Origin of the sequence: Sphingomonas gellani, from assembly GCF_900110035.1 — a bacterium.
GTDB lineage: Bacteria > Pseudomonadota > Alphaproteobacteria > Sphingomonadales > Sphingomonadaceae > Sphingomonas > Sphingomonas gellani.
Map to the genome: position 1 here is coordinate 1 of NZ_FOCF01000009.1, position 115,343 is coordinate 115,343.

Consider the following 115,343-nt stretch of genomic DNA (forward strand, 5'->3'; position numbering starts at 1 on the left):
GCTGGCGGTGTGGAGCGACTTCGCCACCAAGAAGCAGCTGGCCCAGACCGCGCAATATTCCACCGCGTCTTACCGCAGCCAGGATTATTCGATCCAGGCGTCCGAAGTGGCGCGTGCGCTGGGCATGCGCAACGCGCTGGTCACCCGCCATCTGGTGGAACGCGCCGACCTGGTCCGCAAGCAGAGCGACATCGCCTCCACCTCCGGCGGGTTTCTGGCGGTCACCAAGTTCCTGCGCATGCTGCTCCAGTCGATGGCGCTGGCCTTGGGCGCATGGCTGGCGATCAACCAGAGCATTTCGGCCGGTTCGATCTTCGCCGCCTCGCTGATCCTCGGCCGCGCGTTGCAGCCGGTGGAACAGATCCTGAGCGCCATGAAGAACGTGATGGGCGCGCAGAACGCGTACAAGGGCCTCGACACCTTCTGCCGCCTGCCCGACGTGACGGTGATGCCGACCGCCCTGCCCGTGCCCACCGGCAAGCTGGAGGTGAGCAATATCGTGGTGCGCGCACCCGGCAGCGACCGGGTGCTGCTCAACGACCTGAGCTTCTCGGTCAATCCGGGCGAGATCGTCGCGCTGGTGGGGCCGAGCGGTGCCGGCAAGTCGACGCTTCTGCGCGTCCTGTCGGGCGCGCTGGAGCCCGACGAGGGCGAGGTGCGGATCGACGGCGCGCGGCTGGCCGACTGGAACCGCGAGGATCTGGGCCGGCACCTGGGCTATATGCCGCAAACGCCGACCCTGTTCCCGACCACGGTGCACGGCAACATCTCCCGCTTCCGCGGCTTTACCGACGGACAGGGTCCCGAGCTTGACCGCGAGGTGGTGACCGCCGCGCAGATGGCGGGCGCGCACGAGCTGATCCTGCGCTTCTCGCAAGGGTACGACACGCAGCTGACCATGCGCGAGGGTGGCGGCCTGTCGTCGGGCCAGCGTCAGGTGGTGGCGCTGGCGCGCGCGCTGTTCGGGCGGCCCAACCTGCTGTTCCTGGACGAGCCCAACGCGCATCTCGACATCAATGGCGAGGCGCGGCTGATGCAGACGCTGAACGAGCTGCGCGAGCGCGGCGCCACGGTGATCGTGTCGACGCACCGTACCGGCCTGCTCCAGGCGGTGGACAAGGTGATGCTGCTGCGCGACGGCCAGATCCAGGTGTATGACGACCGTGCCAAGGTGATCCGTCCGGCCGCCGTGGAGCCGGCGCGCGAGGAACGGCTGCCGAACGAGGGTGCTGCGCGGCCCCAGCACCCCGAACAATCGCAAGGTCCGGCTCAGGCCCAGGGTGAAGGAACGAACGGGTGAGCGGTGAAATCGTCCAGCGGCCGCAGGGGTCGCAAGAGATCATCCCCGCGCCGCGCGCGATCGCCGAACGGCTGCAGATGGATGACTCGCCGCGCCGCGCGATCGGCATCGGCATCGGCATCGCAATCTTCTTCTTCGTGGTGCTGATCGGCTGGGCGTCGATCGCCCGGCTCGATGCGGCGGCGGGCGGCGAGGGTCAGGTGTCGGTATCCGGCAACCGGCAGACGGTGCAACATCGCGATGGCGGCATCGTCCAGTCGCTGGAGGTGCGCGAAGGCCAACATGTCGCGGCAGGACAGGTGCTTATCAAGCTGCAGGGCGCGGAGGTGGTCGCCACCGAGCGCGCCCTAGCCGGCAGCGTGATCGACCTTCAGGCGCAACGCGCCCGGCTGGAAGCCGACATCCGCGGCACCCCGATCGCCTGGCCGGCGAGCTTCGCGAACGCCAAGGGCGACGACGCGATGCTGGTGGAGCGCGCCAAGCAGCTCCAGGTCGCGCAGCGCTCCGCCCGGTCCAGCTCGCTTGCCGCCAACCGCGCGGTGCTGCGCCAGCAGGAGGCGGAGGTCGCCAACCAGACCACCGGCTTTTCCGCCCAGTCGCGCGCCAGCCAGCAGCAGCGCGCTTCGCTTCAGCAGCAGCTCGAAAGCACGCGCAAGCTGGCCGACGAGGGCTATGTGTCGCGCAATTCGGTGCGCGCGATCGAACGCTCGATCCAGCAGCTGGAGGGCGCGGACGCCGATTACGCGTCGCGCGCGGCCGCTAGCCGCGAGCAGGTCGGCCAGGCGCGCGAACAGTCGATCGCGACCAGCCGGAAATATGTCGAGGACAGCGCCACCCTGCTGCGCGACACCCAGTTTCAGCTGAATGAGGTGATGCCCAAATGGTTCGCCGCCAAGGACCAGCTGGAACGCACGGTGATCCGCGCGCCGCTGGCCGGGCGGGTCGTCGGCCTGCGCGTGTTCTCGGTGGGCGGCGTGATCCAGGCGGGGCAGCCCATCCTGGACATCGTGCCGGACGCCGCGCCGTTGATCGTCAAGGCGAACTTCCAGCCCAGCGACATCGATGGCGTGTTCGAAGGGCGCGAGGCGGAGGTGAAGTTCCTGTCGCTGCACGAACGCGACCTGCCGATCCTGCTCGGCACTGTGCGCAACGTGTCGGCGGACGCGCTCGTCGACGAGAAGTCGGGCCGCGGCTATTTCACCGCCGAGATCGTGGTGCCCAAGTCGCAGATCGACAAGCTGAAGGCGATCCGCGGCGCGGACAGCGGCATTCGTCCGGGCGTACCCGTTCAGGTTCTGGTCAAGCTGAGGCGGCGCACGGCGTTGCAGTACATGCTCGACCCCCTGACCGAAGCCTTCTCCCGGTCGCTTCACGAGCGCTGAGTGCGAACAACGATCCGATGTGGATGCAAGATGTACGGAACTGAACGGCTATGGATATGAGAACGGACAACACCATGCCCTCAGGCGCCTCTGGTTCACCGGATACGGATGCCAGGTTGATCGACCTGCGTGGCATCGGTGCCACGCTGCGGCAGCGGCAATGGCCGATCTTGGTGACGATCGCGGTCGTGTTGGTGCTGACCGCCATCGCATATCTCATGTTGCCTCAGCGATTCACCGCCACGGCAACGGTCGCGCTGGACCGGCGGGTGGACGAACTGGTGGGACAGCAGAGCGGCGACGCGGCTCTGCCCACCGACTCCCCATCGGTTGATACAGCCGTACAGGTACTGACCTCTCCCCAACTGGCCGGTGAGGTGGCGGACCGGTTGAAGCTGGCTGATGTGGTCGGCTTCGGTCGGATCGCGGGCCAGCCGGTCTCCCCGCCGGCCGTGGCGCGGCAGCGCGCGACCAACGTCGTGCGGAGCGGCCTGCTGGTGAAGCGGACGGGCGTGTCTTACGCGATCACCGTCAGCTATTCCGGCAACGATGCCGCACGTGCGGCCGCGATCGTCAATCAGGTCGTGGACCAGTATATCGAGGACCAGCGTACCGGCAAGGAAGGTGCCCGCAACGCCCAGACCACCTTGCTGCGCGACCGATTGGTTGGCCTGCGCCGCGACGTCATCAATGCCGAACAGGCGGTGGCGAATTACCGCGCGCGCACCAACCTGATCGACGTCGAAAAGGACAGCACCGCCGTTCAGCAGGAAATCTCCGTGCTGAACACCCAGCTTGCCACCGCGGAGGCGGAACGGGCGGCAGCGCAGGCGCGCCTGTCCGCCGCTCGGGCTACGGGTGCCGGCGGACCACAGGAAACCGCGGCGCTGGGTGCGTTGCGCGGCCAGCGTGCCCAGCTGGGTGTGCAGCGCGCTGACCTGGCTGGCCGCTATGGTCCGCTGCATCCGGACCTGGCGCGGATCGACCGGCAGATCGCGGATATCGATCGCACGATCAGCACCGAAAGCGGTCGGGTCCGGGCGAACCTTGCCGCCGAGGCATCCGTCGCCAATGGCCGCGTCGCCGCGATCCGTTCGTCATTGAACGCGGCGCAGGGCGGCCTGACCGCGGGTAACGCGGCATCTGTCCAGCTCGCCGAGCTGGTCCGCAACGCAGACTCCGCGCGCAGCCTGTATCAGGCGTTTCTGGATCGATACCGCCAGTCGGTTGCGGGCCAGGGCACTGATCAGAGCAATGCGTATGTGATCTCGCACGCCATGGTGCCTGGTGCACCGGATTTCCCCAGTCTGCCGCTGTTCGCAGTCGGTGGGTTGCTGGCCGGACTGCTCGCGGCCGGTGCGCTGGTACTGGTACTGGAACTGCTCGAGCGGGGACTGAAGAGCCGTCGCGAGTTCGAGGCGCAGATGGGCATCCCCGTGATCGGCACCGTTGCCGACCTGCGGAGTGTGCCGGGTACGCGGGTAAAGTCGCGTGACCCGATGGGACCGGCGGACTATCTGGTCGGCAACGAGGGGTCGGTGTTCGGCGAAGCGTTCCGCAGCATCCGAACCGCGCTGCGCCTGGGCTATCCCGACCAGCGTGTCCGTTCGCTTGCAGTGACGTCGGCCCTTCCCAACGAGGGCAAGACGACCACCTCCATCTGCCTGGCCCGCTCGGCCGCAATGGCAGGGCACAAGGTGGTGCTGGTCGATTGCGACGTGCGGCGCCGGGCGTCCAGCCGCTCGCTGACCAGCGGCGTCCAGCACGGCCTGACCGACGTGCTGAAGGGCAGCGTCCCACTCGATCAGGCGCTGGTCCACGATGCCGCGTCGGGTGCCTATGTACTGGCGCAGAGCGCGCAGGTGACGGGTGATTACGACCTGATCGCATCGCCCGCGATGGAAACCCTGATCGCACAACTGTCGGACCAGTTCGACCTGGTGGTCCTCGACACTGCGCCGGTGCTGCCGCTGGCGGAAGCGCGAGCGATCGCGGGCATGGCGGATGGCGTGCTGATGGTCGCGCGCTGGCGCAAAACTCCGGCCCAGGCGATCAGCCTGGCGCTGGATCTGCTCGGCCGGGCCGGCGCGCGGGTACAGGGTGCGGCGATGACCATGGTCGACCTGAAGGCGCAGGCACGCGGCGGGCGTGACGACGAGATGGTCTATTACAAGCAGTTCAAGGCGTACTATACCTGATCCGTCACCACTCGCCGGTCAATGATCGGCGAGTGGCGGCTTTAGCATGTACGGTGGGTCGCCACCTCGCCACGGACTCGAGGCAACCGACCTGTGGCGCGGTCATGGATGCATAGACGCGCCATGGTCAGCGGCTGTTCTTTGCCGTGACCGGCGTCCTGTCCGTTGCAGATGCCCTTAGACACTCGAGCCTATACCGGATTGATGCCGATACAGGTTACGCGTGCCCCATCCGGCAATCGATCCTCGCGCGCGGCGCTCGATCGCTGCTGTACGTGTAAAACCGTGGGGTTTCGATCGAAGGCTTACAGGTGATACGCGACACCGACGCTGGCGCGGGTTTCGCCGAATTCCTGATTGTTCGCCCGGCCCGATCCATCGCGGCGCTGATAACCTGCGTCAAAATCGACCCGGATACGTCGGTTCAACAGCCATCGCGCACCACCATCTACGGTGTAGCGACGGACCGTGCCGTCCGAGTTCAGGTAATCGGCATGTTGGTAACCGACCGACCCCGACAGGATCAGATTGCGTAACAGTTCATGGTCCACGCCTACCCTTCCCTCTGTCACCAGCGCGGCGGGGGCGGTGACGGAAGCGACGTTGCGCAGCTCGCGCCGGGCACTTGCGTGGAGCGTCGTCAGCGGCGTGACAAGATAATCGAGGGCGACATTGATGCCCAGCGCGCCACGCGACCGGATTGTCGGATCCTTGAAGTCGGCATGGATGTAGCCGATGCCGATCTGTCCGCGAAGCAGCGGGGTGATGTCGCTGCGCACGCCGCCCAGCACCTCCACCGAGTTTGCATCGCGGGTGATCGGCGGGGCAGCCACCCGGAAGCGGCGCGCCTCCCCCGTGACCGACACGAACAGTTCCGGTCCGGCTGCGAGCGCATAGCCGGCATCGCCGTGCAACTGGTACACGGTGGAGTCCCGGAACTGCTGGCTGAGCGGCAGGCCGGCGGGCGTTTCGGCGTCATCGTAATCGGCGTAGCTTACCGCGCCGCCCAGGCCGAGCGACAGTCGGCCGAACGTCTTGCGCCCCGCGATGCTGGAGATCGTCACGTCGTAGCGGATCGGTTCGCGGGTATTCAGGATTTCGCTGGCGGCACCACGGTCCATTACGGCGCGGGTATGCCGTACCTCGGTCGTGATACGGTCGTTGCGCCCGAAATCCAGCCGGCCGAGCAGGTGTGCGTCATAGGTCAGCGCATTCTCTGTCGAATAGCTGCCATAGACCCGCTGGTCGACATAGCCATCGAACACCACCGCGTTGCGGGGGAAGTCGGAACGGACCTGAACCGCCCCGCGCACGCGTCCGAACACGTCCGACGCGCCAGAGCGCTGGCGGTAGACGTTGCTGTCATAGCCGACCGTCGACGAGACTTCCGGAAAGATCAGATAGCTCCCCGCCCGGATGCCGACGGGGTCGTAGGCCGGGCGACGCCGAAGCGTGACCGTGTCGAGACGCCGGTCGCCGATCAGCACCCCCCCGGTCCCGTCGGTGAAGGATGGGCGGATGTCGGTGGCGGTCCCGCGCGGCAGCAGCAGGCCGGTACTGCCTCCCGATGCGTCCGTCTGTGATGCGGCCCCCTGTGACGCAGAGCCCTGTGACGCAGAACCCTGTGTCAGGGCGCCGGGGCCGGCGGTCGTCACCGAAGGCGATGCTGCCTGCTGCGTCCCGAGTGGCTGCGCCGTGCCGGTCTGGTCGGTCTGACCCGAAGGTGCAGCCTGATCAGACGTGGCGACCGGCCCCGTGGAAGAGGCCGCCTGGACAGCGATAATGGCGAGGATCATCGACATGAGTGGTCAGCTGTTCCGGACGCGATCAGAAATAGCGCTCGCCCACGCGAACGATGTCGCCGGGCTGGATCGGGAAGTCACGGTCGAGCGTCACCTGATGTTCGGCGGTTTCGCCGGCACGGCGCAGGAACACCTGATGCGTGTTGGCGCGGTAGGTGTAGCCGCCCGCTGCGGCGACCGCGCCCAGCACGGTCAGCCCTTCACTGGTCTGGTAACGGCCGGGGCGCTGCACTTCGCCCAGGATGGAATAAGGGCGGAAGTCGAAAACTTCCACCGCGATGCGCGGCTGCTTCAGATAGCCGGCCGCGTAGCGGGTGGTGAGCGCCGCTTCCAGTTCGCGGGCAGTGAGGCCCACCGCCTTCACATCGCCGATCAGCGGCATGGTCACCGCGCCGTTGCCGGATACCTGATACTCGCCGGACAGGCTGGGTTCGCCGAAGACGTTGACCCTCAGCTTGTCGCCTAGCCCCAGGTGATAGACGTCGGGCGTCGCGGCCAGTTCGGATGCGGCGACCACCGGCCCGGCATGCCGGGCGCAGGCCGTGGGGAGAGCCGCAATCACGGCCAGCGCCGCCAGCCGAGAAATGGTCATGCCGGCACGCGTCTTGGAAATCATGTCATCCCCCTTCGGATTGACCGGCACGATAACCGGGGTGGCGCAACAAGGCCAGCCATCAACCTTGCCTGGCAGCATGACACTGGTATCGCGCCGGTTCGGCTGTTCCGGGACAATGGAGACCATCATGCGCGACCGTGTCGGACGTCGGCCGTTTTCGTTGTGCGCGGGGTTCGCATCGCTGCTGGCTGCGGCTGCCTTGGTGTTGGCGGCAAGCCCTTGGATCGGCGAATGGGCTGCGGTGCTGGACGCAGTGTCGCCTGCATGGCCGGCCGCGCCAATACTGGCCGTCGGTGCACTGGCTCTGGCGTGTCCGCGCGGCATCGGGGCGGCCGTGGCGCTGGTGGCTCTGGCATTGTGCGTGCCGATCCTGCTGGCGGTCCCCCACCCTGACGCTGCCCCGCAAGGTGGTTTCCGGCTGCGTGTGGTGACTCACAATGTCTGGGTGGACAACGTCGATCCGACAAACACCGCGGCTGCGCTCGCGGCGTCGGGCGCCGACCTGATCCTGTTGCAGGAGGTCGACAAGCAGTTCGCGAATACGTTGCCGCTGCTGCGCCGGCTTTACCCTTATGCCAATCCGTGTCGGCAACGCTGCGCGCTGGCGATCCTGTCGCGTTATCCGATCGAGAGGGTGCGCTATCGTTTTCGGGATGCGGACGGGCGCCAGGTTGGACCGGGGCTGATCCATACACGTGTCCACCTGCCGAACGGCGCCGTGGTCCCGGTGGCGACGATCCACCTGTCGCGCGGGCGGGCGCCCGGTGCGGATCGACGCCAGCGCGCGGCGCTCGCCGGGGCGGTGGCTGGCGCGTCGGACAAACGGTCGCTGATTCTGGCGGGGGATTTGAACCTGGTACCGTGGTCGGCGCGGTTGCGGTGGCTGGATGAGGCGCTGGCGCCGATGCGGCGGGTGACGGCGGTGCCCTCCTGGCCGGCGCGCGTCGGGGGGCGGGCGTTTCCGGTGCCGCTGGTGCCGATCGATCATCTTTATGCGGGGCCGGACTGGAACGTCGCGGCGGTGCGCCGGCTGGACCGGACGGGGTCGGACCATTACCCGGTCGCGGTTGATCTGGTTTGGCACGGCCCCAACGCTATGGTAACCATGTCCCGATAACCGGCTGGGAAACGCCGAGGGGGAACAGGACCAGTGGGCACGTGGAAAAAGGCGCAGCTGGCCTGCGCGACGATGCTGATGTCGGCGTGGACGGTGACGCCCGCGGGGGCGGACTCTCTCGGCCAGGCGATCGCGGACGCTTACCGCAACAACCCCCAGCTGGAGGCGCAGCGTGCCCAGCTGCGCGCGGTCGACGAACAGGTGATCCAGGCGGCGTCGCCGTACCGGCTGAACCTGGGCATCAACGGCACCTTCGCCTATGACCAGCAGCGCCAGCGCAACTTCCTCGACAATTTCGAGCGGGTGTCGAACCGCCGAATGGGCGTGTCGGTCAGCGCGTCGCAAATCCTGTTGAACGGCGGACGCACCGCAGCGGCGGTGTCCGCAGCGGAGGCGACGGTGTTCTCCGGCCGCGAGCGGCTGCGCGAGGTGGAGAACTTCATCCTGCTGGAGGTGGTGGACTCCTACGTCTCCGTGCGGCGCGACACGCTGCTGGTCGCGATCCAGCAGCGGTCCGTGGATTCCTATTCGCGTCAGGTCCAGCAGGCGCAGGCGCGCGAGCGGGCCGGCGACCTGACCCGCACCGACATCGCGCAGGCGACCGCGCAGCTGGAGATCATCCGCACCCAGCTGTTGCAGTCGCAGGCCAATCTGGAGGCGAGCCGGTCGCGTTTCGCCGCGGTGGTCGGGCGCAACCCCGGCGTGCTGGATCCCGAACCACAGCTGCCCGGTATCCCCGGCTCGCTCGACCTCGCCTATCGCGTGGCGGAGAACGAAAGCCCGACGCTGTGGCAGACGATCTTCAACGAGCGCGCGGCCAAGGCGCAGATTTCCGCGCAGCGGGCGGAGCGCAACCCGATCCTGTCGGTGACGGGCAGCTATGGCTATGTCAGTCCCGACAGCTACCAGACCCGCGACCTGGGTCGCGCGATAAGCGGTGCGGCGACGGTGACCATGCCGCTGCTGAGCCAGGGCATCATCGGGTCGCGCGTGCGTGCCGCCATCGCCGGTCAGCAACAGGCGCAGTTCCTGGTGGAGGCGACGCGGCGTTCGGTCGACCAGCAGGTGCTGACATCCTGGAACCAGACCATCTCGTCGCGCGACCAGGTCGTGGCGGGCGAGCGGGGCGTGACCGCCGCGGAGGCCGCGCTGGAAGGCGTGCGGCGCGGCTTCGCCGAAGGATTCCGGTCCAACTTCGAGGTGCTCGATTCCGAACAGCGGCTGCTCAATGCCCAGATCATCGTCGCGACCGCCAACTACACCCGCTACGTCAACCAGGCGAACCTGCTCGCCTATATGGGGCGGCTGCAGGCATCGCTGATCGTCCAGGCCGCCCCCGAATATGACGAAACGGCCAACCTGGCCGAGCAGCGCCGTCACCAGTTCGGGCCGTTCCAGACGGTGTTGCAGCCGATCGACAAGGCGCTGCGCGTCCCGAACTGGTCGGAGCGCAGCCGCCCCGCCCCGCTGGTGCCCGCCGCGACCGACGCCAATGTCCGCGCATCGACCACCCCGCCGCCCGAAGGCGCGCTGGGCACCGCGTTGCCCGTGACGGCGGACGCCCGCCCGCCCCTGCCCGATCCGGACAGCGCGCCGGTGCGGTGAGATCGGCTGGTTGGATCGGCCTGAGTACCCATCAGGTCGATCGTCTGCGGTGACGATCTTTCGGTAATGCGTCCGTCTCGCGGTCGTCCGCACGTGCACAGGGAGTGCGGCGGCTGAAGATTGACTTCACCGAGCCGGCGCCGTCATGCTTCCGCTAAGCGAGGAGGCCGGACCCTTACGCGGCATCGTCCGGCACCCCGTCTTCGCAGGGGCGTACCGGTTCGGTGGATCACGCGCCGGAGCCGCGTCCAGCCCGGGTCGAGGCGCCGCCATTGCTCATGCCTCGCACCGGTGCGGCGTGTTCGTTCGGCCGCGATTCTCTGTTCGAAGCAAAGCGTTTGGGTTTCGCCGCTTGTTGGACCTTCACGGCTATTCCGAGGGTCAGTAACGGATCCCGCATTGGGGCGACGGTGTCGCAGCGCTCGACGTGATACCCGATGTTCTCACGCGGCGAGTTTTGTCCAAAGCGCAGCATTGGGCGAAGATCGTGCTTGTGCACGGCCCTTAACGATCCCTATCGCCCAAAACGGGGGAGAATACATCAACATGGGTGTGGACGTTTATCAGCCTGCGCCCGTTTATCCGAACGGAGCCGAGCGCGAACGGGCGGTCGAGGCATCGGGAGCGTTGTCGCTGTCGGATGATCCCGACCTCCAGAAGATCGTCGAGCATGTCCGCGGACGGTACGGCACGGCCATGGCCGCCCTGTCGATCGTGTACGGTGACTGGCAGTATCTTATCGCGACGGCTGGTCTGCCCGGTGGGCCCTATAGCCGCAGAACATCCTTTTGCGGCCATGCGATCATGGAAGCGCCAGACATTTTCTGCGTGTCCGATGCCGCGTAGGACACTCGTTTCGCCAGCAATCCGAGCGTGCAGGAAAGTCAATTGATCCGGTTCTATGCCGGGGCACCGCTGCTCGACAGGCAGGGGCTGCCGCTAGGTGTTTTGTGCGTGTTCGATCCATCGCCCTGGGAATGTTTCGGCCGTGCCGAAGCGGATCAGCTTCGATCCTGTGCGGAGGCGGCGATGAGGCGGATCACGGCCGTGAGATGCGAAGGCTCTGCCCTGAGCCTGGCGAGCAGCGACGAACGTCAGATCGACAGCCGCAGCGTTCAGTCGGTGGCGCGGCGCGGTTAGAACCCGATCAGCCAATCCGACATGCCGCCCCGCTCTCGTTAGGGCAGCAGGTTCGGAGCCTGGCGCCGGGTAACGCTGTCGTGCGCCGCCAACCGGATTCAGAAAACCCTGTCCTACACGATCCATCTTGTGAGAACGGAACCGGAACATCGGCGATCGTCGCCGGTCAACCGAGGAACGTTTGATGGCAGATCCCCTGGACAATTTCGGCGATTCACCGCTGGCACCGTCGCGGTCGGTGCTGACGGTCGTGCCGAGCGACACGACCGCCCTGTCCCGCCTGCCCAAGGCCCTGTATGTCGGCACGGGCGGTCACGTGACGCTGCGCTGTGCCGATGACGGCGCGGACGTGGTATTTCGCAACGTGCCGGCCGGGACGATCATCCGGGCCCGTGCGCGCTATGTCCGCGCGACCGGCACCACAGCGGCCGACATTCTGGCGCATTGCTGATGATGCTGGGATTCGGATGGGATTGCGTCGATCCCCTGACGCCGGGTGTCGTGCCGGTGCAGCCGCGCCGGGCGGCGACGGCGGCCCTGGTGGCGCGCATGACGGTACCGCCCGTATCGGCGCGGGTCGATGCGATCGACCGGCTGGTCGCGGCGCTGGTCGACGGGGGCGTGTGGGCGAAGCTGGACGTGCTGGTGGTTCTGGCTGCGCATCACGCGCAGGCGGCGTTGCTCAACTGGAAGGGCGGAGGCTATGACGCGGGGCTGATCGGCGCGCCGGTGTTCGTGCCCGACCGCGGATATTTTACCGACGGCAGCGACGACGCGATCGACTGGGGCTGGGCACCGGCCAAAGGTGTCGCGTTTCAGCAGAATGCGGGCATGTACGGCGCCTGGTTCCGCAAGGGGGATCGCAACACAACCTCCGCCATCGGCACGCAGATGGGCAGCGGCTGTACGCTGAACCCGCGTGGGAGCGGCGACGTGATGGCGGGGCGGATCAACAGTTCCGCCGTGTCCTCGGCCGGCGCGGTTGCGACCGGGTACGGGCTGACGATCATCGACCGGTCGGGCGTCAATGCGGTGCAGATCTTCCGCGACGGCACGGCGACGGGCGCGGTGTCCACCGCCGCCAGCGCCGCGCGCTCGGCCGCGGCGATGGCGAGCGGCAAGGCGAACGGCGCTTTTGCGGACGGCCAGTTCTGCGCCCACGTCGCGGGCGGATCGCTGAGCGCGGCCGAGCACCGCCTGCTGGCCGATGCGCTGGCCGGGTACATGGCGGCAATCGGCGTCGTGCCGCTGGTGCAGGCGAGTCGCACGCTGACGATGGCCGGTGCCTGGACCCTGCCCGATGGCGACCATCCGGTGGCGAAGGGGCGCGGCATGGCGGCGACCGGGTTGGCGCGCGACCCAATCGACGGATGCTGGTGGGTCGGCAACGGCTTGGCCAGCCCGCAGCCCTTCGCCGGCGTGACGCGGCTGTCGCCCGACATGGCCACGGTGCTGGGCGCCTATGATGTCGCCGGATGGGGGCTGGGCGACAGCTATAACGGGTCGGTGCAGGGCGTCACGTTCGATACGAGCGACGCGACATTGTGGGCGGTGCTGAAGGCGACCAGCGCGGGCGGCGCGTACCTGCTCCACATCGCACGCGACGGAACGCTGATCGGAGCACCGATCGCCCTGCCGCCAAGCACCAACGGCATCGCGCACGATGCGGTGCAGGACCAGCTGGCCATTTTGTTCGACGCGTCACCCGGTATCGTGCGGTGGTTCAGCAAGGCGGGTGCCGATCTGTCGGCGACGCGCCAGGTGCTGACGCTGCCGAGCGGTTATGCCGATCACCTGACCTTTGATCCCGCGACGGGCGACCTGCTGGCGAGTTGGGGCGACAATGGCGCGCCGGGAATGGTTGGGCGGTATGTGCGGGGCGATTATGGCGGCTGGACGCTGGCGGGCGTCGACACGCTGACCGGCACCGATGCGATCGAAGGCTTGGTGGCGTTCGACGGCAACTATTACGTCGCCAACGACGCCGCGACTCACCCCGGCATGCCGGTTGCGAACCGGGTGCTTCGATACGTCATGTGATGTGGGTAGGCGTGCGTGCATCGGTGGATCGCCTATGGATGACCCACGGATGAACCGATCAGCCGATCGTCAAATAAACCGCAGAGTAAACCCACAGGGGAATCCCAGCGGATTCTCATTATACCGAGAAAATCTAACCACTTATCGCCCAACGCGTGAGATATCGAAAAGAAGCGTTAACCAAGACCGGCGTAGTAGAAGCGCAGTTGAAACGCAAAACATCATGGTCGCTGCTCGCGGGGGCGGGCAACGACCTGACGTATCGTTAAAAACAGGACAACCTGGTTCGTGGTGACTCCTGCAAGGGTGAAAAAGGCAAATCAAATCACGCGATATCAGTCCCGTGCCGCCATGGTGGCGCACAAGGGGGGGGCTTGTGATCGACGAAACGGAACGTGCCGCACGGCGATGCCGTGGGCCATTTTGAGGATCGACGCATGACGTTGTTGAATGGCATGGTTGGGGAAGAAACCTACCTCCAGGGCAAGTACCTCGCTGTTGGACTGAGCAGCAGCGGGACGATCGGCACGGCGAAAAACGTACCTTCCAGCGTGACCACAGATACGGGTGCGGGATACCGGCGCCTGGGCCTGATCGGCGACACCGATGGTTTTGGTACGGGCAAGGCCGCCACGCATGACGCGGTGGTGCGCGGCCTGTGCATCGAAGGGTTCAACATCGGTTACAAGACCGGCGGAAACACTTATGTCCGATCGAACCAGGAACTGGCGGGGCTGAGCCAGATCGACGGGAAGGCGAGCAACGGATCGACCAAGACCGTTGCGGAGTCCGACTGGAAAGGTGCCACGACCGAGAAGCTGGGCGTCGACCAGAAGATCACGCTGACCGACGATGCCAAGTTCCTGCGGTTCGAGGTCACGCTGACCAACAATTCGTCCGTGTCCATGGCGGACCTGCGCTACATGCGCACCGTCGATCCCGATCTCGCCGACGGCTTTTCCACCGTCAACACGATCGTCAAGCAGGGTTCGGGCAGCGCGCTGGTCACCGCCGCCGCCAAGGCGGGTGCCGACCCGATGTTCCTGTATTCCAACGACGACCGGGCGGTGGTCACGACCGGCGGGTTCATCAACCAGAACCCTTATGCAAATTCCGTCACCACCGCGCAGGCGGTCGGCACGGTCACCAATGCCGACGTGTCGATGAGCATCAATTTCGACCTGGGCACGCTGGGCGCGGGCAAAGCGACCACGGTCGTCTTCTACATGGGCATCACAGACAACCTGAACGCCACCATCGCGCAGATCGACAAGCTGTCGGGCGGCACCGTGACGACGCCTCCGCCGGTCACCAACACCGCACCGGTCGCGGTCGACGACACACTGGCGATCGTCTCAGGCGACACCGGCAAGGGCAATGTGCTGACCAACGACAAGGACGCGGACGGCGATGCATTGACCGCCGCGCTCAAGAAGGGGCCGTCGCATGGCACCGTGACGCTGTCGGCCGATGGCAGTTATGTCTACAAGGCCGCGGCGGGCTATGTCGGGTCGGACAGCTTCACCTACACGGCCAGCGACGGCAAGGCGTCGTCGTCCGCCACGGTTGCGGTGTCGGTCAAAGCCCCGCCCCCCGTCAATCCCGGCCTGCCCGAATCCCCGTTGCTGCAGCGCGCGGGCACGGTCGATGGATCGGCATCCACCAGCGACACGCTGACCGGCGCGAAGGCGCACAACAGCTTCTACTTCGACTTGGACGCGAAGTCAGGTGCCGACAAGATCAGCAACTTCGGCGAGCACGATATCCTGGTCACGAACGGGAAGCTGTTCGACGGGAATGGCGACGGCATCATTTCCATGCCACGCCAGAAGCTCTGCCTGGACGGTGCGGGCAGTGCCGATACGGTTACGATCGCCGGGGTCACTGCGTTGCGCTTTCTGGGCACAGACGACACCGGTCTGTCGGTCTATGCCGATGCCAGCGTGAAGCCAAAGGGCGCGATCGAGGGCAAGATCTCCGACGACGTGCTGAAGGGCGACGTGTTGGACGCGAAGAAGAACGTGTTCTTCTTCGACACCGGCCTCGACATCCATCTGGGCGACGACCGGATCGACAGCTTCGGCGCCAAGGACCTGCTGGTTACCACCAGTGCACTGTCCAGCACCGAGCTGGGCAAGAGTGGCGTGGCCAAGCTGACGGGTGACGTGGGCACGGTGGAACTGCACGGCCTGGCCGGAGCGGCGGTCCAGTCGCTGGAATTCGACGGCTCGGTCGATCATGGCGGTGTGACCTATTACGTCTACAGCTTGGAGGGGTCAGCGGTAGGCACTGCCAACCTTTCCTTCTGATCCGGTAGCGGTCGAGCCACGCCGATGATGGAAAAGGCCGGCGCTTCTTCTGAAGCGTCGGCCTTTCATCTGTGCGCTCGGTAGGTTGCCTCCCCGTCTGCATGGGCGCTGACGGTGGCTTGAGAGCGCCGCTCAGCCGCGACGTCGTCATTCCGTCGTGCAGGGTATCGTCAGCGTTCAGAGGGTTCGCCAGATTGGCTGATATCAAAAAGCCCGCCCTCCTCTCGGAGAGCGGGCTTTTCCAGATCGTCAGGATGTAACGATCAGGCAGTCAGACCCGGAACCGCGCCGTGATCGGCGGTGCCGTAGTAGTAATAGGTGGTCTCACCGATCGTCTTTTCACCCAGGAAGTACACCGAGGTCTGGTTCGGTGCATTCAGGTCGAACTGACCGCCAGGACCCTTGCTCGGATCGCTCGAGGACGGACCGTTGGCGCCCGACAGGTCGAGAACCAGGTTCTTGCCGAAGGTCACGACGCCGCTGTTGTCGCTGTCGTACAACTTCGAAGTGAAGATCAGCAGATCGTCGCTGCCGAAGCCGTTGATCGTGTCACCACCGAAGTTCAGGCCGAGCGCATTGTCGGTCAGCAGCGCGACCGAGGTCGAACCGAACTCATAAGTGTTGTTGCCGACATCGTTGTCGATATGACGCGACTGTGCCTGGACCGTGATGTCGCCACCGCCGTTGTTGCTTTCAAAACCGCTGGTGAAATGACCCAGCAGCTGATCACGAGTGGTGGCGTCGGCATAGGCAAAGCCGCCGTCCTTGGTGCCGAGATAGCGGATGGTGGTGACCAAGTCGCCACCGGTGCCGCCGACCGTGATCTGGTCATTGCCGGCGTTCTTCGAACTGGTGCGATCGACGTCGAGCACGTTGTTCGGGCCGAAGCTGATGTAGCCGTCGTTATTGCCGTCGTAGATCTTCTTGCCAGTGATGATCGAATCGTCGGAGCCGAAGTTGACCAGCTGGTCGTCGCCTACGTCACCATCGGAGATGACGAACGCATGCGCGCCATTTGCGCCACTGAAGGTGCCGCTCTCGTTATCAGCGAGGAGCTTAACGGTCTGTGCCGTGCGAATAAGCGTGCTGTTATCCCGGAATGCCATGTGCATATTCCCCTGTGCGAAGCGCAGACAGGGACCGCCCCCGACTCACGCCATGGGTGACGGGTGCTATATTCTTAACAAAGCGTCAACCCTTCGGATCGCACGTTGCCGAACAAGCTTCTTGGCTCAACACGGTGATCGGTGTGCCAGGAGGAAAGGAAAACTGTGGTTTTTTAGGCTCTTACAGCTCCACGCGGTATATCGGAAATGGTTCCATGTCGAATGTGTCCCGTTCTGGTAGGAGAAAAATTAATTTTTGGCAAATTGTAACAGGTGGTTCGCCCTCGAGGCACGGTGGATTGAGGACCGCCGATGATCCCGGATGGCTGCGAAGCGGTTTGCTGATATGCGTGGGGCATCCCCCTCAATCTTGATCGGTAGCTTATGGCCGCGCCATTGGATCAGCATTCCTCCAAATCCGACCCTGGCTTTAGTTCTTCCCCACGGGCAGCGGGGCGCCGGGGCGGGTTTGTGCGCGACTTGATTGGTGTTGCGACCAGCCGTGTATCAGTGAAGCTCGCGCAGTTCCTGTCCAGCCTGATCACCGCGCGGTTGCTCGGTCCAGGTGGGCGTGGGTTGGTGTCGGCCCTGACCGTGCCATCCCAGCTCGCGATCAGCGTTTCAGAAATGGGGGTGCGGCAATCGACCGCCTTTCATCTAGGGCGCGGTATCATTCCCCTCCAGCGTTTGCAGCCCACGCTATTTGCCATGGTGCCGATCGCCAGCGCCATCGCCGTTCTCCTGTCGCTTGCATATTTTGAGTTCGCCCATGTCGCGGAGGGCGACTGGACTTTGCGTGCCTTGGCGGTAGTGACGATCCCACTGTCCTTGTCGGCCAGCTATGCCAGCGGTGTATTTCTCGGTCGTCAGCGCATAGCGGAGTTCCGCAAGACGAGTTGGCGTCCTGCCGCGATCAGCCTAGTGCTAGTAGTCCTGCTCGGCTGGGCGGCAGGATGGGGCGTCTACGGTGTGATGCTGGCAACCGCTGGAGGTGCGTTGGCTGCTTCTGCCTATGCGCTTTATCTGCTTGGTAAGGAACAGCCACTGCGCATCGGCTTTGACCGTGCGGTCGCTGCCCAGTTACAACGCAAGGGTATCAGCTACGCCGCCTCGCTTGTGGTACTGATGCTGAATTACCGGATCATGATCCTTCTTTTGACCCGGCTCAGCACGCTGGCGGATGTAGGCTTGTATGCTCAGGCGATAGCGATTGCCGAACTGATCTGGGAAGTGCCAACCATGCTCGGATCTCTGGTTCTGTCGCGTGGGGTGAACGCGAAGGACGAGACGCTGTTTTCGCGCAAGGTGTTGTTGCTGGCGCGGCTCGCCTTCATGGCAGCGCTGGGGCTGAGCGTTTGCTTGGGCTTCGCGGCGAAGTATCTGTTCCCGATCCTCTATGGGCATCGTTTCGAACAAAGCGCCGACATCTGCATCCTGCTGTTGCCGGGCATTGTTGCCTTTATAGTGTTCAAGGTTCTGAACATCGATCTGGCCGGGCGTGGCAAGCCCTGGACGGCGATGGTGGTCATGGTGCCAGTGCTGGTGCTCAACATCGTGCTCGGCTGGATGCTGATCGTCCGTTATGGAGCGATGGGGGCGGCGGCCGCGTCGAGCGCCTGCTATCTCATTGCGACCCTAGGCTACATCGTCCTGTATAATCGCGTAACGGGGCTATCGATGCGGGAGATATTGTTGCCTCAGCCCGGTGATCTCGCCACCATCCGCCGCGCCCTTCCCTTTGGGCGGTGAACATCAGGGGGGAGAGGCGGCCAACGCCTCTCCCCTCTCGGCTTCAGATCAGCCGAGCGCGTCCAGGCCGATTGCCGAGCCGACATGGCTGTAGACATAGTAGCTTACGCCATCGACGTGCTTGACGCCGTCAAATTCCAGGCTGTTCACCGCCGCTCCGCCGATGCCGGAAACCGCGACGCTGCCCATTGCGACACCTTCGTCATACAGGGTGAAGCTGCCGCCGGTCGCGTCGATGTGCGATCCCACCGCGCCCGAGCCGATCTGGCTGGTGGTGACGATCACGTCCTTGTCCCCGAAATTGACCACCTTGTCCGCGCCCAGCGCCCGGTGCAGCGCGGTGTCGAAGAAGAAGGTATCGGTGGCGCTGTCGGTCTTGCCGCCCGACAGGGTGTCGGACACGGTCAGCTTGCCCTCGATCGCGCCCTTGGGTCGCACAGCGGCGTCGGCGTAGACGAAGCCCTCGTCCGTGGAACCCATCACGCGCAGGCCCGATTTACCGAGGTCCAGCCCCTTGACCAGGTTGCCGGTCCCACCGCCCAGGTCGAGGCCCAGCTTGCCCGGCACGATGTACCCGTCGCCATTGCCGTCGACCAGCGCCACCTTGGTGACGATCGCATCCGTTTTGCCGAAGCCCTTGATGGTGTCGGCGCCGGTCTTCCCCGCCTGCACGTCGAAGTAGAAGGTATCGCGAGCGTTGGTCGCGACATAGGTCTCGTTCGCCGCGGTGGAGGCATGATAGGCCTGAGCGACCGCGGTAGGCAGGGTGGAGCCCGCCTTCCAGACGCTGGCGTCGCCGTAAACGTAACCGTCGGCGGTCTGGCCGATCAGCCGCAGCCCCTTGGTCAGTCCCTCGATCTTAAGCGAGTTGCCGGTGCTGATGTTGAGCACGCCGTCCTTGCCGAAGGTGGTGATGCCGTCGCCATTAGCGTCGCCCAGCTTTTGGGTGAACACCACCAAGTCGTTGCCGGCGAAGCCTTTGATGACGTCAACGCCATTTGCCTTGGACTGGTCGAAGAGGAACATTTCCGCCAGCGATGTCGCCTTGAAGGTTTCGTTGGCGGCGGTGCCGGCGACCTTGGTCCAGGCACCGGTGTTGCTCGGACCACCTGCCGCCGGGGCGCTCGCCGATGGTGCCGTAGGAGTCGGCGCGGTTACCAGTACTTCCTCCGGCGCGACCGCCTTGGTGAAGCCGGTTACGACACTGCCGTCGCTATAGGTGGCGCCTTGGGAGGAGGTGCCGGTTGCGACGATCTTTTGGATTGTGGCGGCGGCAAGTCCGACGGGCTTGGTGCCCAAGACGGTTGTCGCGGTGTCGGCCTGTTCAATGGTCGTGCCGATCAGCGTCACACTGCCCTTGCCCTCGATCACTCTCGTCTTGGAACCGCTGTCGGAAAGATCGCTGTTCACCACCGAAACGGTTGCGCGAGCATCGACCCAGATTTGGACTTGGGAGCCTGAGCCGCCGCGCAGGTTCGGGTTAAGGGCGGTGGAGTCGACGATCTTCACATCGTCACCCCAGATCCGGAAGTTGCGGGCGTTGTCCTCGGCCAGAGCGCGGATGAAGGTGACGTGGCTCGCCTTGATATCGTATCCGGCGTCGGTGTTGCCACGCGAAACGGTGTCCTCGAACGTCAGGTTGTAGGTGCCGCGCTCAGCCGCAAAGCCGTCGCCGTTCCAGTAGGTACCGCTGCCGCGGTCGCCGGTCGCATTTTCCATCGTGACCTTGCGGAACACGACGTTGTGAACGGTGTCCTCCAGGTGGACGCCCATGGCGAAGCCGTCGTCATCCTGCCGCTCGCTGTCGCCGCGCACATTCTCGATGACCACATCGTGCGTGTCGTATTGCAGGCGAATGGCGTTTTCGGAGAAGCCCTTCACGTCGACGTCGCTGATCTTCAGGCCGCTGATCGTCGCGGTCTTGTTGGTGCCGGTGGCATAGTTTTCGAAGAAGCGCTGGACGTTGTTCGCGTCGATGTGCTGAACTGTCAGGTTCTTGACGTCGCCGCCCACCTTGAACGCGGTGCCGGTGTTGTCGATCTGCATGTTCTGGAAGACGAGGTTGTCCGCGCCCTTGTTGATGCGGAACAGTTCGTTGCCGTCCGCCGCGCCCTTGGTCCACTCCGCCGCGCGGGTGCCGGTGAAATGCGCCTCGCCCGCGGTGCCGTCGGTGTTGATGCCCTTGATGGTGACGCCCGATCCGTTGACGCTGATCGGCGCCTTTACGACGTAATCACCCTTGTTCGCGGCGAGCAGCACGGTGCCGCCCACCCCCGCCTTGCTCACCATCGCGTCCAGGTTGGTGATCGCTGCGGCATTCGCCCAGCTGGAGCCGCTCTTGTCGCCCGATCCGGTCGGGGTGATGTAGGTGGTCGCCATTTCGGGGTCCTTGCAGAAATCCGCGGCGGGATCGGAAAAGGCCATCCGCCTGATGTCCGCCGGATACCGGCAAGAAATTGCCGCCCTACTTTGCTGGAGGGTTAATCCGTAGGTTACCGCGACTTATCAGATGCAAAATATCCAAATACGCCCGTGGGATAAACGCGGACTGCGAGTTGGCGGGTAACGAAACCGGTGTTTTTACCTGTCTCGACGACCCTTTGATTAAGGCGTACACAAGTATCCGTGGCGGAGGCGCGCAGCGCATTACGTTCTCGCGCGCGTTCGACCGGGTAGCAGGGGACCAGTCATGATCTACTATCTGGACGTGGCACTGACGCAAAGCGGGATCGATTGGGCCAATCAGGTGCCGATCCCGACTTCCATGACCAAGGCCGAATATGATGCGCTTCCCGACAAGACGGTGTTCGTGCGCGACGGCTATACGATCGATCTTAGCGAAGGCACTTCGACAGGTTTCGCTTATGAGGATATCGTCGGCAGAACCGTGAACCAGATCAGGGGCCTGTTTCCCGACGAGAATGGCGACTACGACCACACCTATGCACGCGTGCATGTCGCGGGTGCCGGCGACTTCACGGTGATCGGTTCGTCAGCGGGCGAAGACCTTTATGGCGGAACGGGCAACGACACCCTGTACGACGGCGGAAATGCGGGTTTCGAATATGAGCACGACGGCCTTCACGGGGGAGCGGGCGACGACACCTACTACATTACGGGCGTCGACAGTTCGGTCACCGAAAAGGCGGGCGAGGGATTTGATCGGGTTTATGCCGATGGCTTTTTCCAGCTTTATCCTGACAGCGAGGTAGAGTTCGTCAAGATCAGTGGCGAGTATGCGCAGGCGTTTGGCAACAACCTCGCCAACATCATGGTCGGCAGCGACCAACCGAGCATCATCGCCGGCGAAGGCGGCAATGACACCCTGCGCTCCGACGGTGCGGATACGGTGTTCGAAGGCGGCGTCGGCAACGATGCGATGCGGGGCGGCGCCGGGGTGGATGTGTTTCTGTACTACGGCAAGGAGGATGGCCGCGACACCATCAGCCGGTTCGGCAAGGAGGACGTGCTGGTGACGACCAGCAAGATCGCCGACGCCAATGGCGACAACATCATCACCTTCGGGTCGAACAAGGCATTGGATTTCACCGCCACCAGTTCGGTACGGATCACCGACGACACAGGCGCGACGGTGAAGGCGCTGGAATATGATGGTGCGTTCACCGATGGCGGCACGACCTATTACGTCTACAGCCGCGTCGGCTCATCGGCAGGGGTAGACAGCGCCCTGGGTAGCGGGCTCGTCACCTATTACGCGCAGTATCAATAAAAACGCCGCGCATCGACCCGCCTGGGGCGCTTGTCAGCCCGGCCCCGACAAGCGCCTCAGGGCGAATTCCCCCTCCCCGCGCGACACCCGCCGCGCGACCTTTAGCATCGGCGCGCGCAGGGGGCCGGTGCCGAGACCGACCAGCGCCAGCACCACCCATGCAAAGGTGGACCATTTCTCCCCCAGCGAACGGCGGGCGAGGCGCAGGCCGGTGCGTCGGTCCCCGGCGCTCCAGTACACGATCGCGGCCGACGCGATGGCGCGCGCGATCCGGGCGTCGGGTTCTGCCAGATAAGGCAGCAACAGGCCGAAGCGGTCGAGGTCGTCGCGCAGCACCGCGCACGCTTCCACGCCTGCGGTTCCGGCTCGCGACACCTCGCGCCGGTGCACCGCGGTGCTGATCGCTGCCAGGATCGTACGCTGTGCGACCTTGTCCGCCTTGGCGCTGACGCCGTCTGCCATCAGGTAGCGGCGGTACAGCACTTCGGGAACATAGCCGAAATCGCCCAGCCGGCTCATGCGGCGAAACAGGTCGCTGGCCTGGCCGATAGTAAAGGCATCGCGATATCCGCCCGAACGCAGATAGGCGTCGCGGCGGAACATCACCTCGCCATGCGAGATGCCGAAGGCGCCGCTGATCGGGCCGGGGCGGATGGTGGCATCGGGCATCACCTGCCAGCGCCGGCCGCTCAACTCGTCGACATTCTCGATCCCGCATCCGACCGCGACGACGTGGGGATGGTCGAGCAGGAACGCCCGCTGCGCGGCGAGCCGGTGCCGCAGGCTTTCGTCGCCGGCGCCGTGCACGGCGATGAAGTCGGTTTCCGCTTCGGCGCACAAGGCCATCATGGTGCGGGTGAAGCCGGCATTCGCCTGTTGTCGTACGACGATGCGATCCGACCGGTGCCGCTCCAGCCGGGCATAGGTATCGTCACGTGAAGCGTCATCCACCACGATCGCACGGAAGCCGTCATAATCCTGATCGGCCAGCGAGGCGATCGACGCATCCACCTTTGCCGCGCGATTGTGCCATACGCTCAAAACCGTGATGTCGATGGCCATAGCCGTTCCGTTTCCCTATCAACGCCGCTTGCCGGCTACCGCGCCCTTACCAGAGCCGGGGCGGTGGATCACAGGGCATGCGTGACCGGAGTATCGGTCGGGATTGACGGTGGGCAACAGGCGGATGGACGATAACGGCATGACCTTTTCGGTGGTGATCCCGCTCTATAACAAGGCGCCGCATATCGAGCGCGCGATCGCAAGCGCGCTCGGCCAGACGCTGCCGCCCCATGAGGTGATCGTGGTCGACGACGGCTCCACCGATGGCGGGCTGGAGATCGTGCGCGCGATGGACGATCCGCGCCTCACCATCCTGACCCGCTCGCCCCCAGGACCCGGCGGCTATGCGGCGCGCAACCTGGGGGTGGAGGCGGCCACGGGCGAGTGGGTCGCGTTTCTGGATGCCGACGACCTGTGGCGGCCCGAGCACCTGGCCAACCTGCATCGCGCAATCGCCGCTTGCGGCGAACCGGTCGGCTGCGCCTTCTCGCGCTTCATGGTGTGTGAGAAAGGCAGGGACAGGGAGTATCCGGTCGCGCAAGACATCCTGAAACCCGACGCGGCGAACGATCTGGCGACGGTGGTGCGGGCCTGGCTGGTGACCAGGCGCTGTCCATTATGGACAGGGGCGGTCGCCTTTCGCCGCGATCTCCTTATCGAGGCGGGTCTGTTTCCCGCCGGCCGGGCCCGCCGGGGCGGCGACAAGGATCTGTGGCTGCGCTGCCTTGCCCGATCGCCCGCCGCCTTCGCGCCGCAGATCAGCGCGGAGTTTCATCAGGACACGGTGAACCGGGTCACGACGACGACCGCCCATGCCGACATTCCCATTGTCTGCACCTCGATCGCGGACCTGGTGGACGACGTCGATCCGGAAAGCCGCCGGCTGCTGAAAGCGCTGAGCAACCAGGAAATCGCGCTGTACGTGCGCTATGCAACCAAGTTCAGGACGTCCACCAGCCTCAAGTTCGCCCGTGCACTGTATCTGCCGCAGGGCGGCCGCGTACTGGCGGAAGTGCTGGGCTATATGGCGCTCGGTTTCTCACTGCGCGTCATCGATCCCAAGGGGCGTCTGTCGATCTGATCCGTCATGCCGGGTGACGGTCCCACCCCACAGCCGTCGTGTGGAAGCCGGGCGCCGGAGCCTGGCCGGCGCCACGGCGGGACCGCATGAACCAGTAGACGGTGTAGCCGCACAGGATGCCGTAGAAGATCATCCCCTCGATCATCCACATCGGCATGGTCGCCATGTTGAGCACGAAAAAGCTGAAATGCCCGGCGACGAGTTGCAGGCGGGGTCCGCCCCGCACGAGCAGGGCCAGCCCCAGCATCCAGCCCCAGAGGAACAGCAGCGCCGCGACGCCGGTCAGGCCCAGTTCGTACAGGAACGACACCACCGTATTGTGAGCGTATAGCGGGAACACCTTGGTCCAGGCATCGGGTCCGAAGCCGATCAGCTTGTTGAGTGGCTTCGCATCGTACCAGCCGTAGATATAGTTGCTCCAGATCGCCCCGCGCCCCGACAGGATCCTGCGATCATCGTCGGAGATCATCTCCGGCCGCTTGATGATGCCGGTGCCTTCCTGCGCGACGGTGCCGAGGTCGGCGAAGCGCTCGCTTTCCATATAGCCGCCCGCCAGGAGCGCCGCGCCCAGCGCCAGCCCCATCACCCCCAGCACGATCCCGCGCTGCCGCGGAACGAAGCGGCGCGTGACCTCCGTCACCAGGACCACGCCCACCAGCGGCAGGATTGCGATCATCGCGGTACGGTAATTGGCCAGGATGATCGCCGCGAGACCGTAGAAGATCAGCGCGATCTTCGCGATCGTGCCGACCCGCTGCATCATGCAGATGCACAGCACCGCCGATGCCAGCACCACCGAAAATGCCGCCTCGTGATGGAAGCCGCCGATATAGCTGACCGATCCGTCCGCCTCGCCCGCCTTGACGACGCCGAGGGCGATCGACAGGATCTGCAACAGCAGCGGCAGGGCAAATGCCCAAAGGAGCAGACGGAACAAGCGTTCCGGTCCGATATCGTCCAAGGCATCCTTGATCGCGAGAGCCAGAACGATGAGGTACAGGAACTTGCTTAGCGCCACGTTCATCGGCCCGACCTGGGCGCTATGGATGCCGCTGATGAGATAGCAGGCGATGAGCGGATAGAAGGGCAGCAACACGATGTCCGACAGTCGGCGCCATCGCAGCACGAACAGACCGATGATCGAGATCATCACCGAACCGAGCGCGGTGTAGCTCATGCCGATCGGCGAGGCGGAGAAGGTGAAATCATGGAGTGCCGACAAGGCGCAGCGGGTCCAGATCGCGAAGCACGCGAAGCTCGCCGACACGCTGCGGACGCGGGCCAGCAGAGCCGTGAGGAGCGCGGCACTGAGCAGCAGCGTCGGTAGCAGAACATAAGCCGGAAGGGCTGCGCCGATGGCACCTATCTGGTCCAAGCCGTCTTCCCCATGACAAGCAATCTCCCTCATCGACCCTGCGGCAGAACCGGTGCGACCCATCGGCGAGGCATATCTTGCCGCCACGGGATGGTTCGTGAAAAGTGCCTATCGCGTGCGGATTGCAGGCACCACCCTCGATTGAACGGGACAGCCAGGGTTCGTCACGTTAGCAGAGGACGAACGGTAGGAGTGATTATGAGCGATCCGGGACAAGACGTGATGTCCACCGCCCATCGGCGAGGTTGCGTGAAGCGGTTTCGGTCGTTGCGGGCCGTCCTGGTGGCCGATCTGTATCGTTACGCCGGTCGCACGGACATGCGTAGCTTCCTGAAACATTACGCTTTTACCCCCGGCTATAAATATACCGTCATTATGAGGACGTGCGGGTATCTGCGCACCAAGCCGGCCATGGCGCTGGGCCTCTATCCTCTGTTCAAATTGCTGCTGCTGCGTGCTCGGTACAAATACGGGATCGCGATTCCGGAATATACGGTGATCGGGCCGGGATTTTTTATCAATCGCTTCGGCGGGATCTACGTCAACGGCGACGTGGTGATCGGGCGCAACGTGAACTACACGCATGGTGCGATGCTGGGACAGCTCAACCGGGGTCCGCGTGCGGGGAATCCCGTCTTGGGTGATCGCGTGCTGATCGCATCCGGCGCCAAGATCATCGGACGTATCCGTATTGGCCATGATTGTTCGATCGGCGCCAATGCCGTGGTTACCAAGGACGTGCCGGATACCGGCGTCGTCGGCGGTGTTCCCGCCAAGCTGCTGTCGATGGGCGGTTCCGAAGGCTATATCAATCGACAGGTTCCCGAAGCGCTGATGCGGCGCTGCGACGACGCCTTTGTCGGTCCGGTCGACTGGGGCGTCCCGGCGACACCGGTAGAGGCGATGCCATCCTGATGCGATAGGCCCGGCGCTGTCTTGCGACAGACGACTAACCGGCATTCGTCCCGATCAGGACTGCGGCTCGTCGGTTCTCCGCGCCTTCGAAGCCGCCGGCACGCCAACGGCGCTGTGCTCCGCCGGCACGTTCTTCAGCACGACCGCGTTGGCGCCGATCACGGCACCCTCTCCTATCGCGATCTCCCCGATCAGCTTGGCCCCGGCATAGATCGTCACTCCGTCACCGATCGAGGGATAGGCGTCGGTGCCGTAAGCACCCCGCCGCGCGCCGCCCAGCGTCACCTGCTGATAGATGACGCAGGACGCGCCGATGCGAACCTTGCTGCCGATCACGATGCCATTGGGATGCGGCAGCTTCAGGCCCGGACCGATCGAGGCCGTGGGCTGGACGAAGCAGCCGAACTCACGCCGCAGCTTTGCGCCCGACCAGCGCCCCGCCCGCTTCCATCCGCGCAGATGGAAATACTGGGCCAACCGGATCAGCGTCACTGCCTTCCAATTTCCGGAGCCGATCAGAATCGCCACGATGCGAAGCCATGGATGGGAGCGTGGCCGCTGATACAGGTCGATCATCAGGGCATCGATGGGTGTGGGCATGATGCGAAAGGTTCGGTCGTTACGATTGCAAAATCAATCCCGCTTTGCGTCGCATGGCAAACATCCCTGATGAGCCGTTAACCCTGTCCGATAGGTGGAACGGAAGGCAGGGCCTTTAACAATGCGCGAATTGCAGCAGGGATCTTCACCATGGCCAGCGCCAGCATATCGCGTCTTGTGACCGAAGGACGCATAACCGTTCCTTCGCCCAAGCCCGTCCGTTCCGCCGAACGTCTGAGTATCGCCGAACTGCCGCGGGCTGGGCATTCGCCCGCGATCGATTTGCAGCGTCGGCTCGGCGAAGCGGCGTTGCGCGGATTCTATCCGGCCGAACCGACGCGACAGGGCGTCCATTCCAAGAGTTACATGATCGCTGGCAGTGTCGCGCTCGTGTCCTGGGCGTTGATATTCAGCATGGGCGCCCAGCTGATCGGTTGAACGATAGAGGCCGCCAAGACTTGCGTTCGCCACATCTGCCGTCGAAAGAAGCGGCAGGGTTATGGAAGGCGGCGCATTGACGCGTAGAGGAATGGCGGATCCGCATCACATCGGATGGTGCGCATGAGGCTGGGTGTCGCCGGACTACGCGGCATTCCCGGCGTCATGGGTGGCGTCGAGGCGCATGTTCAGGAGCTCTATCCACGCGTGGCCAAGGCGCGACCGGCGCTGGAGGTCGAGGTCGCGATGCGCCGCCCCTATGTCGAGCGCGTGGCGCGCGAATGGAACGGGCTGCGTCTGTGGCCCATCTGGGCGACCCGCAACAAGTTTCTCGAAACCATCACGCACACGTTGATCGCACTGTTCTTTCTACGCTTCAGGCGCCGTTGCGGCGCGGTTCACCTGCATGCGATCGGACCTGGCCTGCTGGTCCCGCTGGCACGCCTGCTCGGCCTGCGAGTCCTGTTCACCCACCACGGCCGCGATTACGACCGCGCCAAATGGAACCGCCCAGCCAAGGCGGTGCTGCAATTCGGTGAATGGTTGTCGGTGCGGTTCAGCGACCAGGTGATCGTGGTGTCGGAGCGGCTGGCCGACGCGTTGCGGCAGCGTTTTCCGACTCGAGCGGAACGGATCAGCTTCGTTCCCAACGGTGCCAGCCTGACCTTCGTCAACGCGTCGCGCATACCGGACCCCGTGCTTCTCGCGTCTCTTGGCATCGCGGCCGGACAATACATCCTCGGCGTCGGTCGGCTCGTGCCGGAAAAGGGGTTCGACGACCTCATCGCCGCGCATCTTTCCTCCGGCGATCCGCGCAAACTGGTGATCGCGGGCAAGGCCGACCATGCCGATGCTTATGCCAAGGCGCTTCTGGCCAAGGCAGGCGAGCGTGTCGTGTTCGCCGGCTTTCAGCCGCATGAGGCGCTGCGCTCGCTTTATGCGGGGGCATCGCTGTTCGTATTGCCTTCGCATCATGAGGGGTTGCCGATCGCCGCGCTTGAGGCGTTGGCGATGGATACCCCGACATTGCTCAGCGACATCGAACCCAATGCGGAACTGGCCCTGACCGCGGACCATTACTTCCCGACCGGCGACATCGACACGCTGGCTGCATGTTTGAACGCGCCGGAGGAGCGTTTTGCCGTGGACGGCAGCGCGCTGCGTGAGCGCTATGACTGGGACAAGATCGCGGCCCGGACCGCCGCGATCATCGACAGGCTGCAGCCATGACGCGCGGCCCGGTACTTTTCGTCATCAACTCGCTCGCCGGCGGGGGAGCGGAGCGGGTGATGCTGACGCTGCTTGCCGGATCGCAGGGGCAGATGGCGCAGAATCCGTTCGAGCTGGCCTTGCTCGACGACGAACCCGACGCTTATCCTCCACCGGTCTGGCTGCCGCTGGCTCGGTTGTCGACGGGCGGCTCGATGGCGCGGGGCCTGCGATCCTTGCTGGCGCTTGCGCGGCGGCGTCGCCCGCGTTTGATGGTCAGCTTCCTGACGCGGGCCAACGTGCTGTGCGTCATCGTCGGACGCATGCTGGGCTGCCGAACGGTTATCAGCGAACGGGTCAATACTTCCGCCCATCTCGCCGGGCCCCGCCACCGCGTGTCGCGGCTGCTGGTGCGTGCGACTTATCGCTTTGCGGACCGGGTGATTGCCGTATCGGACGGGGTCGCGGATGATCTGGTCGCCAATTTCGGGGTCCGGCGTGATCGGATCGTGGTGATCGGCAACCCTGTGGATCTGGACAATGTGACGAGCCGTGGCGGCGAGGCCGTTCCTCTGCCCTGCGCACCACCCTTTATCGCCGCCATGGGGCGGCTGACCCCGACCAAGAACATGGCGCTGCTGGTGGATGCCTATGCGGCATCCGGGGTGGACGTGCCGCTGGTCATCATGGGGGAAGGGCCTGAACGCGACGTGCTTGCTGCCCAGATCGCGCGCCTCGGCTTGTCCGGTCGCGTTTACCTGGCGGGGTTTCAAAAGAATCCCTATGCGGTGCTCGCGCACGCCGCGCTGTACGTCAGCGCGTCGAATGGTGAGGGATTTCCCAACGCACTGGTGGAAGCCATGGCGCTGGGGCGACCGGTGGTCGTAACCAATTGCGCGTCCGGCCCGTCCGAGATCCTGGCCGATCGGGCGCGTGAAAGCGTCACCGGCACGCTGGAAACGCCCTCGGGTCTGCTGGTGCCGATGAACGATGCCACCGCGTTGGCCGAGGCTATCGCGGACGTGATGGCCGATCCGCAGCGGCGGGAGCGTCAGGGAGCCGCCGGGCACGAGGTTGCCAGCGCATATGGCGTGGAGCGGGCGGTGTCCCGTTACTGGGCGGCGTTCGACCTCGACCATGGGTTTCCGCTCACCGGTTCTTCCTGAACGGTGGGCTCTGAATCGCGTATCCGGCGGGTGGTGGGAGTCGAGAGTGAGGAGGTCGCATCCCGCCCTGACATCGCGGTGATCGGACTGCGCGGTGTGCCGGAGGTGATCGGCGGGATCGAGACGCATTGCGAGCTACTGTACCCGGCACTGGCGCAGGCGGCGCCGGAACTTGCGGTGCTGTTGCTCGTGCGACGTCGGCATGTGCCCTTCAAACGCACAAGACTGGCCGGTATCCCGGTGCGCGCCTTGCCGTCGCTGCCGGGCAGCGGGGCGGAAACCGTGTCGCACACGCTGATTGGGTTGTTCCATGCCCGTTGGCTGCGCAGTCGACTGGTCCATCTGCACGGCATCGGCCCGGCCTTCTTCGCGGGGCTGGCACGGTTGCTCGGCATGCGGGTCGTAGTCACACATCATGCGGCAGACTTCGCACGGCCGAAATGGGGCGGGGCGGGACAGCTGTTCCTGAGGCTAGGGGAGGCGATGGCAGCACGGTTCGCGGATCGGGTGATCTGCGTCAGCGACGCGGTGCGCAGCGACTTCCTGTCTCGTCATCCAGGGGCAAACGCGCGCGCCGTCACTATCCGCAACGCCGCGCGGCTGGATGCGGTGGAGGACGATGGCTGCCGCCGTGTGCTGGACATGCTGGGCCTATCGCGGGGCGGATATGTGCTGGCGGTCGGGCGGCTGGAAGCGACCAAGCGCTTCGAGGACCTCATCGCCGCGCATGCACGGGCCGGACGGAACGCGTTGCCGCTGGTTATCGTAGGCGCCTCGGTCGACGGCACGGAGCATGAGGATGCCTTGCGCGCGATGGCGGACTTGGAAGTTACGTCCGGAGCCGGATCGCGCATCATATTCGCCGGGTTCCGCACGGGCGTCGAACTGGCCGCGCTGTATTGCGGCGCGGCGCTGCTGATCCATCCATCAGAAATGGAAGGGTTCGGCCTGGTAGTGTTGGAGGGAATGATCGCAAAGGTGCCGATCCGTCTGTCCGACATCCCGCCGCATCGCGAATTCGGTTTGCCCGACCGGTGTTACTTTCCGGTCGGGGACCGGGCCGCGATCACGAACATCCTGCTTTCGCTACCCTTCCGAGACGAAATCGCGACCTATCCGTCCATTGTGGAGCGGTATCGGCTGACCAATGCGGCGAGCGAGCACGCTGCACTGTTCCGGCAGGTCCTGGCGGGGGTCTGATGCGTTTCGCCAGCCGCTTGGTATTATCGGCACGCCTATGCGCGAGTGCGTACGGATAAGCCGCTTCCCGCCTGACCGACAGGCATTGGCTGCGCCGCATCGGCGCGTGTTCGATCTTACCTGCGGGCAGTCTGGTCGAACACCTGCCAGTATTGTTCGGCGATGCGCTCAGCCCTGAAATCGCGCATCCGTATCATGCCCGCTCTGCCCAGTCGCGTGCGTAGCGCCGGGTCATCCAGCATCGCAATGCCGCGGGCCAGAGCCGCAATGTCGCCCAACGGTACGACCAATCCGGCGGGAGCCTCCATCACCGTACCGGCTGCGCCCGCATCTGCGCCGAGCAGTTCGGCCGGGCCAGACGGACAGTCGGTCGTCAGCACCGGCCGACCAAGAACCATCGCCTCCGCGATCGCATTGGGAAAACCTTCATTGTAGGAGGCGGAAATCAGCGCTTGCGACCGGCCGACCACGGTCCAGGGATCGTCAAGGAACCCCGGCATCAGGATGCGCGCGGACAGCCCCGCTGCCTGTATTCGGGCGGTCAGCGCGGCGCGCTCCGGCCCTTGTCCCAGGATCAGCAGAGGTAGGGCGGGGTCGGCCAGTGCATAGGCGTCGATCAGGTCTGCAAAGCCCTTGGCGGCGACCAGCCGCCCCACCGCCACCAGGAACGCAGACGGCAAGGTGATCGGGGGCGACTTCGCGGCTTCGGAGACGATCAAATCGAGGTCATAGGGGTTGTTGATGGTGAAAACGCGGTCCACCGGGGCGCCGAATGTCGCGATCAGATCGTCGCTTACCCCCTGCGACACGCCCAGCACCAGTGTCGCACGGGCATACGCCGCGCGCATCAATCGGTTGATCGCCGCCAGCCGCCAGCCACGGTAACGGCCCGCCAGGTGAGAACGCATATGCATCCGCTCGCACAGTATACGTCGCCATGGCCCACCTGACAGCGCAACCGCCAGATTGGCGCGGGGCAGGAAGCCAACCACCACATCCGGTTGCAGGCGATGCAGCAGCCGGCGCAGCCGCACCACGCTGGCGGTCAGCCTGCCGCCCGCATCCAGACAATGTCGCCCATTGAGCGCGGGCATGCCCCGCATCTCCGGCTCGGCATCCAGCAGCACCAGATGCGCCTCGTAATGGGCGAGGTGATCGCTGCCGGTACGCAGGATCGTGTCCAGCGCGCGCTCCGCCCCGCCGCTGCCGATCGAGTTGATGACGAATACGATACGGGGGCGGACATTTCTTGGAATTGGGGAACTGGGGCTTGGGGCAGGAAAGTCAGGGCCGGCGTTCGCAATCATGGTTCCCGTTCGCAGAAAGGGCGCGGCGCGTCACCCATGGTGACGGCCACGCCCCCTCCTCCCTGTTTACCTCGTTCCGCTTTGCCCCAGGCGTCGCGTTGTATCCAATCTACTCTGCTCGCCGCGCTTCGTGAACGGATGATCGCCCTCGGCCAAGTTGCCGTCAATATACGAAGGTCTAATTAAGGGGGATCATTCAGAAGCGGCTGCTAGGAATCATTGATATACTTGATATTGTGCCAGATCAACACGGTTTTGAACGGCCGCTCGGGTCAGCGTCCAATTACCGGCACGCTCAAGATGCGCGGCAGTCGTAGCATCACCAGGTGCAGCAGGACCGGGACGCCCACGCCGTGCCGCCTGCGCCAAAGCGACGCGCAGCGGCGTGGGGACGGCGGACAGCGCATTGATCTGTCCCGATTCGAGCATCGCGGCGAGTTCGTCGACGCGAAAGCCCCGCTCTGGTAGAAAGGCCGCACCTCCTGCTGCGGCAATTGCGCGGATGCAGCCGAAACCAAACGAGAAGGTGACGGGAACGCCGACATATTCGCGGATCGATCTGTCGAGCGCCATGATGTCGATCAGCCGATCGGTGACGTCGCCCGAGGTGCGGTGGGACAGGAGAATGGCCTTGGGCGTGCCCGTAGTGCCGGAGGTGAACGCGATCTGCGCCGGCGCGTCGTCGTGGCGCGGGGCCACGGCACGCGAGAACCAGCCGTCACCCGGTGCGACCTCGACTCGCTCGGTCGCGACAATTCCAGTTGGTACGTCCATGCCCGGATCAAGGGGCAGGACTAGCTGGCCGTGTCGTGCGCCGCCAGAACCGCCTCGACATAGGCAAGCGCGTTGCGCTTTTCGACGATTGTCGCCGCGATCGTCGTCACATGATGCTCCCTGCCGGATCAGCGACGTTCGAACGCGTCCCTCTCCTCATTGTACGAGGACGCGGACACGGGGACAATGCGCGCATTTATCGTTACGATGCGGCGCAGCCACAGGGGAGCGGGGCGGATGGCGGGTATCGACAGGGAAGCGGAGACGCGGGCGCGTCTTCTCGAAACGGGACGAAGGGCGGCGGAGACGCTGGGCCGGTCAGTTGCCGACAAGCCCGACGACGCGCCGATCGAGACCAACATCGCTTCCCTGCGCGGCCTGGCGGAGGTGATGAGCTCGTTGGTCGACGACGCGCACCGTTGCGGCGGGATCGATTGCATGGGCCGCAGCGTCGATGGCGTGAAACTGTGGGTCACCCGCGACCGGTTCGAAGCGTTGGAGCGGCAGGCCGTCCGCTACGGCGCGGCGCTGGCCGCGATCGCGCAGGCAGGGGAAACGGCCGGCGGGGACATGGACATGCTGGTCGACTGGCAGGGCACCGTACGTGCCCTGTCCCAGGTGGCACGCCGCACGCTGGACGCTGCTCCGCGCGACGATACGGGCTGACATCCCATCATAATCGGGCGATACTGTCACCATCGCGACAATGATGACCGGTTAACGATACGATAACATCCCTGTCATTTTCGGCGTCTAACCCATAGCCTTCGGTGGACGACGTCCCCGGCACATGGGTGACCGGAGCGGCATCGTAACGGACGGGGAGCGGATCATGGCAGCTTTGGGTGACGTCGCGCTTGTCGGTTACGGCGCGGACACGGGGGTGAAGTCGTTCGCGTTCGTGCTGCTGGCCGACCTGTCGGGCCAGACCATCAACTTCACCGACAACGGCTGGACCGCCGCCGGCGCGTTCCGTGGCGGCGAGGGCACGGCCAGCTACACGGTGCCGGCCGGTACGCCGATCGGCACGGTGGTGACGATTTCCGGGCTGACGGGGTCATTCAACCCGGCGACGGGCGGCGACCAGATCCACGCCTATGTCGGGGATGCGGTCAGCCCGACCTTCCTGTTCTCGCTCGATTTCGCGGACGGCAACACCGGCTATGCGGGCGACGCGACCAATTCCAACACCAGCGCCGTGCCTACCGGCCTGACCTTCGGCGACAACGCGCTGGCGTTCGGGGAAGACAATGGCGCCTATGCCGGGCCGACCGCCGGCACGCGGGCGGAGATCCTGGCGGCGATCGCGGATGAGGCGAACTGGACGCTGAACGACACCGCCGGCGTCGCCTATCCGACCGCATTCTCGGTCGAGACCGGCAATCCCGGCCGGTTTGGCGTGTCGGATGCCCAGGTGACCGAAGGCAATGACGGCACCGCCGAGCTGGTGTTCACGATCAACCGGCTGGAGGGCAGCACCGGCACCGCCTCCATCGATTTCGCCACCGCCTTCGGCACCGCCGACGCGAGCGACATCGCCGGGGCGCTGCCCACGGGCACGCTGACCTTTGCCGATGGCGAGACCAGCCGCACCGTCACGATCGCGGTGAACGGCGACACGCGGTTCGAGGCGGACGAGACGCTGACCCTGACGCTGTCGAACGCGACCGGGGGCGCGGGGATCGCGGACGCCAGCGCGACCGGCACCATCCTGAACGACGACACCGCGCCTGCCACCGTGCGGCCGTGGATCAACGAATTGCATTACGACAATGCCGGTGCGGACGTGGGCGAGTTCGTGGAGATCGCGGGCGCTGCGGGCACCGACCTGTCGGGCTATTCCCTCGTGCTCTACAACGGCTCGAACGGCGCGGCGTACCAGACGATCGCGCTGAGCGGCATCATCGCGGATCAGCAGAACGGGTTCGGCACGATCAGCGTGCCGGCGGTCGGCATCCAGAACGGCGCGCCGGACGGGCTGGCGCTGGTCGGCCCGGACGGCGTGGTCGAGTTCCTGAGCTATGAGGGCGCCTTCACCGCGGTGGGCGGCCCCGCCGACGGCCTGACCAGCACCGATGTCGGCGTGTCGGAGCCGGGCAACGCCGACGGCACCTCCATCGGCCGGGTGGGGACGGGCGCGGAAGCGTCCGACTTCAGCTTCGCACTCATCACCGACGACACGCCGGGCGGGATCAATGCCGGGCAGAGCTTCACCGCCGCCGTGCCGCAGCTGTCGGTCAGCGACATCAGCTTCTCCGAAGGGAATGACGGCACCAGGCTGGTGCAGTTCACCGTCACGCGCGGCGGGCCGGACGGCGCGCTGTCCGTCGACTATGCCACCGCCGACGGCACCGCCACCGCCGGCAGCGATTACCTGGCGACCAGCGGCACGCTGACCTTCGCGGCGGGCCAGACCAGCGCTACAGTGTCCGTCACGGTGACCGGCGACACGGTCGCCGAGAGCAACGAAACCTTCTTCCTCAACCTGTCCAACCCCACCGGCGACGCGCGGCTGGCCGACGCGCAGGGCCAGGCGACGATCATCAACGACGACGGCCTGCCGCCCTCCGTCTTGATCGGCGATGCCAGCGTGCGCGAGGGCGACAGCGGCCAGACCTTCGCCACCTTCACCGTGACGCGCACGGGCGGCGCCGGCGCGTTTTCCGTCGCGTACCAGACGATGAGCAACACCGCGACCGGGGGCGAGGATTTCGACGCCACATCCGGGCGCATCGACTTCGCGGAGGGGCAGACCAGCGCCACCGTCACCGTGGCGGTCAACGGCGATACCAAGGTGGAAGCGAACGAGAAGTTCTTCGTCGCGCTGTCTGACGCCACCAACGGCGCTACCCTGTCCGATTCGCTGGGCGAGGGCACGATCGTCACCGACGACCTGTTCCGCATCCACGACGTGCAGGGATCGGCGCATTTCAGCCCGATCCTGGCGGCGGACGGGGTCAACAGCTTCAACACCCGTTCCACGGTCACCGTCACCATCCAGGCGGTGGTGACGGCGGTGGACGGCGTGGGCGCGCGCCAAGGCTTCTACCTGACCGAGGAAAAGGGTGACTGGGACGCGAGCGCGCTGACCTCCGAAGGCATCTTCGTGATGACCCGCGACGACAGCAACAACGGCGCCACGCTGGCCGCGACCGCACCGGGGCTGAAGGTCGGCGACCTGGTGACGGTCACCGCGCACGTCATGGAATACCAGTCCTTCACCAACCTGCCGCGCACCGTGCTGACGGGGATGGAGGGCATCTCCATCGACGCGCACGACCAGACGCTGCCGACGCTGGTGCTGGACGGAACGCCCGGACACGCCATCCCCAGCGCGATCCTGACCGACGAAGTGCCGAACTATTTCGACACCGGCACCGGCGCGAATTTCGACCCGCAGACCGACGCGCTCGACTTCTTCGAGACGATCGAGGGGATGCAGGTCACCGTGCCCGACATGGTGGTGGCCGACGGCTTCGTCGGCGTGTCGGGGGGCGACCCGTATCTGAAGGCCTATTCGACCGTCCATGCCGATGCCGACCAGATCAACAGCCGGGGCGGCTACACCATCGCGGGCGACCCGCCCTCCTCCCCACCCGACACCGCCACGCCGCTGGACGACACCCATGCGGGGGGCCGCTACATCCATGACGGCGACGTTAATCCGGATATCCTGGAATTGGACTTCTCCGACTTCGCCACGAGCGCACCGGCCGGGCTGACCACGGGCGCGTCGATGGGCGACAAGCTGGGCGACGTGACCGGCATCGTGGAGTTCGACTTCACCGATCTGAAGCTGTTCGTGACCGACCCGGTGGCGGCGCAGAAGGACACCACGCCGGAACGGGAGGTGACCACGATCCAGGCGGACGCGCGCGCGCTGACCGTGGCGACGTTCAACGTCGAGAATCTAGACCCCAGCGACGGCGCGGCGCGCTTCGCCGCTCTGGCGGATGCGATCGCCACCAACCTGAAGGCGCCCGACATCCTGTCCATCGAGGAGATCCAGGACAATAACGGCGCCGCGGCCGGGGACGGCAGCGCGGCGCGGGGCACCGATGCCTCTCAGACCTGGCAGATGCTGGTCGACGCGGTGAACGCCGCCACGGGCCAGACATACCAGTGGGTCGACGAGCTGCCCGTCTACAATGCCGAAGGGGGCGAGCCGAACGGCAACATCCGCGTCGGCTTCCTGTACAACACCAACCGCGTGCAGCTGGGCGATCTGGCTGCAGATGCCACGATCGAGCAGCGTCGCGCCTTTACCGACCGCATCGGCGACGGCGTGCGCGATGCCGGCGACCGGATCGGCCATGACGACAGCGAGATCGCGGAACAGATCAACGCGACCGACTGGACCAACACGCGCAAGTCGCTGCTGGGCGAGTTCACCTTCAACGGCAACACCGTCTATGTCGCCGCCAACCACCTGCCGTCCAAGGGCGGGTCGGGCCAGTTCTGGCAGGTCGATCAGGACATCGACAACGGCCAGCCCGAAAATGCCGGCTGGGCGAAGCGGAATGCGATCGCGGACGATGTCTGGCATATGCTGGACACGATCCAGTCGGCCTCCGGCGACAACCGCATCGTCGCGGGCGGCGACTGGAACGAGTTCTACTTCAACCGCGCGCTGGAGGCGGCGACCGGCTATGTCGACGCGGACGGCAACACGCGAACCGGGGGTGCCCGCTTCGACAACCTGACCGTCACCGAACTGACGGAGGCGGAGCGCTACACCTACGCCTTCGACGGGCGCAGCCAAGCGATCGACCATGTCATCGTCGACCAGCAGCTGGGGGCGGTGGCGGATTACGACGTGGTCCACATCAACACCGGCTACAACAACCAGGGCGGCACCAACCCGGCGCTCTCCGACCATGACCCGGCACTCGCGCAGTTCGACTTCCGCAACTTCGGCGAGCTGCTGAACGGCACGGCGGGGAACGACGCGATCGACGGGCTGGGCGGTAACGACCGGCTGTTCGGCGGTGCCGGCAACGACATCTTACGGGGCGGTGACGGCGACGATTTGCTGGTGGGTGGTGTCGGCAACGACACGTTGAGTGGCGGCGCGGGAACCGACGTGTTCCTGTACGGCGCCGCGTTCGGGAAGTCGGCCAAGGATATGATCGTCGACTTCTCGGCGGACGACTTCCTGGTCACCACTACCCGACTGCGCGACGGTAACGGAAACGGGATCATCGACGCGGGCAAGAACCGCGTATTCGATCTGTCGGATGGCGGCACGATCGCGCTGCAATCCCCGACCGGCGCCAGCATCCGCAACGTGGAATTCGACGGCATGCTGATGAAGAACGGCATCGCCTACTACGTGTACAGCACCGTCGGTTCCACGGCGGACGCCGGGGCGGCTATCATCCACCTGTGACCGGTGTGGCCTGGGGGGCAGTTGGCCGTTCACTTACGCCGACACCGGTCGCGCGACCTGACGTCGGCTATAAGGGGATTGCCCGCGGTTTCAGATGCTGAGCCATCAGCCCACACATCTTCGCGCGTGTGAACGGCTTTTCGGTGTAAGGCAGCGACTGAAAGCGGGCGTCGATGTTGGCCGTGTCGTATCCGGTGCTGATGATGATTGCGACGCCCTGCGCCTGCAATCGGTCAAGCACCGGCGTGCTGATCCCGCCGTGAAGGTTCAGGTCGACGATCGCCAAGTCGATCCGGTCGACCGTGTCGATCTGCTCCAGCGCGTCCTCGATGCCGGTGGACCAGAACACGCGCGCGCCGAGTTCTTCCAAGGCACAAACCAGCCCCATTCCGACCAGTGCGTCGTCCTCCACGACCATGATCGTGCGCCTGTCCAGAAACGATGGATTATCCTCAGCCACGTTCAACCTCCCCCGCCCCGCGCCTTAGCGGCAGGTCTATGAAGCATGTCATGTGATCCGCCCCGAAACGGATGCGAGTCCTGGCGCCGAGCTGACGCGGAAGCGCGTATTCGATCAGCCTGCGGCCATAGCCCGTGCCGTGCTGGGCCTCAGGTGCAATGGGAGCACCGGTCTCGTTCCATTCCAGGCACAGCCATTGCTGGTCGTTTGCAGCATGCTCGTACCACCGGATATGCAGCCTGCCCCCGCAATGCGACAGGGCGCCATATTTCAGCGCGTTGGTGGACAGTTCGTGTACCCCCAGAGCCAATGTCTGGGCCGTTGCGCTACGGATGATGGTATCTGGACCGGACAGCGTGACCTGTTCCGCGACCCGTGCCTCCGCCAGTGCATTGAGTTCCAGGTCCAGCAGGCTCCTGATCGTGATCGGATTCTGTTGAGAGGTGGACAAAAGGCCCTGTACCCGACTGAGCGCGGCCAGCCTGTTCTCGAACCGGTTGCGGAAGTCATCCACCGAGGCTGCGCTGCTGATGGTCTGCATGAAGATGGAATGGACCACAGCGATCAGGTTGCGCGTGCGGTGCTGAAGCTCGGCGACCAGAACCTTCTGCTCGGCCTGCAATTGCCGCAGGTCATGCACGTCGGTGGATGTGCCCAGCCATTCGACGATCGTATTGTCACCGTCATGAACCGGGTCGGCGCAGACCCTGAACCATTTATACCGGCCATCGGCCGCGCGCACCCGCAATTCCGTCTGATATTCGTCCAGTGTATCGGCCATCCGCCAGGCGGACACGGCAAGGCCCCGATCCTCGGGATGGATAGCATCCAGCCAGGCGTCGCCCAGGCTTTCTTCCGGTGTCAGCCCGGTATAGCGAAACCATTGCGGGCTAGCCCAGGTCCATTGACCGTTGCCCACCGCGCGCCAGACCATTTGCGGCATGCCTTCGACAAGCGTCAGCAACCATCGTTCGGTGCGCGTCGTCGATGCCGGCTTCCCCTCCCTCATCCCCATGCACTGCCTGCTTCATCAAGAATAAGGTGCGATTTTTACAAACGCTTACAGCACCCTTGCAGCATAATACGGCCAAATAGCCGGGCAATGCGTAAAGTGAAGGCGATCAGTTTATTATGCTAATTTGCATTAAGCCAAAAGTGTGAGCGCATTGCTTGGAATGGCAGCCGTGATCGGTTTGGAGTGTTCCGCCACCAATTGCCGCTGGTTGGCTGGCATGACGATGTGATCGATAGCGTAGGATTACCGAGCCGTTTTCCTTGGGTGGTTGTCAGCGACCTCCCATAGCCGCGGGGTTAAACTTCGGCAGGCGAACGCTAAGTTCCATTCAGGGCGATTGGTCGCGTGGGCACGACCGCCTACTGGGCCATGACAGCTGCAATACTCGCAATCGCGATCCAACTGGCTATTATAATACAGGAGCAGCATCTAGAGGATAACATGGATCACATAGAATTGAATTTTTTGGTTGTAATCTGGGGTTTAGGCTACCAATGGTTATAAACCGGCACGGATAGTGCGCCTCCCCTGTGCGCCTCATATCTTGCTGGCTCGATGGCCGGAGCACGAGCCTGGCCGCGTCCATGACCTTCCCGCCCGTTGACCGCCAGCGGGCGGGAGGTTTCACCCTATTCAGCGCCAGCCATGGCCCCGCTCGTTATGGTGGGAACGCCGACCATCCTGTCGTGCATTGGGGGCCTCGCACCGTCGCACGCCGTCCGAGCGCCGATAACAGATTTCGCCGCGGGCGCTGCGCCAATACCGCGGCGCGCCGATGTGCTGACGATAGTTGATGCGGTTGTCGTGACCATCGGCATAGCCATAGGCGTAGTGAGGCGCTTGCGCGTCGACCGACGTGGCAAGGCCTCCCGTCGCGGCGAGCAGGACACCGGCAAATGCAAAGATCTTTGTCATCGGTATTCTCCCTGATGAGTGGTCATCGTCTATCCACTTTCGGGGAGATCAAAGCTGAACCAGCCTTGCAGCTTTAGTTAAGGCTCGGAGATGGACGTGTCCTATCATTGACTACTTGACACAGACCAAATCGTCCGACCGTCTCTGCTTCCGAGTCTCATGCAAGAGCCCATTTGTGGGCAAATTGAAACTTCCTGAACTTTGCCTGCACGATCCACTCACGTCAGGGTCAGGCGGAACATGTTCAGGCAGATTCGTGATGGCCGGAGCACGAGCCTGGCCGCACTCCATGACCTCTCCCGCCCGCTGACCGCCAGCGGGCGGGAGCTATCTCGGGTCAGCCTGTATTGCGACGCGGGGCAGTGTCGTCGAAGCGACCTGTCGTGCATCCTTGGCCGAGCGTCACATCGGCCTTTCCGCCTCGGACCACGATCGGGCGCGAACACCAGCCGATGGTCAATTTCCCGCCGATCCCGTCGGCATAGACGTCGCCCTGCAACGATGGATCGGCAGGTAGATATAGCCGGTCAATTGCCCAGTCCGTTGTTGGCTTGATCTGCACGGCCGCTTTTCTGACCGCAACGACATGCACGTCGGTGGCATGTCCCTGTCCCCACAGGCGCAGGCCCCAATTGCATCCATCGAGCGTGACGTTACGAATGGTCACCGCAGTGGACTTGGTGTCGATGCAGCCATCGCCCATGTTCCGAAAGACGCTGTTCTCGATCACGATGTCGTGGTCCGGCCTTTCGGAGGCGAACCCGTCACCCTGCTTGTATCCCTTGCGGGCAGCGGAACTGGCGCAGCCCTGAACCAGCACCCGGTTGAGGCGGATGTTGTAATTGGGTGGCGACCCGGCCTTGCCGACCTTGACCCCGCCCGGAATCCCCGGCGATGTTCCGGTGCAGGTCAGCGCTGCATCCTCAATCAGAATGTCGTGGCTGCCACCCCGGATATACACCGGTGCCTGCTCTGCAGTGATCGCGACCCTTTTCAGCGTCAGACCCGATACCGTGCCATAGCTACCGTTTGCCCGCCGCATCGTTACTCCGTACCGGGCAAGGTCGATTGACACGTCGCTGACTGTCAGGCCTGCACCGTCCATCACATAAGCATCGAGCGCGCGTGCAAGGTGCAGATTGTTGCGACGCGACGCATTCGCCGTCGCGCCGCCCTGTTCCAGTTGCGATGTGATGGCCGGAGCCGTCAGTCTTGGCATCGCGTCCGATGCGGAACTTCGATCACTCGTAACTGGCGTGACATTAGCGATCGCTCCCATCGTCCCACGCGTTGTCGGCTCGCGCGATACGTTCCGCGGCGTCGCGGGTGCTGGATCACCTGTATCTGCCGGACAGGTAGAGCGCGGCCCGACATAGGTCAGCGAGTCGCCGCAACGAGTCAACGCCGTGCCCCTTGGCACGCCCAGCCGGTTTGCCATGGATCCCACCTTCACCCGGCCATCGCCGTTCTTGTCGGGAAGTGGCGCCGGAACGGTGACGATCTGCGCCGAAGCGGGTGCGATCATCACTCCCATAATAAGCCATGTAAGTGGATGAGCCGTTTTCATGGCGTAGACCTTCTTTTCGGCCGGCCGGATGCAGAAGCCCGACGCGATGCAGGGGGAGAAGAATGTCGGATAATCAGAAGCTGTTCGGTCGCATCGATCGTCTGGAGCGGCAGGTTGCCGAACTGATCGCGGAACGCGATGCGCGGCGCAGGTTGGAAATGGAGGATGAAATGGCGTGGGACCAGGCTTTCCCATCCCAATCCCTGAACCGCCACCGACAGGAATGGTCCGCGGGCAACCAACTTCACCGGGAGTAAGGCTTGCGGCTGGCGCGCCGGCGTCACATCCATCAGCGGTTCGCAATTTCGTTTGGCATGTAGCGCATCACGAAGTGGATCACCTTGTCTGCCGGCCTCTCGCACGGACGCAGTGCCAGCCTGCTGCCCGCGAGATAATAAAGATCGAAGCTGAACCGCTCCTTGCCGCTCAATTCCTCGGCACATAGCGCCTGGCATCGGGCATACGGTCGGCGTCGTACCGTGTCGGCGCCCGTCGAATATACCTTCGCCATAACTCCCGGGCAGCGAGTCCAGTCGTGCGACAAAGGCGGGCAACACGTAACTCATGTCACGAGCTCGACATGTCGCCGTGTCGTACATATCGGGTATTCGGAAGATGGCTGCACGCCGGGGCCGAGCTGGCGAAGCGTGCGTACTGTAAAGGTTCCATGTGAAAGGACCATCGCTCCTCGCCGCTCCACAACGGATCAGGGCAAGGGAAACCCATGCAAGGCGCTTTCTTTCTCAGGCGCCCGTTCGTCGGGCAGCAAGGTCACCGGCGGTGGAGGAACAGGGCGACACGCGTGGCGTACGGGCATGTCCCCGCCCATTGTCCTGCCTCCGCGCATATTCGACATGCGCCGTCCTGCGCAGTCGGTTCGTCAATTGCTCCAGACGCGCGCGAAGCGAGGTCTGCTGCGCCAATGCCGCTGCGATCGCCGCCTGCTCCCCGGCCGCTACGGGTATCGTGCGCATCGACAGGACCCGGTCCAGCGTGACCGCCCCCTTCTCGCGCCCCACTACCAACCGCTCGCCGGCACCGCGCAGCCGGGTGGCCTGATCGGGATCGAGCGCCAGGCTGTCGAGCCTGACCGTGTCGCGCCGAAACGGAACACAGTGCCGGGTAAGCCAGTCCGCTGCGGCGTCGATCGACGGCAGGCGTGCAAGGATTGCCGGATCGACGGGCGTCAGGAGGGTCAGGCGATCGACGTCGAACAGCATCCGCCGATCGAGCGCGGCTGGGTCCGCAGCAGGTTGCGCGGTTCCGGCCTCATCTTCCGCCAGTCGTTCCCGCAACAACCGCGCCAGCAGCATGTCGCGGTCGCGCCGCATCTGCCCCAAGAACTCGGGCGAGCGGTCGATCGACTGGCGCGTCGCTTCGTCCACAAGCAGCCGGCGGGTTACCAGCCCGTCGAGAAGCGCAGGCGTGGCCGTGTCGATATCGACATCGGCGGGTGCGCCGCTCGCGGTCAGTTCGGTCAGAACATCGCGGCGGGTGATGTCCGTGCCGTTGACGCGGGCCAGCACCTGACCGGAGGGCGGCGGGCGCGAACAGGCCGATGTAGCGGCCAGGGCCAGGACCGGCAGCAGCCAGCGGGCGACCCATCTGCCCATGCTCGCCCCGCCTCGGCTCATGTCACGGCACCCGTGCCCAGCAACAGCCGCCGTCCGCCCGGTGCCACCGCATCCAGCAACATGCGGTTGAACGCCATCATCCGTTTCATCGCCACCTCGCGATCGGGCGAGCGCATCGACAGTCGGACCAGCACGCCGTCCGGCGTTTCCCGCGCAAGATTGGCGCGCAGCACCGCCCATTTCTCCTGAAAGCGATCCGACGGAAAACGGCGCCCGATGCGGCTCCAGTAATATAACTGCTCCTCGCGGCCGCTGCGGGTGGCGGTAAGGGCGCTTGCCCGTTCGCCCGGGATGCCGGCCAGCGGCAGTTCACCCGTCCGGCCCAGCCGGTATCCGGCCGAGGGATAGCACGCCTCCGGCCGGTGCAGCGCCAGGTCCGCGTCCTGCGCACCGCCATAGGCGATCAGCATCATCATCGGGGGGGTATCGTCGGCGATATAGATCCGGGCCAGCACCTCGTCATAGATGCGCCTGTTTGTCTCCTCGCGGCCGGTTTCCTCGCGGGAAGGAACGATCAGACCTGTCGTGCTGGCGAACCGGTAGGGACCGATGCGAAGGGGCACGGCACGCTCCAGCGACACGCCCGTGACCCGGTCGATTCCCTGTCCGGGGCGCAGGGCCGCCGCGCCTGCGGTCGCCGCCAGCAGAGCGCCGCCCAGCACGACCTGACGCCGGTCGGGCCGCGCGACCCTCAGCGCACCATCCCTCATCGCCTTCCCAGCCATGTGCGCAGTGGCGTCAGCAAGGCGTCGACGCCGATCAGGCAGCCCAGCGCCACCAGGAACATCATCAGTCCTGCCATGTCGTGCACCACCCCCAGCGCCAACTGGGCGTTGGCGTAATGCGCGGTGAGCAGGATCAGCAGGATCCGTGCGAGGTTGGCGACCATCGCCACTGGAAAGGTGACGACCGCGAGCAGTGTCGCATAGCGCCAGTCGGCGCGATACAGCACGTAGACGTAGAACAGACCGATCGCGAGCAGGCTGAGCAGCGAGTTCAACCCCGCGCACGCATCGGCGATCAGCATCTCATACTGGTCGATGTACAGCGCGGTGCCGTCATGGGCGACGTCGTAGCCCAGCGCCGACAACAGGTCGACCGATGTGGTCGCCAGCCACAGTTTGCGCGACTGAGTGATCGTGCCGACAAAAGGATAACGGGGCGGTACCAGGAACAGCAGATAGGTGAGCGGGAACCACAGTCGCGTCAGCCCGGACACGCCGACATAGCTGCCCAGCACGACCACCAGCGCCAGATAGGTGCACAGCCATCCCAGCCACCCCATGCCCACCGCGACCGCGAACAGATAGCCGATCAGGAGCGGCACCAGCAGCAGAACGGCGATGGCGAATCCCTGGCCGGTGACGACCGGGGGCGCGGCGCGCATCTCGCGCAGCAGCAGCCACAGGCCGCTGACCAGGATGATCGGCCCGGCGGTGCCCTGGTCGGTCGACCATTCTCCGGTTGCCAGCCCGTAAAGGCCTGGAAACGCGAACAGAATGACGGCACCGAGGATGAACCAATGGTTCCTCATCCAGTCGCCGGGTGACCGGCGCGGTTGCGCCGGGGCCGAATCCGTGCTGATGACTGTCGCCATTCGATTGCGTGTAACCGCTTGCCAAACCGTCCGAAAGCGGAACCGGATTGGCAGGATGCCGAAGCGGGCACCGGCCAACGGGAGGCAAAGGGCCATGGCGGCAGGATCGTGGGCGACAGGATTTGGGCGGCGCGGCTGGTCGGGTTGGCGCGACTATGGGATGAAATCCGAACGTACGCCACGCCGCGTGGTCGTCGGCCGGCTGCTGATGGCATGGGTGCTGGTCGTCAGCCTGTATTTCCTGTGGGAAGCGGACCATTATTCCGGGCTGTACGCTTGGTTCGCCGAATGGCAGTTCGACCTGTTCGGCCAGTATCTGCCGGTACTGACATACGCCCTGCTGGTGATCGGCTTCGGCTGGCCAGCGGCATGGCTGCTGCGCGCGCGGCGCCGGGCGGACCGGCGCGAGCTGAGCGGTCGCGAAGCGGTGGTGTATACCAGTTCCAACTTCCGCCGCGTGCTGTTCGCCTTTGCCGGAGGGCTGGCCGGCGCAGCACTGGTGGTGCTGCTCTGGACGCTGACCCTGCCCCGCGTCGCACCGCCCCGGCAGGTGGTGGAGGTGGGCAGCTCGCTGGCCGGCGATCCGGCGGAAGGGCCGGTGATCCTGCGCGGCCGGATCGATTACGCGCGCACCTCCGCGCTGGCGGAGGACCTGCTGGTCACCACCAAGGGCATGCGGTTCGCGCCGATGTTCGGCTCCAGCGGCGATGACGGCCGGCAGATCCGCTATTTCGTGGAACTGCTGCCCAGCGACCTGGGGCGACCCCGCACCGTGCCGACGCGCAGCGTGCGCGCAGGCGTGCTGGTCCGCAACCGGTTGCCGGGATCGATCGTGCGACTGTATCGCTATGCCGGCTACACGGTGGAAAAGCCGTTCTACGTGCTGTTCGCATCCAACGCGTCGATCCGACGTCCTTATATCGTGACTGCGGTGCAACTGGCGCTGGCCGCGTTGATCGCGCTGGTCGCCGCGCTGTTCCAGCATCGCCATGTGAGGCGGATCGGCGACCGATACCAGCCGGTGGAACCCGCGCAATCCGATCCGCAGGAACCCGTCGCCTGATTCAGGCGGGCGGGCCACCCCGTCGCCCCAGTGGGTCGAGTACGATCAGGATAAACGCGGCCAGCGCGGCGCCCGCCGCGAGTGCCGCCACGGCGTGGCCGCCATTGCCCAGCCAATTGACCAGCGCGCAGCCGAGCGAGGCGACCAGATACTGCCACAAACTGTCGCGCGGCCGATCCGCATCGGATCGGGACAGGAACAGCACGATCAGTCCGGCAAACACGGCCACGGTCAGCCAGTCATAGGGCGTGGTCATGCGCGCTCGCCCGCTTGCGGGCAGCGGGCCGGGCCAAAGATATACCGCAGGTTAATCATAGGCGATCACCCCGGTTTAGCGGCGCGGGGCGCAAGGATCGGTCATGATCGCTGCCAGATACATGATGCTGGCGCTGGTGGTCGGCGCAGCCGGCATCGGCGCGCGGGTGCAACGTGACTCCGTGCTGGAGACGCTGACGCCGGTCGCCCGCGCGGCGGTGGTGGAGGAGGGTCTTGTGCAGCCTGCCGTTCCCGCACCGACGGGCATCGGGCCGGCCGCGCACAACGTCGACCGCGGGCCTGACGGGTTGTTCTACGTCCAGGCGCAGGTCAACGGCCGGCCGATCCGTTTCCTGGTGGATACGGGCGCCAGCGTGGTCGTCCTGACCGCCACCGACGCCCGAACGGCCGGCATCGATGTGCACAGCGACCATTACAACGGCGCGGTCGACACCGTCGGCGGCAAAACCCCGATGGCCTGGGCCAACATGGCCAAGGTGGAACTGGCCGGGCACGAGGTGCGCGACGTGCGCGCGGCCGTGGTCCGCGACGGGCTGGGCGTGTCGCTGCTGGGGCAGAACATGCTGGCGAAGCTCGACTCGGTCACCATGACGGCGGACCGGCTCAGCCTTCGCTGAGCGCCTCTCGCCCGATCGGCTCGCGTTTGCGGGCCGGATCACGTCCCAGATCACGTCGGCGCGCACGCCGCATCACCGCGCCGATCACGCCGAAACCCAGGATCATGGTCAGCCAGGTCGCGGGTTCCGGCACCGCGCCGACGGAGCCCGGCGGGGTGAGGCCGCCGCCACCTGGGCCGCCGGGCGTCACCCCACCGCCACCCGGGCCGCCGGGCGTGGTTCCGCCCCCACCTCCGGGAGTGTTGGGACCGGGGCCACCGCCCCCTCCCCCACCGCCGGGGCTGATGCCGCCGGGACCACCGGGGCCGATGCCGCCGCCATTGCCGGGCGACCCGCCGGGATTGCCGGCGCCGACCGGACCGGCGGGCGGCAGGTTCGACAACCCTCCTCCAGGAGGCGCGGCGAAGGGTTGTACGTTGCCCGGAAATCCGGCCCCCGGCACACCCGCGCCGGGTATCCCGCCGGCAGGCAGGCCGGGGACGCGCGCCGCATAGGCGACTGGCGGCCGGTAACCACCGGGCCCGCCAGGAATTCCGCTGCGGGGGATGCCACCGCCCGGAATACCGCCGAACGTCACCGCATAGGCGGTGGGCGACAGCTCGCCCAGGATCGGTATGTCGCCCAGCGGGCTGAACAGCGCGCGCTGGTTGTTGACAGGGATGGTCGACACGAACAGCCCCACGCCCAGCGCCAGAACCGTCAACTGGCGGCGCCGCTCCTCGCGGGCCAGGTCGGACAATGCGGGCCGGCCCGCGCCTTCAGTCACACTCTCCACCCGATGCCCCGCGTGTTTGGTCGTCCCCGACAGACGATCATCATGGTTTGGCGTTCCGCCGTTTGTTGTCCATAGGCTAGCACGTCCTTCCAATGAAGGGCGAGTGCCAATGCGAACGAAATCATTGCGTTAAGGAAGGCGAGCATCAGAATGGCACACAGGTTTGACGTGCCGGCCTCGAAGAGCCGCCGGTCGGCCAGGGCCGATCGACACCCGTTGCTGCGCGCCGCGATCCCGTTGGCCGTGCTGGCGGGAACAACGGGATGCGGTGGGGGCGGCCCGCGCCCGCTGGATGACGAGGAAAAGATGGTGCGGTCCGTGCTGACCCTGCTCGCCTCCACGAAAAATCCGGTCTGCACCGACGACCATACGCGTGAGAATGCGCTGGCGGTGTACCGGGAGATGACGCTGGCGCCGCGCCCGTCCCGCGCGGAACTGCACTGGTATCCGCCCACGCCCCTTCGCCCGGACGATACCCGCAACGAGGTCACCGGCCGCACCCTGCGCCGCGCCGAGCTGGACGGCGAGCGCATCGCCATTCGGGAGCCGGAGCCCCGGCGCGATGCCCTTCCGGGGCTGGCCCAGCTGGAACTCGACGGCGCCGCCAAGCGGCTGATCAGGCCGATCGGCGGGGTGGAGGATGGCGTGGCGATCCGCCGCGGCTGGACACCGGCGCGGGTCACGGCGCGCTGGTGGCCGCTGAACCGCGCACGTCACGATTGCTGGCCTCTGTTCGTGCTCAGCGATCCGGTTCGCGACAGGCGGATCGGTTTCATCACCGTACGCGCCGAACATTGGGGCACGCTGTACGCGCTGAAGCCACAGGGCAACGACTGGCGGGTCGTGGCCGAATGGAGCCGCTGGCTCTACTGAGCGTAGAACACCACCGGCTTCGGCCGCGGAAAAGGGGAACAGGACATGGAACGACCCGCGGACATCGGTTGGAAGCAGTTTTCGATCGGGCTGATGGACATCCTGCGCTGGCCGATCGCTGCGATCGTCATCGTGCTGCTGCTGCGCGCGCCGCTCGACCGCGTGCTGGACGCCTTTGCCACCATGCTGAAATCCTGACGATCGGCAGAAAAGAACATCGTGGCCTCGACATCATGTAAGCCACGACAATTGTTGAAGTTACTCGTCAAGTCATGTGCGTCACCATGTTTTCTCGACGTTTGGTGACGTCATGACGGCGTAAATTGCCTTGCCTCGCCTGCTGCAATTGCGAACACTCCATGCGGAGAAGTTCGAAGCGGGAGACAGTCATGGGCAAGGTGCAGATCGTCGGGAAGCGCGGCGCGAACGGCAGCGGCAAGGGCGCCGACGGCAAGGTCGGGGCCAGCGCCGTCGCCACGATCGCGGACGATGACGAGACCGGCACGGCCATCGCCACCGGGGGCCAGGGCGGGCGGGGCGCGGCGGGCGGAGATGGCGGCAAGGGCGGCAGTGCCCGCGCCGGCGCGGTGGTGGACGGCATCTTCCCGGCTGCCATCGCCTATGCCAGCGCGACGGCCACCGGTGGACTTGGCGGGAATGGGGGCGCGGGCGGAAACGGGGGCGATGGCGGTGCGGTGACCGGCGCGCGGGCCGTGTCCACCAACCGCGCGGCGGACGGTCTGGCCCAGGCGGGCGCTTATGGCATCGGTGGTGACGGCGGTGCCGGCAACGGCAAGGGTGCACATGGCGGCAACGGCGGGTTCGCGTCGGGCGTGTTCGCCAGCGCCACGATCCTGTCACCGGGCGAGGTGCTGGCCACCGCGTATCAGATCGGCGGAAACGGCGGGGCCGGCCGGGGCGGCGCGAATGGCGGCAACGGTGCCGAAAGCCGGCTGGTGAACGGTGTCGGGGGCAGCGCGGGCGGGCGCGGCGGGGTCGGCACCTACGAGCAATATGCGATCGGCGGGAACGGCGGGGCGAGCGAAGGCGGGACGGCCGGCGCGGCGGGCAATGCCTCCGTCCGGCTGGCGATGTACGACATGGCCCAGGCGCACCCCGGCGAAAAGGTGCAAAGCGCCTCCGTCGCCCAGGGCGGCGATGGCGGCGACGCGCTTGCCGACACGGCGGGTGCGGGCGGCGTCGGCGCGACGGGCGGATCGGCCGACGCGTCGGTGCAGGTCAGCGCCAGCACCATGGTGATCTTTTCGGTCGCGAATGGCGGCAAGGGGGGCAACGGCGTCGCAGGGGGCGGCCGTGGCGGCGACGGGGCCGCCCGCGTGGTCGGCAACCAGGGTACGGAGCCGGTGACCGTCAATGCGGTGGTGGAAGCCGGCGCGGGCGGCGACGCGCTGAACAAGGGCAATGGCGGCGATGGCGGCCGCGCGCTCTATTCGCAGGCGGAGGCGCAGGGGGCGGGCTTCGTCGCTTCCGCGGTGGTCGACACACGGGGCGGTGACGGGGGCGTCGGGGTCGGTACCGGCTCCCATGGGGGCAACGGCACCGATGCGGGCCCCGCTTATGCCTATGCGGTCAACACCCGCTATGCCAGCGGATCGGCCAATGCCTATGTTGACCTGCGCGCGGGCAATGGCGGCGCGGGCCTGAACGGCGCGGATGGCGGCAATGGCGGCCGGGCGATCGTCACCGACATGCCCAGGGCGGTGTCGCGCGGCTCGATCGGGCTGGACCAGTTCGGCTACGGCGGCAACGGCGGCAGCGCCGTCGAGGGCGGCAACGGGGGCGATGGTGGCGAGATGCGCTCCACCCTCAGCTTCGACGTCGACCGCGTTTCTCCTTACGCACAGTCGACCAGCCTCAGGGTGGGCGGGTTCGGCGGCAATGGCGGCGCCGGATCCGGTTCGAACAAGGCGGCCGGCAAGGCCGGCAACGCGACCGGCGTGGCGAGCGTCACCGGCACGACCTCCGTCGACACATTGGTCAACACCTTCGCCGGCGCGGGCGGTGAGGCCGCCGATGGCGCAAAGGTCGCGGCAGGCGGCAACGCCTCCTCCACCGGCAGCGCGACCAGCCGGAGCGGCATCGCCGTGGCGGAGGGCGCGGCTTATGGGGGCGTGGGCGGCGCGCTGGTGGGTACAGGGGTCGGCACGGGCGTGGCCGGCAAGGGCGGCAGCGCCAGCGGATCGTCGACCGCGACCGGCGGGACCAACGCCATCGCCAGCATCCAGGCCTATGCCGGCGCGGGCGGCGATGCCTACGGCGCGGGTGCCAGGGGCGGCGCCGGCGGCACGGTCGGGCGTCTGACGGCCGTGGCGGAGGGCAACGGCATCGTCGCATCCCGCGTCAGCGCGGTGGGCGGTGACGGCGGCGACGGTTATCAGGGGGCCCATGGCGGCGCCGGCGCGGGCGTGACACTGCGCAATGTCGGCGTCGGCGTCGCGCATGGCGGCGCACTGGAGTTGTCGCAGATCGCCGGCGCTGGTGCGGGTGGCAGCAGCGAGGGCGGCCAGGCCGCACGCGGGGCCAATGCCTCGTCCCAGCTGACCTATGATGAAAGCACGCTGGCGACGCCCAGCAAGACGCTGACCCTGTCGGTCGGAGCCGCCGGCGGTGCGGGCGGCGACCAGCTGGGCGACAGCGGCAGTGGCGCAAACGGCGGCACCGGCGCGGCGTCGGGCGCGTTCGGGGGCCATGGCGGCGGAACGCTGACGGGGACCGTCACCGCCTATGGCGGAAACGGTGGCAACGGCCCGGTCGTGGGCCTGGGCGGCGCGGCCACCGCCACGGGCAAGGCGACGGGCGACGTCGTGTTCCTGGACAGCATCGCCACCGCCGGCAGCGGGCGCCTCTCCGGCCAGGCGACCGCCGTGGCGGAGGCGACAGCGACCAGCGGGCAGGTCGACGCGCATGCGATCGCGCGCGGCAACGGCGCGCTGGCGTCGGTGTCGGGCGAGGTGGAGGCGGCGCTGTCCGGCCACGCGCTGGTCGCCGCGTCGGCGGGGATCGGCGGAACCGTGCCGTCACCCACGAAGACGGGCGCGGGGATCACCGTACAGGGGGATCCGAACGCGGCGGGGCTGGCGGCGATCTATGCCCGCAACGATGCGATCGAAGGCGCCTTCGCCAAGGATTCGGAGGCAGTCGCGACGGCGATCATCGAAAGCCGCAATCCGGGCGGCGCGGAACTGGGTACCGTGACCAGCACCTTCCAGATCCGCGTCAATGTCGGGGCGCTGGACGCGATGGGCGAGACGACGCTGGGCATGTTCAACGGCCACGCGCTGGGCAAAGGGTTCGATACGCTCGCCTTCACCGTGGTCGCGGGCGACGAGGACGATTACTTCAACCCGGTGGACGAAGTGACCTTGCTGTCGCAGCGTTTCGGTGACGCAAAAGCGGCCGACGCCTATTTTGCGGATCATGTGATCGACCTGGGCAATCTGCTCGCCCAGACCAATCGGGTCGGCACGCTGGTGCTGACGGTGACGATGACCACCACGGGCAGCGGATCGGGCAATGGCTATGCCGCATCGCTGCTGCTCGGTGATATCGGGGACTCCGGGGTCGATCCCGTGTTCGGTGGAGACACCGGCCCGTTTGCCGTTTCGGGCGGCACGGCGGACGACCATCTTGTGCCATCATGGGTGACCAGCCCGGTACAGGCCCACGCGGCCGATTACTGGCTGGCCTGAGCGCCCGGGGGATGGGGAGGAACGGCACCCTCCCCCCTTCCCATCGGAACGATGCCGTGCGGAGGGATGGCATGCAGATGTCGTGGGTCCTGCTCGCCTGCGGAGCATTGCTCGCCGCGCCGGCATCGGCCGCATGGAAGACGGACAACCCGCAGGTGGCCGTGGCGGTCAAGGACCGCCGGATCGCCGATGCGTTGGCGACCGTGGGCAGGATCGACCGGGCGGCCCTCGCGGACGACCACGCCGCCTTCGCCGCGCTGCTCGCCGACGACCTGGCCGTCAGCAATCCCCACAACGGCGTGTCCGTCCGAGGCGCAACCGCGCAGCGCGATGCTGCCGATCGGATCAGCTATGCGCGCTATGAGCCGACCATCGACTATGCCGGCCTGCGCGGGGACATGGTGATCCTGATAAGCGAAGAGATCGTGCAGCCCAAGGAAGGCGATGCGGCGGGCGACCACGACGTCCCGCTTCTCGTCCATCGCCGCTTCACCGACCTGTGGATGTCGGTCGGGAATGGAAACTGACCGCCGGACAGGCGACGATCATCGCGCATCCCTGAGGGCGGCGTATTGCGACCCTCCGACGACGCGCTGAAAGAAACAAACGGCCGGTCGCGAAACAGGCACACTCCCCCACCTGCCTGATCCTCGCTCAGGCTGTAGTTGAGAACCTGTTCCCCAGGGTGCTGGCAAGTGGCATGGTGACTATCCCCAGTTACCCAAATATCGCCCGATGCGGAGACTGCGCGTGCTCGCTGGCAAGCGGAAAGGGTGCGGTGTGGTTCCCCTATCAGCACGCTGGTCTTCACGTTCGGCCAGCCGTGGCATGGCTGCGCCGGACGGCTCGCCCCGCCTATCACGGATCATAAGAAGAACCCTTAGGATCCCGATTGAATCAGCGGCAAGGGTCTGATTCGATGCAGGAAAATGAGTTTTCAGATGTCCAATTACTACATCTCCCCGGCCGGCGCGGGGGATCGCAGTGGTTCGAGCCGGGCAAATGCGGGGACGATCAACACACTTGGAGCATTGGTCGACAAAGCCAGCGCCGGCGACCAGATCCTGATCCGGTCGGATCAGGGCAGCTATCATGTCACGTCGCCGATCGCGCTCGATGCAGGTGGAGCCGCAGGCAGGCCGATCGTGATCCGTGGCGTCGACGGATCGGGGAATGCCGCGCAAGCCACCATCATTGGCAGCCGTCCGGCTAAATTCGCGGGTGACATCGATGCCGGTAACGAGCTGTTCAAGCTGCTGGACGGCGCGGACAACCTCAAGTTCAAAGACCTGCTCGTCAGGAACACCGGCACCGCCTTCCGGATCGGGGCGGATGTGAGCCGTGTCACCATCGACAATGTCGATGCCAGAAACGTGCAATACTTCCTCAACGATCTGGCGTCGGGGTCTTCAAGGACCGCCACCGTCGATCGCATGACGATCCGTAACGTGGATGTCGTCGGCTTTTCCGACAAAGCGATCAAGTTGGGCTATGATACGCATGCCGTGACCATCCAGCACGTCAATGCCGACATGGCGGGACAGGTGGGTGCACCTTTTCCCGAGGGCGTTCACCTGACCGACACGGTACACGACGTGCTGATTGCGGACACGACGATGGCGAACGTGCGGTCCTCGGGTCTGGCGACAGCGTATTGGAACGGCGATGGGTTCGCGACCGAAGCCGACGTTCACGACATCCGTTTTGAGAGCACGGTGGCGACCGGCAACACCGATGCCGGCTACGATCTGAAATCCGACAACACCGTACTTGTCGGCGCACTGGCGGTGGGCAACACCCGCAACTACCGTCTCTGGGGTTCTGCCGAACTGATCGACAGCGAAGGCCACAATCCGCAAAAGCACGGTGGATCGAGCGGTCAGAACCAAGTCTGGATCGGTCAATCGGCCCAAGTCGCCATCAAAGGCAGCGTGTTCAGCGATGCGAGTTCGAAGACGATTGTCTTCGCAGGCACCGGGGGCAGTATCAGCTTCGACGACGTGACCGCCTATCACGCCGGCGACGCAACGCTGAACGGACTGTATCACACGACTGTGGCCGGGTGGAACGAAGTCGCCGATCACTTCGTGTATCCGGCCAGCATGGCGCACGATATCGGCTGATGTACTCTCTTCCGCTCATGACGCATAAAGCAGTGGATGGCGCCTGCGTATGCGCGCATAGTTGCCGTCAAAGGGGGCCCCCATGGGCATCAGCATCTTTGTTCCGGCGCCCGTCTGGCCCGGCGAGGAAAGCCGCAATCGTGCGGTTGAACAGTCGGGGCTGCTGAAGAAACACCGTGATCCCGGCTTGATCGATATATGCTCTCGGCTGAAGCAGACGTTGCGCGTCGATTGGGCCGGTGTTTCGATTATCTACCGGGACTCTCAATATGTCATGGCGTCATCCGGGGGAATGCTGGGCGAGTATCGTCGTTCCACATCGTTGAGCGCGCATGTGGTCGCTTATCCCGAAACGGTCTTCTACCTGTTGAACGCGTCCGCCGACGAGCGGTTCGCGGGCAGTTCGTTCGTGGACAATGGCTGGATCAGCTTCTTTGCGGGTGCTGCCATCTTCGCCGGTACCCAGTTCGCGCTTGGCGCCTTGTGCCTCACCTGCAGGACGCCACGTACGGCATTTGACGAGCGAAGCCAGCAGGCCTTGATCGATGCGGCCGCGTCCATCCATTGACCGTGCGGGAAGACGGGATTGCCGATCAGCCGACGCGATGTCCGGTCCATCCCCACGCTGCTCCCTACAGATCCTTTAAGACGTCAACGCCAACGCGGTGCATCGCGCAGCTGTGTTACCGCCCCCGTGAATGCATGCAGCGATATGGGCTTGCTGACGAAACGATCCGCGCCGGCAAGCGTGCAATCGTCCTGCAGGCCGTTGTCTGCCATGGCCGAGATCGCCAGGACCGGAATGTGCCGGGTGGCCGGATCGGCGCGCAACCGCGCGATCACCTCGCGGCCGTCGACATCGGGCAGCTTGATGTCGACCACGATCACCGCCGGTTCCATCTCCTGCGCCAGGATCAGCCCCGTGCTGCCCGTCGCGGCGACCATGGACGTATGGCCATGGACACGCAGCATGTCGCCGAACAGCTTCGCATGCACCGGATGGTCTTCAATAATGAGGATGGAGCCGAGCACACTGTCCCCTTTTGGGACAGGCCTATTCACAAGAACGGAGTGGGGCAAGCAAAGGGTTTATACAAAAATTGAACTGCCGCTCGGCGTCAGGTCCGCCGGCATCATGGACGGTGAGGATCGTTCCCATGCGACCGGCAGGCAACCCGCGTGATCGCTCTGGGCCTTTGAACGGAAACCGGCTCGGGAACGGTGGCAAATATACCGCGATGCGCGGCAGGATGGATATGCGGTTACCTATGTTTCGCCACCGCCGATGGCTGTTCGGACTTCATGGATTGGGGGGAACCAACGCGCCCGGTCGCCGGTCCATGCTAGCATGGATGATGACATTACCCGCCAGGCCGATCGCGGCCGCGCCGTGCCTTCGGGCCGGGTCGCGCGGCTTGGCGCGTTCGGACGACTGGCCGGGGGCGTGGCGGGCGGCATGCTGGCGGAGGGCGTGCGGCGGCTGGCCGCGGGCGAGCGGCCGCGGGTGGGCGACCTGATCCTGACCCCGGCCAATGCCACCCGCATCGCCGACCGTTTGTCGCACCTGCGCGGCGCGGCGATGAAGCTGGGGCAGATGATCTCCATGGACGCGGGCGACCTGTTGCCGGCGGAGCTGTCGGCCATCCTCGCGCGGCTGCGCAACCAGGCGTATCGCATGCCGCCCCGCCAGCTTGACGCGGTGCTGCGCGCCGAATGGGGTGCCGAATGGCGGCGTCGCTTCGCCCTGTTCGAGGCGAGTCCGATCGCCGCCGCCTCCATCGGCCAGGTGCACCGCGCCACCCTGCACGATGGGCGCGTGCTGGCGGTGAAGGTGCAGTATCCGGGGGTGGCGGACAGCATCGACGCCGACGTCGACAATGTCGCCACGCTGCTGCGCGTGTCCAACCTGCTGCCCCCTACACTCGACCTTTCCCCGTTATTGAGAGAGGCCAAGCGCCAGTTGCGCGAGGAGGCCGATTACCGGCGTGAGGGTGAACAGATGCGGCTGTATGCCGAGCGGCTGGCCGGTGACGCGCGCTATGTCGTGCCGGAATTGTACGAGGCGCTGACCACCCCGCGCGTGCTGGTCATGAGCTTTGTGGAAGGGCAGTCGGTGGAGGCGCTCGCCGAAACGGACGCGGACACCCGCGACGGCGCGATGACCGCGCTGGTGTCGCTGGTGCTGCGCGAGCTGTTCGCGTTCGGGGTGATGCAGACCGACCCCAATTTCGCCAATTACCGCTGGCAGTCCGATGAAGGAACTGGCGGGCGACTGGTGCTGCTCGACTTCGGCGCGACGCGCGCGGTGCCGGCCGGGACCGCCGAGGCGTATCGCCGGCTGATCGCGGCGGGGCTGGCGCGCGATCTGGACCGGGTCCGCGACATCGCGGTGGAAACCGGCTTTCTGGGGCGGGAGGCGGCAGCGGCGCACCGCCCGGCGGTGGACCGGATGGTGGCCGCCATTGACGCGGCGATGAACAGGCCCGGACCGTTCGACTTCGGCGACCGCAGCTTCGTGCCCGTAGTGCGCGAAGAGGCGCGAGCGATGATCGGCGACCGCGCGACCTGGCACGTGCCCGACGTCGAAACGCTGTTCGTGCAGCGCAAGGTCAGCGGCACCGCACTGCTCGCCGCGCGGCTGAAGGCGAAGGTCGACGTGCGCGGACTGGCCGCGCGGGCGATCTGGCCGGACTGATTTTTCGCGCCGCGTAACCGAGGTTTCCGTTGCAGCCCGGCGACCGGAACCAACCGGTGTTCCGGCACGCTTGGCCGCGATGACGGGAGAATTGCACGATGGATGACGACCGGCTGTGGGGCTTCGAGCAGAGCCTGTGGATCGAGGGACCGGAGAATTACCGGGAAAAGGTCGATCCGGAGGTCGTCATGGTGCTGCCCCGCCCGCCCTTCGTGCTGGCCGGCGACGCGGCGGTGGGCGCGGTCGCGGACACGCCGACCTGGGATCGGGCCGAGCTGACCGATCGCACCGTGTCGCGCCCGCAGGAAGGGCTGATCGTCGTCGGCTACCGCGTGCGGGCCGAAAAGGACGGGCATGCCGGGTACGAGGCATGGTGCACCTCCACCATCCGCCGCATCGAGCATGAGGTGTGGCGCGTGGTGCAGCACCAGCAGCTGCCCGCGCTCGACCAGGAGGGATAGGCGGGCACTTTCCGGCCGTTACCGAACAGGCGATCCGTTCAGCGTGCTTCGGCGATCGTGGCCTGGCGCGCGATGAGCTGCCAGCCTGTCCGGCGCCTTGCCCATATATCCGTGAAGGGCCGCATGACCCGTTTGCCGGTACCCGGCCCCTTGTTCGGAATCATCGTGTCATACCCCATGACGATCGTCACCTCGGGCTTTTCGTCGATAAAGCTGATGTGCTTGTGAAAATCCTTGTAGTCGAGGAAGTCACGTTCCATCACGGCGATCACGTCCTCTCGCCGCAACACCGTGTTGTCGGGAGAATTCACCACGAAGTCGTCGGCCCACACTGTTCTGACGCCGTCGGCATCATGGGCCATCATCGCCTTGCCCAGCCGCCCGTAAGCCGCGCCGATCTCTGGCGGCATGCGGATGCCGGGGGCGAGCTGAGCCGATGCGGGTACGGCGGCCGCCAGTGCTGCCAACAGGCCGACGGTCTTGAGCATGATGTCACCTACGAAGCCTGTCAGCATGGTGCGCCAGCCGATCTCCGCTTGCAATGCCGCGTTCTCGGTGGGCGGGTCTCCGGGCAGCGGGGGAGCCTGATCGGCACAGGGTCAACCGCGATCGTGTCAGGCGATGACGCGGTTCACCGGCCGCCCTTCTCCACCGGTACCCCGTGGCTCGGATTATCGCGCCGGATGCGCTCGGCCAGAAGTGTCGCGGAGCAGAGCCAGGCGACGAACGGGACCGCCGTCGCGGCTGCCGTCCGGTCCGCCTTGGCGGCGATCGCGACATAGGCCGCTCCGGTCGCGACCATCGCGCCCGATGCGGCCGCGCTCGCTCCCAGAGCCTTCTTGCGAAAGAACAGCTCAGTCCAGCCGCCCACCATCGGGGCGCGAGCTTCGGCACCCCTTGCGCATCCTCCACCATCGGCCGCATCGCCGGTCAGCGCGACGCGCCCGTTGGACCAGCGCTTCATCCGCACCTGGCGCAGCACGTCGAAATAGAAGTCGTCGGTGGTGTCCATCTCCGCCAGCACGCGCGCGGATTGCCAGCCGGCATCGGCGAACGTGTCGCGCAGCCATGCCTTTTGCCGGTCGATGCTCCATTCCTGCTCGCCGCCCGGCCGCTTCTGCACCGACAGCATCGCGCGCGTGGTGCCGTGCCGGTCGGGGCGCAGCGACACGCTGCGGCCACCAACCGCATGGTACCAGCGCCACAGCCGGTCGTCATCGGCGACGCGCGGGATGGTGAAGTAGGCCAGCGACAGGTCCATCCAGCACGGATCGCGTTCGCCCGGAAACACCAGCTCCCGCGTTCTCGACCCGACCCGCTCGGCGACGATCACCGCATCATAGCGTTCCGTTCGGCCGCTGGCGAACGTCACGTCCGCTCCCTCCCCGTCCTGGTCGACGCCTGCGATGCTGTCGTCGTAGCGATAGGTCGCATGGCACGCGGCGGGTTCGTGGAGCAGGCGGGACAGGTCGCCGCGCAGGATCTCCATCTCGGCGGTCGGGCCGTCGCTGCCATGGTCCTGGGTCAGGAACCGTGCGACGATGCGGCCGTCCTCCTCGACCCAGGCGGTGCCCTGCTCGCCGGTGCCCCGGTCCAGCGCGGCCCGTTCCAGCCCCATGCGGCGCAGCACCTCCCGCCCCGGGCCACGCACGTCGATATTCTGGCCGCCGTCGCGGAATGCGGGCGCGCGCTCCACCACCGTCACAGCGAACCCGGCACGGCCCAGCCACCATGCGGCGGTGTTGCCGGCCACGCTGGCCCCGGTAAGCAGCACGGAACGGGACATCGGGCATTCTCCTGCGCCCCGCCCAACGGTGACGCCGGGAAAACGCACCGTGCCCCGTCATCGCCCGCCTTCACCCGGCCGGGACGTAGCCGACTCCGATCCGCCGCCACGCCGTGCCGCGCACGCGCAGCAGCGCGGCGACGTAACGCGCCGCACTCGCCTCGTCCGGAAAGCTCCGCACCAGGCTGCGCCCCGCGGTTCCGATCCGGCCCCAACCTGTTTCCACCACCACCCGCCCGAACAGGTCGCGCATCGCCACCACGCTCCAGCGTCGGCGGATGTTGCGCGCCGCGTCCACCGCGACCAGTTCGATGGGGTGGAAGGGCAGCGTGTCCATGCCCGCGAATCTACCGGGCGGCTCCGGGCATGTCCGACGGATTGTCTTCATCAGAATGCCGGCTGTGATTCAGTGAATGAATCTCCAAACGCGGATCGTCGACGTGTCTACATCCTTGCTTGTCGACATTGATGTTTGGCTTGCCCGCGCCAGATCGACGGTCACCCCAAGGGCCGCTCATCAGCCATGTGACGGGCGCATGACGGTTCGCCGCCCGATCCGCGCCACTTGCCGCTTGGCGCCGGCTCCTATGGTGGCCTCCTGGGTTCAGTACGGCTAACGGAGCACGGCACCAGGGGGCTGGAGCGACAATACGATGTTGAATGGATTATGGCGGAAACCCGCGCGGCTATGGCGCGGGCAGAAGGAGGCCGCGCACGTAGGAACATCGTCCGAACTGGTCAGCGAAGGCTCCCTCGAGGATATGATTCGTGTCGCGGCACAAGCGAGCCCCGCAGAGAAGCCGTTCCTGCTGATCGCATGCGACGCACTGGAGCAGCCGCTCTCATGGCCGCAGTTCGAGACGCTGCGAAAGGCACCGGAGTTCCCGATCGACATCTGATGTGACACATGCCGGCGCTGCGCATGGGCTGTATCGGCTACATGTCCATGTCATATTCTAGATCGATATCCGGCTCTTTGGGCGTCAGCTCCTGTGCCGTCCCCTGCGTCTGCGGTGACGCCTCCCGAACCGGCGGGGTGGTTTCGCGGCCGACCTTGCGCAAGGCTTCGCTCATCGTGGCGAGCAGACCTCTGTCACTCGCCAGCGGATCGTCGCTTAGCGGCAACTCGCCAGTTGCTGGGTCGAAACGCTCCCCTGCCGACACCGTCAGTTCGGGCGCGAGATCGATCGCATGCGGCACGTCGCCCCGGTGCGCCTCGATCGCCTCGGCTAGCGCGACACGGTTGTTCGTATGCAGAGACATGTCCTCACGCGCGCGGGTCTGGAGCACGTAATGCAAGCTCCGGCTGTTGAGCAGCCGGTCGCGGCTGTCCATTACCGTGATCGCGCGATCGACCGTTACCCCTTGAGCGCGGTGCATGTTGAGCACTGCCCCATGTCCCAGCCGCTCTCGCATCAAATCGTCCAGCCCGATGACATGGTCGCGCTCACGGCCGGACAGGTGCAGCGTGCCCCCTTCGATCGCAACCAGCGTCACGGCAGTGCCGTTGGTCATGCCACGTTTGGTATCGCTGGCGGTGAAGATCAGGCGGTCGCCCTCGCGGATCTCGATTTCTCCGGGACGGAGAGCGCAGCCCCCTCGCCCGTTGCGGGTGGCGGGGGGAACCGGCATGCCGCACCTTATCCATGACCGGCCGGCAAGGAAGCGCTTGCCCTCCCCTGCCAGACCCGAACCGAGTGACACGGCGCCGGCCTGGTCCAGTCGGGACAAGCCGATCGCCGGGTCCGCGTTCGACAGCTGATCGCCGCGCGGCGTCAGGCGGTAGCGCACTGATGGCCGGGCTGAACGAGCGCGGCACCGGCGGATGACCCGATCGGATGAGTCCGCATCACGTACCCTGCCCTGCGACGTCCCACCGGTGCCGTTCCGCTAACAGCCCCCTCAGAACGTCGCGCGGACGCCCAGGGCGTAGCGGGGCCCGTAGCTTTCGTAGGTGATCGTGCGTTCCTTGTAGACCGAATACAGGTTGGTCTTTTCGTTGAACAGGTTCAGCCCCTGCGCGAACAGCGTGACGTTGGGGGTCAGCGCATAGTTGATGCTGGCGTCCCAGATGCCATAGGCGGCGACGTCGACCGGCTGGCCGCGATTGCCCTGTTCCGTCTGGCGATAGCTCTGGCGGTAGTTGTAGGCGATGCGCGCCTGGAGCGGCCCCTTTTCGTAGAAGCCGACGACGTTGTAGGTCGTGGCATCGGGTGCGACCAGGCTGAAATTGGCCTGGACGCCCAGCCCATCGAGCGGCGCGGGCAGGCCGTTGAAGGTGTACTGGCCCGACAATTCGATGCCCTTGTACGTGTCGGTGCCGACATTCTCCGGCCGCGTCCGGCGGAAGTCGAGGCCGAGCACCTCGATGGTGCTGGTCACCGATTCCGAGACGTTCTTGATGCTCTTGTAGAAGCCGGCGATGCTGACATAGCTCGACCGGTCGATATACCAGGTCAGCGCCGTGTCGTAATTCCAGGCGGTGATCGGCTGGAGATCGGGGTTGCCGTCGGTGATCGCGCGTTCGCGCGGACGCGGGTTGATGTTGCGGATGAGCAGCAGGTCGCTCAGCGTCGCGCGGGTCAGCGTCTTGGCCACCGCCGCCTGGAACACGACGTTCCGGAACGCGTCGATCTTGACGTTCGCGGTGGGCAGCGCCTGGGCATAGGAGCCCTTCGCGACGATCGGTTGCGGTGCCGACAGGTTGACGATCGGGTCAAGGCCAGGCCCCGGCGTGGTGATGCTCAGGATCTCCTGCCCGAACCCGCGCGATGTCACGTCCGTCTTGGTGAAGCGGATGCCGATATTGGCCGACCAGTTGCGCGAGCCCAGCTCGCCGCCCAAGCTCGCCTGGGCAAATGTGCTGATCGTCTTTTCCTGCGCCGAGCCGCTGTTGCTGGGGATCAGCACGACGCCCAGCCCGCCGCCATTGGCCGCCAGCGCCGCGCGGGTCGCATCCGGGTTCGCGGTTGCGGCGATGGTGGCGTCGGACAGCAGGTAGGCCTGGAGGTCCGCGACCGAATAGGTCGGAAAGCCGCCGGGGAACATGCCGACGCCGAAGAAGTCGTCGGCGTCCGCCGGCTTGCCGAACACGCTCTGGGGATAGGGCACGCCCGAGAACACGCTCTGCAGGGCGTCAGGCGTCTTGTAGGAGAAGCGCTCCTTTTTGCGGTCCACGTAATTCGCACCGGCGGTCAGCGAGCGGAGGATGCCGCCATCGGCCTGGTACTTCACCTGCGTGTTGAGCTGGTAGATCCGGTCGGCGACGCTGACCCCTTCGAAGGTCAGATAGCCGGCGCGCGCGTTGGACGTGTCGAGGATGTCGCCCAGACCGGAATAAACCGGCAGCCCGCGGTCGCTGAGGCTGAAATTCACGCGTGCGGGCGAGTAGCCGGGCTGCGCCAGGTTCGATTCAAACCACGCCTGGTTGCCGCCCGTGTTGTCGGTCGCCTTGGAATAGGACAGGTCGAGCAGCGCCGAGATCTGCGATGTCGGGTGCCAGTCGAGGTTCAGGCCGCCCTCCTTCGTCTTGGCGAGGCGGGGGCGCACCTGGTTGGTGATCGTCGGGCCCGAGGCGATACCGGTATAGCTGGTGATCGTCTTGTTGGCGTCCACGGTCGCGGCCGTGATGTCGCCTGGGCCGCCATAGACGAAGAACACCTTGTTATCGTCGTTCACGTCCAGCTTGGAATACAGGCCGTCCAGCGTCAGCACGATCGTGTCGGTCGGCTTCCATTGCACCGTGGCCAGCCCGGACAGGCGTTTGCGGGTGGTGCTGTTGACGCCATATTCGACATAGGTGGGCAGCGACACGCCGGTGAATTCGGGTGTCCCGTCCTTGTTGAGGTCGAGGTTCTGGTTCGCTTCCCACCCGTCGGTGAAGATGCGCCTCCCCTCGATCTGGCGGTCGATATAGGACACCGCGCCGAGGATGCCGATCGTGCCGTCGGCCAGCTTGGTGCTGAAAAGGCCGGATGCCTGGGGCGACGCCTTGCCGCGCAGCTTGTCGTAATTGGCCTGGCCGGAGGCGACGAACTTGGTGCCGGCAAAGTCGAATGGTCTAGCCGTGTACATGTCGACAGTCGATGCGATGCCGCCATCGATCTGGCTGGCGATCGGGGTCTTCGACACGTCGACGCGGTTGATGAGTTCGGCCGGCAGGATGTCGAAGCTGAATTCGCGGCCCTGGTTCTCGGTCGCGAGGATGCGGCCGTTGTACAGCGCGGTGCTGAACGCCGGACCCAGGCCGCGAACGGTGATGAACTGGCCCTCGCCATTGTCGCGCGAAATGGTGACGCCGGGAACGCGCTGGATCGCTTCGGCGATGTTCTGGTCGGGCAGCTTGCCGATATCGTCGGCGACGATCGAATCGACGATGTTGTCCGCCGACCGTTTGATGTCGACCGCGCGCTTCAGGCTTTCGCGCAGACCGGTGACGACGATGTCGTCCCCACCCCCCTCTTCCGCGATCGGCGTGCCGTTGTCGGTCTGGCCGGCCTTCACTTCGGCCGGCTGGGCGGTGCTGTCCTTGATCTGGCTGTCCTGCGGCTCCGCCTTGCGTTCCTGCGCCGGCGCGGGCGTCGCCGCGGCCAGGATCGTTGCCATCGCCGTCATGCCGACCAGGCGGCCGCCCAAGGGATTCCACGCGATGCGCTTCATGCCTTTTCCTCTCCCTGTTCCTGACCCGTCCGTCTGAGGCGGACTGTGGTCGAGGAGACACGTTTATCGATCAACAAGGATGCGCGCAAGCGGTCGGCACATGACCCATGCCGGTGATCGGGTCGTTACTGCCGGAGGGTCGGGATCGCCTGTCCGGTCGCGTCGAACAGCAGGATGCGCGCGGGATCGGCATGGAGCGTCAGGGTCCCCGGCACGGGGATCGTATGATGGCCGTCCAGCTTTGCCCGGAACTCGCCCGCGCCATTCAACTGCGCGTAGACAAAGGTGGAATGGCCCAGCGCCTCTACCGCCTCCACGTCGAGGGTCAGCGCCATGTCGCCACCATCCGGGCCGGTCTGGCCACGATCGATCCGTACATGTTCTGGCCGGAGTCCGGCGGTCACCCGGTCGCCCACGCCCAGTTCCTCTGCGCACGTCCGGGCGAAGCGGGCACCGCCCGCGACCTCGAACAATGCCTCCCCGCCGCGGCGCTCCACCACCACCGCATCGAGCAGGTTGATGCGCGGGCTGCCGATGAAGCCGGCGGTGAAGATGTTCGCCGGCCGTTCGTACAATTCCAGCGGGGTGCCGACCTGCGAGATGGTGCCGGCGTCCATAACGACCAGCCGGTCGGCCAGCGTCATCGCCTCCACCTGGTCGTGGGTGACGTAGATCATGGTGCTGCCCAGCCGCTTGTGCAGGCGGGCCAGTTCATGACGCATGCGGACGCGCAGGTCGGCGTCGAGGTTGGACAAGGGTTCGTCGAACAGGAAGATCGTCGGATCGCGCACGATGGCACGACCGATCGCGACCCGCTGTCGCTGCCCGCCCGACAGCTGGTTGGGCAGCCGGTCGAGCAGCGTGTCGAGTTCCAGGATCGCGGCCGCCTCGGCGACCTGCTCGGCGATGCGCGCGCGCGGAACACGCATGTTCCTGAGGCCGAAGCTCAGATTCTCCCGCACCGTCATATGGGGATAAAGTGCGTAGGACTGGAACACCATGGCGACGCCTCGCGCCGCGGCGGGGACGTGGGTGACCTCGCGGTCGCCGATTCGGATCGTGCCGGCGGACACCTCCTCCAGCCCCGCGATCATCCGGAGCACGGTGGACTTTCCGCAACCCGACGACCCGACCAAGACGACGAACTCGCCGTCCTCGATCTCCAGGTCGATGCCGCGGATCGTGTCGGTGCCGTCATAGGATTTGCTGAGGCCAGCCAGGACCAACGCCGTCATGCGCCCTGCCCCCCTTCGGCCGGTCCGTCCCAGACCGCCGCACTGGTGTCGCCAATCATCAGCGCGGCCTCGATGGCGACCTTTTGCACCCCTGCGCCTCCCATGGCGCCGTCGCCGCGCAGCAGGATCTCGGCCGCCCGTCGCCCTTTCTCGAACGCGTTCTGTCGCACGGTGGTGAGGCGCAGCGTATCCCCCTGTCGCCCGAACGCGGGCAGCCCGTCGAAGCCGGTGACGGAGATACGGCCGGGCACCGCCAGTCCCGCCGTTCGGCAATGGGCGATCGCGCCATGCGCCAGCCGGTCGGAGAAGCAGACCAGCGCGGTCAACTCCGGCTGCAGCTGCAACAGCCGCTCCGCCGCGCTCTGCCCCCCTTCCTCGCTGTTCATCGTCTCGCAGACGCGGACCCCGGATCGCGCCACCCCGGCCACGTCGAACGCGTCGCGGCACCCGTCGATACGTTCGCGCACCACATAGCTTTCGTCCTCGAAATCGTCGGCCAGCGTCAGGGTGGCCCCCTGCCCCTCCGAATGGGGAAAGGTGACGATCGCGATGTTCCGGTGGCCCAGGTCCAGCAGGTGCGACACCAGCGCGTGCATCATCGCCCGGTCGTTGGTCAGCACGCTGGACAGGTCGGGCGCGTCGAAATCGACCACCACGGTCGGCAGGCCGCGTGCCAGCGCCTGACGGATCGTGGGGTGGCTCTTGTACGGCGCGTTGAGGATGTAGCCGTCGACGATCGCGGTCAGCGTGTCGCGCCGTTCGGGATCGCGGTTCTGGAGCGGGATCAGCACGATGTTCGCGCCCTCCTCCTCGCAGACCGACGAGATGCCGCGCAGAAAGGTGATGTCGTGCGCGTCGGTGAAGGCGTAGCTCAGCTGGTCGTTGAACAGCACCCCGATCGCGCCACAGCGGCCGGTGCGCAGCGACCGTGCCGCGGGATTGGGACCGTCGTAATTGACCGTGCGCGCATAGGCGATGATGCGTTCCCGCAGCTCGCGGGACACCTTGGCCGGGTTGTTGTACGCGTTGGACACGGAGGTGTGCGTCACCCCCAGGTCGGACGCGATCGACTTGAGTGTGGCCCTTTTCGCCCGCACCATCCTCTCCCAATCGGCTGTTTTCCGTGGCCGTCGGTAACGACCTAGCCCGCCAGCTTGACAGGCACAACCAGCCATCTTTAACGTTAAACATAGACCCGGATCACGGGAAAAGGGAGAGGACCATGCGCAGCTGATGGTCGGCGCATCCGAAGCGCATGGCGGCCCCGGCACGCCACGGGAAAGGACGCGCGGGCGATGCGTACGGACCGCCCGTGCGGCGTTGCTTTCCGGCCCTTTGCTGTTCGCCCCCCTGTTGTTCGCCTGCGCCGATCCCACGGTCGGTGCGCGCGCGCGCCTCGCGCCGGTTGCGGACGCAAGCGTAGCGCCCGTCACGCTGCGCCATGTCGATCACCTGTTCGCGGAAGCCGTGGTCGGGGGCGAGCAGGTTGGCGTGCTCAACATCTACAGCGTCGCGCCCGACTATCGTTTCGCGATCGAGCCGAGGGAGGGCTATGCCTGTGTCGACGATGCGGCACGGGCGATGGTGCTGTTGTCCGCGATCCCGCAATCCGAACCTGCGCGGCTGCGCCAGCTCGACCTGCTGACCCGCTTCGTGCTGCGGATGCAGGCGGACAACGGCTATTTCCACAACTTCATCTGGGCGCCCGGCCCCGACTCCCGGGAGTCACGGATCAACCGCGAGTACCGGACGTCGCTCGCCGAACTCAACTGGTGGTCGTTGCGTGCGCTGTGGGGACTGGAGGCGGCGCTAGGACGGTTGCCCGCCGGCCCCACGGCGACCCGCGCCAAGGAGGCGGCCGATCGGCTGGTCGCCAATCTGGTGCGCGACCTGCCGACGGGTGATGGCGCGGTGACCGGCGTGGAGGGCGTGGCGGTGCCGACCTGGCTCCCCTTCGGCTCCGGCGCTGACGCGGGGTCCACCGCGATGCTCGGCCTGCTCGCCCATTACCGGCGCACGGAGGACCCGGCGACCCGTGCCCTTGTCGAGCGGCTGGGCGATGGGCTGGTCCGGATGCAGGCGGGCGATGCGCGGCATTTTCCATACGGCGCGCATCTCAGCTGGCGCAATGGCTGGCACGGCTGGGGCAACGCCCAGGCCTATGCGCTGCTGCGCGCCGGCGCGACGTTCGGGCGGCGCGATTTCACGCAAAGCGCGCTGGCGGAGATCGACGGCTTTTATCCCTATCTGCTCGACCACGGCATGCTGTCGAGCTTCTCGATCCGGGTGGCGGACGGGCGGATCGAGCCGTTCGGGGTGCAGCGCTTTCCCCAGATCGCCTATGGCCTCAGCCCGATGATCCTCGCCGCGACGGAGGCGTACCGGGTCACCGGCCAGACGCGTTACCGCGACACCGCCAGGCGGCTGGCGGGCTGGTTCGGCCGCGACAACGACGCGCGCCGGGCGATCTACGATCCGGTCAGCGGGCGCGTACTCGACGGGATCAACGCCCCATCGTCGGTGAGCGGCGATTCCGGCGCGGAGTCGACGGTCGAGGGACTGCTCGCGCTCACCGCCCTTCATGGAACGCCGCTGCCGTGATGGAGCGTCGCGACCTGTTGCGGCTCGGCGTGGGCGGTGCGGCGCTGCTCGCCGGTTGCGCGCCGCAGAGCCGCGAACGGCGCAGCGACGTCATCCGCCTCTGGGTCGCGCCCAACGATGCGGAGGAAGGGTTCTGGAAGGTCGCGGTGGCGCGCTGGAACGCGCTGCGCCGTGGCCTGCCGGTGACGTTCACCACCATCCCCACCGCCGGCAGTTCGGAGGACACGGTGTTGTCGGCGCTGGTCGCGGGCACGGAGCCGGACCTGTGCACCAATATCTTTTCCGGTTTCGCGGTGCAGCTGGCCGCGTTGAAACAGGTGGTCGACCTGGCCGCCCTGCCCGGCTTCGCGGAGCTGGTCGCGCGGCGTCGCATGGAGGCGATCGTGCCGGGCTGGACGCAGGGCGGTCGCGTCTGTGCGCTGCCCATCTATTCCAGCCCTACCCTGATCTGGTGGCGTGCGGACCTGCTGGAGGCGAACGGCCTGTCGCACCCGCCGCGCACCTATGACGAGGTGTACCAGTTCAGCGCGCGCTACGGCCGCCCCGGCCGGCGTTACGGGATGCAGGTGGTGGCCGGGCGCGACTGGCGCGACCGCTGGTTCGACTTCATCTCCTTCTACTACGCGGTGTCGGGCGGGCTGCCCTATCTGGATGGCGCGCACGCACTGTACGACAACCGGGCGGGTCTGGAGGCAGCGACCTTCATGGATCGCATGTTCCGCCGGGGCTGGACCGCACCCGACTTCGACGCGGAGGAGCCGCTGGTGTCGGGCCTGGCCGCCGGCGCGGTGCGGGGGCCCTGGGATGTGGAGCGGTTCGCGCGCATCTATCCGCAGACGCTGGCGCGGATCGCGGTGGGGCCGATGATCGCGCGCGAAGCGGCGACGGCGAATTCGGGTGGCGGGCCGACATCGACCTTTTCCGACAGCAAGGGCGTGGTGATCTTCCGCAGCAGCCGGGTGACGCGACAGGCGTTCGACTTCCTCGCCTGGGTGCTGGGGGACGAGGCGCTCAATTTGCTCTGGCTGCGCCGTACCGGGTTGTCCCCTGCGCGCAGCGACCTGCTGACCAACCCGCGCTTCGCCGAATATTACCGTACGAACCCGCTGGTCCGCACCTATGCCGAACATGTCGCCAGCGCCCGCCCACCCGCCTTGTCGGAGTACACGATCGACATCCAGAAGATCATGTCGTCCCGACTGGTCGAGCCGCTGATGACCGGGCAGGCGACACCCGCAGACGCGCTGGCCCGCGCGGTCGGCGACACCGACCGCATGCTGGCGGCGCAGGCATGAGGCCCCTGCCCCATCACCGGCGCCGCCTGTCGCGGGAGGCGATCGTCGGGCTGTCGCTCGCCTCCGCCTATCTGGTGTTCGCCGCGATCTTCTGGGCGTATCCATTCTTCTGGCTGGCGCGGCTGTCGGTGACGCAGTGGCGCTTCTTCGACGAACCCGTGTTCACCGGTGCGCGCAATTTCGTCCGCACGATACAGGACCCGCAGTTCCTGGTGTCGCTGTGGAACGTGGTCCGCTTCCTCGCCTTCTACCTGCCCCTCGCCTTTGGCGGTGCGCTGCTGGTCGCATTCGGGCTGCGGCATGTACGCCGGGGCAAGGCGTTCGTGGCGCTGTGTTTCCTGCTGTCCAACGTGTCGTCGGGCGTCGCGCTGTCGCTGGTATTCACCAAGATCTTCAGCTCGACCGGGCCGCTCAACACCCTGATCCACGACTGGACGGGCGCGCGCATCCCGTGGACCAGCCACCCGACGCTGGCGATGCTCGCGATCGCGCTGGTCGTGGCGTGGAAGTTCGTCGGCTATTACGGGCTGATCCTGTATTCGGGCCTGCTGACGATCCCGGCGGAGATCTACGATGCGGCGCGGCTGGACCATGCCGGGCCGCTGACCCGGCTCGCGCGCATCACCCTGCCGATGCTGAACGCGCAGCTGATGATGGTGCTGGTGTTCGCGATCCTGGTGTCGTTCGGGCTGTTCACCGAACCGTTCCTGATCACCGGCGGGGGCCCGTCCGACAGCACGGTGACGCCGCAGATGATGATCTACGAAACCGCGTTCCGCCGGCTCCAGCCCAGCCATGCGGCGACGATGAGCATCATCGTGTCGCTGGTCAGCTACCTGCTGATCGTCCTGGCCCGGCGCCTGTTCGAGAAGAAGGTGACGCTTGCATGAGGAACTGGTGCATGAGGATCGCCGAATGAGGATCGGATCGCGCAGCGTCGGTGGCTGGGCCGCGACGATCGGCATCTACGCGCTGGCGCTGACCTGGCTGTACCCGTTCGCGTGGATGGTCGCGGCGTCGCTGAAACCGACCGCGCAGATCTACAACACCGCCTTGTTCTCTGGCGACTGGACGCTGGACAATTTCCGTTTCCTGTTCGGCGCCGCGGACAAGCTGGACCGGCCGTTCCTCCAGGCGACGGCGATCTCGGCGCTGGTCACGCTGACCGTGACCGCGTCGGTGCTGCTGACATCGGCGTTCATCGCATTCGCGCTGGCACGGTTGCGCTTTCCGGGCGCGAAGCTGTTCGGCGATTTCCTGCTGCTCCAGATGGTCGTCCCGACCGCCATGTTCATCCTGCCGCTGTTCGTGCTGATGAAGCAGCTGGGCCTGCTCAACTCGCTCGGCGCGCTGATCGTGCCGTCGGCCATGTCGGGTTGGGGCATCTACATGATGTCGCAATCGTTCAAGGCGATGCCGGAGGAGTATTTCGACGCCGCCCGGCTCGACCGCGCCAGCCTGTGGCAGACGGTGACGCGGATCGTGGTGCCGCTCAACAAGTCGATCATCGCGATCGTCGCCTTGTTCACCTTCACCGGCACCTGGGACAATTTCCTATGGCCGCTGATCGTGATCTCCGACACCGACCGCATGCCGCTGTCGGTGCTGCTGGCGACGTTCAGCAAGCAATATGGCGGCTATGCCGGCCCGGTGATGGCGGGCGCGGTGCTCCAGACGCTGCCGCTGGTGCTGCTGTTCATCCTGTTCCGCCGCCATTTCCTGCAGGGCATGTCCCTGACCCTGAAGTGAGGAACTCGCCATGCTGAAGCGCTGGCCCGGCAACCCGCTGGTCACACCCGAGGACGTGCGGCCGAGCCGTCCGGACTGGAAGGTCGATGGCACGTTCAACGCGGGCGTGGCGCGGATCGGCGACACGGTGGTGATGCTGCTGCGCGTCGCGGAAAGCGTCGCGGACGCCGCGGCGGGAGAGGTGCGCGTGCCGCTGCTGGAGCCGCACGGCGAGGGCTGGCGCACCACGACGCGGACCTTTCGCACCGATGATCCGGCGCACGACTTTTCCGACCCACGCATGGTGCGGTCGCGGGCGGACCCACGCGAGGTACACCTGACCTCCATGTCGCACCTGCGCGTGGCGCGGAGCGGCAACGGAACCGACTTTGCTGTCGACGACGCGCCGTTGCTGTTTCCCGCCGATCGGTACGAACGCTTTGGCTGCGAGGATGCGCGCCTGACGGTGATCGAGGGGCGTTGCTACATCAACTACACCGCCGTGTCCGACCTGGGGATCGCGACCGCGCTGGCCGTCACCGACGACTTCACGCAGGTCGAGCGGCTGGGGATCATCCATGCGCCCGACAATCGCGACGTCTGCCTGTTCCCGCGCCGCATCGCCGGCAGCTATTGGTGCCTGCATCGCCCCGCGCCGCTGCATCTCGGCGCGCCGGAGATCTGGATCGCGCGGTCGCCGGACCTGATCCACTGGGGCGAGCATCGACACTTGGCCGGCTGCATGGATCGGGCGTGGGAAAGCGCCAAGATCGGCGGGGGCGCGCAGTTGATCGAAACCGAGAAGGGCTGGCTACAGATCTATCACGGCGTCGATGCCGACCAGCGTTACAGCCTGGGCGCGCTGCTGCTCGACCTGGACGATCCGCGCATCGTCCGCGCACGGCTGTCCCGACCGCTGGCAAGCCCTGTGGAGGATTACGAACGGCACGGCTTCTTCCCCGACGTGCTGTTCAGCTGCGGCGCGCTGGTCGAGGGCGGGGAGCTGCGCGTCTATTACGGTGCCGCGGACCGGGTGATGGCGCTGGGCACATGCGCTCTGGCCGACCTCTGGGCGGCGATGGGGGTTTGATCGCTGGCACCGCTGCCACGCCATCAAACACAGCTTCAGGAAAAACGGGAGATCATCATGGATCGCGAGAACATCCCGCGCGTCAAAACGCTGTACGAGGCCTTCGTCGCCGGTGCACCGGCCGCGCCTCCGCCCACCGCCAGGCTGCGGTTCGAGGGCGTGGACGGGCAGGACGTCTACAACATCACCGCGCCGTTCCGTTCGGCGGGTCGCACGGTGATCGCCGGGCGTGTCGAGCCGCGCGACAGCGAGCATTCGACCGCCGTCTTCTTCGAGGAGCGGAACGGCGTCTGGTACCCGATCGAGGGCGCGCCCCGCTTCGCGTTGCAGGACCCGTTCGTGACGCGCATCGGGGGCGAGCTGGTGTTCGGCGGGGTTCGGGTCAGCGAAAACCCGGATGGAGGCGAGGACAGGCTGATCTGGCACACCGTGTTCTTCCGGGGGCGCGACATCTTCGATCTTGCCGAGTTTTTCGCGGGGCCGCTCGGCATGAAGGATATCCGCCTTTGCGAGCTGGCGGACTGTCGCGTCGCGGTCTTCACCCGGCCGCGCGGGGCGAAGGGCGGGCGCGGCACGATCGGCTACACGGAGGTGGCGGACCTGGGCGCGCTGACGGTCGAAGCGATCGAGGACGCGCCGATGCTGGAGGGCATGTTCCACCCGCTCGACTGGGGCGGGGTCAATGAGGCGCATCTGCTCGAAAGCGGAGAGATCGGGCTGATCGCCCATGCCGCCTGGTTCCGCGGCGACATCCTGTACGGCTATCGCCATTATGTCGCGACCGCCTTCGTGTTCGACCCCGCGACGCATGGGTGGCGCGACCACCGCATCATCGCCGCGCGCGGACAATGCGCGCCCGGCGCGGCAAAGCGGCCCGATCTGGCCGACGTCGTCTTCTCGTCCGGGATCGAATGCGTCGGCCCGGTCACGCGGCTCTACGCCGGCACCTCCGACGCGGAAGCGCAGTGGGTGGAGATCCCCTTTCCCTTCGACGTGCCGCTGGCGAAGAGCTTGTCCGCCACCTCGATCGAACCGCTTCACGCCATCCCGCAATCACACAGCCATACGGCCCGTGTCGAAGCGGAGGAAACAAGGGTCGCATAAGGGGAACCGCGTTTGACGTGCCCCGCGTTGGTGGAAGCCCGGCATGGTACGCGGCACCGGACACGCCACCGATCAGTCCGCCGCGGGTATGCGCGCGGCCGCTGCGCGGATCGCCTGGCGCATGGCAGCGAGCTGGCGGCTGTTGTCGGCATCGCCAATGACGTCGAGCAGCGGGTTGTGATCGCGCGCCCGCCCACCTTGCCCGGTCAGAACGGCGAACCAGCTCGCATCGCGGAACATCTCGTCCGTCGTCAGCATCAGGCGGCCGGAGGTGCGGAACTGGTCGATCCTCCACGCCAGCGTGTCGGGGATCGGCATGGCCTGGCAGTATCGCCACAGCGGCTCGGTCCGGCCCTGCGTCCGGTGGTAATGGAGGATGATGAAGTCGCGGACGTCCTCGAACTCGCGCGCTCAGCCGGTTGTACGGCTCCGCCAGCAGGGATGAGGCATCCCCACGCGGGAACAGCGACAACAGGCGCGCGATGCCGCTCTGGATCAGGTGGATGCTGGTCGATCCCAACGGCTTCAGGAATCCGGCCGACAGCCCGATCGCCACGACGTTGCCGACCCAGGCGCGGCGCCGGCGGCCCGGCACGAAGCGGATCAGGCGCGGCTCGGCCAGCGGTTCCTCGCCCAGCGCCGCCAGCAGCCGCTCGCGCGCTGCATCCGGCTGCTCGAAACGGGTCGAGAACACGTAGCCGTTGCCGGTGCGGTGGCGCAGCGGAATGCGCCAGCGCCAGCCGGCCGCGTCGGCGGTCGCCTGTGTGTAGACCGGGCGCCGCTCCATCGCGCGCGTCGGCACCGCCCATGCGGCGTCTGAGGGCGACCAGTGCGACCAGTCGTCGAACCCCGCACCCAGCGTCTGTTCGATGAGCAACCCGCGCAGGCCGGAGCAGTCGATGAACAGGTCGCCGGCAATCGTATCGTCCCGCGCGGTTCGCAGCGCCGTGACATGACCGGTGGCCGCGTTGCGATCGACATGCTCCACTCTGCCCTCGTGCCGGACGACCCCGCGCCTCTCCGCCAGCTCACGCAGGTGTCGGGCATAGCGGGCGGCGTCGAAGTGGAACTAATGGCCCAGCGTCGACAACAGCGATCACGGGTCCGATGCGGGTTTAGCGAACCCGCCCGCGCGCGTGACCTGCGTGGTCAGCGAATACTCCTCGATCGGAGCGGCCTCGCCCGCGTTCCAAGCACGGATCAGCCGGTGCGGGAACATCGTCGTGTCGCCAGGACCGCCATAAGTGCCGACGGGGTGGAAATAGCCGCTCCCCTCCCCCTGCCAGCCGCGAAATTGGATCCCCAGCTTCCAGGTCGCGCCGGTGTCGGCCATGAAGCGCGCCTCGTCCAGGCCGACCAGATTGTTGAACCAGTGAATAGTCAGAATCGTCGCCTCACCGACGCCGACGGTGCCGATCTCCTCGCTTTCGACCAGCGTGATGGTCGTGTCCGCCTTGCCCAGCGCCTCTCCCCGGGACAGCTATGCTCAGGTGGCGGCCGCAAACATGTACCAGGCACTCGGCGACACGGATGGGGCGGCCCGCGCCTATGACCCGGCGCTGGCGATCAAGCCGGAGCCGTGGATCTATCCCAACCGGTTGAACGGTCGCGCAGCGACGGACCATGCCGGCCGCATGACGGACATCGACGCGGCGCTGAAGCTCGACCCGAACTACGTTCCCATGCTGGCTGCCAAGAGTGACGAGTTGGCCAGAGCCGGCGACCTGAAGGGCGCCCGTGCAGCGCTTGACGCGGCGATCGCCACGACGCCCGGCGACCCGATCCTGCTGACGTCGCGTGGAATGGTGCTGACCCGGTCCGGCGACCTGGCGCGCGCCGACAGAGACTTCGCGATCGCCCGCGCCAAGACGAGCGATCCCGGCGCGCTGAACGAAATCTGCTGGACCAAGGCGATGGCCGGCTTGGCGTTGGAAGTCGCGCTGGCCGATTGCAACGCCGCGATCGCGGATTACGACCCTGCACTGGGCAGGGACCCTGACATTGCCAGCTCGCTCTATGGCCGCGGCATCGCCCGTGCGCGCAAGGGCGGACGCCGATGTCGCTGCGGCGCTGAAGCCTTCGCCCGACATCGGCAAGGCGTTCGATGGTTATGGCGTAAAGCGCCAGGCGGAGGCGGCAGAGGAGCGTGACACCACGATGTCGCGACATGTCGACACGCCGACAGGTCGCGTCGCATCATCGGCGGAACCGGGACTTAACTCGCCCTCTGGAAAGCCTCGCCCGTGCCCTCTTTCCAGTAGACTCTTGGAACCGGCGGCAACGGTGCCGATGTTTTGGCTGAGCCGATGCGTGAAGCGGTGCGTTGCGGCCCCTGCCGGCCACGATCCGCATATCGGGGTGTATGCCAATATTCAGGCATGTATGTATGTCGACATGTAGGGGGAGTAAAAGAGAGGCGGATGTGAACACCCGCCCCCCTGCCCTTACTTGGTCTTCACCGTGGTGCTGTGGCTGCCATCGGAGCTGACGGAGCTTTCGCGCACGGTCTTGTGGGTCACCGTCTTGTGGCCGACCTTTACGCCCAGCACCTTCTTCGGGCGGTTGGTTTTGCGCTTGGAGGTGTTGGTGACCTTGGTCGTCGTGGTGGCGACGCCGTCCTTGACCTTGGTGTCGTGGTCGACCTTGGTCTGTTGCGTGGTCTGCGCCATTGCGGGGGCGGAGATCGCAAGGCCAAGCGTGGCGACGGCTGCGGTGATGTGGCGAATCTTCATGATGTGCCTCCTGCAAAGAAACTCCCGGTCCCGTCGTCGAGCGATGGGCTGGCAGGTTCAACCCGCATCAAGCCCTGCGGTTTCATGGCGTGGGCCGCAGAGTGGGGAGGAGGCAGGACTTATCGACATGTCGCTGATCCGCGGCATCCGCCATTTCGACCTGTCGTCGTCATGTCGTTCCGTAGCAGTGTCGACATGACGACGTGTCCGCCCGCCCGCCTCGACGATCCCGCCATTGTCCCGTGCCGACGACACGATCATGCCAGTGCCATGGCGACGTTCCTTTGTCATCGCAGCACGGCCTGTCGTCGAGGTCGCGCTGGCGCCGGTCGAGCCGTCCTTCCGCCGGTAGTCCCCGCACGCTGTCGCCCTGTACTTGCGGTGATGGCACCACGTCCTTTTTCACTGTGTCGACATGACGACACGTCAGCGATCAGATGCGATGGCGTACCGTGCAACGGAAACCTACAGGTCGCAAGGTCATCACTTCGACGTGTCGACATTAGACATGATGGCAGGGCAGCAACGCCGAGGCACCGCATTCGAGGCTAGCCGTTCACCGTACGACGAGGCAGGCAGTTAGCGGATCGCTTTTCGGTTCGCCGGGCCTGATGGTCCCACCCTCGATCAGCCGCAACCGATCACTGCCGTGCCTGCCAACCCACGAGCCGCCTCGCCGTCGAGATCCCGCGTCATTTCCAACGCCACCTGACGCTTGCTCCGCGTTACTGCCGCCGCAAGGCGCGGATGGCGTCGAGACTGTCCCTTCGCGCACGGGGAGCGGAAACGACGGTGTCTTCGGGCAGGCGCGGTGCGTCGACACGCGGCGGGGGATCGTTGGCTGCCACCTCCACATCGCGCGCAGGCGTCGAGGTTGGAGGATTATCCGTGCGAACGGGCGTGAGGCGAGGGGGCTGGTTCGCCGGAATCGCTCCATAGGCAGAAGCGATATCCGAGGTGAAAGGCGAGGGGTTCGACGCAAGTGCCGAGGGAGAAGCGAGCGGCATTGTCGGTATCGCCCGCCTGCCCGGCCGTGCCGATGCGGGGCCGGGCGACGATGGTCGTGCGCGCATGGGCGGGCTGGTGACGGCATTGCCGGCCGTCGCGACCTGTGTCGCGGTGCCGGTGTCCGCCCAGTTTCCCGTTGCCGGACGATCTACCACGACGCTGCCGTCCGGTGCCGTTGGCTGACGAACCGGCGTGACGTCGCTTTGAGGCGGGGAGGGCGCGCGTATCACGGCCGGGGAGGCTTGTCGGCCCTGCGGCTCTCCGTGTTGCTCCACCGGTGCGCGGTGAAGAAGCGTCACCGTCGTCCCCGCCACCAGCACGAGGCCCAGGGAGGCGGCGATGGCCGTTGCCGCTCCGCGTGACACACGCGGCGAGGCGGGTGGATGCGGCGTGGCAGCATCGGCCTGCATCTCGGATGCAGGAGGTGCCGGGTCCGTCGGAGAGGCTGGTGCCTGATAAGGCGCAGGGGAGGCGGCTGCCTGCCGCCACGGGCGCTCGGGCGGAACATATCGCGGAAGGGCGCGCGTCTGGCGTGACGCGCGATCGGTTACGGCCTGTTGCGGTGGGGAAGGGGGTTCCAACCAAGGGTTCGGTGACGCGGTCGGCTGAAGAGGGAGCGCTTCGCGCAGATCCGCGCGATCGGTGTCCGCGTGCGGTTCAGTGAGAGGAGGCGCTTCGGGCCGTGGCAGAATGGCCGGCGGCTCCTGCCAAGGCAGCGGCGATGCGGCCTGTGGTGGTAAAGGCGGATCGACCTGTCGCGGCGGGGCAGGTGGTTCCTGTCGGCGTGGCGGTGACGTGACTTCGTGTGGTGAGGAGGAGGGAACGGCTTGAGATAACGGCTCGACCGGCTCCTGGTGGGGGATCCGATCGGGTTCGGCGGGCCGTGCGGGGGCAGGGGAGGGCTGCAGGGGAGAAGGCGTTGCGGTCCGTTGTGGCTGCGCCGGTTCGGCTTGCGACGGAGGTGGTGCAACCTGCGGTGGAGACGGTTCGGCCTGCGGGAGATGAGTGTCCTGGTGCCTGGGGGGAGCATGTTGCCGAGGCGGAGACGGGGGCGTCGGCCGTGCCTTGGACGCGGAAGCCGTTCGCGCCGGCGCCGCGTCGCCTTCCAGGCCCAGGATGCTGCGCAGGTCGGTATCCAGCCCCGCATCTTCGAAGAACATGCCGGCCGTCATCAGGCTTTCCCCGCAGAAGCCGAAACACGCCGACCCCGTCCGGCCGCGCGGGCCAGTCCCTGCTGGTAATAGGCCTCGAACGCGGCAACGTCGCCCGCCGGTACCGGCTGGGGCGCCGGCGTCGTGTTCAGCGTCCAGGTTTCGCCATTCTCGACACCCAACGCGGTCAGCCGCCCGGTGCGATAGGCGCCGGTGTCGATGCCGATCCGGTTCGGGCGGATCACCGGTCCCGCCTCGTGGATCGAATGGCCGTGCACCACAGTCATCCCATGCGGCTGGTCCGACTTCAGGAAGTCGTCGGTGATCCACAACAGGTCCTCCGCGCTCTGTTTGCGCAGCGGAACGCCGGGACGGATGCCGGCGTGGACGAACAGATGGTTCTCATGCTGGTGGTGGAGGGGCAGGGCGGCCAGCCAGGCCAGCGCCTCGGCCCCGACCGTTTCCGCCGCAATGCGCAGGTTTTCCGGCGTGGCGGGACCATGTGCCACCGACCAGTCCACGCCCCAGCTCAGCAGCGTTTCCCGGCCGCCGAAGCCGAGCCAATGGCCATACACCGTCAGGTTGCCGGTCAGCGCTTCGACCATCATCGCCTCGTGATTGCCCTTCAGCACCACGAAACGATCGGTCGACGCGGTCAGCTGCATGCAGCCGCGCACCATCGCCGCGCTGTCGGGGCCGCGATCGACGATGTCGCCGAGCAGGACGATCCGCGTGGCGACCGGCAGGCGCGCGGCATGGTCGCGCTTCACGATAGTCATCAGCCGGCCGAACAGGTCGAGCCGGCCGTGCACGTCGCCGACCGCATAGACCCGCCCGATCGGCGCGGCGGAGGCGCGGCGGAAGCGGATCATGCGGGCGCCATCCGCGACAGGCCCATCCGCGACAGACGATACCCGCTGGCCTTCATCGCGGACTTCCGAACCCATAGGACAAAGCGACACCACCCGCCGCGTCGGCCGCGCCGCTCGACAATCCCGCTGTGACGAAACCGGTCACCCGGATCGGCGTGCGCGCCAGCCGGGTCGAGGCACCCGCGAACAGCTCATGCGCGTCGCCCACGAACCGCGTCGCCGCGCGGGAATAATGATAGGAGGCGAGCAGGAAACTGTCCGATCCCAGCGAATAGGAGGCACCGGCCGACGCCGCGGGCCCGTCGCGCAACCGATAGGTCGCCGTGTCGCCCAGAAAGCGGTAAGTGAACGACGCAAACGGAATCACGCGTCCCATCGGCACTGACACGTCCGCACCCAGCGCGTAATCATTCTCGCCGCTCGACAGGCCGCTGCTCTTGGTCGCCGTATTCAGCTTGGCGCGGCCGGACAGCTCCACCTCGACCGGGGCGCCTTCGGGCGCGATCGTATAAGCCGCGCCCAAGGTCAGGTCGCCGAAGCCGTCCGCCGTGCGCTTGATCGGGGAAGTGTTGGGCGCGACCAGCACCGGGGTCGCGTCGATGCCGGTGAAGATGGTCGATCGGCTGCGTATCCGCATCCAGGGCAGCGAGGCGGACAGCTTCCAGTCGCCCAGCCGCAGCCGGGCGCCCACCGCGGAACTCCAGATGCTGGTGTGCGATCCGGTGCCGAAATCCCCGCCGGCATAAAGCGTGCCCAGCGACACATCGGCTACCGCGCCCTCGTCCATCCGCTCCATCGCCTGGGGTACGCTGCTCGGCGACACGGTGGTCGTCGCGTTGGAGGGAGACAGCGGGGAAGGGGAAAGCGACGGAGTGACGTCGTATCCGACGGTTTCGCGAAGCGGCGCGCCGTCCGGCGCCTGCTGCGCCCAGGCTAAGCCTGAAGGACATGCCACGAGAATTGCGGCCCCGATCAACTTTGCCACGGTTCTCATCCGCCTCTCCTTGCGGGGAAGTTTATCACAAGAACTGGCATTAACACCAAGTATTCAGATAATTCTCACCTGCAGCATATTCAAACTCGGCAATGCATTCTGACCAACTCTGTCGCCATTCATACCTGTCGACAGATAGACAATGTGCGAGCCTGCAAGGGAAAGGGCCACCGAATCCTGTGTACGCGCCCGGCGCGGAAGGACGCAGATCGCACCTCATGGCCATATGCGGAGCCTGCTGCCCCAAGGCTGACGACCGGCCGGATCGTGGCTCGATGAGCAGTTCGGGGCAAACTCGCATTTCCTACTCGAAAGCACGAACTGGGGGCTGCCTGACACAGGTTTTTCCACTGCCTGCGCCCGGTGGGATGCCAAATCTTCGTGCTTTCGAGTAGGAAATGCACATGACCCGTCCGACCACCACCGCACAGCCCAAAGAGGGCAGGAAAACGCCGGCAAAGGCACCCAAGATATCCCAGCGCGACCTGTTCCAGCTCGACAGCCCGCTGACCAGCGAGATCCGAGGCGAGCGGTCGCTGATGGCCTTTCCCTTTTTCGCGCTGTCCAAGAACGCGTGGATGAAGCCGCTGACCTACGAGCATGCCAATGTCTCGATCGAGGTGCGCCCCTCGGCCAGCGGGGTGGCGACGATCTACGACAAGGAGATCGTGCTCTACATCGCCAGCCTGATGGCGGCCAAGGTGGAGGCCGGCGAGGAAGTGGCGCAGGACTTCGTGTTCACCGCGCACGACCTGTTCACGGTAACCGGCGCCAATCACTCGGCACGCTCGTACAACCGCTTGTCGGAGGCGCTGGAGCGGCTGCAGGGCACGCAGATCAAGACCAATATCGAGGCCGGCGGGGAGGGGGAGGAGGGCTTCTTCTCCTGGCTGTCGGAGGCGCGGCTGCATTACTCCAAGACGCGCACAGGCGAGCGCCGGCTGAAGGCGGTCAAGGTGCGCCTGTGCGACTGGTTGTTTCGCGCGATCCTGCGCGACCGGCAGGTGCTGGACTATGCCGCGGCCTATTTCCAGCTCGGCCCGATCGAGCGGCGCATCTACGAGGTCGCGCGCGCCACCTCGGAAGACGACCGACTGGAGGTCGACCTGGCGACGTTTCGCCTCCAGATCGGGTACCAGAACCCCCTGTCCAACTTCCGCGCCGCGCTGAAACAGATCGCCGGCACCGACACCATTCCCGACTATGACGTCGAACTGGTCGAAACTCCCGGCGAGCCGGAGGGAGAGACGGCAAAGCGCGGACGCAGGTCCAGTCCCGTGCAGGTCGTCATCACCCGCCGCGCCGCGAGCGAATCATCATCCGACTCGGACAACGAATCGGCGGAAGGCGGCTCGTCCAGCGACGAGTAATTGTTATCCGAAAGCACGAACTTTCACCGTAATTTCTACTCGATAGCACGAATAGAAATGGGTGAAGGCCGCAGATTTGGTCAAATTTCTGCTATTTTCTACTCGAAAGCACGAACCGACAACGCTTCCGATGTTGGAGTTTTGCTGCGACAAGTGTCGGCCCGGTCGATCGGCCGGAGGCAAACACTGATGGAGCGGCTGTGACCACATAAAGGAAAGCCCGGCACGAAGGCCGGGCATCCCAAAGGGTGTTGATTTGGAGCGACGTCGCCAAACGTCGATCCGGGGTAGAGCCAGTCAGACCGACCCCCTCCAGATACACCCCGGCGAACATCAGTTCAAGGATGCGCGTTTCGCGCCACGCCCTCTTTTTGTCTCTTGGTCCCAGCCCGAAAGGGAGGGAAGATGACGGCGTTCACCCTGGGTGAAGCGACGGCGCTGGCGCTCGGCCGCGTCGGCGGACGGATCGCACGTGGCGACGGTTCGCGGCGATCCGGTACCCGGCACCATACCGGCGCGCCCGTGCTGCGCGGCAGCATGGAAGCGGGAAGTTTCGAGGACGCGTTCTTCGCGGTGCCGGCAAAGGGCGAATGCGACCGGCTGCTGCGTACCGCGCGGGCCGCGCTGGATGCCGGACGTCGCCTGAAACGATCGGCGCGTGCCGAAAGGCGCGCCCTATCGTCCGCCGAGCGTGCGCTGACCGCGCTGACTGCGGGGGCGGTGCGGGTATTCGAGGAAATCTGCATGCTGGCCCGCGTCAACGCCGGGCGCGTGTTTCCGACCTATGACCGGTTGGCGCAGGCGACCGCGCTCGGCCGCGCCACCGTCGCGCGAGCGCTGGTCGCGCTGGAGGCGGCGGGCTTCCTGGTTCGCCAGCGCCGGTTCAAGCGGGTCGAAGGGACCGGGCCAGGACCGCGTTGGGAGCAGACCTCCAACGTCTATCGCCCGCTCCACCCCGCACGCATCATGGGCCTGCTGCCACGATGGTTGCGCCCGGCGCCACTGCCGGTGGACGTAATGCAGCGTGAGGCGGATCGGGTCGAGGCTGTCGCCGGAATGATGGCCGGTCTGAGCTGTCGCGAACTGGCGAACGTCACGGTTGGCGGTGCGCTCGGTCGGATGTTGGCGCGTCTGGGATCTGCGATCGACGGTCAATCATGTGAGTCTCACAATGATCCGCAACCACTTAACAGTTTAATGATTCAGGTGGCGAACGCCTCGGCCTAGTCGGTCAACACGAGGCAAAAAAGCTCACCATCGAAAAGATCGCCCAGACATCAAGGCCGGGAGTGCCGGCTACGCCGTCACATGCTCCCTAGAAGAAGCGATCGAATGCCGACGCGATCAGATCGACGCTGATCCTTAGATGCGGAGGGTGTTGGAAATCGGGCTGAATGCCGGATCAAGCGCGTCATATGCCGGTGGACAAGCAGATCCTGTTTTCACTTCTTCGTAGACATCCACTCATGTCGACACGTAGAAGAGCGGACATGCCGACCATCGCGATCATCAGCCAGAAGGGAGGCGCGGGGAAGACCACCCTGGCGCTTCACCTCGCCGCCGCGGCTCAGGACACGGGCGCCGTGTCGCTCATCATCGATACCGATCCCCAGGCAACCGCCGGCCAATGGGCCGCATGGCGGCAGGATGCTCCGCCCGAGGTCATCGACAGCCCACCGCCGCGCCTCGCCGCGAAGGTCGCGCAGGCGAAGGGGCAGGGCGCGCAGGTGATCGTGATCGACACCCCGCCCCATGCCGACAGCGCAGCCCGGGCGGCCGTCGAGGTGGCAGACCTGGTGCTGATCCCGTGTCGGCCCAGCGCCTTCGACCTGTCGGCGATTCAGACCACCGCCAAGTTGGTCCAGCTGCTGCGCAAGCCCGCTTTCGTGGTGTTCACCGCCGGTCCGCCCAATGCCCCGCGCATGTATCAGGAAGCAGGCGAGCTGGTGAACGGCTACGGCACACCGCCATGTCCGGTGATCCTGCCCGACCGCGCCGCCTATCGCCATGCCAGCGCGGAGGGACGCACCGTCACCGAACTGGATCCTGCCGGCAAGGCGGCGGAAGAGGTTCGGGAACTCTACAAGTGGACGTGTCGACAAATCGACATGCCGACCCCACGCAAGAGAAAGGCCGCACGATGAGCCGCAAACCCTCCTTCGCCAACCTGCGCGGCACCGCCCCCGCACCGATCCCGCCGCCAGCGCCACGTGCCCTCGCAACCCCGCAATCCGCGGAACCGTCAGAGGGCAGGACCTCCTCCGCTCGCCCGGTCAGCCGAGAAGGCCGCAAGCAGATCGCCGGCTTCTTCAGCCCCGAAATGTCCTTCGCCATGCACACGCTGGCCCGCCGCCAGGGCCGCAGCCTCCAGGCGCTGATGGCCGAAGCGTTCAACGACGTGTTGCGGAAGCACGGCGAAAGCCCGATCGGGGATTGAGCGGTATAGGCTGCGGTCCGATCGGGCTGGATGAGATCAGGCGCCGTCCACCGCCTTCAGGATCGCGCGGCCATACGCCGTCTTCTTGAACATCTCGCCGCGTGCGCGCGCCTGGTCCGCGGTAATGAAGCCCTGTTCGAACGCGACTTCTTCCAGGCAGGCGATCTGGATTCCCTGGCGATGCTGGAGGGTGCGAACGAACTCGGATGCTTCCAGCAGGCTGTCGTGGGTGCCCGTGTCCAGCCAGGCATAGCCGCGCCCCATCTGTTCCACGAACAGGTCGCCCGCCTCCATGTACAGCCGGTTGAGGTCGGTGATCTCCAACTCGCCACGTGGGGAAGGCTGGAGGTTGCGGGCATAGTCCACGACGCGGTTGTCGTAGAAGTACAGCCCGGTCACCGCACAGTCCGACTTGGGCGCGGCGGGCTTTTCCTCCAGGCTGAGTGCCCGTCCGTCGGGACCCAATTCGACCACGCCGTAGCGCTCCGGATCCTCGACCCGATAGCTGAACACCGTCGCGCCTTCCTTGCGCGCAACCGCGCTGGCGAGCAGGTCGGGCAGGCCGGCACCGAAAAAGATGTTGTCGCCCAGCACCAGTGCGACATTGTCGTCGCCGATGAATTCCGCGCCGATTGTGAACGCCTGCGCCAGCCCCTCGGGCTTGGGCTGTTCAGCATAGCGGATCGACAGGCCGAAGGCGGAGCCGTCGTCGAACAGGCGCTGGTAATTGCTGAGATATTCGGGGGAGGAGATGATGAGGATGTCTCGAATCCCGGCCAGCATCAGCACCGACAGCGGGTAATAGATCATCGGCTTGTCGTAGACGGGCAGCAGCTGCTTGTTGACCGCCAGCGTCGCGGGGTGGAGCCGCGTGCCCGATCCGCCCGCCAGGATGATGCCCTTCACTGTCTTACTCCGATCAGTTCGTCGAGGATGTCGCCCAGCGCCGCCTGCCAGGGTCGCGGGGCAATGCCATAGGCGGCCGTGATCGCGCCCGTGTCCAGCAGCGAATTGGCGGGCCGGCGGGCCGGGGTGGGATAGTCGGCCGTAGCGATTGACTCCACGCTCGCGGTGGGGCCGCCCCGTTCGCCCGACTGGTGGAAGATTTCTGTCGCGAACTCCGCCCAGCTTATCCCGTTCGCGCCACCGGCGTTGGAGAAGTGATACGTGCCGCTGGGCATGTCTTCATCCCCGGCCAGCCGAACCGCGATCGTCATCAGCGCCCGGGCCAGGTCGGCCGCGCCGGTCGGGCTGCCGCGCTGGTCGTTGACCACGCGCAGGTGCCCGCGGTCAGCCCCGATCCGCAACATGGTCTTCACGAAGTTGGCGCCGTGCGCGCTGACCACCCAGGCGGTGCGGACGATCGCGTGCCGCGCACCCGACGTGCGGACGGCGAGTTCCCCGCCCAGCTTCGAGGCGCCATAGACACCGAGCGGCGACGGAGCGTCGTCCACCTCCCACGCGCCGTGCCTGTCGCCGGGAAAGATATAGTCGGTCGACACCTGGACCAGCGGGATGCCAGCCCGCGCGCAGGCCTGACCGAATGCGGCGGGGGCAAGGGCGTTGACGCTCCAGGCGATGACCTGATCGTCCTCGGCCTTATCGACTGCGGTATAGGCCGCGCCGTTGATGACCGCGGCGAAGGGCTGTCCCTCATGCCCAGCCGACACGATGCCGCTGATCGCGGCAGGGTCGGACAGGTCGAGCGCGTCGCGACCGAGTGCCACGACCTGCCATCCTTCGGGCCAGGAGGCGCGCGCGAGTTCGATGCCGAGCTGACCGTTCGCGCCGGTGACAAGTACCGACCGCATCATCGGCGATCCGACATGTCGACAGGTCGATCGGGCGACATGTTAGGCCGCTACGCCGCGCCGCTCGGCCGCCTTGGCCTCGACCAGCGGGCGCCACCATGCCTCGTTGTCGAGATACCAACGTACCGTTTTCTCGATGCCGGTCTCGAACGTCTCCTGCGGCCGCCAGCCGAGTTCGTCGTTGATGCGGCCCGCGTCGATCGCATAGCGCTTGTCATGGCCTGGCCGGTCGGCGACGGAGGTGATCTGCGCCGCATAGGACTGGCCATCGCCGCGAGGGCGCAGCCGGTCCAGGATCGCGCAGACGGTGTGGACCACCTCGATATTCTGCTTCTCGTTGTGACCGCCGACATTGTAGGTCCGGCCGATCTCGCCTCGCTCGAACACCGCCTGCAGCGCGCGGACATGGTCCTCCACGAACAGCCAGTCGCGGACCTGATCGCCCTTGCCGTAGACGGGCAGGGGATCGCCGGCGAGCGCCTTCACGATCATCAGCGGGATCAGCTTTTCGGGGAAGTGATACGGCCCGTAATTGTTGGAACAGTTGGTGATGAGCACGGGCAGGCCGAAGGTGTGGCCCCAGGCGCTGACCAGATGGTCCGAGCCCGCTTTCGACGCCGAATAGGGCGAGCGCGGGTCGTAGGGCGTATCCTCGGTAAACAGCCCCGTCTCGCCCAGCGATCCGTACACCTCGTCGGTGGAGATGTGGTGGAAGCGGAACGCGGCCTTGGCCTTATCGTCCAGCGACAGCCAATAGGCCCGCGCCTCCGCCAGCATGGTGTAGGTGCCGACCAAGTTAGTCTGGATGAACGCGCCCGGACCGTCGATCGAGCGGTCGACATGGCTTTCCGCCGCCAGGTGGGTGATTACGTCGGGCCTGAACTCCGCGATCGCGGCGCGCACCGCCTCCGGGTCGCAGATGTCGCCCTGGACGAAGCGGTAGCGGTTCGACTGCGCCACCCGCTCGACGGTGGTCAGCGTGCCGGCATAGGTCAGCTTGTCGAAATTCAGGACCTCATGTCCGCTGTTTTCGATCAGGTGGCGGACCAGCGCCGAGCCGATGAACCCGGCCCCGCCGGTGACGAAGATGCGCATGAAACGTGTCCTTCAGGCAAGCGGCGCCAGCGGCCGGCCGTCATAGGGAAAGGGGCTGTCGAACGCGGCGAGGCCGGGCTGAACCTTGTCCTTGGCGCTCAGTTCCGGCGTCGCGCCGGGGGGAAGGGGCCAGTCGATGGCGATGGCCGGGTCGTTCCAGGCGATCCCCCCCTCATGCTCGGGCGCATAGGTGTCCGTGCATTTGTACAGGACCTCGCACCCTTCCTCCAGCGTCAGGAAGCCGTGCGCGAAGCCGACCGGGATGAAGAGCTGGTGGCCGTTGTCGGCCGACAATTCGGTGCCCACCCACTGGCCATAGGTGGGTGAACCCTTCCGCACATCCACCGCCACGTCGAAGATCCGTCCCCGCACACAGCGGACCAGCTTGTCCTGGCCACGCGACGGCGTCTGAAAATGAAGTCCGCGCAGGGTATGGCGCGGCCCGGACAGCGAATGATTGTCCTGCACAAACGTGGCAGCGATACCAAGCTGTGTGAAGGTGTCGCGGTTGTATGTTTCGCTGAACCAGCCGCGCGTATCGCCGTAGCGCTTGGGCTGGATCAGTCGAATGGCTGGGGCAGGCATGAGGGAAGCTGGTATCGGCCCACCTGCGGGCACGCAACCGATCGATGACGTAAAACAGGCGCCCCGCATGCGGGTGCTTCGACTTGCCCCGACGGGGGGTGACCCGCTACCGGATCTCTTGTCGGCGTACTCATCCAGGGCGTTCGGCGCTGGCGTAAGGAAGTTCTGTTGCTGATCACCGGTGACCATGGCCGCCCGGCACGGGCGAGCCGCACCAACATCGGGCTGCTGAAGCCGCTGGTCGCGATCATGATGGCGGCGTATTTCGTGCCCTTCCTTGCCCCGCTGATCGTGGCCGGAAGGCTGACGAGCGAGCTTCCCGGTACCGGCAATACCCAGATCACGTCGTTGGCAGCTGCCGCGCTGGCGCTGCTTATCTTTCGCCGCGTCACCATCTATCCGGGCGCGCGGGCGTTCGGTTTCATCCTGCCGGCCTTTTCGACGACGTTCGGCATCGCCGCGGCGATTCTGCTCGCGCTGCGAATACCCTATAGCGGCGCGATGCTGCTGACGGGCTACCTCGCCTCGGTGAGCGTCGCGTTTCTGCTGGGTTATTTCGACCACCGCGCGGCGCCACGCCGCTTGTATTACGTTCCGACCGGCAAGACGGGCATCGTGGGCGATACCCCGCAGGTCGAGTGGATCAAGCTGGCCAGCCCAACCGTTCCGGACGATCCCCAGGCATCCATCGTCGCCGACCTGCGCTCCACCCACTCCCCCGAATGGGAACGCATGATCGCACAGGCCGCCATATCCGGCATTCCCGTCTACCATACCAAGCAGTTGCGGGAATCGCTGACCGGGCGCGTCCAGATCGAGCATCTGTCCGAAAACAGCTTCGGATCGCTGTTGCCGGCACTTGCCTATCGCGGGGCCAAGCGGACGATCGATGTCGTCGCCAGCCTTGTTCTGCTGCCGGTCCTGTTCCTGCCGCTGCTCGTCGTCGCGCTTCTCGTGCGGTTGAGTTCACCGGGCCCGATCCTGTTCCGGCAGCGTCGGATGGGATATCGGGGCGTGCCCTTCGACATGCTCAAGTTCCGCACCATGGTGGACCGGGCGGTCGACGACGGGAACGAGGCGGCGCGTCATGCGGCGATCACCCGCGACGAGGACGATCGCATCACCCGGATCGGCCGCTTCCTGCGCCGGTCGCGGATCGACGAACTGCCGCAGATCATCAACATCCTGCGCGGGGAAATGAGCTGGATCGGACCGCGGCCGGAAGCGGTGCCGCTTTCGACCTGGTACGAGAACGAGATCCCCTTCTACCGCTATCGCCATATCGTCCGGCCGGGGATAACCGGCTGGGCCCAGGTCAATCAGGGGCATGTCGCGGAGCTCGACGACGTGCATGTCAAGCTCCACTACGATTTCTATTACATCAAGTTCTTCTCGTTCTGGCTCGACGTCCTGATCGCGATCAGGACCGTCAGCATCATGCTCACCGGGTTCGGGGCGAAGTAGCTACCCGTACAGTGTCAGCGACAGCCGGATGGCCAGCACGATTCCGGCCGCCGCCACGGCTAATTTTGGCCAGCGCCAGCGACGCGTGCGAGGAAGTGGCCGCGGATGACGGTGATCATAGCGTCCCAGCCTGCGTTGGATCGATCGCTGGCGGGCTAGGTGGGCACGTTCGTCCTGCGCGAGCGCCCGGTCGTGGGTCTCGCGCGTTTCAGAATTCGACAGGCAGCGATACGCCTGCTGTACGTCGCGCAGCCGACTGGGCAGGTAGCCGACGACGTCGGGATGGTGACGCTTGACCAGCCGGATGTAGGCGGCCCGGATATCGTCGGGCGACGCGCTGCGTCCAACCCCCAGCACCTGGTAGAAATTACGTTCGGTCATGGCATCCAGGCCGTCGGACGTGAGCCGGTCTCGCGCGTCAGAGCCCGTGATACTCCCGATACCATTGCACGAATTTCGGCACGCCCTCGGCAATGGTGGTGGTGGGCGCGTAGCCGAGATCACGCTGGATGGCGCTGATGTCGGCAAAGGTGTCGCGCACGTCGCCCGGCTGCATCGGCAGCAGCCGGCGCTGGGCTGGCCGGCCGCATGCTTCCTCGATCAGCGAGATCATGTGGCCGAGCTCTTCCGAGCGGTTGTTACCGATATTGTACAGGCGATGCGGACTGACGCTGCCGCCCGCCTTGACCGCACCGTCATCGGGCGGCGGGTTGTCGAGGCATGCGACGATGCCGGACACGATATCGTCGATATAGGTGAAATCGCGCCGCATCTGCCCTTCGCCGAATACGTTGATCGGACGGCCTTCGAAGATCGCCTTGGCGAACAGCCACATGGCCATGTCGGGCCGTCCCCAAGGGCCATATACGGTGAAGAAGCGCAGCCCCGTCTGCGGCAGGCGATAGAGATGGGCGTAGGTTTCGCTCATCAACTCGTCCGCCTTCTTGGTGGCGGCGTAGAGCGACAGCGGCTGATCGACGCGGTCCTCGACCCGGAAGGGCAGGGTGTCATTGCCGCCGTAAACGGAGGACGACGAAGCATAGACCAGATTGTCGACCCGGCGATGCCGTCCAACCTCCAGCAGATTGAGATGGCCGGCAAGGTTGGAGCGGAGGTAGGCGCGGGGATTCTCGATCGAATACCGCACGCCCGCCTGCGCGCCGAGATGGATGATGCGCTCGAACTCCTCCCCGTCCAGCGCGGCATCAAGCGCGACCTCGTCAGCGAAATCGACCTGCACGAAGGTGAAGCGGTCACCTCCCGCTTCCTGCAACCGTGCCAGCCGGTCCCGCTTCAGCTGGGGATCGTAGTAATCGTTCAGGCTATCGATCCCGATCACGGCGTCGCCCCGCGCCAGCAGGCGCAGCGACACGGTGGAACCGATGAACCCGGCCGCGCCGGTAACGAGAACGCGCATGACAAATCGCTCCTGAATGGGACTTCGCTCCCGGGACAGGCACGCACCACAGGATTATCGCTCTCCTAGAAAATGATCGTTACCTGCCGCAAGCGGCTTTGACGGATCGCCGCATCGCGGCTCCATACGTTGCGAAAGCGGCGTCCAGCCTCTAAGCAGCGGCTCCCTCATCTAGGAATTCCTTCTGCTTCCCTATTGGCTTCTCTTCATCATGTGGATGGCGGCCGCGTTCGGGTACAATCGCAGTGTCGTCGTTGCAGGTGCAAGGCCACGAGCGGACTCTCGTACCGCATTCGGTCTTTACATCCTAGTCATCGCAACGGCGCTGTTGGTAGGATTGCGATTTGAGATCGGGGCAGACTGGTTCAACTACCTAGACAATTACAATCTTGTCCAGTTTCTGACATATGGACAGGCGTTGCAGACGTTTGATGTCGGTTATGTAACGCTTGTATTCGTTGCTTCACACCTGGATGCGGGAATGTGGCCGGTAAATCTCGCTTGCGGCATCATCATGATGCTCGGCATTGGGAGATTCTGTTCACGACAGCAAAATCCCGCACTGACATTCCTGGTGGCGATTCCCTACCTGATCATCGTCGTCGGCATGGGATACACCAGGCAAGGCGTCGCGATCGGCATCGTCCTTGCCGGATTGGCGGATGCGGACGGACGATCTCCCGTCAAACTCATCCTTTTCATCTTGGCGGCAGCGCTGTTCCATCGCACGGCGTTGCTCGTGCTTCCCCTTGCGCTTGCTCCGCTCGCGCGCAGGAACATGCTCCAAGCGATCCTTGGTGCGCTTGTTTCACTCGGCCTGTTCGCCGTGCTGCTCAGTCGATCCACGGATCAGCTGGTCGCCACCTACATTACCCAGGATTATGAATCCGGGGGTGCCGTGGTCAGGGTCGCGATGAACATCGTACCCGCCATGTTGGCTCTGCTGTTGCGTAACAGGCTGGGGTTCAATGACTATCAGCGCGACATGTGGAGCATCTTCGCGCTTGTGGCGCTGGCTACCCTGCCGCTGGTCCTGGCCACCAGTTTCACGACGGCGATCGATCGAGTAGCCTTGTTCCTGATCCCACTGCAACTCGCCATCCTGCCGCGCCTTCCCTACGCGCTGGGAAGTAGCAGGCAAAATAACGCACAGCTACTTCTGGGCGTGTGCGGCTACTCGGCCGCAGTGCAACTGGTCTGGCTGGTATTTGCCACGCATGCGGCATACTGGGTTCCTTACAAGAACGTCGTCTTCGGCGCTTGACGCCTCCTCAATCGGCTTGGGGACATGACGATGATACAGGAATGCCGCAGGCAATGACTGGACGTATGACAAGACCAGCAGTCATCTACATGTGCTATGACGGCATCCTCGAGCCGCTCGGGGAGAGCCAGGTCGTCGCTTATCTGCAAATCCTGGCGGACGCGTACGACATCCACCTGATCAGTTTCGAGAAGCCGGCCGATACGGCCCGTCGGGAGCATGCGTCGCGCATGGCGACCCGCCTGCGGGCGTCGGGGATAACGTGGCACCCGCGGCGTTATCACAAGCATCCCAAGATCCTGTCCACGTTGTGGGACATGGGAGCGGCCATGGTGCTGGCGGTGTGGCTGTCGTTCCGTCACCGCGCCCGCCTGCTTCATGCCCGCAGCGTGCTGTGCGCGGCCATGCTGTACCCGGCGCGGGTGCTGGGCCGGGGCCGGTTCCTGGTCGACATTCGCGGCTTCTGGGCCGACGAACGGGTCGACGGCGGCATGATCCGCGCCGATGGTTTGGTGTACCGGGTGCTGAAGGTCATGGAGAAGATGCTGCTGCGCCGGGCGGATCACGTCGTGACGCTCACCCGCGCGTCCGTTCCCGTCCTACGCAACGATCCGCGGCTCGGACGCACCGTCGCCCCGATCACGGTTATCCCGACCTGCGCGGACCTGAAGCTGTTCTCGCCAGGGGAGAGGCACCCGTCGGCGCCGCTGACGATTGGCTATGCCGGGCAGATCGGCACCTGGTACATGCTGGACGAGATGCTCGCCTTTTTCGCGGCCGTGAAGCGGCACCGGCCTGATGCGCGATTGCTGATCGTCAACAAGAACCAGCAGGCGGCGATACACGATGCAATCGTGCGCCTGGGGATCGACCCGACATCGGTCGAGATCGCGGGCACCGACCGCGAGGGAATGCCCGCCTATATGCGGCGGATGGATGCGGGACTGGCCCTGATCCACCCGTTCTTTTCCAAGATCGCGAGCGCGCCGACCAAGCTTGCCGAATATCTCGGCTGCGGAGTGCCTGTTGTGGGCAATGCAGGCTGCGGGGACATGGTGCGGATCATCGAGGAGGACCGCGTAGGAGTGGCGATGGCGGATACCGATCCGGTGACCATCGAGGCCGCGGCGCTTGCCCTGCTCGACCGTTTGCGTGACCCCGACCTACCCGATCGGTGCGTTGCAGCTGCACAGCGACATTTCTCCCTTGGTGATGGCGCCGATCGCTACCGCGCGATCTATCGTTCGCTGGTCGACGAGGCTGCATGATGCCCAAAGTCCTCGTCCTTTGCCCTTATCCCCAAGGCGTGGCGGCAGGCCAGCGCCTAAAGTACGAGCAGTATCTGGATGACTGGCGGGCCGCCGGGTTTGACGTCACGGTGTCCTCGTTCATGGACATGGCCTTGTGGGATCGTGCCTATGTGGGCGGTCATCGCCTGGCCAAGGCGATCGGCACGGTTCGCGGCCACCTGCGCCGCCTGCGCGACCTCACCCGGCTGCGTCGCTACGACCTGGTCTATATCTCCATGTGGGTGACGCCGTTCGGCACCACCTGGATGGAGCGGCTGACCCGGCGCTGGGCGCGTGCGATCGTCTACGATATCGAGGACAATCTGCTGACCGAGGACGGCGCGCCCAGCGGGCTTCGCCAGCGGCTCAAGGGACGCGGCAAGCCCCGTTTCCTGCTGGAGCGGGCGGACCATGTCATCACCGCCTCGCCGTTCATGGTCGACCGCTACCGAGAGCGCAATGCCAAGGGGGCGGTGACGCTGATCTACCCGTCCGTCGATACCGACACTTTCCGGCCGCGCGCCGGTCCCTCCGCCGAGGGGAAGCCGGTGATCGGCTGGACCGGTACCTTCAGTTCCGAACCCTATCTGGACCTGCTCCGGCTGGTATTCCAGGAACTGGCCCGCCGGGTCGATTACAAGCTCATCGTCATCGGTAACTTCCCGTACCAGCTTGCCGGCGTGGACCTGGAAGTGCTGACTTGGTCGGGAGCGGAGGAGGTGGCGCAGATGCAGCGGCTCGACATCGGCGTCTATCCGCTGCCGAACGACGACTGGGTGCTGGGCAAGGCGGGGCTCAAGGTCATCCAGTACATGGCGTTTGGCCTGCCCAGCGTATCCAGCAACATTGGCACAGCGATCCGACAGGTGACGGAGGGCGTCGACGGGTTCCTGGTCGATACCGAGGAACAATGGCTGGACGTGCTGGAACGGCTGTGCCGGGATCCCGACCTGCGTCGCCGGGTTGGCGAGGCGGGACGACGAGAGGCGGTCGCACGCTACTCACGTCAGGCGACGAGCGCACAGTATCTGACCGTGCTCGATGCGGCGATCAATGATTAGCGCGGGCGGAGAACGGTATCCTGCCGCGCGCGATCAGCGCCTCGCCATTTTCCTGCCCGATCTTGGAGGAGGTGGGGCGGAGCGTGTCGCGCTGGCGCTGCTGCAAGGCTTTCTGGACAGCGGTCACCCAGTCGATCTGGTGCTCGCGCTTCGCCAGGGCGTGTTGCTGCCCATGGTGCCTTCGGGTGTGGAGATCATCGATCTCGGAGCGGCCAGGCTGCGTCAAGCCGTTCTGCCGCTGGTCCGCTATCTGCGAGAGCGGCGTCCCCATGCGCTGCACGCCATGATGTGGCCGCTGCCGCTGTTGGCGATCGTCGCGCGCAGGCTTGCGCAGGTCGATACGCGGATCATCGGCAGCGAGCACACCACCTTGTCGGCAAGACCGCATGGACTGCGGCATCGTGCCGTCCGCGCGCTTACGCGGCAGGCCTATATGCGGGCGGACGGGCTGGTGGGCGTGTCGGCCGGGGTGGCGGACGACCTGTCTACATTTGTCGGGGTGCCGCGTGATCGTATCACGGTGATCCACAACCCGCTGCTGCTGCCAGCGACCCTGCCTGATCCCGCCACCATGGCTGGGCGCTGGCCCGCGGGGACGAAGCGTATCCTGGCGGTGGGCTCGCTCAAGGCGGAGAAGAACTACCCGCTGCTGCTGCGGGCGCTCGCGCGGGTGCGGGAAAGCGTGCCGGCATCGCTGCTGATCCTGGGCGATGGTCCGTTGCGAGTGGAGCTGGAGCGGCAGATTACCGACAAGGGGCTGGGCGATGCGGTGGTGATCGCCGGTTTCGATACTGATCCTTGGCCCTACTATACCGCGGCGGATCTATTCGTGCTGTCGTCGGATTGCGAGGGCTTCGGCAACGTATTGGTGGAGGCGTTGCATGCCGGACTGCCGATCGTCAGCACGGATTGCCCCAATGGCCCACGTGAAATTCTGGATGACGGGGAATATGGCACCCTTGTTCCATGTAATGACGAGCGGCTGCTGGCTGCGGCGATCCAGGGCGCATTGAGGGGACATCACAACAGTGGCGTTCTTCGAAACCGGGGGCGAATGCTCGCGAGCCAGATCGATAAACACATCGACGTCATGCTACGTTGATGACCGTGACTAGCCCCGTTTCGATAGTGATCCCGTGCTACAATCGGGCTGCCTTGGTGGGTGAGGCGATCGAAAGCGCGCTGGCGAACGGCGATGGCGCGGAAATCATCGTGGTGGACGATGGTTCGACGGACGCCTCGTGGGACCGCATCAGCGCATTCAGCGGCCGGATCCGCAGCTTCCGCATACCCAATAGCGGGGTGAGCGCCGCGCGGAACTTCGGCGTAGAGCAGGCAAAGGGCGCGTTCATCAAGTTTCTGGACTCCGACGATCGTCTGCCGGCAGGTGCAGTACAGGCGCTGCTTCAAGCCCAGTCTGACCTCGCGCCACAACAGATCGTATTTGGAGACGCATCCTCGATCGGGCCGATGGGGGAGGCGATTGTGCCGTTTGGCTATGGCTATGCAGGCTTGGCTCCGAACGGCGCGATGTCACGAGCAGCGCTGCTTTCAGGAACGATGTCGCCTTATCTCCCGCTTTATCCAATCAAAGCTTTACACCTCGTAGGCGGATTTAATCCGACCCTGAGCCTAGGGGAAGATCAAGAGCTTGCTGTCAGGATAAGTCTAGCTGGATTTCAGTTCTTCAGAATACCCTTTGTCGTTGCTGAAGTGCGTGAGCATCTGGAAGATAGACTGTCTCGTACTGGAGATGCGGATATATACCGCCGGCAGGTTTGCGTAGCTAACGAGATATTGCGGCATCTATGTTCAGAAACCTCATCCATAACCCAAGACGAAATTCTTTCATTCGCAAGAACCATATGGATTTTAGGCAGGGATGCCGCGCGTCGTCGTTTCGAAGTCGAATCAAGGCAGTTGTTTAGAATCTCGACGGATATAGCAGGGCCTGTCCAAGCCGCTCCAGTAATACTGCGACCTTTCTATAAGATAGTGGATCCCTATAAGATGGAAAAAGTGCTTGATCTTATTAAACGCGTGATACGACGTACCAAGTCGTAGCAGTATTATTGTGTCTAATACACAGACAAACCATGCTCCACTGGTTAGCATCGCTCTTTTTGCGTATAACCAGGAGCGCTACGTAGAAGCAGCTGTCAATGCTGCCTTAGAACAAGATTATCCAAATCTTGAGATTGTTCTGTCCGACGATCGGTCAACAGACAGGACATTTGATATAATAAAGCAGATGGTTGCCCAATACTCTGGGCCGCATCGGGTCCGGGCCCGACAAAGCAAGAAGAACGCCGGGACTCTCCGGCATGTTCTTGAAGTCGCACGCGAGACTCAGGGAGAGTTCTTAGTCCTGGCTACCGGCGATGACATACAACTTCCTGATCGCACACGTGTTCTCATGGATGCTTGGCAAAAGCGGGGATCTTGTGCTTTTAGTACTGCTTGGAATGTTGTGGATGACAATGGCAATTTGCTAGAAAAGCATGTCAGACCGGAAGCCTCCGGAAACATTGTCTGGAAGTATTTCGAAGACAAAAGAGATCGTCGCTTTATGTCCGGTCCGACGGCTGCTTATGATCCAAAGTTCCTCAAATCTTTACCTCTTCCTAAAAACAAAGTATTTCACGAAGATACGGTATTTACATTTATACTTCATGCCGCCGGGCTAGATATATGCTACACTGACATTCCTACAGTGGAGTATAGAATACATGACAAGTCTTACAGCAACAGGAAGTTTGAGAAAAACACAGTTCAAGACATTAAAGATAGAGAAAAAGCATTTTCTGCATATGCCCGAGATGCTGCGGCGTATCTCGATTACATTATCTGTGACGTGTTGCCAGAACTTTCGAAAAATCAGGGGGTATCAGAAACTATAGATCTCAAGTTCATGAAAGATCGCTTAAGACATCTAACCATAGAGGGATCGTGGATAGAGCTATCCTTTACCGGCCGCCTGAAGACCTTAGCAAAAGCGCGTAGTTTGTCCGAGGTAAAGACGATGTTGCCGCGGCTGGTAGGCCTGGATACATTGGCCAGCTTAAAATCATTAATCCGGATAAGATGATGCGGAACGCTTCCCAAGTAGTTTGTTGACAGTGAGATTTGCAGCTTTGTCCATGAAGGAAAGACGCCCTTGTAATGCGCCTAATCCGCTCAGCCTGGAGAGAGAATAAGCGCCTGAAACGGTTCCCAATATGATACCGGCACCGAGTCCGAGTGCATCGTGCATCCAGCCTGCCAAAGCAGTCAGCGCTACAGCGGCAAAGACCATCACAATCGCGAATGTATTACGTGGCCGCCAACGAAAGCCGGTCCTGCGACGAGCCAGCAGGTAGACGACAGGCAAGTAAGCACCGTACATCAGCATGAATCCCATCCCTGTCGCCGGAAGGCCTAGCCAATCCACCGCCAACCAGACGAATGCTGCGTATACACCCACTCCCAGAGCCTCTGTCATCACAAACAGTCTGCCGTTTCCCGATGCCAAGATGACGAAACCTAACGGCCATCCCACTATTTTCAGGACGTCGCCCAGTATCTGCCAGCGTAAGACTTCAATTGCTGGGCCGAACGCGTCTGAATAGAGTAAGCGGATAGCCCAAGGGGCGGCGCCCTCCATGCCGATCAGGATAGGCGCGGCAAGCAGCAGCGCGATCTCGCCTTGTTCGTTTACCATTCGATTGACGAGATCATGGTCACGGATCGCGGCTGTAAGGCGCGGGTAGTAATCCGTCCCCATCGCCTGTAGCACGAACCCGATATAGGTCATGGAGATCATCCACGCCGCGGAGAAATGGCCTAGTGCGATTGTTCCGAGCCGCTGGGCAACGATAGCGCGTACGGCCAGCAAGGCTGCCGTTACAGATATTGCGCCGAGCATGAAGCTGATGCCCAGGCGCATCATCGGCCCTATTTGCCGTCTCACTGCCGCAAGGGAAGGGTCCATGGTGCCCGGAGACGGGTTCCGCCGCAATATCCACAAGCCGGCGATGGTCCCGGCAAGCGGCGCCGCCACGACGTAGGGAACGATCCCATGCCCACGCCAGAGAGCCAGCGCCCCGATCCCCAATCCCGTTCCTAGAACTGCCCCGAACACGTTGATCCGGGCCATGTCCCCGATCCGACGCACCCCGTTGAGCAGCGCCAGTTGAGAGTTGGAAACCACGGTCAGAGCGACCGCGACGCCCAGCCAGCCAACCGCTGGCGCCTGGTTCGCATCGCCCAGCACGTGCGCGGCAAGCGGGGTGCGAAGCAGCCAGAAAACGGCTCCACCCAATAGAGCCAATATAGCTGTGGCAAAGAACAGCGCCCGCCGCGTCGCTGCCAGCCCCGGTTCGTTCTGGGTGCCAACGTCTTCGGCAAGCTGGCGTACGCTGGAACTCGCAATGCCGAAGCCGGCAACCGCCGATCCCGTCTGCACCATGTTCTGAAGCAGGCCGATCAACCCCACACCCGCCGGGCCGAGCAAGAGCGCGGCGACCTTCGTGCGCGCGAGCCCGATGACGATGTTGGCGACCGAGGCGCCACCGATGATCGACGACGAACGCAGGATCTGCCGAACCGAATGATTCTCGGACGCGGCCGGCGCAGCACCCTGCGGGTTGTCTCCCCCTAAGGCTGCCATTGCTAACCTATTCCTGTGTTCGTAAGACACTCGCTCTCTTACTGAAAGCCGTGACAAGTCAAGCAATGAGGCAGAACAGCGCCGGTGCTCCGGCTCCCGTGGTGGCACCTCCAGACCCTGACACGACCGTCAAGGCATTTGTATCGGTCAGCCCCTTCTCCTATGCGGCGCTCGATGCGACAATGCAGGGACCGCCCGCGGAGGAAGTGCAGGGCCTGCTTGCAGCGCATTTCAGCCGGCCTCACGTCCTCGTCAACAGCGGCCGCCATGCACTCGACCTGATCCTCACGGAACTTGCACCGCGACCGGACGATGTCGTCACCATCGTCACGACGTCAGGCTCATCCTATGTGTCGAGCTGCGTCACCTCGACCGTCGAGCGCTACTGCCGTTGGTCGATGCAGCGTGAATCCGGGACAGTGGCCGTGATTGCGATCCATGAATGGGGCCGCGCGTGTGAACGGATTTCCGATCATCTCGGAACTGGTGTTCCGGTGATCGAGGACTGTGCCTACGCCTTTGCCACGCGCTACGCCGATGGCGAGCCCGTCGGCCGGCGCGGCGATTATGCCCTGTTCAGCCTTACCAAGATGTTCAGCGTCAATTTCGGTGGTGCCGTGGTATTTCCTGCTGGTCGACGGCCCGCTTTTGTGATGCCGGAGGACGATCGCGCCTTTCTTCTATCTGCTATCGGGTCCGAGATGGTGCGGCTGAACGCCCTGCTCGAGATGCGCCGCGATGTCTGGAATGACTTGGCGACGCGTTTCGCGGCTATCGGCGTCAAACCGTTTTTTGCGCCCGTCTCCGGCGAGCAGCCATCTGTGTTCATGTTCGCTCATGATCCGTCTACAGTGCCGCTGCCCGAGTTGCGGCATCGATTTGATGCGCATGGGATCGAAGGTAGCGTGTTTTATGGCTCCGATGCCTTTTTCATACCGGCTCACCACCGCGTTGGTCCTCGCACCCGTGAGTTGATGGTTAAAATATATGCCAAGCTGATGGCGGAGCAGGGAGCGCATGCGTGATCGTGTCCTTCCTGAAGAGTTTCGACAGCTTCCTGTTTGACTGGCTGCAGGCGCATCCAGACCAATTACCCGTGCGCATGCAAAAGCTGGTTGCCTGGCACTATCCCGATGCTCGCGTTCGTAAACTCTACTGGTCGCGGCTGAATGTCACCATGGGTGAAGGTACTTTCCCGAATCCCGGCCTGCTCGTCGTCAACACCCTTGACTCAGAGGCGCGAATTACGATCGGAGAACGCGTTTCTATAGCTCCAGGCGTGATACTGATCGCTGACTCGTCACCCGGTAATTCTGCCCTCCTTATGAACCATTCCGAGGTGGCGGGGCGGCTTGTGCGATGCGCACCGATCACGATCGAAGACGATGTGTGGATTGGTGCAGGTGTGATCATCCTGCCCGGTGTGACCGTCGGCAAAGGCGCGGTGCTGGGTGCTGGTGCGGTAGTGATCGCGGACGTTCCGCCTTTTGCGGTCGTTGCCGGAGTGCCCGGTCGCCCTATCCGATCGCTTGCGCCCTTTGCTTAAAGTCTTAGGGGTCGGCGAATGTCTGACCAGAAGCTGACCATCAACGCCTTCGTTGAGCCCAACCTTGGCAGCCTGTTTCATGAAGCGGGTTTCTTTCGCCTTCACGCTGGAGAAGGCGGGCGGTATTTTCAGTGGACGGACGGCAAAAAGTCCCTCGGCACGATCCATTTTACCGAGGTAGATCACGGCATATGGCGATCGCCTGCCAGAGGCACGTTCGCGGGCTATGCCTGGGAGCGCGATCTTTCCGTCGAGCAGATGTTCGCATTCCACGACGCGGTGGAGGCTGAACTGGTCGATGCAGGCGCGAAACGGATCGAGATCCTGCCGGCGCCGATGGCGCATGATCCGGTCGCGTTTGCCAATACGCTTTACCTGTTGCGTGCACGGGGTTTTGCGACGGAAGTTTGCGACCTCAACCACACGCTCGAGGTGACCGCGACGCCCCTCGGTGAGCGCATGACGTATGGAAATCGCAAGCGGCTGCGGAAGGCGGAACGCGAGGGCTTCAAGGCTGAGCGGGTCGGGCTGGACCAACTTCATGCGGTATACGACACGATCGCTGCCAATCGCGCCATGAAGGGCAATGCCGTATCGATGCGGGTCGCTCAGCTCGAAGAGATGATCGCGTTGTTTCCCGATCGATTGGTGTTGTTTGGCATGAAGGATGGAGACAGTCTTGCCGCTTCGGCTATATGCCTGCGCCTATCCCCATCTGTGCTTTATGTATTTTATTGGGGTGATCGGCCGGGATACAGCGCTCTTAGCCCGGTGGTTGCGTTGGCAGACACTATTTATGCCTACTGCCAGGAAAGCGGTATCGTGTTGCTCGATGTGGGAACTTCCACGGTAAACCTCGAGCCCAATTTCGGTCTGATCCAATTCAAGCGTGGTTTAGGCTTCACCGAATCCCTGAAGGTCAGGCTGTCGAAGCAGCTCTGACGGCACCGACCACGCGTTCCGCCTGGTCCATGGTCATGTGCGGTCCTATCGGCAGACTGAGTGTCTCCGCTGCAAGACGCTCGGCAATCGGAAAGCTGCCTTCGCCGAAACCCAGTTCGGCATAGGCGGCCTGCCGATGCGCGGGGATCGGATAGTGTATCTGCGTCGCTATGCCATCTGCTGCCAGAGTTGCGCGTAGTGCGTCACGCCGCGGCGTATGTACCACGAAGAGGTGCCAAACCGGTTCTGCCCAGTTCGGCACGTGCGGCAGGACGAGGTCGCAGTCGCGCAAGGTATCCAAGTACAGGCTTGCGATGCTGGCCCGCCGAGCGTTCCAGGCATCGAGATGCGGCAGCTTCACGCCCATGATGGCAGCGTGAAGGGGATCGAGGCGCGAGTTTACGCCCTTTTCAATGTTCACATAGCGTTCGGCAGAGCCGTAATTGCCCAAGGTACGGATGCGCGCCGCCAGCGCAGGATCGTTGGTCGTGACGCCGCCTCCGTCACCCGCCGCGCCCAGGTTCTTGGAAGGATAGAAGCTCCAGCAGACCGCGTCGCCATGCGCCCCGACGCGAACGCCGCGATAACGCGCGCCATGCGCCTGAGCCGCGTCCTCGACAAGCTTCAGCCCGTGTCGACGTGCGATCGCCAGCAAAGCGTCGAGATCGGCCGGTTGGCCGTAGAGATGGGTCGGCAGCACCACCTTGGTGCGGGGCGTGATCGCTTCCTCAACACGTGCGGGATCGAGATTGTAGGTTGCCGAATCCGGTTCCACCATCACAGGTGTGGCGCCAGTCATTGAAACCGCCAGCATTGTTGCAATAAAAGAATTGCTGGCAACAATCACCTCGTCGCCCGGACCGATTTCCATGGCCCGCAAGGTGAGGTGCAGGGCGTCAAGTCCGTTGCCGACGCCAACTGCGTGCGCGGCTCCGGTATAGGCGGCAAACGCGGCTTCAAAGCGCTCGGCTTCCGGACCGCCGATAAACCACCCGGAATGCAGAACGCGCAAGGCCACCGCGTCGATCTCCTCGCGCAGTTCCTCATAGATCGGCGCGAGCGCCAGGAACGGGACGTCGGTGCTCATGATGCACGCGCCATGGCAAGGAAGGTCTCGTAGTCGCGGATGTAATCCGCTTCGTCGTAATGTTGATCCGCGAGCACCATCAGGACGGCATCGTCAGAAAAGTCATACATCTCTCGCCAGATCATCGGGCCGATGGTTACCGCCAGATCAGGACGATCGAGCACAACGCTACGCCGACTGTGCCCGTCATCCAGCATCATCGTGCAGCTGCCGCTTACGCAGACCGCCAGTTGCCGCAACGCGCGATGCGCGTGAAAGCCGCGCGCGACATCGGCCTGGGTGCCGAAGATGTAGTAGACGCGGGCAATGGGGAAGCCCGTGTCGCGCTCCCCTTCTATGACGCAGAGGCTGCCTCGATCATCGCCCCGCAAGGAGAGAGTGATGAGCTTCTGGTCGTCAACGGAGCCGTGCATATTTCCATCCCGCTGCCGAGCGGGGTCGGCGCTGTGTCGATCATCAAGGTCTCTCGCCTTGAGGGCCGCGACCTAACAGCCGCGACGCCTACACGCAAATACGAGGCTTCTACCGCTTGGCGAGATGGCTTGGGCGTTTCAAGGGCGGACCGGATTCTAGCTGTTCCGGCCCAGAAGCCGCCCATTGAGCGTCATGCTGCCCTTGATCTTGGAACCATAGAAATCCACGTCGCCTGCGGTTCTGAACATGCACGTGCCGGTGAACACGCCCCGGGTATAAGCGAGCTTCTTTCCCGCCTGTCGAAAGCGGCAGTTGTTGTAGTGCGTGTCGCTAGGGGTCCAGGGCAGCGCCTTGTCCGCTCCGACAGCGATGAAGTCGCAATCGTCGAACAGCACGTTGGTGCTGCCACCGCCGAGATCAGCCAGGAACTGATGATAGGCCTTGCCGGTCGGCGACAGTTTGGGATCGTCGGTAAAGCGGCAGCGATGGAACTGCGTGGCCTGGGTGGGGTCGGGGCTAGGAAAGGCGTTGACGACCGAGCCCACGAACAGGCAGTCGTCGAAGCGGATCCTGGGCTTGTAGCTCCAGGATGACCAACTCGTCGTGCCGATCATGCGGCAGCGTTCGACATGGATGTCGGCAACGTCGCCGGTCGAAGCCAGAAAGCCCACACCCACATTGTCGGAAAAGGTGCAGTCGACGAAGCGGCCGTTGCGGCACACGGATTCCTCCGCTTCGATATCGACACCTGAGCCGGGAGCCGACTGGAAGCGACCGCGACCGGTGCGAGTGAAGCGGCACCCGATCGCAGTCAGCTGAGTGCCGCCGACCCATGACAGCCCCTGGCGACCATTGCGGTCGCAGACCACGTTGCGCAGGGTGACGGGATAGCGCGGGCTTTTGGCGGTCAAGCCGGCATGGGCGACCATGATGCCGTCAAGGCCATGGTCGTGGGAACGGACGTTCTCGACGACCACTCCACCGGTATTGCGGTCGAGCATGATGCCGATCGCCTCGACCTGGCGGCCGGTATCACCCCACGGCCCACCCAGAACGTAATGATCGGCGTTGCCGTCCAGTTCGATGCCGCTGATCGTGACCGCGGCGCGGCAGTTCCTGACGTCGATCATGCGATAGGCGTCGGCGCGGAAATCGAGGTCGTAAAAGGGCAATTTGGGGTTGTGAACGGCGCCGGTCACGGGATCAAAGGCGCCGAACCGCAATCCGTCGGCTGCGACCAGCGTCGCACCCGTGCCGTGGATGCTGACCGGCAGGGCGCAGTTCTCGATATGGATGATTGGCTGTCCTTGCGCGGCATAGCCTTGACCGCGTCCTGCGGCGATCCGTTGCGTGCCCACACGGTAGCGGCCGGGCGGTACGAGAAGCGTTCCACCGCTGGCTTGCGTCAGTGCGGCACTGGCCCGTTGAAAGGCGCGCGTGTTGGCAGGGGCGCTTGCGGTCGGTGAGGCGCCATAGTCACGGACGTTGAAGGTGCGTGGCGGTGCGTCGGCAACGGCCGCTCTCGGCCATAGCAGCATCGAAACCATGCCGGCACCGAAGCTGCGACGAGAGGAAGTCCACGGCATGGCCATGGCGATAGCTGTTCCAGCGGTTCGCGGCAAATCGTGCCAATTCGGGCTCGGGTAAAAGGGTTCACGCGCGAAACCGCTTTCGGCTAGAGCGGCGCGGCTGTTGCAGGAGAGCATTGCGCGTGTGTGGAATTGCCGGATTCGTGAGCCGCGGGACGATCGACCCTAAAACCGTCAAGCAGATGACGGACGTGGTGGCACATCGCGGGCCGGACGATCAAGGTGCATGGTTCGATGCCGAGGCGGGGATCGCGCTGGGGCACCGGCGCCTGTCGATCCTGGAACTGTCGCCGCTCGGCCACCAGCCGATGAACGCGATGTCGGGCCGCTACGTCCTTGTTTATAACGGCGAGATCTACGACCACCTTGCCATCCGGGCGGAACTTGAGGCGGCCGGTGTGGCGCCGGCCTGGCGCGGCCACTCCGATACCGAAACGCTGCTCGCCGCGATCGATGCCTGGGGCGTGCGCCGGACGCTGGAGCGGGCGACGGGCATGTTCTCCATCGCATTGTGGGACCGGCGCGATCGGACGTTGACGCTGGCGCGCGACCGGTTCGGCGAAAAGCCGCTCTATTATGGCTGGGCGGGGGGCGTGTTCGCCTTTGCCTCCGAACTCGGCGCGATCCGCGCGCTGCCCGGCTTCGACAACCCGGTCGACCGGGGGGCGTTGTCGTCGCTGCTGTCGCGCACCTACATCCCGTGCCCGCAATCGATCTATCGCGGCATCTTCAAACTGCCGCCCGGCACGATGATGACGGTGACCGCAGAGGCCGTCGCGACACCGCGTACCGAGCCGTTCGAGGAAGGTGCCAATGGCGGCGTACGGCTGGAGCGATACTGGTCGTATCGCGCCGTCGTCCGCGAGGGGCTGGCCAACCCTTATGCCAGCGAGGGCGAAGCGGTCGAAGCGGTGGAGGCCGCACTCGCCGCCGCGGTCACCGGCCAGTCGATCGCCGACGTGCCCGTGGGCGCGTTCCTGTCGGGTGGCTTTGACTCGTCTGCCGTGGTGGCGCTCTACCAGGCTGCATCGCGGGGTAAAATCCGCACCTTTTCCATCGGCTTCAAGGAAGTGGGCTTTGACGAGGCGGTTTACGCGCGTGAGGTGGCCCGCCATTTCGGCACCGAGCATCACGAGCTTTACGTCGGGGTCGCCGACGCACTCGCGGTGATCCCGAAGTTGCCGGCGATGTACGGGGAACCGTTCGCCGACTCTTCGGCCATCCCGACGCATCTCGTCAGCGCGTTCGCGCGGCAGCACGTCACCGTCGCCTTGTCCGGCGATGGCGGGGACGAACTGTTCGGCGGGTACAATCGCTACCTGTATGCGCCGCGGCTGTGGCGATCGCTCGCTCCGTTGCCGCAGCCGCTGCGCCGGTTACTGGCCGGAACGGGTGCGAAAATGCCTGACGGCATGTGGACCACGCTCGGCTCGATCGCCGCCCGCAAGCGCCGGCCGCCGTTCTTCGGGGCCAAGGTGCGCAAGACGCTGCGCACTGCTGCTGACGCGCGCGGGCTGGACGACGTTTTCGCCTCGCTGCTGGACGAATGGCATCTTGCGCAGACGCCGGTGCTCGGCATCGATGGCCGGGCGCGTGCGTCGGTCGACATGGACCTAGGCAACGCGCCCGATCTGGCGCGCATGATGTATGCCGATGCGGTCAGCTACATGCCCGACGACATTCTGGCGAAGGTCGACCGCGCGTCGATGGCGGTCAGCCTGGAAACGCGCGTTCCGTTTCTCGACCATCATGTGGCGGCTGCGGCGGCGCGCGTGCCGATGGACCAGAAGATCGCAGGCGGCACAACCAAGCGCATCCTGCGGACGATCCTGTACCGGCACGCACCGCGTGCCATGTTTGAACGACCCAAGGCGGGTTTTGCCGTACCCGTCGGCGAATGGCTGCGCGGGCCGCTACGCGACTGGGCGGAGGACCTGCTCGATCCCAACCGGATGCGGCAGGACGGATATCTCGATCCCTTTCCCATCCAGCAGCGCTGGCAAAACCACCTTGTTGGCAGGATGGAAAACACGCAGGCATTGTGGCCGGTGCTGATGTTCCAGGCTTGGCTGCGACAGGGGGGAGCGCTGGGTGAGGGCAGGGGCTGACATAGCGACGCTGGCGACCTGTACGCCGATGTAGGCGACGGGGATCGTCTTGACAGAGGCTGGTGGCAATGAGCTTAGCGCGGCGATGACCAAGCCGACGATCGTTATCTCCGTCAACGCCGCATGGAACCTCGTCAACTTCCGCCAGTCGCTGCTGCGCAGCCTGGTGGCCGGCGGATACCATGTGGTGGCAGTGGCCCCGCCGGATGGTCGTGAGGGCGAACTGGCAGCGTTGGGAGTCGATTTCGTACCCATCCGGATCGACCGGCGGGGCATGTCCCCGATCGCTGATGCGGGATTGCTGCTGGCCTATCTGCGCATTCTCGGCCGGTTGAAACCCTGCGCCTATCTCGGCTTCACGGTGAAACCGAACGTCTATGGCGGAATGGCGTGCCGCATGCTTGGCATACCCCGCATCGCCAATATCGCTGGCCTCGGCACGGCGTTTCTGAAGCGGGGCGCGCTGAACTGGGTTGTGCGCCAATTGTATGCGACCGGGCTGAAAGGCGCCCGGCGCGTGTTTTTCCAGAACCCCGATGACCGCGCTCATTTCCTGGCGGAGGGCCTGACGAGCGAAGATCGTACGGGGCTCCTGCCGGGTTCGGGTGTCGACCTCGCCCGCTTCGTTCCCCGATATCGTGCGCACGACGGCAGAATCGTTTTTCTGCTGGTGACCCGGCTGCTGCGCGCCAAGGGGGTGGCGGAATATGTCGAGGCGGCAGAGTTGATGCGACGGCGTCACGGTGATGCCGTGGCATTCCGAATGCTCGGCATCCCGGATCATTCCCCAGGCGGTGTCGATGCGGAAACGCTGGATCGATGGCGTCGTAATGGGGCTGTCGAACTGATCGATCCGGTCAGCGACGTCCGCCCGATTGTCGCCGATGCCGACTGTGTCGTGCTGCCGAGCTACTATCCGGAAGGCACACCGCGTTCGCTGTTAGAAGCGGCGGGGATGGGAAAGGCCATCATCACCACCGACACGCCGGGCTGCCGCGACGTCGTCGAGCAGGGCGTGAACGGGTTTCTGTGCAAGGCGCGCAGCATTCCCTCACTGGTCGACGCCATGGAGGCCTACCGGACCTTGGATGCCATGGCGCGGTCGAACATGGGCGTCGCCAGCCGGGTCAGGGCGGAGCGCGATTATGACGAGCGCATCATCCTGGAGCGTTACGCGCGCGAACTGCGCGCGTTACAAGCAGGCTGAGCCGTTACCGATCGCGCCCATGCTGCGGTTCTACAGGCTGAGATGCCTCGCGGTCTGCTCGGACCGGCGAGGCCGCACATAGGGCCTGATCCCCGACATCAACCCGATGCACATCGCGAACACGGCGGAAAGCGCCGCAGTGCGGAGCGGATAGTCGACGGTGCTGTGCAGCATGATCGCAGCCGTCGCGATCACCGCCGCTTGCGCGAACCGGTCCGGCTCCTCGGCGCGCCAGATCGCCCGTACCCGCGACACCCACCATGTCAGGAACGCCGCTGCCAGGACTATGCCCACGATCCCCGTTTCCAGCAGCAGCTCGAGCCAGTCGTTATGGGCATGGTTCATGTAGGTCCGGCCGATGGTCGAAAGCGGTTCCTGCGTGCGATAGATGGGCACGAAGCTGCCGGTGCCCGACCCGATCGGCAGGTAATTCTTGGCCACGCGCCATGTGAGGGCAAAGGAGGTCTGCCGGGTCAGCTCGACGTCCTTCTTCTGCTCGCCGAACAGGTTGTTGCCGAACGGGCCGATCGCGATGGTCAGCAGCGCGGCGATGGTAGCGACCGCCGCCACGATGGCCAGGCCGCGCCGCAACTGTGGCCGCTGACGGCCGAAGACCAGCCAGGTGCCCAGCGTCACCGGCACGCTGAGTCCGATGCCGGCAAGCGACGCGTTGGTTAGCAGTCCGACCAGAATCACGGCATAGGCCGCCACCACCAGCAACCGGATCGCGGACGCGTTGCGTGCCGACCGGCTGCGCTTGAGCAAGGCGGTCTGCCACGCGGCCAGGAACGGGATGCAGACCAGCATCAGGGTCGCATAATGGTTGCCGTTGGCGAAAAAGCCGACCGCTATGCCGAAGCTGGTTTTTTCGTAGATATAGGCGCTTGTTCCGCCGACGACCTGGACCGCGCCGATCGCCACCGACACCAGGGTGACGGCTACGATCACCGCTGCGATGGCCCGGCCGCGAAACGCTCCCAGGACGATCACGGCCAGCAAGGTGGCAAAGGCGGGCAGCAGCCAAAGAATGCTGGCCAAGGTCTCGTAGGGGGCCAGGGTCAACGGCAGCCAAGGCAGGGGTACGCCCAGCAATCGATAGCCCTCCACCACGGACCCGCGGCCCGGCAGCGCGGTCCAGATGGCTGGGGGCAGGGGAACCAGCTGCAACAGGGCGATCACGATCAGCAGACCCATCAGCGCCAGCGGTATGCGGATTTGCGCCGACGTGCCGTCCTGCGCCAATCGCCAAAGAGCCCATCCGATCAGCGGGATGGCCATGATCTGGAGCAGCAGGTTGGCGGCGATCCCCGCCTGGCTCGCCCCGCCCAGCAGCAGGCACGCAAGGAGATAGATGGGGACGACCATGTGGCGGGTCATGGCCGCGCTCCGTTTATTGGGCTAAGAGCGAGATTGCGCAGCGTGGTGTCGAGAGGTGCCGGAAATTCGCCTGCCTCTCCACGGAGGGTCAGGCTTTGGGCAGAACAGTCCTGCGGCACGGTGAAATCAACGGCCGTTCGGCGCGTCCCGGACGAGCCAACAACGGGCGCGCTCATCAATGCGGACTTGTCCCCCGTGGTGCAGACGAGATGCCAGCCGAGGCTCGATGCCGCATCCGACTTGCCCCCTTCGGAAGCAAAGGAAAATCGGTAACGGCCCGGACGCAGAATGAGCAGTTGCCGTGCCAGGTCGCCGCTGTCGCGACCATAATAATCGACCGCGAGGCTGCCGTTGCGCAGATCGGCCGCGCCCAGCGTCCCGGCTGCCAACGTCCAGTTGAACGGTGGTGAGGCCGGCAACGTTTGAAAGCCGGCGTTGAAGATCGGTGCGCCGATCTGGGTATCCGACAAGCTGTAGATGCGCTGCCACACCGCATGCGCCTCGTCGTAACGGCCGCTCTCCGCCAGGCGCATGACCAGCACCGGGCCCCAGCTATCCTTGTCGCCAGCATTGGCGAGGGCGGCGGGACTGGCGAGGTCGAAAATGCTGGCCGGCGACGCATCACCTTGGGCGAGCAGGGCGAGAACCGTTCGCTCGAGATTGGGATTCTTGCGCAAGGTGCGCTGCACCGCGACCCGCGTATCCGGGGCCATGGCCATCAACGCCACGCCCTTGGCGATCGGCTGCTGCGCTTGGCTGACCAGCCGGGCAAGGACGGAGAACTGTGCGGCCGCCTGGTCGTATTTCTCCGTGCGGAGATATTGTTCGAGCAACAGCACATGGATAATCCGCTGGCGCGGATTGAGCCGCTGACCGGCCTCCAGCGTCGCCACGCCCCGGCGCGGGTCGCTGGCAAGCTGTTGCTGCCCCACAATCAGGTATGGACGCGCGTCCAGCGGCGCGGCAGCCGCGGCACGCCGGACGCTGTCCAGCGTGACGGATTCCCCCTTACTCCCGGGCTGAACAAGCGCGCGCGTCGCCTTGCTGAGCACGACATCCGCATTGTGCGGCGCCAGCTGCGCGACAAGGGGCGTGGTCGGCGGGAGAACCTTGACCATCGCCGTTCGAAAGCACAGCCAGGCCAGCGCTGTCCCCGCAAGCGCCAGGAGCAGGGCGGACACCAGTCCGCGCATGCTCCGCAAGCCGTCACTCTTCATCTTGAACGGCCAGCATGATCCGGCGCTTCTTGTTGTTGTCGTCGGCGACGTAGCGGTACTGGTCCTGCTTCTGGCCATAGCCATAGCCGTATCCATAGGCCGCCTGTGCCTGATACCGGGTCAGGATCGCGCCGATCATGTGCGCGCCTGCGGTACGCATCCTGTTCTGCGCCTCGGTCGCGGCACGGGTGCGGGTCCGGCCGGATTCGACGACCATCAGCGTCGCCTGCACCACGGTGGAAAGCAGGGGAGAGTCGGCCAGCCCAAGGATGGGGGGGCCGTCCACCACGACGATGTCGAACGTCGCGGCCGCGTCGGCGAGCAGGGACGCGAACCGTGCCGAGGCGAGCAGCTCGGGAGGGCTGGGGGGGATCGTGCCCGAAGGCATGATCCACAGATTCTCGACATCGGTGCGCAGCACGTGCTCGCTCAGCGAGCCCGTGTTGGTCAGGATATGCGACAGGCCGATATTCTCACGTCCCGTGACAAAGGCGGGCCGGCGCATGTCGGCATCGATCATCAGCACCGTCTTGCCCAGTCGCGTGAAGCTGTGCGCAAGGGCCCAGGCGGAGGTCGACTTGCCCTCCGCGGGACGGGTGCTGGTGACCAGCAGCGTCTTGGGCGCGCCGCCCTCCGTCACAAACTGCATCGCGGTTGCGGTCGACAGATAGGCCTCGGCCACCGGCGACAGCGGGTCCTTCAGCTCGTCGACCGGCTTGGCGGCCTTGGCATCCGGGATGCCGCCAAGGAATGCGAGGTTCAGCTTGTTGCGGACATCCTCGGGCGACTTGATGGTGTCGTTGATGAATTCGAGCGCAAGGGCCGCGAGCATGCCCACGATCAGGCCCAAAAGGGCACCGATCAGCAGGTTGAGGTAAAGGTTGGGCGAGAATGCGCCACCGGGGACCTGCCCCCGATCGACAACGGATGCGATCGCGGTGCCGATACCGCCGGCGACGCCGATCTCCTTGTAGCGCTGCAGCAGCGCATCGTAGAGCGTGCGGTTGGTGTCCACGTCGCGTTGCAGAATGTTGTAGCGGATACGCTTGCCGCGCTGGTCCAGCACCGAGTTGCTGAGGCTGGCGACCTGGGCTCGCAGACGGTTTTCCTCGGCCTGCGCCGCCAGATAATCCTGTCGCAGCGACCCGGCCCGGTCTGCCTTCGCGCTCCGCGTTTCGCTCTGGACGGATGCGCGCAGGGCGTCGATCCTGGCCCGCAGCGCGACCATGTCCGGATAATCGGGACGGAATGTCCGCAGCTTCTGCTGATATTCCGCATCAAGCGCGGCGATCTGCGCGCGCAGCGGGGCCGCGTTGGCGCTGATTTCGGTTGTGGAACCGCCGATCATCGCCTCGCGGTAGCGTTGCTCGGCCGCGATACGGCGGGCTTGCGTAGTCGCTAGCGCGTTGTTGAGTGCCACCAGCGAATTTCCGGTCAGCGAATTTGTGTCGCTGGCCGTATCGGCGGTGCCTGCGCCGGTGCTGATCAGCCGCTGCTGCTGTGCATAGGCGGTCAGCTGGCGTTCCGACTTCTCCAGATCGCGGCGGGTATTGGCGATCTGGCGCTGGAGAAAGTCGCGCGCGTAGGATGAGGATTGGTAACGGCGTTCGATGCTGGTGGCGATATAGGCGTCCGCGATCCCGTTCACGACACGGGCTGCCAGGCCCGGATCGCGCGCCACGAACGAGACGTTCACGATCAGGCTCTGCGGTTGCAGGCGCACCTTCGTCCCGGATTGCACGAACCCCGCGGCAGTCTCCGTATTCGCGTTGCGGTCGGTGCCTTCGCCCACGATCGCCGGATCACTGGCGAGGTTCAGGTCCTGTGCAACCCGCAGCGCCAGGGCCCGGCTGTTGAGGAGGTTAAGCTGCGTGCCGGTGAAATTGGCGTCGCTTGCGGCGTTCTGCCGCTCACCCTTGCTGCTTTCGTCGTTCAATATCGCAACCTGGGGCGGATTGAGTTCGAGCGAGGCGGTGGAGCGGTATTTCAGCGGTGTCAGCAGCGTGATCAGCACGGCGCCGGCAAGGGCAACCCCGATCGTGGCGAGGATCAGCCACCGCCATTCATAGGCCACCCGCCATAGCAGCGACAAGGACAGGTCCCGGTTGCCGGTGCGGCCGGTTTCATAGCTCCCATACCCTCCCTCGAGCGGTATGGGCGCGACATCGCGGCGCTGATCGGGATTCACGGTCAGGTTTGTGGAGCCCGCAGCTCCGGAGCTTGCCATGTAGATAGGGTCCTAGGACAGAAGCATCAAAGCGCGAGGAAGATGGCGGCGAGCGGTACGGACTGCAGCAGGCCGCGCTGTGCCGACTTCAGGCCCGACCCGTCGACGATGATCGTGTCGCCGGGATAAACGGTCGGATCCTGCTCCTCGCCCCGGCGGATCTTCGTGAGATCGAAGGCCGCGGCGGAGCGCTTGCCGTTGATCATGCGGAAGATGGCCACCCGGTGCGGATTGGCCAGTTCGTCCGGACCGTGGGCGATCGCGATGGCTTGAACGAGTGTAAGCGAATTGTTGGTGATGGCGAACACGCCCGGCTGCTTGACCGATCCGTCGATTGTGACAACCTGGCTGGCGGATTCCTTCAGGGCCACGGTGACGTTGGGGTCGCGCAGGTATTTCTCGTTCAACCGGCGTGCGATCACGGCGGCCAGGTCGGACGTGGTCAGGCCGACGGCATCGACCCGCCCGACCAGCGGCATGGTCAGTCCGCCGCTTTGATCGACCGAATAGTCTTGGCTGAGGTCGGGCGCCCCGAACACCATCACGGTGACCTTGTCGAGGGGCGTCAGCTTGTAACCCTGATCGGCCTTTACCACCTTCGGGCCGTCGGGAGCGCCGAAGTTGCTGACTCCATAAGGAATGCTGCCGCCGCGTCCCGACGCGCAGGCCGAGAGCAGCATGATTGAGCCAACCAACGTCGCCCGGCCAATCAATCCGCTTCTCGTCATCATATTGTCCTGAAACCGTTTCGCGGCTGGAGCCAGCGCTGACATCGAAGTCTACAATTTTCAGCGCCTAGCTGCAACCCGGAGCGTTTCCGGCCGTTGCAAGGAAGCGAACATCCGTCTCCTCGACCACGGCTGCGGTCAGGATGCCGGTGCGGTATGCGCCGGTGTCGATGCCGATGCGATTGGGCCGGTGATCGACCCCGTCGCTGACGGTATGGCCATGAATGACGACACAGCCATGATCATGCCCGTCCGACAGAAAGGGCTGACGGATCCAGCGTAGATCGTGGGGCTGTTGTTCCTCAATAGGGATGCCTGGACGGATGCCGGCATGAACAAGCAGATAGTCGCCAAAGCGGACAGTGTCCCCAAAGCTCTTCAGGAACTCGATATGCGCGGGCGGAATGGCTGCGGCCAGCACCTCGGCGATCCGGTGTTCGTCCATGGCCTTCAGCGGCGCGCTTGAAACGCCATAGCTTTCCGCACAGGCGTCGCCCCCGAAACCGAGCCAGTCATACACCAGCCCGTCCTCGCCATTCAGGACGCGCAAAAAAAACTCTTCGTGATTGCCGAGCAGGAACAGTGCTTTGGCCGGAAAGTCCCGCAGTCCGGATAACCGTTCGATGACGCCGGCCGAATCCGGGCCGCGATCGATCAGGTCGCCGAGGAAGACAAGCACGGCAGTCTCCACCGGTCGCTGACGTATGTCCTCCCGGATGAGGTCCAGCAGCTGATCGAGCAGATCGAGACGGCCGTGAATATCGCCAACGGCATAAAGCCGCTTGCCCACGGGACCGGACGCTTTGCGTTTGGTTGCAATACTTGCCGAAACGCGGCGAAACAGATTCAGGACCACACCAACCTCGAACTCGCGCGGGTCATGACCGCACAGGGACCATGTAGGGCGGCCTGCTACATCGTCCAGATACGCACGCCTGCGGGAGCCGCCACGGCCAAGGCGTTCTTTAGGTCCGCTACCGCGCCATGCTCACTCAGCAACCGGGCGAAGCGATCGAACCCGTCGATCAGCTCGCGATGCGGCACGGCCAGCACGATCAGGTCGTAACGCTCCCCGGCAGGGTCCGGCAGCAGGTCCAGCCCATATTCGTGCCGTGCTTCCTCCGCCGACACGAGCGGGTCGTACACGTCGACCTCGTGGCCAAGGTTGCGCAGGGCGGCGATCAGGTCGACCACCTTGGAATTGCGCAGGTCCGGCACGTCCTGCTTGAACGCGAGGCCGAGCACCAGGACGCGTCCGGCGGGCCGGCCGTGCCAGTCATGGATCGATCGGGCCATCCAGCCGGCCATGCCGTCGTTCATGCCACGCCCGGCCAGGATGATGCGCGGATCGCAGCCGAGCTCGCTGGCCCGGTGCGCCAGGTAGAAGGGGTCGACGCCGATGCAGTGTCCGCCGACCAGGCCGGGTTCGAACCGCAGGAAGTTCCACTTCGTTCCCGCCGCGGCCAGCACGTCCCAGACGGACAGGTCCATCCTGGCGAAGATCTGCGTGATCTCGTTGACAAAGGCGATGTTGATGTCGCGCTGCGCGTTCTCGATTACCTTGGCCGCCTCGGCCGCCTTGATCGATGCGGCGCGGAACACGCCGCCCGTGGTCACCTGACCGTAAAGGTCGGCGATGGCGTCGAGCACCTGCGGCGTCTGGCCGGACACGACCTTGGTGATCCGGTCCACCGTGTGTTCGCGGTCACCCGGATTGATCCGCTCCGGCGAATAGCCGAGAAAGAAGTCCTTGCCGCAGGTCAGTCCGCTGACCCGCTCCAGCTCGGGACCGCACATGTCCTCGGTCACGCCGG

At 65.2% G+C, this 115,343-nt stretch carries 100 protein-coding genes and 2 pseudogenes (1 of these 102 running past the window's edge); 56 read left to right on the forward strand and 46 right to left on the reverse strand.

The genetic code is table 11. From position 1 onward, the window contains the following. The 3 genes from BMX37_RS15210 to BMX37_RS15220 all read left to right on the forward strand — a co-directional run. A partial coding sequence (locus BMX37_RS15210) for a type I secretion system permease/ATPase (protein WP_093666636.1) occupies positions 1-1,300 on the forward strand: 1,300 nt, incomplete at its 5' end. Continuing rightward, a complete protein-coding gene (locus BMX37_RS15215) occupies positions 1,297-2,682 on the forward strand; it encodes an HlyD family type I secretion periplasmic adaptor subunit (RefSeq protein WP_093666637.1) in 1,386 nt (461 codons plus the stop codon). The genes BMX37_RS15210 and BMX37_RS15215, both read left to right, overlap by 4 nt. A gap of 116 nt (positions 2,683-2,798) precedes the next feature. Beyond that, on the forward strand, positions 2,799-4,880 hold the full coding sequence (locus BMX37_RS15220; protein ID WP_170842000.1) for a GumC family protein: 2,082 nt from the start codon (positions 2,799-2,801) through the stop codon (positions 4,878-4,880). A gap of 305 nt (positions 4,881-5,185) precedes the next feature. Here the strand turns inward: BMX37_RS15220 and BMX37_RS15225 are convergent, their stop codons facing one another. Both BMX37_RS15225 and BMX37_RS15230 read right to left on the reverse strand, forming a co-directional pair. Further along, positions 5,186-6,682 carry an outer membrane beta-barrel protein gene (locus BMX37_RS15225; protein ID WP_093666639.1) on the reverse strand — a complete coding sequence of 499 codons (1,497 nt, stop codon included), beginning with the start codon at positions 6,680-6,682 and terminating at the stop codon, positions 5,186-5,188. Positions 6,683-6,707: 25 nt separating this feature from the next. After that, entirely contained in the window at positions 6,708-7,298 is a 591-nt protein-coding gene (locus BMX37_RS15230) for a polysaccharide biosynthesis/export family protein (RefSeq protein WP_093666773.1), read from the reverse strand. Positions 7,299-7,425: 127 nt separating this feature from the next. Between BMX37_RS15230 and BMX37_RS15235 the strand changes: the two genes are divergently transcribed. The 7 genes and pseudogenes from BMX37_RS15235 to BMX37_RS15265 all read left to right on the forward strand — a co-directional run bounded on the left by BMX37_RS15235 (position 7,426) and on the right by BMX37_RS15265 (position 15,509). Beyond that, positions 7,426-8,415 carry an endonuclease/exonuclease/phosphatase family protein gene (locus tag BMX37_RS15235; protein WP_170842001.1) on the forward strand — a complete coding sequence of 330 codons (990 nt, stop codon included), beginning with the start codon at positions 7,426-7,428 and terminating at the stop codon, positions 8,413-8,415. A 33-nt stretch (positions 8,416-8,448) separates the two neighbouring features. Continuing rightward, positions 8,449-10,020: a TolC family outer membrane protein gene (locus BMX37_RS15240; RefSeq protein WP_093666641.1), complete on the forward strand. Its 1,572-nt coding sequence runs from the start codon at positions 8,449-8,451 to the stop codon at positions 10,018-10,020. Between the two features lie 546 nt (positions 10,021-10,566). After that, positions 10,567-10,866, forward strand: coding sequence for a hypothetical protein (locus BMX37_RS15245; protein ID WP_093666642.1), 300 nt, complete (start codon positions 10,567-10,569; stop codon positions 10,864-10,866). A gap of 12 nt (positions 10,867-10,878) precedes the next feature. After that, positions 10,879-11,160 (forward strand): annotated as a pseudogene (locus BMX37_RS19465) (GAF domain-containing protein); the annotation flags it as partial. 184 nt (positions 11,161-11,344) lie between these two features. Continuing rightward, positions 11,345-11,611 carry a spike base protein, RCAP_Rcc01079 family gene (locus BMX37_RS15255; protein WP_093666644.1) on the forward strand — a complete coding sequence of 89 codons (267 nt, stop codon included), beginning with the start codon at positions 11,345-11,347 and terminating at the stop codon, positions 11,609-11,611. Continuing rightward, the gene (locus BMX37_RS15260; RefSeq protein ID WP_093666645.1) at positions 11,611-13,200 is read left to right on the forward strand and encodes a hypothetical protein; all 1,590 of its coding nucleotides are present in this window, start codon (positions 11,611-11,613) and stop codon (positions 13,198-13,200) included. Before BMX37_RS15255 ends, BMX37_RS15260 begins: the two co-directional genes overlap by 1 nt. A gap of 437 nt (positions 13,201-13,637) precedes the next feature. After that, entirely contained in the window at positions 13,638-15,509 is a 1,872-nt protein-coding gene (locus tag BMX37_RS15265; RefSeq protein WP_139198102.1) for an Ig-like domain-containing protein, read from the forward strand. Positions 15,510-15,772: 263 nt separating this feature from the next. On the opposite strand, the gene BMX37_RS15270 is transcribed toward BMX37_RS15265, so the two are convergent. Then, positions 15,773-16,615, reverse strand: coding sequence for a hypothetical protein (locus BMX37_RS15270; protein ID WP_093666647.1), 843 nt, complete (start codon positions 16,613-16,615; stop codon positions 15,773-15,775). 471 nt (positions 16,616-17,086) lie between these two features. Between BMX37_RS15270 and BMX37_RS15275 the strand changes: the two genes are divergently transcribed. Next, positions 17,087-18,364, forward strand: a complete 1,278-nt coding sequence (locus BMX37_RS15275) for a lipopolysaccharide biosynthesis protein (protein ID WP_170842002.1) — start codon at positions 17,087-17,089, stop codon at positions 18,362-18,364. 48 nt (positions 18,365-18,412) lie between these two features. On the opposite strand, the gene BMX37_RS15280 is transcribed toward BMX37_RS15275, so the two are convergent. Beyond that, a complete protein-coding gene (locus tag BMX37_RS15280; protein WP_139198103.1) occupies positions 18,413-20,743 on the reverse strand; it encodes a hypothetical protein in 2,331 nt (776 codons plus the stop codon). A 310-nt stretch (positions 20,744-21,053) separates the two neighbouring features. Here BMX37_RS15280 and BMX37_RS15285 point away from each other — a divergent pair, with 310 nt between their 5' ends. Further along, a complete protein-coding gene (locus BMX37_RS15285; RefSeq protein ID WP_093666650.1) occupies positions 21,054-22,094 on the forward strand; it encodes a calcium-binding protein in 1,041 nt (346 codons plus the stop codon). Between the two features lie 33 nt (positions 22,095-22,127). On the opposite strand, the gene BMX37_RS15290 is transcribed toward BMX37_RS15285, so the two are convergent. Beyond that, on the reverse strand, positions 22,128-23,156 hold the full coding sequence (locus BMX37_RS15290) for a glycosyltransferase family 2 protein (protein WP_093666651.1): 1,029 nt from the start codon (positions 23,154-23,156) through the stop codon (positions 22,128-22,130). 139 nt (positions 23,157-23,295) lie between these two features. Between BMX37_RS15290 and BMX37_RS15295 the strand changes: the two genes are divergently transcribed. Then, entirely contained in the window at positions 23,296-24,237 is a 942-nt protein-coding gene (locus tag BMX37_RS15295) for a glycosyltransferase family 2 protein (protein WP_170842003.1), read from the forward strand. A 4-nt stretch (positions 24,238-24,241) separates the two neighbouring features. On the opposite strand, the gene BMX37_RS15300 is transcribed toward BMX37_RS15295, so the two are convergent. Next, positions 24,242-25,612: an O-antigen ligase family protein gene (locus tag BMX37_RS15300; RefSeq protein WP_170842004.1), complete on the reverse strand. Its 1,371-nt coding sequence runs from the start codon at positions 25,610-25,612 to the stop codon at positions 24,242-24,244. Positions 25,613-25,810: 198 nt separating this feature from the next. On the opposite strand from BMX37_RS15300, the gene BMX37_RS15305 reads away from it, so the two are divergent. After that, positions 25,811-26,527 (forward strand): serine acetyltransferase, encoded by a 717-nt coding sequence (locus BMX37_RS15305; RefSeq protein ID WP_093666654.1) that lies wholly within the window; start codon positions 25,811-25,813, stop codon positions 26,525-26,527. 54 nt (positions 26,528-26,581) lie between these two features. Here the strand turns inward: BMX37_RS15305 and BMX37_RS15310 are convergent, their stop codons facing one another. Next, the gene (locus tag BMX37_RS15310; RefSeq protein ID WP_093666655.1) at positions 26,582-27,127 is read right to left on the reverse strand and encodes a serine O-acetyltransferase; all 546 of its coding nucleotides are present in this window, start codon (positions 27,125-27,127) and stop codon (positions 26,582-26,584) included. A 150-nt stretch (positions 27,128-27,277) separates the two neighbouring features. Between BMX37_RS15310 and BMX37_RS15315 the strand changes: the two genes are divergently transcribed. From BMX37_RS15315 to BMX37_RS15330, 4 genes are all read left to right on the forward strand, one after another. Next, the gene (locus BMX37_RS15315; protein WP_093666656.1) at positions 27,278-27,565 is read left to right on the forward strand and encodes a hypothetical protein; all 288 of its coding nucleotides are present in this window, start codon (positions 27,278-27,280) and stop codon (positions 27,563-27,565) included. Between the two features lie 123 nt (positions 27,566-27,688). Then, positions 27,689-28,795, forward strand: a complete 1,107-nt coding sequence (locus tag BMX37_RS15320) for a glycosyltransferase family 4 protein (RefSeq protein WP_170842005.1) — start codon at positions 27,689-27,691, stop codon at positions 28,793-28,795. Continuing rightward, positions 28,792-29,940 carry a glycosyltransferase gene (locus tag BMX37_RS15325; protein ID WP_093666658.1) on the forward strand — a complete coding sequence of 383 codons (1,149 nt, stop codon included), beginning with the start codon at positions 28,792-28,794 and terminating at the stop codon, positions 29,938-29,940. Before BMX37_RS15320 ends, BMX37_RS15325 begins: the two co-directional genes overlap by 4 nt. A gap of 33 nt (positions 29,941-29,973) precedes the next feature. After that, positions 29,974-31,140, forward strand: a complete 1,167-nt coding sequence (locus tag BMX37_RS15330) for a glycosyltransferase (RefSeq protein ID WP_170842006.1) — start codon at positions 29,974-29,976, stop codon at positions 31,138-31,140. Positions 31,141-31,256: 116 nt separating this feature from the next. Here the strand turns inward: BMX37_RS15330 and BMX37_RS15335 are convergent, their stop codons facing one another. Together BMX37_RS15335 and BMX37_RS15340 are read right to left on the reverse strand one after the other, a co-directional pair. Further along, positions 31,257-32,447, reverse strand: coding sequence for a glycosyltransferase (locus BMX37_RS15335; RefSeq protein ID WP_093666660.1), 1,191 nt, complete (start codon positions 32,445-32,447; stop codon positions 31,257-31,259). A gap of 216 nt (positions 32,448-32,663) precedes the next feature. Next, positions 32,664-33,221 carry an AMP-binding protein gene (locus tag BMX37_RS15340; protein WP_093666661.1) on the reverse strand — a complete coding sequence of 186 codons (558 nt, stop codon included), beginning with the start codon at positions 33,219-33,221 and terminating at the stop codon, positions 32,664-32,666. 237 nt (positions 33,222-33,458) lie between these two features. Here BMX37_RS15340 and BMX37_RS15345 point away from each other — a divergent pair, with 237 nt between their 5' ends. Together BMX37_RS15345 and BMX37_RS15350 are read left to right on the forward strand one after the other, a co-directional pair. Continuing rightward, positions 33,459-33,887: a hypothetical protein gene (locus BMX37_RS15345; protein WP_093666662.1), complete on the forward strand. Its 429-nt coding sequence runs from the start codon at positions 33,459-33,461 to the stop codon at positions 33,885-33,887. 166 nt (positions 33,888-34,053) lie between these two features. Further along, positions 34,054-38,610 carry a Calx-beta domain-containing protein gene (locus BMX37_RS15350; protein WP_170842007.1) on the forward strand — a complete coding sequence of 1,519 codons (4,557 nt, stop codon included), beginning with the start codon at positions 34,054-34,056 and terminating at the stop codon, positions 38,608-38,610. Positions 38,611-38,677: 67 nt separating this feature from the next. On the opposite strand, the gene BMX37_RS15355 is transcribed toward BMX37_RS15350, so the two are convergent. The 4 genes from BMX37_RS15355 to BMX37_RS15370 form a co-directional block, all read right to left on the reverse strand. Then, positions 38,678-39,070, reverse strand: a complete 393-nt coding sequence (locus tag BMX37_RS15355; RefSeq protein ID WP_093666664.1) for a response regulator — start codon at positions 39,068-39,070, stop codon at positions 38,678-38,680. Beyond that, positions 39,063-40,085 carry a sensor histidine kinase gene (locus tag BMX37_RS15360; RefSeq protein WP_093666665.1) on the reverse strand — a complete coding sequence of 341 codons (1,023 nt, stop codon included), beginning with the start codon at positions 40,083-40,085 and terminating at the stop codon, positions 39,063-39,065. Before BMX37_RS15360 ends, BMX37_RS15355 begins: the two co-directional genes overlap by 8 nt. 633 nt (positions 40,086-40,718) lie before the next feature. Then, positions 40,719-41,000, reverse strand: a complete 282-nt coding sequence (locus BMX37_RS15365; RefSeq protein ID WP_093666666.1) for a hypothetical protein — start codon at positions 40,998-41,000, stop codon at positions 40,719-40,721. 337 nt (positions 41,001-41,337) lie between these two features. Then, a complete protein-coding gene (locus BMX37_RS15370) occupies positions 41,338-42,567 on the reverse strand; it encodes a hypothetical protein (RefSeq protein ID WP_139198104.1) in 1,230 nt (409 codons plus the stop codon). A 62-nt stretch (positions 42,568-42,629) separates the two neighbouring features. On the opposite strand from BMX37_RS15370, the gene BMX37_RS15375 reads away from it, so the two are divergent. After that, positions 42,630-42,824: a hypothetical protein gene (locus tag BMX37_RS15375; RefSeq protein ID WP_093666668.1), complete on the forward strand. Its 195-nt coding sequence runs from the start codon at positions 42,630-42,632 to the stop codon at positions 42,822-42,824. A 486-nt stretch (positions 42,825-43,310) separates the two neighbouring features. Here BMX37_RS15375 and BMX37_RS15385 read toward each other — a convergent pair whose 3' ends face one another. The 3 genes from BMX37_RS15385 to xrt are packed head-to-tail and all read right to left on the reverse strand — an operon-like array spanning position 43,311 to position 45,735. Further along, complete coding sequence (locus tag BMX37_RS15385) at positions 43,311-44,180, reverse strand: hypothetical protein (RefSeq protein WP_093666670.1); 870 nt, start codon at positions 44,178-44,180, stop codon at positions 43,311-43,313. Positions 44,181-44,197: 17 nt separating this feature from the next. Next, positions 44,198-44,911: an exosortase C-terminal domain/associated protein EpsI gene (locus BMX37_RS15390; protein ID WP_170842008.1), complete on the reverse strand. Its 714-nt coding sequence runs from the start codon at positions 44,909-44,911 to the stop codon at positions 44,198-44,200. After that, positions 44,908-45,735 carry an exosortase gene (xrt, locus tag BMX37_RS15395; protein ID WP_170842009.1) on the reverse strand — a complete coding sequence of 276 codons (828 nt, stop codon included), beginning with the start codon at positions 45,733-45,735 and terminating at the stop codon, positions 44,908-44,910. Before xrt ends, BMX37_RS15390 begins: the two co-directional genes overlap by 4 nt. A 157-nt stretch (positions 45,736-45,892) precedes the next feature. Between xrt and BMX37_RS15400 the strand changes: the two genes are divergently transcribed. Then, positions 45,893-46,861 (forward strand): hypothetical protein, encoded by a 969-nt coding sequence (locus tag BMX37_RS15400; protein WP_139198105.1) that lies wholly within the window; start codon positions 45,893-45,895, stop codon positions 46,859-46,861. Between the two features lies 1 nt (position 46,862). Here BMX37_RS15400 and BMX37_RS15405 read toward each other — a convergent pair whose 3' ends face one another. Then, positions 46,863-47,117 carry an XrtV sorting system accessory protein gene (locus BMX37_RS15405; protein ID WP_093666674.1) on the reverse strand — a complete coding sequence of 85 codons (255 nt, stop codon included), beginning with the start codon at positions 47,115-47,117 and terminating at the stop codon, positions 46,863-46,865. A 103-nt stretch (positions 47,118-47,220) separates the two neighbouring features. On the opposite strand from BMX37_RS15405, the gene BMX37_RS15410 reads away from it, so the two are divergent. After that, positions 47,221-47,754, forward strand: coding sequence for a retropepsin-like aspartic protease family protein (locus BMX37_RS15410; protein WP_093666675.1), 534 nt, complete (start codon positions 47,221-47,223; stop codon positions 47,752-47,754). Here BMX37_RS15410 and BMX37_RS15415 read toward each other — a convergent pair. Continuing rightward, complete coding sequence (locus BMX37_RS15415; protein WP_093666676.1) at positions 47,741-48,520, reverse strand: PEPxxWA-CTERM sorting domain-containing protein; 780 nt, start codon at positions 48,518-48,520, stop codon at positions 47,741-47,743. The two genes, BMX37_RS15410 and BMX37_RS15415, sit on opposite strands and share 14 nt — an antisense overlap. Before the next feature lie 159 nt (positions 48,521-48,679). Between BMX37_RS15415 and BMX37_RS15420 the strand changes: the two genes are divergently transcribed. The 6 genes from BMX37_RS15420 to BMX37_RS15440 all read left to right on the forward strand — a co-directional run bounded on the left by BMX37_RS15420 (position 48,680) and on the right by BMX37_RS15440 (position 55,803). Continuing rightward, entirely contained in the window at positions 48,680-49,402 is a 723-nt protein-coding gene (locus tag BMX37_RS15420) for a hypothetical protein (protein ID WP_139198107.1), read from the forward strand. A 45-nt stretch (positions 49,403-49,447) separates the two neighbouring features. Then, positions 49,448-49,600, forward strand: coding sequence for a hypothetical protein (locus tag BMX37_RS18895; RefSeq protein ID WP_170842010.1), 153 nt, complete (start codon positions 49,448-49,450; stop codon positions 49,598-49,600). Between the two features lie 191 nt (positions 49,601-49,791). After that, complete coding sequence (locus BMX37_RS19335) at positions 49,792-53,112, forward strand: hypothetical protein (RefSeq protein WP_170842011.1); 3,321 nt, start codon at positions 49,792-49,794, stop codon at positions 53,110-53,112. Positions 53,113-53,189: 77 nt separating this feature from the next. Further along, complete coding sequence (locus BMX37_RS15430; protein WP_212611459.1) at positions 53,190-53,639, forward strand: DUF4440 domain-containing protein; 450 nt, start codon at positions 53,190-53,192, stop codon at positions 53,637-53,639. A 414-nt stretch (positions 53,640-54,053) separates the two neighbouring features. Beyond that, positions 54,054-55,235: a right-handed parallel beta-helix repeat-containing protein gene (locus BMX37_RS15435; RefSeq protein ID WP_139198108.1), complete on the forward strand. Its 1,182-nt coding sequence runs from the start codon at positions 54,054-54,056 to the stop codon at positions 55,233-55,235. A gap of 82 nt (positions 55,236-55,317) precedes the next feature. Further along, a complete protein-coding gene (locus tag BMX37_RS15440; RefSeq protein ID WP_093666680.1) occupies positions 55,318-55,803 on the forward strand; it encodes a hypothetical protein in 486 nt (161 codons plus the stop codon). 83 nt (positions 55,804-55,886) lie between these two features. Here BMX37_RS15440 and BMX37_RS15445 read toward each other — a convergent pair whose 3' ends face one another. Further along, a complete protein-coding gene (locus BMX37_RS15445; protein WP_170842012.1) occupies positions 55,887-56,267 on the reverse strand; it encodes a response regulator in 381 nt (126 codons plus the stop codon). 316 nt (positions 56,268-56,583) lie between these two features. On the opposite strand from BMX37_RS15445, the gene BMX37_RS15450 reads away from it, so the two are divergent. Together BMX37_RS15450 and BMX37_RS15455 are read left to right on the forward strand one after the other, a co-directional pair. Next, entirely contained in the window at positions 56,584-57,930 is a 1,347-nt protein-coding gene (locus tag BMX37_RS15450) for an ABC1 kinase family protein (protein WP_093666682.1), read from the forward strand. A 98-nt stretch (positions 57,931-58,028) separates the two neighbouring features. After that, positions 58,029-58,391 (forward strand): DUF4440 domain-containing protein, encoded by a 363-nt coding sequence (locus tag BMX37_RS15455; protein WP_093666683.1) that lies wholly within the window; start codon positions 58,029-58,031, stop codon positions 58,389-58,391. 38 nt (positions 58,392-58,429) lie between these two features. Here the strand turns inward: BMX37_RS15455 and BMX37_RS15460 are convergent, their stop codons facing one another. The 3 genes from BMX37_RS15460 to BMX37_RS15470 form a co-directional block, all read right to left on the reverse strand. Beyond that, positions 58,430-58,906 carry a nuclear transport factor 2 family protein gene (locus BMX37_RS15460; protein WP_093666684.1) on the reverse strand — a complete coding sequence of 159 codons (477 nt, stop codon included), beginning with the start codon at positions 58,904-58,906 and terminating at the stop codon, positions 58,430-58,432. 116 nt (positions 58,907-59,022) lie between these two features. After that, the gene (locus BMX37_RS15465) at positions 59,023-60,177 is read right to left on the reverse strand and encodes an FAD-dependent monooxygenase (protein ID WP_093666685.1); all 1,155 of its coding nucleotides are present in this window, start codon (positions 60,175-60,177) and stop codon (positions 59,023-59,025) included. A 70-nt stretch (positions 60,178-60,247) separates the two neighbouring features. Then, positions 60,248-60,514, reverse strand: coding sequence for a WGR domain-containing protein (locus tag BMX37_RS15470; protein WP_093666686.1), 267 nt, complete (start codon positions 60,512-60,514; stop codon positions 60,248-60,250). Between the two features lie 424 nt (positions 60,515-60,938). Between BMX37_RS15470 and BMX37_RS18905 the strand changes: the two genes are divergently transcribed. Next, positions 60,939-61,076, forward strand: a complete 138-nt coding sequence (locus BMX37_RS18905) for a hypothetical protein (RefSeq protein ID WP_170842013.1) — start codon at positions 60,939-60,941, stop codon at positions 61,074-61,076. 37 nt (positions 61,077-61,113) lie between these two features. Here the strand turns inward: BMX37_RS18905 and BMX37_RS15475 are convergent, their stop codons facing one another. The 4 genes from BMX37_RS15475 to BMX37_RS15490 all read right to left on the reverse strand — a co-directional run bounded on the left by BMX37_RS15475 (position 61,114) and on the right by BMX37_RS15490 (position 67,168). After that, complete coding sequence (locus BMX37_RS15475; RefSeq protein WP_093666687.1) at positions 61,114-61,968, reverse strand: hypothetical protein; 855 nt, start codon at positions 61,966-61,968, stop codon at positions 61,114-61,116. Between the two features lie 111 nt (positions 61,969-62,079). Then, a complete protein-coding gene (locus tag BMX37_RS15480; RefSeq protein WP_093666688.1) occupies positions 62,080-64,836 on the reverse strand; it encodes a TonB-dependent receptor in 2,757 nt (918 codons plus the stop codon). 125 nt (positions 64,837-64,961) lie between these two features. Further along, positions 64,962-66,071, reverse strand: coding sequence for an ABC transporter ATP-binding protein (locus tag BMX37_RS15485; protein ID WP_093666689.1), 1,110 nt, complete (start codon positions 66,069-66,071; stop codon positions 64,962-64,964). Next, on the reverse strand, positions 66,068-67,168 hold the full coding sequence (locus BMX37_RS15490) for a LacI family DNA-binding transcriptional regulator (protein WP_170842014.1): 1,101 nt from the start codon (positions 67,166-67,168) through the stop codon (positions 66,068-66,070). Before BMX37_RS15490 ends, BMX37_RS15485 begins: the two co-directional genes overlap by 4 nt. Positions 67,169-67,304: 136 nt before the next feature. Between BMX37_RS15490 and BMX37_RS15495 the strand changes: the two genes are divergently transcribed. Genes BMX37_RS15495 through BMX37_RS15520 form a run of 6 tightly spaced genes read left to right on the forward strand, consistent with a single transcriptional unit; the run spans position 67,305 to position 73,889 of the window. Beyond that, positions 67,305-68,672 carry a glycoside hydrolase family protein gene (locus BMX37_RS15495; RefSeq protein ID WP_093666691.1) on the forward strand — a complete coding sequence of 456 codons (1,368 nt, stop codon included), beginning with the start codon at positions 67,305-67,307 and terminating at the stop codon, positions 68,670-68,672. Beyond that, positions 68,672-69,967, forward strand: coding sequence for an ABC transporter substrate-binding protein (locus tag BMX37_RS15500; protein WP_093666692.1), 1,296 nt, complete (start codon positions 68,672-68,674; stop codon positions 69,965-69,967). Before BMX37_RS15495 ends, BMX37_RS15500 begins: the two co-directional genes overlap by 1 nt. Beyond that, on the forward strand, positions 69,964-70,857 hold the full coding sequence (locus tag BMX37_RS15505) for a carbohydrate ABC transporter permease (RefSeq protein ID WP_093666693.1): 894 nt from the start codon (positions 69,964-69,966) through the stop codon (positions 70,855-70,857). Before BMX37_RS15500 ends, BMX37_RS15505 begins: the two co-directional genes overlap by 4 nt. A 25-nt stretch (positions 70,858-70,882) precedes the next feature. Beyond that, on the forward strand, positions 70,883-71,716 hold the full coding sequence (locus BMX37_RS15510; protein ID WP_093666694.1) for a carbohydrate ABC transporter permease: 834 nt from the start codon (positions 70,883-70,885) through the stop codon (positions 71,714-71,716). 10 nt (positions 71,717-71,726) lie between these two features. Then, on the forward strand, positions 71,727-72,785 hold the full coding sequence (locus BMX37_RS15515) for a glycoside hydrolase family 130 protein (RefSeq protein WP_212611460.1): 1,059 nt from the start codon (positions 71,727-71,729) through the stop codon (positions 72,783-72,785). A 57-nt stretch (positions 72,786-72,842) separates the two neighbouring features. Continuing rightward, positions 72,843-73,889, forward strand: coding sequence for a DUF1861 family protein (locus BMX37_RS15520; protein WP_093666695.1), 1,047 nt, complete (start codon positions 72,843-72,845; stop codon positions 73,887-73,889). A gap of 72 nt (positions 73,890-73,961) precedes the next feature. Here BMX37_RS15520 and BMX37_RS15525 read toward each other — a convergent pair. Further along, a pseudogene (locus tag BMX37_RS15525) lies at positions 73,962-75,369 on the reverse strand (tryptophan halogenase family protein). Between BMX37_RS15525 and BMX37_RS15530 the strand changes: the two are divergent. Further along, positions 75,299-76,039 carry a tetratricopeptide repeat protein gene (locus BMX37_RS15530; RefSeq protein ID WP_139198110.1) on the forward strand — a complete coding sequence of 247 codons (741 nt, stop codon included), beginning with the start codon at positions 75,299-75,301 and terminating at the stop codon, positions 76,037-76,039. The pseudogene BMX37_RS15525 and the gene BMX37_RS15530 sit on opposite strands and share 71 nt — an antisense overlap. 294 nt (positions 76,040-76,333) lie before the next feature. Here the strand turns inward: BMX37_RS15530 and BMX37_RS15535 are convergent, their stop codons facing one another. Further along, positions 76,334-76,621, reverse strand: coding sequence for a hypothetical protein (locus BMX37_RS15535; protein WP_093666697.1), 288 nt, complete (start codon positions 76,619-76,621; stop codon positions 76,334-76,336). A 957-nt stretch (positions 76,622-77,578) separates the two neighbouring features. Between BMX37_RS15535 and BMX37_RS15540 the strand changes: the two genes are divergently transcribed. Continuing rightward, positions 77,579-77,812 carry a hypothetical protein gene (locus BMX37_RS15540; RefSeq protein ID WP_093666698.1) on the forward strand — a complete coding sequence of 78 codons (234 nt, stop codon included), beginning with the start codon at positions 77,579-77,581 and terminating at the stop codon, positions 77,810-77,812. Positions 77,813-78,800: 988 nt separating this feature from the next. Here the strand turns inward: BMX37_RS15540 and BMX37_RS15545 are convergent. Both BMX37_RS15545 and BMX37_RS15550 read right to left on the reverse strand, forming a co-directional pair. After that, positions 78,801-79,652, reverse strand: a complete 852-nt coding sequence (locus tag BMX37_RS15545; protein WP_093666776.1) for a metallophosphoesterase — start codon at positions 79,650-79,652, stop codon at positions 78,801-78,803. A gap of 52 nt (positions 79,653-79,704) precedes the next feature. Then, positions 79,705-80,646, reverse strand: coding sequence for a hypothetical protein (locus BMX37_RS15550; protein WP_139198111.1), 942 nt, complete (start codon positions 80,644-80,646; stop codon positions 79,705-79,707). Positions 80,647-81,050: 404 nt separating this feature from the next. Here BMX37_RS15550 and BMX37_RS15555 point away from each other — a divergent pair, with 404 nt between their 5' ends. The 4 genes from BMX37_RS15555 to BMX37_RS15570 all read left to right on the forward strand — a co-directional run bounded on the left by BMX37_RS15555 (position 81,051) and on the right by BMX37_RS15570 (position 84,453). After that, entirely contained in the window at positions 81,051-82,016 is a 966-nt protein-coding gene (locus tag BMX37_RS15555) for a replication initiator protein A (protein ID WP_093666777.1), read from the forward strand. A 405-nt stretch (positions 82,017-82,421) separates the two neighbouring features. Further along, positions 82,422-83,243, forward strand: a complete 822-nt coding sequence (locus BMX37_RS15560) for a helix-turn-helix domain-containing protein (protein ID WP_093666700.1) — start codon at positions 82,422-82,424, stop codon at positions 83,241-83,243. Between the two features lie 263 nt (positions 83,244-83,506). Then, entirely contained in the window at positions 83,507-84,160 is a 654-nt protein-coding gene (gene parA / locus BMX37_RS15565) for a ParA family partition ATPase (RefSeq protein WP_093666701.1), read from the forward strand. Further along, positions 84,157-84,453, forward strand: a complete 297-nt coding sequence (locus BMX37_RS15570) for a ribbon-helix-helix domain-containing protein (RefSeq protein ID WP_170842015.1) — start codon at positions 84,157-84,159, stop codon at positions 84,451-84,453. Before parA ends, BMX37_RS15570 begins: the two co-directional genes overlap by 4 nt. A gap of 36 nt (positions 84,454-84,489) precedes the next feature. Here BMX37_RS15570 and rfbA read toward each other — a convergent pair whose 3' ends face one another. Genes rfbA through rfbC form a run of 4 tightly spaced genes read right to left on the reverse strand, consistent with a single transcriptional unit; the run spans position 84,490 to position 87,944 of the window. Beyond that, a complete protein-coding gene (gene rfbA / locus BMX37_RS15575) occupies positions 84,490-85,359 on the reverse strand; it encodes a glucose-1-phosphate thymidylyltransferase RfbA (RefSeq protein ID WP_093666702.1) in 870 nt (289 codons plus the stop codon). Next, positions 85,356-86,267 carry a dTDP-4-dehydrorhamnose reductase gene (gene rfbD, locus BMX37_RS15580; RefSeq protein WP_212611461.1) on the reverse strand — a complete coding sequence of 304 codons (912 nt, stop codon included), beginning with the start codon at positions 86,265-86,267 and terminating at the stop codon, positions 85,356-85,358. The genes rfbA and rfbD overlap by 4 nt, the downstream gene beginning before the upstream one ends. Positions 86,268-86,306: 39 nt before the next feature. Next, entirely contained in the window at positions 86,307-87,359 is a 1,053-nt protein-coding gene (rfbB, locus tag BMX37_RS15585) for a dTDP-glucose 4,6-dehydratase (protein WP_093666703.1), read from the reverse strand. Positions 87,360-87,371: 12 nt separating this feature from the next. Continuing rightward, the gene (gene rfbC, locus BMX37_RS15590) at positions 87,372-87,944 is read right to left on the reverse strand and encodes a dTDP-4-dehydrorhamnose 3,5-epimerase (protein ID WP_093666704.1); all 573 of its coding nucleotides are present in this window, start codon (positions 87,942-87,944) and stop codon (positions 87,372-87,374) included. A gap of 168 nt (positions 87,945-88,112) precedes the next feature. Here rfbC and BMX37_RS15595 point away from each other — a divergent pair, with 168 nt between their 5' ends. After that, positions 88,113-89,408, forward strand: a complete 1,296-nt coding sequence (locus BMX37_RS15595) for a sugar transferase (protein ID WP_244501631.1) — start codon at positions 88,113-88,115, stop codon at positions 89,406-89,408. Here BMX37_RS15595 and BMX37_RS15600 read toward each other — a convergent pair whose 3' ends face one another. After that, complete coding sequence (locus tag BMX37_RS15600; protein WP_093666705.1) at positions 89,409-89,789, reverse strand: J domain-containing protein; 381 nt, start codon at positions 89,787-89,789, stop codon at positions 89,409-89,411. 37 nt (positions 89,790-89,826) lie between these two features. Continuing rightward, entirely contained in the window at positions 89,827-90,825 is a 999-nt protein-coding gene (locus BMX37_RS15605; RefSeq protein ID WP_093666706.1) for an NAD-dependent epimerase/dehydratase family protein, read from the reverse strand. A gap of 211 nt (positions 90,826-91,036) precedes the next feature. Between BMX37_RS15605 and BMX37_RS15610 the strand changes: the two genes are divergently transcribed. From BMX37_RS15610 to BMX37_RS15640, 6 genes are all read left to right on the forward strand, one after another. Next, positions 91,037-92,089 carry an EpsG family protein gene (locus BMX37_RS15610; protein WP_093666707.1) on the forward strand — a complete coding sequence of 351 codons (1,053 nt, stop codon included), beginning with the start codon at positions 91,037-91,039 and terminating at the stop codon, positions 92,087-92,089. A 65-nt stretch (positions 92,090-92,154) separates the two neighbouring features. Further along, positions 92,155-93,357: a glycosyltransferase gene (locus BMX37_RS15615; protein ID WP_170842017.1), complete on the forward strand. Its 1,203-nt coding sequence runs from the start codon at positions 92,155-92,157 to the stop codon at positions 93,355-93,357. Next, complete coding sequence (locus tag BMX37_RS15620) at positions 93,354-94,439, forward strand: glycosyltransferase family 4 protein (protein WP_093666709.1); 1,086 nt, start codon at positions 93,354-93,356, stop codon at positions 94,437-94,439. Before BMX37_RS15615 ends, BMX37_RS15620 begins: the two co-directional genes overlap by 4 nt. Next, complete coding sequence (locus BMX37_RS18555) at positions 94,432-95,541, forward strand: glycosyltransferase (protein ID WP_170842018.1); 1,110 nt, start codon at positions 94,432-94,434, stop codon at positions 95,539-95,541. The genes BMX37_RS15620 and BMX37_RS18555 overlap by 8 nt, the downstream gene beginning before the upstream one ends. Next, complete coding sequence (locus tag BMX37_RS15635) at positions 95,541-96,503, forward strand: glycosyltransferase family 2 protein (protein ID WP_093666711.1); 963 nt, start codon at positions 95,541-95,543, stop codon at positions 96,501-96,503. The genes BMX37_RS18555 and BMX37_RS15635 overlap by 1 nt, the downstream gene beginning before the upstream one ends. Before the next feature lie 10 nt (positions 96,504-96,513). Next, entirely contained in the window at positions 96,514-97,527 is a 1,014-nt protein-coding gene (locus BMX37_RS15640) for a glycosyltransferase (protein WP_170842020.1), read from the forward strand. Here the strand turns inward: BMX37_RS15640 and BMX37_RS15645 are convergent. Next, entirely contained in the window at positions 97,510-99,087 is a 1,578-nt protein-coding gene (locus BMX37_RS15645; RefSeq protein WP_093666713.1) for an O-antigen translocase, read from the reverse strand. The two genes, BMX37_RS15640 and BMX37_RS15645, sit on opposite strands and share 18 nt — an antisense overlap. A 65-nt stretch (positions 99,088-99,152) precedes the next feature. Between BMX37_RS15645 and BMX37_RS15650 the strand changes: the two genes are divergently transcribed. The 3 genes from BMX37_RS15650 to BMX37_RS15660 are packed head-to-tail and all read left to right on the forward strand — an operon-like array spanning position 99,153 to position 101,575. Further along, positions 99,153-100,112: a DegT/DnrJ/EryC1/StrS family aminotransferase gene (locus tag BMX37_RS15650; RefSeq protein ID WP_093666714.1), complete on the forward strand. Its 960-nt coding sequence runs from the start codon at positions 99,153-99,155 to the stop codon at positions 100,110-100,112. Continuing rightward, positions 100,109-100,633 carry an acyltransferase gene (locus tag BMX37_RS15655; RefSeq protein ID WP_093666715.1) on the forward strand — a complete coding sequence of 175 codons (525 nt, stop codon included), beginning with the start codon at positions 100,109-100,111 and terminating at the stop codon, positions 100,631-100,633. Before BMX37_RS15650 ends, BMX37_RS15655 begins: the two co-directional genes overlap by 4 nt. Before the next feature lie 18 nt (positions 100,634-100,651). Next, positions 100,652-101,575 carry a GNAT family N-acetyltransferase gene (locus BMX37_RS15660; RefSeq protein ID WP_093666716.1) on the forward strand — a complete coding sequence of 308 codons (924 nt, stop codon included), beginning with the start codon at positions 100,652-100,654 and terminating at the stop codon, positions 101,573-101,575. Here the strand turns inward: BMX37_RS15660 and BMX37_RS15665 are convergent. The 3 genes from BMX37_RS15665 to BMX37_RS15675 form a co-directional block, all read right to left on the reverse strand. Continuing rightward, a complete protein-coding gene (locus BMX37_RS15665; RefSeq protein ID WP_093666717.1) occupies positions 101,553-102,662 on the reverse strand; it encodes a DegT/DnrJ/EryC1/StrS family aminotransferase in 1,110 nt (369 codons plus the stop codon). The genes BMX37_RS15660 and BMX37_RS15665 overlap by 23 nt on opposite strands. After that, positions 102,659-103,075 carry a sugar 3,4-ketoisomerase gene (locus BMX37_RS15670; protein WP_093666718.1) on the reverse strand — a complete coding sequence of 139 codons (417 nt, stop codon included), beginning with the start codon at positions 103,073-103,075 and terminating at the stop codon, positions 102,659-102,661. The genes BMX37_RS15665 and BMX37_RS15670 overlap by 4 nt, the downstream gene beginning before the upstream one ends. Positions 103,076-103,231: 156 nt before the next feature. After that, positions 103,232-104,662: a right-handed parallel beta-helix repeat-containing protein gene (locus BMX37_RS15675; RefSeq protein WP_212611462.1), complete on the reverse strand. Its 1,431-nt coding sequence runs from the start codon at positions 104,660-104,662 to the stop codon at positions 103,232-103,234. A gap of 125 nt (positions 104,663-104,787) precedes the next feature. Here BMX37_RS15675 and asnB point away from each other — a divergent pair, with 125 nt between their 5' ends. Continuing rightward, complete coding sequence (gene asnB / locus BMX37_RS15680) at positions 104,788-106,773, forward strand: asparagine synthase (glutamine-hydrolyzing) (RefSeq protein WP_093666782.1); 1,986 nt, start codon at positions 104,788-104,790, stop codon at positions 106,771-106,773. Positions 106,774-106,858: 85 nt separating this feature from the next. Further along, positions 106,859-107,980 (forward strand): glycosyltransferase family 4 protein, encoded by a 1,122-nt coding sequence (locus tag BMX37_RS15685; protein WP_093666720.1) that lies wholly within the window; start codon positions 106,859-106,861, stop codon positions 107,978-107,980. A 30-nt stretch (positions 107,981-108,010) separates the two neighbouring features. Here the strand turns inward: BMX37_RS15685 and BMX37_RS15690 are convergent, their stop codons facing one another. The 6 genes from BMX37_RS15690 to BMX37_RS15715 all read right to left on the reverse strand — a co-directional run. Continuing rightward, positions 108,011-109,357, reverse strand: coding sequence for an O-antigen ligase family protein (locus tag BMX37_RS15690; RefSeq protein ID WP_093666721.1), 1,347 nt, complete (start codon positions 109,355-109,357; stop codon positions 108,011-108,013). Further along, on the reverse strand, positions 109,354-110,550 hold the full coding sequence (locus BMX37_RS15695; RefSeq protein WP_244501633.1) for a hypothetical protein: 1,197 nt from the start codon (positions 110,548-110,550) through the stop codon (positions 109,354-109,356). Before BMX37_RS15695 ends, BMX37_RS15690 begins: the two co-directional genes overlap by 4 nt. Positions 110,551-110,563: 13 nt before the next feature. Next, positions 110,564-112,801, reverse strand: coding sequence for a GumC family protein (locus BMX37_RS15700; RefSeq protein ID WP_093666723.1), 2,238 nt, complete (start codon positions 112,799-112,801; stop codon positions 110,564-110,566). 26 nt (positions 112,802-112,827) lie between these two features. Continuing rightward, on the reverse strand, positions 112,828-113,481 hold the full coding sequence (locus BMX37_RS15705) for a polysaccharide biosynthesis/export family protein (protein ID WP_170842022.1): 654 nt from the start codon (positions 113,479-113,481) through the stop codon (positions 112,828-112,830). Between the two features lie 115 nt (positions 113,482-113,596). Continuing rightward, complete coding sequence (locus tag BMX37_RS15710) at positions 113,597-114,385, reverse strand: metallophosphoesterase (RefSeq protein ID WP_093666725.1); 789 nt, start codon at positions 114,383-114,385, stop codon at positions 113,597-113,599. Between the two features lie 56 nt (positions 114,386-114,441). After that, positions 114,442-115,343 carry the 3' portion of a nucleotide sugar dehydrogenase gene (locus BMX37_RS15715; RefSeq protein ID WP_093666726.1) on the reverse strand. Its footprint extends 367 nt past the window's final position, so only the last 902 of its 1,269 coding nucleotides appear in the window; the start codon falls outside the window, past its right edge; the stop codon is at positions 114,442-114,444.

Excerpts from the sequence above, each read along its gene's own strand:
- BMX37_RS15225 (WP_093666639.1), bottom strand. The coding sequence starts at position 6,682 with ATGTCGATGATCCTCGCCATTATCGCTGTCCAGGCGGCCTCTTCCACG.
- BMX37_RS15230 (WP_093666773.1), bottom strand. The coding sequence starts at position 7,298 with ATGATTTCCAAGACGCGTGCCGGCATGACCATTTCTCGGCTGGCGGCG.
- BMX37_RS15235 (WP_170842001.1), top strand. The coding sequence starts at position 7,426 with ATGCGCGACCGTGTCGGACGTCGGCCGTTTTCGTTGTGCGCGGGGTTC.
- BMX37_RS15245 (WP_093666642.1), top strand. The coding sequence starts at position 10,567 with ATGGGTGTGGACGTTTATCAGCCTGCGCCCGTTTATCCGAACGGAGCC.
- BMX37_RS15255 (WP_093666644.1), top strand. The coding sequence starts at position 11,345 with ATGGCAGATCCCCTGGACAATTTCGGCGATTCACCGCTGGCACCGTCG.
- BMX37_RS15260 (WP_093666645.1), top strand. The coding sequence starts at position 11,611 with ATGATGCTGGGATTCGGATGGGATTGCGTCGATCCCCTGACGCCGGGT.
- BMX37_RS15265 (WP_139198102.1), top strand. The coding sequence starts at position 13,638 with ATGACGTTGTTGAATGGCATGGTTGGGGAAGAAACCTACCTCCAGGGC.
- BMX37_RS15270 (WP_093666647.1), bottom strand. The coding sequence starts at position 16,615 with ATGGCATTCCGGGATAACAGCACGCTTATTCGCACGGCACAGACCGTT.
- BMX37_RS15280 (WP_139198103.1), bottom strand. The coding sequence starts at position 20,743 with ATGGCGACCACCTACATCACCCCGACCGGATCGGGCGACAAGAGCGGC.
- BMX37_RS15285 (WP_093666650.1), top strand. The coding sequence starts at position 21,054 with ATGATCTACTATCTGGACGTGGCACTGACGCAAAGCGGGATCGATTGG.
- BMX37_RS15290 (WP_093666651.1), bottom strand. The coding sequence starts at position 23,156 with ATGGCCATCGACATCACGGTTTTGAGCGTATGGCACAATCGCGCGGCA.
- BMX37_RS15295 (WP_170842003.1), top strand. The coding sequence starts at position 23,296 with ATGACCTTTTCGGTGGTGATCCCGCTCTATAACAAGGCGCCGCATATC.
- BMX37_RS15305 (WP_093666654.1), top strand. The coding sequence starts at position 25,811 with ATGAGCGATCCGGGACAAGACGTGATGTCCACCGCCCATCGGCGAGGT.
- BMX37_RS15310 (WP_093666655.1), bottom strand. The coding sequence starts at position 27,127 with ATGCCCACACCCATCGATGCCCTGATGATCGACCTGTATCAGCGGCCA.
- BMX37_RS15315 (WP_093666656.1), top strand. The coding sequence starts at position 27,278 with ATGGCCAGCGCCAGCATATCGCGTCTTGTGACCGAAGGACGCATAACC.
- BMX37_RS15320 (WP_170842005.1), top strand. The coding sequence starts at position 27,689 with ATGAGGCTGGGTGTCGCCGGACTACGCGGCATTCCCGGCGTCATGGGT.
- BMX37_RS15325 (WP_093666658.1), top strand. The coding sequence starts at position 28,792 with ATGACGCGCGGCCCGGTACTTTTCGTCATCAACTCGCTCGCCGGCGGG.
- BMX37_RS15335 (WP_093666660.1), bottom strand. The coding sequence starts at position 32,447 with ATGATTGCGAACGCCGGCCCTGACTTTCCTGCCCCAAGCCCCAGTTCC.
- BMX37_RS15340 (WP_093666661.1), bottom strand. The coding sequence starts at position 33,221 with ATGGACGTACCAACTGGAATTGTCGCGACCGAGCGAGTCGAGGTCGCA.
- BMX37_RS15345 (WP_093666662.1), top strand. The coding sequence starts at position 33,459 with ATGGCGGGTATCGACAGGGAAGCGGAGACGCGGGCGCGTCTTCTCGAA.
- BMX37_RS15350 (WP_170842007.1), top strand. The coding sequence starts at position 34,054 with ATGGCAGCTTTGGGTGACGTCGCGCTTGTCGGTTACGGCGCGGACACG.
- BMX37_RS15360 (WP_093666665.1), bottom strand. The coding sequence starts at position 40,085 with ATGGGGATGAGGGAGGGGAAGCCGGCATCGACGACGCGCACCGAACGA.
- BMX37_RS15365 (WP_093666666.1), bottom strand. The coding sequence starts at position 41,000 with ATGACAAAGATCTTTGCATTTGCCGGTGTCCTGCTCGCCGCGACGGGA.
- BMX37_RS15370 (WP_139198104.1), bottom strand. The coding sequence starts at position 42,567 with ATGAAAACGGCTCATCCACTTACATGGCTTATTATGGGAGTGATGATC.
- BMX37_RS15375 (WP_093666668.1), top strand. The coding sequence starts at position 42,630 with ATGTCGGATAATCAGAAGCTGTTCGGTCGCATCGATCGTCTGGAGCGG.
- BMX37_RS15385 (WP_093666670.1), bottom strand. The coding sequence starts at position 44,180 with ATGGGCAGATGGGTCGCCCGCTGGCTGCTGCCGGTCCTGGCCCTGGCC.
- BMX37_RS15390 (WP_170842008.1), bottom strand. The coding sequence starts at position 44,911 with ATGAGGGATGGTGCGCTGAGGGTCGCGCGGCCCGACCGGCGTCAGGTC.
- xrt (WP_170842009.1), bottom strand. The coding sequence starts at position 45,735 with ATGAGGAACCATTGGTTCATCCTCGGTGCCGTCATTCTGTTCGCGTTT.
- BMX37_RS15400 (WP_139198105.1), top strand. The coding sequence starts at position 45,893 with ATGGCGGCAGGATCGTGGGCGACAGGATTTGGGCGGCGCGGCTGGTCG.
- BMX37_RS15405 (WP_093666674.1), bottom strand. The coding sequence starts at position 47,117 with ATGACCACGCCCTATGACTGGCTGACCGTGGCCGTGTTTGCCGGACTG.
- BMX37_RS15410 (WP_093666675.1), top strand. The coding sequence starts at position 47,221 with ATGATCGCTGCCAGATACATGATGCTGGCGCTGGTGGTCGGCGCAGCC.
- BMX37_RS15420 (WP_139198107.1), top strand. The coding sequence starts at position 48,680 with ATGGCACACAGGTTTGACGTGCCGGCCTCGAAGAGCCGCCGGTCGGCC.
- BMX37_RS18895 (WP_170842010.1), top strand. The coding sequence starts at position 49,448 with ATGGAACGACCCGCGGACATCGGTTGGAAGCAGTTTTCGATCGGGCTG.
- BMX37_RS19335 (WP_170842011.1), top strand. The coding sequence starts at position 49,792 with ATGGGCAAGGTGCAGATCGTCGGGAAGCGCGGCGCGAACGGCAGCGGC.
- BMX37_RS15430 (WP_212611459.1), top strand. The coding sequence starts at position 53,190 with ATGTCGTGGGTCCTGCTCGCCTGCGGAGCATTGCTCGCCGCGCCGGCA.
- BMX37_RS15435 (WP_139198108.1), top strand. The coding sequence starts at position 54,054 with ATGTCCAATTACTACATCTCCCCGGCCGGCGCGGGGGATCGCAGTGGT.
- BMX37_RS15440 (WP_093666680.1), top strand. The coding sequence starts at position 55,318 with ATGGGCATCAGCATCTTTGTTCCGGCGCCCGTCTGGCCCGGCGAGGAA.
- BMX37_RS15450 (WP_093666682.1), top strand. The coding sequence starts at position 56,584 with ATGGATGATGACATTACCCGCCAGGCCGATCGCGGCCGCGCCGTGCCT.
- BMX37_RS15455 (WP_093666683.1), top strand. The coding sequence starts at position 58,029 with ATGGATGACGACCGGCTGTGGGGCTTCGAGCAGAGCCTGTGGATCGAG.
- BMX37_RS15460 (WP_093666684.1), bottom strand. The coding sequence starts at position 58,906 with ATGCTGACAGGCTTCGTAGGTGACATCATGCTCAAGACCGTCGGCCTG.
- BMX37_RS15465 (WP_093666685.1), bottom strand. The coding sequence starts at position 60,177 with ATGTCCCGTTCCGTGCTGCTTACCGGGGCCAGCGTGGCCGGCAACACC.
- BMX37_RS15470 (WP_093666686.1), bottom strand. The coding sequence starts at position 60,514 with ATGGACACGCTGCCCTTCCACCCCATCGAACTGGTCGCGGTGGACGCG.
- BMX37_RS18905 (WP_170842013.1), top strand. The coding sequence starts at position 60,939 with ATGATTCGTGTCGCGGCACAAGCGAGCCCCGCAGAGAAGCCGTTCCTG.
- BMX37_RS15480 (WP_093666688.1), bottom strand. The coding sequence starts at position 64,836 with ATGAAGCGCATCGCGTGGAATCCCTTGGGCGGCCGCCTGGTCGGCATG.
- BMX37_RS15485 (WP_093666689.1), bottom strand. The coding sequence starts at position 66,071 with ATGACGGCGTTGGTCCTGGCTGGCCTCAGCAAATCCTATGACGGCACC.
- BMX37_RS15495 (WP_093666691.1), top strand. The coding sequence starts at position 67,305 with ATGGTCGGCGCATCCGAAGCGCATGGCGGCCCCGGCACGCCACGGGAA.
- BMX37_RS15500 (WP_093666692.1), top strand. The coding sequence starts at position 68,672 with ATGGAGCGTCGCGACCTGTTGCGGCTCGGCGTGGGCGGTGCGGCGCTG.
- BMX37_RS15505 (WP_093666693.1), top strand. The coding sequence starts at position 69,964 with ATGAGGCCCCTGCCCCATCACCGGCGCCGCCTGTCGCGGGAGGCGATC.
- BMX37_RS15510 (WP_093666694.1), top strand. The coding sequence starts at position 70,883 with ATGAGGATCGGATCGCGCAGCGTCGGTGGCTGGGCCGCGACGATCGGC.
- BMX37_RS15515 (WP_212611460.1), top strand. The coding sequence starts at position 71,727 with ATGCTGAAGCGCTGGCCCGGCAACCCGCTGGTCACACCCGAGGACGTG.
- BMX37_RS15520 (WP_093666695.1), top strand. The coding sequence starts at position 72,843 with ATGGATCGCGAGAACATCCCGCGCGTCAAAACGCTGTACGAGGCCTTC.
- BMX37_RS15535 (WP_093666697.1), bottom strand. The coding sequence starts at position 76,621 with ATGAAGATTCGCCACATCACCGCAGCCGTCGCCACGCTTGGCCTTGCG.
- BMX37_RS15545 (WP_093666776.1), bottom strand. The coding sequence starts at position 79,652 with ATGATCCGCTTCCGCCGCGCCTCCGCCGCGCCGATCGGGCGGGTCTAT.
- BMX37_RS15550 (WP_139198111.1), bottom strand. The coding sequence starts at position 80,646 with ATGAGAACCGTGGCAAAGTTGATCGGGGCCGCAATTCTCGTGGCATGT.
- BMX37_RS15555 (WP_093666777.1), top strand. The coding sequence starts at position 81,051 with ATGACCCGTCCGACCACCACCGCACAGCCCAAAGAGGGCAGGAAAACG.
- BMX37_RS15560 (WP_093666700.1), top strand. The coding sequence starts at position 82,422 with ATGACGGCGTTCACCCTGGGTGAAGCGACGGCGCTGGCGCTCGGCCGC.
- parA (WP_093666701.1), top strand. The coding sequence starts at position 83,507 with ATGCCGACCATCGCGATCATCAGCCAGAAGGGAGGCGCGGGGAAGACC.
- BMX37_RS15570 (WP_170842015.1), top strand. The coding sequence starts at position 84,157 with ATGAGCCGCAAACCCTCCTTCGCCAACCTGCGCGGCACCGCCCCCGCA.
- rfbD (WP_212611461.1), bottom strand. The coding sequence starts at position 86,267 with ATGATGCGGTCGGTACTTGTCACCGGCGCGAACGGTCAGCTCGGCATC.
- rfbB (WP_093666703.1), bottom strand. The coding sequence starts at position 87,359 with ATGCGCATCTTCGTCACCGGCGGGGCCGGGTTCATCGGCTCGGCGCTG.
- rfbC (WP_093666704.1), bottom strand. The coding sequence starts at position 87,944 with ATGCCTGCCCCAGCCATTCGACTGATCCAGCCCAAGCGCTACGGCGAT.
- BMX37_RS15600 (WP_093666705.1), bottom strand. The coding sequence starts at position 89,789 with ATGACCGAACGTAATTTCTACCAGGTGCTGGGGGTTGGACGCAGCGCG.
- BMX37_RS15605 (WP_093666706.1), bottom strand. The coding sequence starts at position 90,825 with ATGCGCGTTCTCGTTACCGGCGCGGCCGGGTTCATCGGTTCCACCGTG.
- BMX37_RS15610 (WP_093666707.1), top strand. The coding sequence starts at position 91,037 with ATGTGGATGGCGGCCGCGTTCGGGTACAATCGCAGTGTCGTCGTTGCA.
- BMX37_RS15615 (WP_170842017.1), top strand. The coding sequence starts at position 92,155 with ATGACAAGACCAGCAGTCATCTACATGTGCTATGACGGCATCCTCGAG.
- BMX37_RS15620 (WP_093666709.1), top strand. The coding sequence starts at position 93,354 with ATGATGCCCAAAGTCCTCGTCCTTTGCCCTTATCCCCAAGGCGTGGCG.
- BMX37_RS18555 (WP_170842018.1), top strand. The coding sequence starts at position 94,432 with ATGATTAGCGCGGGCGGAGAACGGTATCCTGCCGCGCGCGATCAGCGC.
- BMX37_RS15635 (WP_093666711.1), top strand. The coding sequence starts at position 95,541 with ATGACCGTGACTAGCCCCGTTTCGATAGTGATCCCGTGCTACAATCGG.
- BMX37_RS15645 (WP_093666713.1), bottom strand. The coding sequence starts at position 99,087 with ATGGCAGCCTTAGGGGGAGACAACCCGCAGGGTGCTGCGCCGGCCGCG.
- BMX37_RS15650 (WP_093666714.1), top strand. The coding sequence starts at position 99,153 with ATGAGGCAGAACAGCGCCGGTGCTCCGGCTCCCGTGGTGGCACCTCCA.
- BMX37_RS15660 (WP_093666716.1), top strand. The coding sequence starts at position 100,652 with ATGTCTGACCAGAAGCTGACCATCAACGCCTTCGTTGAGCCCAACCTT.
- BMX37_RS15665 (WP_093666717.1), bottom strand. The coding sequence starts at position 102,662 with ATGAGCACCGACGTCCCGTTCCTGGCGCTCGCGCCGATCTATGAGGAA.
- BMX37_RS15670 (WP_093666718.1), bottom strand. The coding sequence starts at position 103,075 with ATGCACGGCTCCGTTGACGACCAGAAGCTCATCACTCTCTCCTTGCGG.
- BMX37_RS15675 (WP_212611462.1), bottom strand. The coding sequence starts at position 104,662 with ATGCCGTGGACTTCCTCTCGTCGCAGCTTCGGTGCCGGCATGGTTTCG.
- BMX37_RS15685 (WP_093666720.1), top strand. The coding sequence starts at position 106,859 with ATGACCAAGCCGACGATCGTTATCTCCGTCAACGCCGCATGGAACCTC.
- BMX37_RS15690 (WP_093666721.1), bottom strand. The coding sequence starts at position 109,357 with ATGACCCGCCACATGGTCGTCCCCATCTATCTCCTTGCGTGCCTGCTG.
- BMX37_RS15695 (WP_244501633.1), bottom strand. The coding sequence starts at position 110,550 with ATGCGCGGACTGGTGTCCGCCCTGCTCCTGGCGCTTGCGGGGACAGCG.
- BMX37_RS15700 (WP_093666723.1), bottom strand. The coding sequence starts at position 112,801 with ATGGCAAGCTCCGGAGCTGCGGGCTCCACAAACCTGACCGTGAATCCC.
- BMX37_RS15705 (WP_170842022.1), bottom strand. The coding sequence starts at position 113,481 with ATGCTGCTCTCGGCCTGCGCGTCGGGACGCGGCGGCAGCATTCCTTAT.